This window comes from Megasphaera sp. NM10, from assembly GCF_000417505.1.
In the GTDB taxonomy this organism is placed as follows: Bacteria; Bacillota; Negativicutes; order Veillonellales; family Megasphaeraceae; genus Megasphaera; species Megasphaera intestinihominis.
Genome location: NZ_APHY01000022.1, coordinates 57,672 through 139,643 on the forward strand (window position 1 = coordinate 57,672; position 81,972 = coordinate 139,643).

Consider the following 81,972-nt stretch of genomic DNA (forward strand, 5'->3'; position numbering starts at 1 on the left):
CGTCATGGCTTTGACGGCTTCGCAGACACTGGCGCCACCTTCGAGCTTGACGGCATCGCAGCCCGTTTCTTTCATGAGCCGGCCGGCATTGTGCAGGGCCTGCTGGGTGCTTTCCTGATAGCTCATGAAGGGCATGTCGCCGACGACCAGAGCCCGTTTGACGCCGCGGACGACAGCCGCCGTATGGTGGATCATATCTTCCATAGTCACCGGCAGTGTCGACGTATGACCCATGACGACATTGCCCAGGGAATCGCCGACAAGGATCATGTCGATACCGGCTTCATCGACGTTCTGGGCCATGATGTAGTCATAGGCCGTAATCATGGAAATCGGCGTGCCTTCCTGTTTCATTTTCTTAATGGTCAGATTGGTTACTTTCTTGTTCATGGTGAACTCCTTCCGCCATCGCAAGGATTCTTGTCAGCGTGTCATGCTGTTTCTCTGTAATCGTTTCGTTTTCTAAGGCTAAGTCTGCAGCGGCACAGCCAAAAGCACAATAGGGCTGGAGCCATTTCTCCGGCATGACGGCCAGGTGTTTGGCAACGGTCCCGGCATCTCCGCGGGACACAGGGCCGGTCAAAGCCGTCTGCCACAGCGGACGCTGGCGGACATTGTCCATCGTCCCTTCGACGAGGGGCCGCAGCGCCTGGGATGCAGCGCCGGCACTGCCGGTCCAGCGGCTTATGAGCTTCTGGGCAATGGCCAGGGCTGTCACGACGTAGTTGGAGCAGAAGCAGGCCGCAGCATGATAGAGCATGCGGTCTTCAGGGGGTACGAAAAAAGGCGTACTGCCCAAAGTCCGGACCAGATCTGCCGCAACGGCCTTGGCCCGTTCATCACCATCGACGGCCATGTAGATTCCCTTCAGGCGGTCTGCCGAAGGTTCGGCAAAGCTTTGCAGCGGATGAAGGCTGCCGACAGGATACCCCAACCGTGAAAGGGGCTCAAGAGGCGATAAATCCATAGCTCCACTGCAGTGAAATATACAGGTCTGAGGCGGCAGCGCATCCCCTGTCAGGGAAGCGGCCAATTCCCGGCTAACGGGAGCCAGGGCATCGTCGCGTACTGTGAGCAGGAGGACATCGCAGTGCCGTGCGAGTTCAGCACCGTCGGTATAGGCAGCAGCATGGAGGCGGCGGGCCATTTGACGTGTATGTTCTTCTGTGGAACAAAGGATTCCTTCGACATCGGAAGGAAAAGCTAATACAAAAGAAGCGCCGACTCTGCCGGCGCCGATAATACCTAAACGCATGATAACTCCCTCAAAAAAAAGCGCATTCCTCTCGGGAATGCGCGTAAAAAGCCTACGTTTACAAGAATTCGTCCCGGTCTTTCGATCCAAGCGATATGCTATGAAATTATGATAATAGTTGACCCGGATTTTTTACGGTACGGATCCCAAAAGATTCCGTCCAACCCGAATCACATGTACAGGATACTACATTTGTGAAACTTTTACCAATAACTTTTAAGAATAGAGTATGATAGTGGTTTGTGGCTCGTGGCTCGTGGCTCATGGCTCATGGCTCGTGGTTCGTAGCTAGTGGCTCGTAAAAGCACTAAGTATTAGCCACGAACAACTAGCCACTAGCCACAAAAAAGAGCTGTCTATAAAGACAGCTCTTTTTTCACACACAATATGGTGGGCGGTAATGGATTCGAACCATCGACCCCCTCGATGTCAACGAGATACTCTAACCAACTGAGCTAACCGCCCATATTTTGTACTTCTCTGTGCGACTTGTTTATTATAACTTACTTTTCCCTATTTGGCAAGGGGTATGGGAAAATTATTTCAGCATTTTTTTTGATTTCGTATGTCACCTGGCGCTCATTCAATACGGTATTAAAGGGGCGCGTCATCTGGCCGCCGCAGGCGATGAAGATAAGCTGCGGTACCTGATGGACGCCATAGTCATGGAGCATCTGTTTCTGTGTGCTGTATACGGGCAGGGCATATCCCTGCTGGTGGATATAGGCCCGGCTATCTGCTGTATCCGGTCCGACGGGGATGGTCACGAAATAGACATCCTGGCCGTACTGGACACAGGCCTTTTCCAGGATGGCCAGCTGGCGCAGGCTGTCGCTGCTCCAGGATGCCCAGAAAAAGAGGCAGACCGGCTTTTGGTTATACAGAGCCTGCAAGCGTATGTCCCTTCCATCGGGAGCCTGCAGGACCTCATCAGGTGCCAGCATTTCCGTTTCCCGCTCGCTCACGTCTTCCGCTTCCCTGACGACGTCGGAACTATAGGCATCTTCCTCTTTGCCAGGCCAGAAAAAGACTGTCAGTATCAGACAGATACAGGCCAGGCCGGCCAGGATTTTCGTCTTGATGTTCATCATCTCTCCCCCCTCTTTTTCTATCCATTATAACTGAAAAAAGTGGTTCGTGGCTAGGGGCTAACAACGTGAAGAGGGCTTGTCGTCGTACGACAAGCCCTCGAATCTGGGGATAGGATCTATTGTAATTACGTATTATGCGTGGATGTAGATGCGGACGGCCCGGTTGATGAGGTTGATCTTGCGTCCGTAGAAAATGTAGTACATGGCAAAGCAGGCAATGGCTACGATAGCAGCGACGGCATAGAGCTGGGGGAACGTGAGCAGGCCGTGGAGGCTGCCGAGGACATACGGGCCTACGCCGATGCCAAGGTCGAGGGCGACGAAGTACGTCGACAGGGCGACGCTGATGCGGTACGACGGAGTCAGTTTGATGCAGACTGCCTGACCGTTGGACATGAACGTGCCATAGCCGAGGCCGACGAAGACGCCCGATAAGAGAAGCTGCCACGAAGCACCGGTGATGCTGAGGAGGAACAAGCCGATGGCCAGGCAGATGTAGCAGGGATAGAGGACGTAATTTTCGCCTTTATGGTCGAAGATGACGCCCGTCATCGGACGGGTGATGGTGATGACGACGGCATAGACGACGAAGAAGAACGTGCCGGCCTGGACCAGGTTGATTTCACGGGCATAAGCGGCCAGGAAAGTCAGGACGCTGGAATAAGCGAAGCCCATGAAGAAGCCGATGATGGAGATGACCATGACGCGATATTCGACGTAATTGTCGAGGCTCATGGCTTTCATCTTGGCCACCTGTTCAGACGTGAGGGTAATTTCGTCGATGTGGAGGGCGATGCAGCCAATCATGCACAAGCCGACGAGGATGGCGCAGAGGGTGATGATAAAGGTGAAGTTCGTGACGACGATGAGGAACATGCCCAGGAAAGGTCCGACGGCAGCGGCCAGGCTAGTGCTCAGGCCGTAGTAGTTGATGCCTTCACCCCGCTTATCGGCAGGAATACAGGAAGCGACAATCGTGTTCGTCGCTGTCGAGACGATGCCATAGGCCATGCCGTTGAGGAAGCGGATAGCAAAGAGAATAGCGAGATTGGGAATATAAAAATATAATAACGTCGTTACAAAATAAAGGATGATCCCGCCATATAACGATTTGCGGCGGCCATACAATTCAATAGCTTTGCCGAACTGCAAGCGGGCCAGCAAAGTGCCGACGATGAAGATGCCCGAAGCCAGGCCGGCTTCACCGAGAGAAGCATGAAGCTGGTCTTTGGCGACGACGGCGATAATAACCATCAATAAATAATAAATGAGATAGACTACAAAATTGATACCTGTGTCGAGAAGGAAGTCTTTGTTCCAAAGTGATTGATTCGACATTCTGTATTCACTGCTCCTTTCGTATTTGCAAGCTAGATTCTACACCTTCTCTCCTATCTTGTATAACGCAAAAAAAAGATACCTGTCATCGTTTTTTACGATGGCAGATACCTTTATCATTATTTTTTGATATGATACACGCGACGGATATAGTCGACGAAGACCTGTATCGTCGCGTACTTGGGATTGTCCTTCTTATAGACCAGATAACAGGGCAAGCGCAGCGGCGGTTCCAATGCACAGTAGCCCTGGGTGATGCCCATGGCCTGGAGGAATCGTTCCGGCAGGATAGCTCCGATGCGGTTCTGCTGGCAATAGTTCATCATGGCATAGGGCGTAGAGAACCAGGCCTGCGTTTCCTGAGGCGGGCAGGCATGGGCCGTGAAATAGTGATTGATGTAGTTATTCATTTCGTATTGCGGCGAATATTGCGCCAACGGCTGGGATGCCACGTATTGAGGCGTCACGGCATGTTCCGGCAGATCCAGGTTCGGCCCGTAATAGACGAGGTTCTCGATGCCAAAAAAGACCTTCTCGTAGTCTTCCAGGTGCAGTGCCGGCAGATAAAAGAGGGACACGATATCCAGTTTATCGTCTTTCAGCCATTGGATCATCTCCCGGACTTCCAGGTTGTAGACCCGGAAAGAAGCGCCGCTGTGGTGCTCCTGGAAATAAGCGAGGTGGCGGTTCATGTGGACGTCGCCTAAGGACAGCATGATTCCCACCGACAGGGGCTGGGTCTTCCCTGTCCGCCCTGGCAGTTCGCTCATGGCTTCTTCTAATTCACCTAAAATGCGGGCTATTTTCGTGTAGAACATCTTGCCAGCCGGCGTCAAGTGACTTCCCCTGTTCGAGCGCTCGATGAGGCGGACGCCGACGAGGTCTTCCAGTTTCTTCATCTGCGCACTGAAAGCCGACTGGGTAATGTTGGCGGCATTGGCAGCCGTCGTGAAATTTCCATACTTCCCGTAAATGACGAAATTCCGCAGCTGCTGTATCGACGGTAAATCCATGGGACCTCCTTTTTTCGTTCCTCGTAGGTCGTTCCTCGTAGGTCGAAAAAAAGCATCCCATCACGATGAACGACGAACGATGAACGATAAAGCAAAAAGGCCTTGCATGATGGCCGAAACCTTCATGCAGGGCCCCTTCAATTACTTATCTAAGAGTTCATCGAATTTTGCATTGGCTGCGTCGAACTCTTCGTCCGTCGGTGCGACGTAGACGTCTTCGCCGTCTTCCTGGTCGACGCGGGCGATGATGGCATCGCCGCCTTCTTCGTCTTCCGTGACTTCGACGAGCAGGGTGAATACTTTACCATCGAGGTCGAGGCGCTGTACTTCCTGATATTCCACTTCGTTGCCTTGGTCATCCGTAGCGGTCACGATGATGACTTCTTCCAATTCGTTGTTCATTTCTTCCGACATAGTAGTCCTCCTTAATGAGCATGAGCGTCTAAATAATTCTGTAAAATAAGGATTGCTGCCATTTTATCGACAAACTGCTTGCGCTTTTCGCGCCGCACATTGCCTTCCTTTAATACATTCTGGGCCATAACGGTCGTCAGGCGTTCATCCCAATAGACAATGTCTATATCCGGGACGGTTTGCTGGAATCGTTCGACGAATTCTTCGATTTTTTTCATATTATCGCTGTAGTCACCGTTCATATGACGCGGCTTGCCTACGACGATGCGGTGTACTTCTTTTTCTTTGATCAGTTCGCGCAGACGGGCAAAGTCTGCTTCATCGGATTTACGGCGGATCGTTTCTACGCCCTGGGCCGTAATCAGCAAGGCATCGCTGCAGGCGACACCGATGGTCTTGGAACCGACATCGAGTCCTAAAATTCTCATATGTCTCCTATAAGTTGTGCTGTTTGACGTACGAACGGACTAATTCTTCGATGAGTTCATCTCGTTCGATGCGCCGGATATTGCTGCGAGCATTGTTGTGGCTCGTGATATACGTCGGGTCACCGGACAGGAGATAGCCTACGATCTGATTAATCGGGTTGTATCCTTTTTCTTCCAATGCGTGATATACATCTTCCAGAATCATGGATGCAACGGTCTGTTCTTCACTTCGGTTTTGCATAATCATCGTTTCGTCGCTTACTGCCATGTTCACTCACATCCTTTTTATTCAACTGGCATGACTGCCAAAAATTTATGCTAACATATCGCGTACGGCTGCGGCACCGGCTTTAAGGGCATCGCCCAATTTTTCCGGTTCCTTGCCGCCGGCCTGGGCCATATCGGGACGGCCGCCGCCATTGCCGCCAGCTGCCTGAGCAGCAGCTTTGATGATCTTGCCGGCATGGAGGCCTTTCTTGGTATCGCTCTTGGCGACTTTGCAGACGAAGTTGACTTTATCGCCATTGGTCATCCCCAAGAGGACGACGCCGCTGCCGAGCTTGTCGAGGACCGTATCAGCCAGGTCGCGCAGGTTATCCATAGAATCAGCCTGAGCGACGGCTGCGACGACAGGAACGCCGCCGATATCTTCTTTAGCTGCCAGGATGCTGTCCATATCGGACAGGGCTGCGTCTTTCTTGAGCTGAGCCAATTCTTTTTCCGTATCCTTGAGCTGGGCCAGGAGAGCTTCCAGTTTGGCCGGTGCATCGCTGACCTTGCCTTTCAAGAGGCCTGCCAGCTGCTGCAGTTCCTGCGATTCATCCTTAGCCAGCTTGAGGGCAGCCGGACCGGTAACGGCTTCGATACGGCGGACGCCGGAGCCAGTCCCGGTTTCGCTGGTAATGCGGAACGTACCGATGACCGACGTGTTGGCCACATGAGAGCCGCCGCAGAGTTCGCAGCTGAAGTCGTCGACGGAGACGACGCGGACGATATCGCCGTATTTTTCACCGAACAAGGCCATAGCGCCCTTTTCTTTGGCCGCATCGAGGGCCATTTCTTCGATGGTGACGGGGACGGCCTTGAGGATTTCTTCGTTGACCAGGGCTTCGATCTTATCCAGTTCATCCTGCGTGACCGGCGAGAAATGGGTGAAGTCGAAACGCAGGTGGTCCGGTGTGACCAGTGAGCCGGCCTGGTTGACGTGATTGCCCAGGACTTTGCGCAGGGCAGCCTGCAAGAGGTGTGTTGCCGTATGGTTGCGGGCCAGGTTCATATGACGCTGCTTGTCGACAGCGATATCGACGGCATCGTCCGTGCGGAGGACGCCTTCAGTGATTTCAGCGATGAGGTATACCAGGCCATTGGGCAGAGCCTGGGCATCAGTGACCTGTGCCTTGCCTTCAGCAGCACAGAGGACGCCTGTATCGCTGAGCTGACCGCCGCCTTCGGCATGGAAGGGGTTGTCGTCGAGGATGATCGTCACTTCCTGGCCGTCGCGGGCTTCGCTGATTTCGACGCCTTCCTTGCCGAGCATGGCAATCGTCGCTTTGACAGCCGTTTCGTCGTTGACCAGTTTCGACTGGTCCAGCTTGGTCGTATCCGGCGTAGCGACTTTGGCCGATACTTTGGTATGGGCAGCGCGGGCCCGTTCCTGCTGTTCCTTCATGCTTCCTGGAAGCCGTCTTTATCGACTTTGAAGCCCTGTTCGCCGGCGATTTCTTCGGTCAGTTCCATGGGGAAGCCATACGTATCGTAGAGTTTGAAGACTTCAGCGCCAGTGAGGACTTTGTCGTCGCCCACATGGGCCATCATATCGTTGAGCAGTTCCATGCCCTGTGCCAGGGTAGCGCTGAACTGTTTTTCTTCTGTATTGATGATCTGTTTGATGAGGGCTTCGTGTTCCCGCGTTTCCGGATATTCATCGCCGAGGATGTCCAATACCGTATCGACGAGACCTGCCAGGAAGAGGTCCTTGATGCCCAGGAGGCGGCCGAAGCGGACGGCACGGCGCAGGATACGGCGCAGGACGTAGCCGCGGCCTTCATTGGACGGCAGGATGCCATCGGAAATCATGAAGGTAATGGCGCGGATATGGTCAGCAATGACCTTCATGGCCATCTTCTGACGGGGGTCATTGTAGTCGCCGCCGGAAATGGCGATGACTTTTTCGATGATTGGGAAGATGAGGTCCGTTTCAAAGTTCGATTCTTTCTGCTGGATGACCGAAGCCAGTCGTTCCAGACCGCAGCCCGTATCGATGTTCTTCTTGGCCAGCGGTTCGTACTTGCCGTCTTTAGTGCGGTTGTACTGGGTGAAGACGAGGTTCCAGATTTCCAGGTAGCGGTCGCAGTCGCAGCCGACGGTACACGTCGGTTTACCGCAGCCTCGTTCCGGGCCGAGGTCATAGAAGATTTCACTGTCCGGACCGCACGGGCCTTCGCCGATTTCCCAGAAGTTATCGTCGAATTTGAAAATCCGTTCGTCAGCCAGGCCAATCATATTATGCCAGTAGTCATAGGCTTCTTTGTCATCGGGATAGATGGTGACATACAATTTATCCGTATCCAGTTCCAGGACTTGGGTCAGGAATTCCCAGGCCCAGGAAATGGCTTCTTTCTTAAAGTAGTTGCCAAAGGAGAAATTGCCCAGCATTTCAAAGAACGTATGGTGACGGGCCGTACGGCCTACGTTGTCGATATCGTCAGTGCGGATGCACTTCTGACTCGTCGTGACGCGGTACGACGGCGGTACGAGCTTACCCGTGAAATATGGTTTGAGCGGTGCCATGCCGGCGCCGATGAGGAGCAGGCTGGGGTCGTTTTCCGGAATGAGCGGAAAACTGTGCAGGATCAAGTGCTCCTTGCTCTTAAAGAACTGTAAATAGGCTTTGCGGATTTCATTACCCGTCATGTACTTCATATAGTAAACACTCCCTCTAAATATCTTTCTACATGGGAAAATTATACGCTCATTTCCCCCTGTTCGGCAACCTTTTCTTGTGATTTTTTATCTCACAGCCCGGTTGTATAAGGAAAGGCTAGAGGACGACTGTTTCCTAGCCAGTTTGCCTATCTCCGGACCCGTGTAGCACCGACATAGCGCGGCGACCAATAGCCGCTGTCGAGGCTGTCTACGCGGATGCCGCCACTGCTGGTGGCACTGATGAAATTGTTATTGCCGACATAGATGCCCGTATGGGATACACCCGGTTCATACGTCGTGAAGAAGACCAGGTCGCCCGGCATGAGTTCGCTGCGGCGGACCCGCTGGCCTACTTCATATTGTTCATCTGCCAGGCGCGGCAGATTGATGCCATTATGGGAAAAGACATATTTCGTAAAGCCTGAGCAGTCGAAGCCTTCAGCCGGCGTATTGCCGCCGAATACGTAAGGGATGCCCAAATACTGGTATGCCGAATCGACCAGCTGGTTGCCGAAAGCATCGCCGCCGCTGAAATGACGGTATTTGCTGATAGCGCCATTGTTGAAGCGCGTCCCCTGCCCTCTCTTCATGACCGGCTTAGGCGGCAGCATGGAACGATTGCCTGTCAGGAGATAATAGGTCCAGCCGCCGACTTTACCGCTGACCTGGATTTTCTTATCTTTCTGATACTGCGATACGGCCCGCGCCGTATCATTGGTGTAAACGCCGTTGACATTGACCCGGTAGCCTTTACTGCGAAGAATCTGTTGAATCGAACGGACTTCATCGCCCCGGCTGCCAATGGTCAGCGGAGAAGCTGCCAGCGCCGGCAGTGCGGCAAAAACGAAAAGTGCGGCAAATATCCAAACTTTACTGATTTTTTTCCACATAAATACTCCTCTCTGTCTCGAAGGCCATACAACGCACCGTTCCTACCTGTCTTTATGCTGGCCGAGTTCAGCCCGCAGCCAATACAGAGGCCTATGTTTCACCTCTTCAAATATACGTCCTATATACTCTCCGATGACACCAATAAAAATGAGCTGGAACCCACTGAACAGGCAGTCGACGATCATCGTCGTCGTCCATCCCGGCACGGCTTCGCCCATTATATTACAATAGATGACATGCAAAATCAGGAGCAGGCTCAACAAACCGCTCAGCATGCCGATATAAAAGGAAACCCGCAGGGGAATCTTGGAATAGGCCATGATCCCGTCCAGGGCAAAATGAAGCATCTTGCATACGGAAAACTTCGATTTCCCGGCATAACGCTTGGGTGCTACGAAATGAATAAAAGTCTGTGTGTAACCGATGTCCCCGATGAGGCCGCGGATGAAACGGTCGTGTTCGCGGAACTGCTTGAATGTTTCCAGGACCCGCTTATCGATGAGGCGGAAGTCGGACCCGCCTGGTGTGATGTGGACCGGGGATACGGCATTCAGTATACGATAATACCATTTCGACGTTATGCGCTTGAGGAAGCCCGCATCGTCCGTCGCTTCCCGTATGGTCTGGACGACGTCGTTGCCTTCGCGCCATTTCTGGACCAATTCGGGAATCATCGACGGCGGATGCTGCAAGTCACCATCCATGGTGATGACGGCGTCGCCAAGGGCATGATCCATGCCGCAGGTAATGGCCAGCTGATGGCCGAAGTTACGGGCCAGGATAAAAGCCCGCACGTGCTCATCCTGCTGGGTCAAGCGGCTGAGGATGAGGGGCGTTGCATCTTTAGAACCGTCGTCGACAAAGATGATTTCATAATCCATATCGAGTGCCGCTGCGGCTTTCGTCGCCTCTTCATAGAATTTCTCAATGTTCGGCTGTTCATTGTATACAGGAACGACAATAGACAATAACTGTCGTCCCGTCCCTCTCGTTTCTGAATTCAATTATATCATCCCAATATTTTTGTTGTCAAAACCGGCAGCCTTGTTTTCTGCTACGACAGATGCCAGGAACTTGCTGATTTCCGCCTGCGAGGCATAGCCGATAATGCGTTTGAGTGGCTTACCGCCCTTAAAGAACAATAATGTCGGAACCGCCATGATTTCATATTTTTCGGCAATATTCCGCATCGTATCGACATTGATGCGTACTACTTTCACAGCATCGCCAAAATTCGCGGCAGCCTGGCTGATTTCCGAATGAACCATCTTGCACGGTTCGCACCAGGGAGCCCAGAAGTCTGCGATGACAATGCCCGGCTGATGAAGGACTTTCACAGAAAAATCAGCATCACTGTCAATCGAAACTACTGCCATGATTATACAACCTCCCATCTGGCCGATGTAAATCAAATCCATTATACCACTTTCGCTTAATGAAGCCAACTAGAAACATCGTTCGCTATAAAAGGAGCAAAAAAGGGGCTGTCCTTTGAAGACAGCCCCTTTTTAGGGGGTTAGCAGTTAGGGGTTCGTGGTTCGTGGCTAGCGGCTAACTGCTACCTGCTGACGGCCAGCACCCGTTCAAAGAGGTTCTTGGCCAGGGGGCCGAAGCCGTCGCGTTTTAGCGACGAGTAGGCCAGGGCCGGCCGGTCTGACGGGAAGAGTTTATTGAGCTGGGCCAGGTTGCGGTTCTTTTCATTGGCCTTGAGCTTGTCCGCCTTGGTCCCTACGATCTGCAGGGGAACGCCGGCGCTGGCCAGCCAGTCATAGGCCTGCTGGTCGATGGCCAGGCCGGGATGGCGCAGGTCGACGAGCAGGCAGAGGACGCAGAGGTTCGGCGACTGCGTGACGTATTCGCCGATGAAGGCACTCCACATGTCACGGTTCCTGCCGCCAGTCTTGGCAAAGCCATAGCCCGGCAGGTCGACTAAGTAGAACGGCAGGCGCTGCTCCCCTTCTTCTTCATCGCGCCGCCGCAGGGCTGCGCTGAAGTAGTTGATAGTCTGCGTCTTCCCCGGTGCGCCGCTGACACGGGCCAGGCCGCGGTGGTTGCACAGGGAATTAATCAGGCTCGACTTGCCGACGTTGGAACGGCCGAGGAAGGCGACTTCCGGCACGTTCCCTTCGGGGTACTGGTCGCGGCGGACCGCCGTCGTGGCATAGGCCGCCTTGATGATATCATACGAAGCCATCAGGACTTCACCAGTGCCTGAGCCAGCACTTCATCCATATGGTGAACGAAGACGAATTTGACGTCTTTTTTGACCGACTGCGGCACTTCGTCCATGTCGCGCTTGTTTTCTTCAGGCAAGAGGATCTTCTTGATGCCTGCCCGGTGAGCGGCGATGACTTTTTCCTTGATGCCCCCTACGGGCAGGACCGTCCCGCGCAACGTGATTTCACCGGTCATGGCTACGTCGTGGCGGACGGCTTTGCCCGTCAGGGCCGACGTAATGGCCGTGGCCATGGTGATGCCTGCCGACGGACCGTCTTTAGGGATGGCTCCTTCGGGCAGGTGGATGTGCAAGTCCATGTTGGCGTAGAAATCGGCATCAATGCCCAGGACATCGGCCCGGCTGCGGACGTAGGTCACGCCGGCTTCAGCCGATTCCTTCATGACGTCGCCGAGCTGGCCCGTGAGCAGCAGGCGCCCTTTGCCCTTGACGGCAACGGCTTCCGTTTCCAGGACTTCACCGCCGACCTGGGTCCAGGCCATACCGGTGACGATGCCGACTTCGTCGTCTTTGTGGACCGTTTCCGGCAGGAATTTGACCGGACCGAGCAGTTTTTCCAGGTTCTTGACGGAGACGTTGAGCGGTACTTCGTCGTTCATGAGCAGGGATTTGCCGATACGGCGGCAGACCGTACCGATGGTCTTTTCCAGGCTGCGGACGCCCGATTCGCGCGTATAGCCTTCGATGATATGGCGCAGAACGGCGTCGGAGAACTTGGCCTGACTCGGTTTAAGGCCATTTTCTTTGATCTGTTTCGGCACCAGATAGCGCTTGGCGATCTGGACCTTCTCTTCTTCTGTATAACTCGTGAAGTCGATGATTTCCATGCGGTCCATGAGGGGCCGGGGAATATCGCCGAGGACGTTGGCCGTCGTGATCCAGAAGGCTTTCGACAAGTCGAAGGGCAGTTCCAGGAAATGGTCACTGAAAGTATTGTTCTGTTCCGGGTCGAGGACTTCCAGCAGTGCCGACGACGGGTCGCCGCGCATGTCGGACGTCATCTTGTCTATTTCGTCGAGGAGGAAGACCGGGTTCTTGACGCCGGCCTGTTTCATACCGGCCAGGATACGGCCCGGCAGGGCACCGATATAAGTCCGGCGATGGCCGCGGATTTCAGCTTCATCGCGGACGCCGCCCAGGGATATGCGGACGTACTTGCGGTTCATGGCCCGGGCGATGGATTTGGCGATACTCGTCTTGCCCGTGCCCGGAGGACCGACAAAACAGAGAATCGGCCCTTTCAGGCTGTGCGTCAGCTGTTTGACCGCTAAATATTCGATGATTCGGTCTTTGACCTTCTTCAGGCCGTAATGGTCTTCATCGAGGACTTTCTGCGCTTCGTTGAGGTCCAGGCGGTCCTTGGTTTCCTTCTTCCAGGGAAGGGCCATGGCCCAGTCGAGGTAGGTGCGGATGATGGCCGATTCCGCCATCATGGGCGGCATGGAGTCGAGGCGGTCCACTTCCTTGAGCAGGGCCTTTTCGATGTCTTCGTCGAGCTTCATCTTCTTGATCTGGTCGCGGAGTTCCTGGACTTCCGTGTCCTTGTCGACTTTGTCGCCCAATTCTTCATGGATGGCCTTGATCTTTTCCCGCAGGTAGTATTCTTTCTGCTGCTGGTCCATCTTGCCGCGGACTTCCATGTTCAGCTTCGATTCCAGGTTGGCAATGTCGACTTCCGTATCCAAGAGCGACGCAATGCGGCGCAGGCGGGCTTCGACGTCAGCCGTTTCCAGGAGCTGCTGGCGGATGACCAGGCGCAAGGGCAGCTGGGATGCAGCGAAGTCAGCCAGGACGCCCGGTTCGTCGATGTTCTTGGCATTTTCGCTGGCTTCTTCGCCGTCGCGGAGATTGCCCATCCAGTCCAGGAGCCGCTTGAGGACGACCCGGCGCAGGGCTTCTTCTTCGACTTCGTTGCGGCTGATTTCAGCCACTTTGACGGCAGCCCCTTCGAGGTAATCGGCTTTCTGGGAAAAGCCCTGCATGCGGACGCGGGAAATGCCGTTGACCAGGATGCGGACCAGGCCGCCAGGCATGCGCAGGAGCTGTTCAATCTTGACCAGGCAGCCGATGGTATAGACATCGTCAAAACCCGGATTGTCTTCGTTTTCATCGACCTGGGTCGCTACCAGGAGCTGCCGGTCGTGTTCCATGGCGTAGTCGACGGCAGCCAGGGACGTATCGCGGCCGATGTCGATGTGGCTGACCAGCTTCGGATAGACGACGATGCCCCGGAGCGGGACAAAAGGCAGGGCCAGGATATCTTGCTCGTTGAGCACAACGTTTTCGTTCATACACTTCACCTTCTTCTATGGAAAAATAAAACTCATTTCCGGTTTAAGAAATGAGTTTTATTGTACATTATATCATTTTGCCTCTTTCAATACGAGGTCGGGCTCAGCGCCTTCTTTGACGCATTTTTCCGTGACGATGCACTTGGCTACGTCGTCGCGGCTCGGTACATCAAACATGACATCGAGCATGATCCGTTCGATGATGGAGCGAAGCCCGCGGGCACCGGTATTGCGCCGCAGCGCTTCCTTGGCAATGGCCTGGAGAGCTTCCGGCGTAAATTCGAGATCTACGTCGTCCATGGACAGCATCTTCTGATACTGTTTGACCAGGGCGTTCTTCGGTTCTGTCAGGATGTGTACCATCGCATCTTCATCGAGAGGATTGAGAGTAACCAATACGGGCAGGCGGCCGATCAATTCCGGGATGAGGCCGAACTTCTGGAGGTCCGTCGGGATGATTTCCTTGAGGAGCGATTCCATGGAGTGTTCGGACTTGGAGTGGATGTCCGCACCGAAACCCATATTCTTGTCCGTCGTACGGTTGAGGATGGTCTTGTCGATACCATCGAAAGCGCCGCCGCAGATGAACAGGATGTTCGTCGTGTCGATCTGGAGCATTTCCTGGTGGGGATGCTTGCGGCCGCCCTGAGGCGGAACGCCGGCAACGGTCCCTTCGAGGATCTTCAACAAGGCCTGCTGGACGCCTTCACCGGAAACGTCACGGGTAATGGACGGGTTTTCCGATTTGCGGGCAATCTTATCGATTTCGTCGATGTAGATGATGCCCCGTTCAGCTTTGGCAATATCGTAATCAGCGGCCTGGATGAGCTTGAGCAGGCAGTTTTCGACGTCTTCGCCGACATAGCCGGCTTCGGTCAGGCTCGTCGCATCGGCGATGGCAAAGGGCACATCGAGGAGGCGGGCCAGGGTCTGGGCCAGGAGGGTCTTGCCGCTCCCAGTCGGGCCGACCATGACGATATTCGACTTCTGGAGCTCTACATCATCATCAGAGGCACTGAAATTGGTCTGGAGCCGCTTGTAGTGGTTGTACACTGCAACGGAAAGGGTCTTCTTGGCTGCTTCCTGGCCGATGACGTATTCATCAAGGGTAGCCTTGATTTCATGCGGCGTCGGCAGGTCCTTGAGCTGGAAGTCCGGCGTTTCTTCCGCCTTTTCTTCTTCCATGATGTGCTGCGCTACGGCAACACATTCGTCGCAGATATAGACACCCGGGCCGGCAATGAGCTTCTGTACTTCGCTCTGGGGCCGGCCGCAGAAACTGCAACGCGGTTCATCATTCCTATCGTTCATCTTGTCTTCCTCCTGTCCTATTTCGTTTCATCCGGCAGCGGACGGGTCAGGATTTCATCGATGAGGCCGTATTCCTTGGCTTCTTCGGCAGTCATGAAATTATCCCGTTCCGTATCCTTCTGGATGACGTCAATGGGCTGTCCTGTGTGTTCAGACAAGATACCGTTCAATTCCTTGCGCATGCGCAGGATTTCGCGGGCATGGATTTCGATTTCCGTAGCCTGGCCCTGGACACCGCCGAGAGGCTGGTGGATCATGACCTGGGAATGCGGCAGGGCGAAGCGTTTGCCCTTGGCACCGGCCGTTAGGAGTACCGACGCCATGCTGGCAGCGGAACCGACGCAGATCGTCGAGACGTCCGGCTTGATGTACTGCATGGTATCGTAGATGGCCATGCCTGCCGTGACGACGCCGCCAGGACTGTTGATATATAAGTGGATATCCTTGTCAGGATTTTCTGCTTCCAGGAAAAGGAGCTGGGCGATGATGCTGTTGGCAACGGTATCATCAATCGGGCCGCCGAGGAAGACGATGCGGTCTTTCAACAGGCGGGAATAGATATCATAGCTCCGTTCCCCTTGTGCCGTCTGTTCGACGACGATGGGTACATACATATTTGTCAAAACTAACACCTCCGGAGAATGCGTTTCCGGGATTAGTCTTCAGCCTTTGCGTCTTCAGCTTTAGCTTCTTCTTTTTTGTCTTCGTTCGGGTCGACGGCATTTTTCAGGATGAAGCTGGCTGCTTTTTTACGGCCGACAGACTGTACGAGCATGGGAACGCGATGTTCTTTCAAAATGATCTTGTAGACTTCTTTCGGATCGGCACCGAAGTTCTGAGCCATCGTGATGATTTCAGCCTGGAGATCGATGTCTTTGACTTCGATGTTTTCAGCTTTGGCGATAGCTTCGAGGACGAGGTCCATCTTTACGTTTTCTTTAGCCGGTTCAGCGTAATGTTCTTTGAGTTTGTCCATATCCTGGTTCATGTATTTGAGATAATCGTCGAGGCTCATGCGCTGTGTTTCCAGTTTCATGGCCAGTTCTTCGATCATCTGGTCGATTTTGTCGTCGATCATGACCTGCGGGATATCGACTTCGGCATTGTTGACAGCCGTCTTCAGGACTTCAGAGTTGAATTTTTCCAAAGCCTGGAAGGATGCTTTCGATTCGAGGCGTTTGCGGATGTCGGCTTTGAGGTCGTCGACGCTGTCGAATTTGCCGGCTTCTTTAGCGAATTCATCGTCGATGGCCGGGAGTTCGCTGCGTTTTACGTCGTTGACTTTAACGGCGAAGACAGCTTCTTTGCCAGCCAGGGATTTTTCAAAGTAATCTTCCGGGAAGGTGACTTTGACGTCTTTTTCGTCGCCAGCTTTGCAGCCGATGAGCTGATCTTCAAAGCCCGGGATGAAGCTGCCGGAGCCGATCTGGAGCGGATAGGATTTGCCTTCGCCGCCTTCGAATGCGACGCCGTCGACAGTGCCTTTGAAATCGATGACAGCGAAGTCATCTTTTGCAATTTCCGTGCCTTCCGGAGCTACGACGAGTTTCGCATGCTGTTTCTGGAGGTTAGCCAGTTCTTTGGCTACGTCTTCGTCGGTTACGTCGACTTTGTCTTTGGCAACGGTAATGCCCTTGTATTCGCCGAGTTTGACTTCCGGTTTCTTGGTGACCGTAGCTTCAAATACGACGTCTTTGCCTTTTTCGTCGGTAATGACGTTCAATTCCGGTTCAGTTACAGGAACGATGCCTTCCTGGTCGAGGGCGTCGCTGTAGGCTTTATTGGCAATAGCTTCAAAAACTTCCTGTTTGACAGCATCTTTGCCCAAGAAGCTTTCCAGTACCATGCGCGGTGCTTTCCCCTTGCGGAAGCCCGGGATATTGACACGGCTTGCCAAGTTCTTGCAAGCTGCTGCTGCCTGTTTGGAAGCGTCTTTAGCAGGCACTTCAATGTGCAGGGTTACTTTGTGCTGGTCTACTTCATTCACTGTTACGTTCATTCTAAGTATGTCCTCCTTATGGGCCGGTAGAGCCTGAATATCTCTAAAATACCATATTACGCTCTACATCATACCACAACTTTACTTTTTTTACAATATGGGTAAAGGCGCTGTCGCATAAAGACAGCGCCTTTTTGAGTTTGAAGTTTGTAGTTTTTAGTTTGCAGTGAAATGGTTAAAAATTAAAGGCCATCTTCTACAAACTACAAACTTTGTACTACAAACCAATCACTCCCTACCGCAATTCGCAGCCGAATTTTTCTTTCAGGTCTTTGACGATGGCGTCGACCGGGGCCTGGATGTCGGCGTCGGTCAGGGTCCCTTCTTCGGAACGGAAGACTAAGGAATAGGCCAGGCTCTTGTAGCCCTGCGGTACCTGTTTGCCCGTGTACATGTCGAAGAGGTGGACGGCTTCCAGGTTGTCGCCGCCGTCTTCTTTGATGACGCTGACGATGTCGGCATTGGCCGTAGCCAGCGGTGCCAGGAAGGCCAGGTCGCGGCTCGATGCCGGGAACTTGGCGACTTTATGGTAATCCGGCAGGAGGTTGACCAAGGGCAGGATAGCGTCCATATGCATTTCAAAGACATAGACCGGGCCGGCGACATCGTAATTGTCGATAGCCTTGGGGTGGAGTTCGCCGAAGTCGCAGAGGACTTTGCCGTCTTTGACGTAGCGGGCAGCCTTGCCCGGATGGAGCAGCGCCCAGTCGGAGACTTCCAGGTCGGCCTGGATGCCCAGTCCCTGGAGGACGGCTTCGACGAGGCCCTTGACGTCATAGAAGTCATAATTTTCCGCTTTGGCCGGCCATTCAGCAGGCGTGCGCTGGCCGTAGAGGAGGCCGCTGACATAGAATTCCTGTTCCGGCAGTTCCGTCAGGGGCAGCTGTTTCGGCCGATAGACCGGTGCGATTTCGTAGATGCCGACAGACGGATTCTTGACGGCCTGGTTGCGGACCAGGACATCCATCAAGGTCGGTACCAGCGTCGTCCGCATGAGCGGGAAGTCTTCCGTAATCGGGTTGAGGATGGGCACGGCGTTGTATACGGCATCGCCGTCCTTGAAGAGGAGCTTCTTCAGCTGGTCCGGGTGCATGAAGCTGAACGTGACCGTTTCGTTGAGGCCGCTGCTGCTGAGGATGGACGAAATCTTTTCGCCTACGTCGTGGTGGAAGCCGGCTTCGCCTTTGGAAATGGGAGCGGCCGGGCGCGTAGACGGGATGTTTTCATAGCCGTAGACGCGGGCTACTTCTTCGGCGATGTCCGGCATTTCCGTGCAGTCGCCGCGATAGCTGGGAACGACGGCCGTCAAGGTATCGCCGTCTTTTTCAATGCCGAACTGCAGCGTTTCCAGGATATGGACCATGTCGGCTTCCGGGATTTCCGTGCCCAGGAATTTGTTGACCTGAGCCGCCGTAAAGGCGATGCGCGTCGTAGCCTGCGGTTTCGGATAGACATCGACGACGCCTTGGGCTACGTCGCAGGCGCCCATTTCCTGGAGGAGCTGGGCACAGCGGTCGATGGATTTGATGCAGCTGTCCGAATCGAGTCCTCGTTCAAAACGGCCGGAAGCTTCGGAACGCAGGCCGAGCATACGGCCCGTATGACGGATGTTGGAGCCTTTGAAGGAAGCACATTCGAGGATGACCGACGTCGTCTGGTCCGTGACTTCCGTATCCATGCCGCCCATGATGCCGGCGACGCAGCAGGCTTTTTCTTCATCGGCGATGACCAGCATGTTGTCGGTCAATTTACGGTCTACATCATCCAGAGTCTTCAAGGCTTCATCGGCTTTGGCCCGGCGGGCGATGAGGTGATGGCCGGCGACTTTATCGTAGTCATAGGCATGGAGTGGGATGCCCAGTTCGATCATGGTGTAGTTGGTAGCGTCGACGACGTTGTTGATGGGACGGACGCCGGACTTGCGCAGGCGCTGCTGCATCCACATAGGCGACTTGCCGATCTTGACGTTCAGGAGCAGGCGGGCGGCATAGCGGCTGCACAGTTCTTCGTCGTCAATGGATACTTTGACCTTGCCGTCGATGGGCGTGTCACATTCTTTGACGGAAATATCCGGGTAACGGGCTTCTTTGCCGCTGAGGACGGCGAATTCACGGGACAGGCCGACCATGGAGAAGCAGTCGGCGCGGTTGGCCGTCAGTTCATATTCATAGACGACGTCGCGGACCTGGAGATAGTCGGCCGCATCGACGCCGAGGGGCGTATCGGGCGGCAGGATCCAAATGCCTTCCCGTTCTTCCGGCAAGAGCAGGCTGTCGTCGAAGCCGAATTCGTGGGCCGAGCAGAACATGCCGTTGGACAAGACGCCGCGCAGCTTCGAGCGCTTGATCTTAGTGCCGCCCGGCAGATGAGCGCCGTGGACGGCGACGGGGACGATCTGGCCGACGCGGACGTTGGTCGCAGCCGTGACGATCTGGAGCTGTTCATCCCCCATGTCTACCTGGCAGACGACGAGTTTATCCGCATCGGGGTGCTTGTCGATCTGAAGGATCTTCCCGGTCTTTACTTTCTTGACTTCTGTCCCCCAGTATTCCACCTGTTCGACAGGGATACCGGCAATGGTCAATTTATCGGCAAATGCCTGCATGTCCTGGTTCATGTCGACGTCGACATAATCCTGCATCCAAGTTAAAGAACTTTTCATTATTCATACCCTCCTAGAACTGGTTCAAGAACCGCATATCGTTTTCATAGAACAAGCGCAAATCATCGATGCCGTATTTCAACATGGCAATGCGTTCGACGCCCATGCCGAAGGCAAAACCCGTGACGACGTCCGGGTCATAGCCGTTCAGGCGCAGGACGCTGGGATTGACCATGCCGCAGCCGAGGATTTCCAGCCAGCCCGTGTGGGAGCAGACACGGCAGCCCTTGCCGCCGCACATGACGCAGGAAATATCGACTTCGGCGCTCGGTTCCGTGAAGGGGAAGTAGCTGGCGCGGAAGCGGACTTTCGTCTGCGGTCCGAAGATGTCGCGCAGGAAGTCTTCGAGCATGCCCTTGAGGTCGGAGAAGCGGATGTCCTTGTCGATGATCATGCCTTCCATCTGGTGGAAGACCGGCGAATGGGTCGCATCGTAGTCGCAGCGGTATACCTTGCCCGGTGCGATGATCTTGAAGGGTTCGTTAGGCTTGTGGGCCTGCAAGGTCCGTGCCTGCATGCCCGATGTATGGGTCCGCAGGAGGATATTATCCGTAATGTACATGGAGTCCTGCATGTCCCGGGCCGGATGGTCTTCCGGCAGATTCAGGCATTGGAAGTTATAGTAATCCGATTCGATATCCGTCCCTTCGACGATGGAGAAGCCCATGCGCAGGAACGAGTCTTCCATCAGGCGCAGAGTCTGATGAAGGGGATGTTCGTGGCCCATGACCGGTTTGCGGCCCGGCAGGGTAATGTCGATTTTTTCCGATTCGATCTTCGCAGCCAATTCCTTGGCCTTGACTTCTTCCATCTTGGCCTTGAGCTGTTCTTCGATGGCATTGCGGGCCGTGTTGACGAGCTGGCCGACTTTAGGCCGTTCTTCTTTGGAAAAATTCTTCATTTCCTTCATGATTGCCGTCAGTTCCCCTTTTTTACCCAGGAACTTGACGCGGATATCCTGTACGTCCTGAAGATGTTCGCTCTTGGCGAGCTGTTCATTGACGGCCGCTTTGATGGCCTCGATCTTATCACTGATCATACTTTCTTCCTCCTACTGGCAAGTACAAAAAAAATAGACTCCCGCCCCCTAAGGGGCGAAAGTCTCATTCGCGGTACCACCCTACTTGATTCTCGATTGTCCTGTAACGGGAACCCCCGTCCTGCCTACTCCGTTCAGCAGGAGGCTCTAAAGTGAACGCATGGAACATCCGGCACGAGGCTCTCAATCTGCGGCCTCGATTCCCTGTAGGCGGAGTCAGTTCCATCCCCTCTTTATCATTGCCATAAATCCCTCTATGGGTTTGTTATATATTGTATCAGTAAAGTGTCTTATTTGCAATAACCAACCGCTGAATTTGGTTGGTGCCTTCGTAAATCTGCATGATTTTGGCGTCACGCATGTATTTTTTCGACAGGGTATTCCTTGATATAGCCATAGCCGCCCATGACCTGGACTGCATCGGTCGTGACCTGCATGGCCACGTCGGACGCGTTGCACTTGGCAATGGCCGCTTCACGGCTGAAGTCCATACCCTGGTCTTTCATCCAGCAGGCGCGGTGGACCAGGAGGCGGGCTCCTTCGACTTTCATGGCCATATCGGCAATCATGGCCTGGACCATTTCAAAGGAAGCGATGGGTTTGCCGAACTGTACGCGGACCTTGGCATATTCGCAGCAGGCACGGAAAGCGGCTTCGGCAATGCCGACGGAAACGGCACCGACGAAGGGACGGGCTGCATCCAAAGTATCCATGGCGATGTGGAAGCCATAGCCTTCGCGGCCGAGACGGTCTTCGACAGGGACGAAGCAGTCCTGGAAGATGAGCTCCGTCGTATTGGAAGCGCGGATGCCCATTTTATTTTCAGCCTTGCCGACTGTGAAGCCCGGCGTCCCCTTGCGGACGATGAAGGCCGTCAAGCCGCGGATGCCGCCGCTCTTGCGGGTGTTGGCGAAGACGACGAAGACTTCGGCCAGGGCGCCGTTGGTAATGAAGCATTTCGTACCATTGAGGATATAGCCTTTGCCGTCTTCGGTCTTCATGGCCCGCGTCGAAACGGAACCGGCATCGGAACCGGTGCCCGGTTCAGTCAGGGCAAAAGCGGCCAGGTTGTCTTCATTGATGATATCGAAATAGCGTTTCTTCTGGTCGTCGTTACCGGCAATAATGACGGGATACGAGGCCAGGGCATTGGCAGCGACGGTCGTAGCGACGCCGGCACAGCCTTTGCCTAATTCTTCATAAATAGCGGCGATAGTGATGGCGTCGAGGCCGGCACCGCCGAATTCTTCCGGAATGGCGACGCCCAGCAGGCCCTGGGCTGCCAATTTTTCCAGGAGCCCTTCATGGAGTTTTCCCGTTTCATCCATTTCCGAAGCGTAGGGGACGATTTCTTTTTCCACCAGGTCGCGGACAACCTTGATGATTTCTTTCTGTTCGTCGTTATAAGCAAAATCCATCTTTGTACTAACCAACCTTCCCTATAATTACATGATTATCCTATCAATCGAGTTTTTTCAAAATATAAAAAGACGACCGCCCTTTTACGATAATATTACCGCTGGCATCATAACATTCACATTCGACGACAATGGTCTTCCGGCCGTGGTGAATGACCTGGCCCACGCCGGTAATGTGCTCGCCGCCTTTGACACTGCGGATATAGTTCATGTTGATTTCCAGCGTCGTCACCTGGAAGCCCAGGGTCCGGCTGGCCATGCCCATGAGGGTGTCGCAGAAAGCGGCCAGGACGCCGCCCGAGGCAATGCCCCGGTAATTGCAGGAATGACGGCTGATATCGAAGCCGATGCGGACGCGGCCGACGTCGAGCTTTTCTACCGTACAGGGCATGCTCTGGAAATAAGGTGTATGCGAATAAATACTGTCCAGCATACGATGCAGCCGTTCTGCCACTTCCGGGCTCACTGCTTCTTCTGGTTCATTCATCCGTATGCCCCCTTTCTCCCTCAAAGACGTAGGCCCCTGTCACAAAGAATGTGCCCTTGCCATGAGCTAAATAGCGCTGGTCATTATCGTAAAAATCACAGAGGGCGACCATCGTCGTACGGCCGTTATGGATGATCCTGGCTTCGGCCCGGATGACCGTATTGGCAAAAGCCGGACGCAGGTAATTCATACCCAGGTCCAGTGTGAGGACGGCTTTGCCACAGACAGCACAAGCAGCCTCCATCGCCGAATCGGCCATGGAATAAAGGACACCGCCGTACATGGTACCATTGGGATTATCCCATTTCGAGCCTTTATTCTCAAAAGTGAGGATCGTACTCTCTGGTTCAGCCTTTTCGACGTGGAAATCCATAAAGGTATCGAAGGGATTTTTGTGAATTTCTCGTTCCAACCGCTTAGCATCCATTATGACTCCACTCCTTAGGCTAATAACATAAATACCCTTACATTTTACTATACGAACAATCATCCGTCAAACGAAAATACAAAAAAAGAGGCTGTCACATCAAGACAGCCTCTTTTAAGGGGCTAGGGGCTAGGGGCTAGGGGCTAGGGGCTAGTGGTTAGCGGATGGTTTGAAATTTATGGCCATCTTCTATAAACTACAAACTATAAAGAAAAAGGGACTGCGCATGATGGCAGAATCCTTCATACGACAGCCCCTTTCCCTGACATGCCTGACCTGGTCTTTACCCCCACACTCGCCTGCTGGGACGTTCGCTCATAGACTGCTGTCCCCCACTACTAGCCCTCTCGCGGTATTTCCGCGGCAGGTCTTACTTCTAGGCCGCACTATGATCAGCACCGCTTTGGGTGCCTTACGTGGATCGCTTGGTCTGCGACTGACATCGACTTTCAACCACAGCACATGTCATTGGTACATTATACGGGACGGATCCGCCCCTTGTCAATATCAGAACTTATAGCCCATGCCGACCTGCCAGCCTTTGACATCGTCGTCGTAGTTATCGACGTCGACGCTGCTGCTGCGGTATTTTACGTGGGCATCCCAGTTCGGCGTAATGTCGTAGCCGACACCGACTTCATAGGTATTGACGTCATCGCCGACACCGACGGACGCAAAGCCCTGCCAGCGGGCTGCCAGGGGAATCTGGCCTTTGAGGCCGACCTGATAGCCGTAGGACTTGGTCGTATTATACGTTTCCGTCTTGACGTAGGAGCCGCCGGCAAAGGCCGACAGATACGGCGTAAAGCGGTAATTGCCGACGAGATAGTTTTCGTTGATCTTGTTGTCGTTGTCGCCCTTGGTGTAGTTGTTGACGTACTGGATATCCCAGTGGTTGCTCAGGACGTAGGTGACGTCGCCGCCAGTCAGAAGGCTCTTGGCACTGCGGCCGCCTTCTTTCTGGTCGAAGCCATAGTTGGCGTTGGCCTTCAAGTCACCGGGCTGAGGATCGCGGATGGGCGCTGCCATGGCAGCCGAAGTCATGGCCAGGGCGGCCAGGGTCGCTGCGATAATAAGTTTTTTCATAACCTTCCACCTCCATATAATACGGGTTATTTTCTTCCATAATAACGGCTCAGGAGTTCTTCGCCGGCGGCGATGACCTGGCTCATGGGAATAACCGAAATACCTTTATAATTACCTTCGCGGATAATCTGTTTCATGCTCTTGCCCACTTCATAATGGTTCGTCGATTCCAGGACGATGGCCCGGTCCGTATAGGGGCCGTAAAGCTTGGGATTGCTCGGCCCGTAGAGGGCGACCAGGGGAACGCCCTGGCTGACAGCGACGTGCATAGGGCCACTGTCGTTGGTGATGAACAGCGAGCAGCAGCGGATGGCCGAGGCCAGTTCGCCGATGGTGAATTTCCCGGTGGCAATGATCGGGTCCGATTCCATCTGGGACGTCGCTTCTTTGACCATGGCTTCATCCATGGGTCCGCCAAAGAAGACGCACTTGAAACCGCGGCGGGCGAAGTAGTCGGCAACGGCGGCAAAGCGCTTGGCCGGCCAGCGTTTCTGCGGGACGGCGCTGCCGATATTGAAGCCGATGAGGGCATCGCTGTTGTGGACGCCCTGGGTACGGTAGAATTCCGTCGCCTTGTCATCCCAGGCCTTGCAGGTGAAGAACTGCAGGCCGTCGCTGCGGTAGTCGTCGATGCCCAGCTGGGCCAGGACGTTGATGTACATATCGGCCGCGTGGAGATGGATACGGTCCAGGCGGGTATAGCGGTCCATCAGGGGCCGGACCAGGAAATGGCTCATGCCGACGAACTGCTTGGCGTGGATGACGGCCGCCAGGAAGGACGTCCGTTCATTGGGATGCAGATTGATGAGGATATCGTAGTGATGCTGATGCAAGTGCCGCCCGATACGCCACAGGGCCCGGACGGAATTGTCTTTACCCTTCTTGTCGACCGTGACCAGGTGGTCGATATTGGGGTTGTAGCGGACGACGTCGGCCACTTTCTCATCGACGACGAGGGTAATTTCCGAGCCCTGGGCATGACGGCGCAGGACCTGCAGGAACGGGGTGATGAGGATGAGGTCGCCTAGATGCATGAGAAAGGTGACGATTATTTTTTTGTTGCGCAGATTAATCATAGTTCCACCTTCTTCAGGACGCCTTCATAGACCTGCCACAGCGCATCGGGCGTAATCTGGGCCATGCAGTCCGGATCATCGACCAAGGGCCGTTCCGGCGTCGCCTGGGACGTCGGCGACAGGACCATGTGGATGTAGGCGTCGTCGTTTCCGCCGTAAGGGCCGGTCCGCTGGGGACACGTCGGCCCAAAGAGGGCGATGAGTTCTTTTTTCAAGGCATTGGCCATGTGCAGCGGCCCCGTATCGGCACTGATATAGAGGGCGCTTTCAGCAATGGCCGCCATGAGCTGCCGCAAATCGGTGCGGCCTGTATAGTCGAAGACCTGGCCCGACGAATCATGGTCCTTCAGGGCCTTCCCTTTGGGGACGTCGTCGCCGCTGCCTAAGAGGACGGCGGCCATGCCGGACGCCGTCAGGCGCTGCAGGAATTCCTGCCAATGGGACAAGGGCCATTCCTTGACGCTCCAGCGGGCACCGGGCACGATGGCCACATAGGGTCCGGTCAGGCCGTCCGCCGCCAGACGCTGGCGCCAGGCCCGTCTTTCACCGGTAATATCGGGAAGCGGGAATTCGATGGCATCGACGCGGCCGCCGAGGACGCGGACCGTATCGAGATAGCGTTCGATGACGTGGTCGTACTTGTGGGGACCCGTGAGGCCCTTGCTGACCAGGAAACTGCCTTCGCGCATTTCCCAGTAGCCATAGCGTTCTTCAGCACCGCTCAACCAGGCGACGATAGCGCTCTTGGCCAGGCCCTGGAGGTCAAAGGATACGTCGAAATGATAGGCATGGAGCGTCCGGCGCAGCTCTTTCCAGTACGACAGGGATTTCAGTCGCTTCTTGTCGATATAGATGACTTCATCGATATAAGGTTTTCCCGGCAGGACCGGCGCGAACTGTTCATGGACGGCCCAGACGATGCGGGCGTCCGGGCAGTTCTGACGCAATGCGTAGAGTGTCGGCAGGGCGTGAAGGACGTCGCCGAGAGAGCTCATCTTGATGACCAGTATGTTCTTATATGCTTTCACGGCCCTTCCTTTCTGCGACGATGGCCCGGACGAAATCGTCCAGCCTGCCGCCAGTAAATAAATAGCCATCCATGCCGGCCCGCTGCCCACATTCCACATCGCGGGGCATATCGCCGATCATGAAAGAGTGTTTCAAATCGATATCGTAATCTTTCGCCGCCTGCAGGACCATGCCCGGCGCCGGCTTGCGCCAGTCGCTCTTCTTGTCATAGGCCTTGACCGGCGCCCCTTCAAGATAAGGGCAGTAGTAGACGGCCGTAATGATGCCGCCGGCTTTGGCCGCTTCCCGGCACATCCAGTCGTGGAGGACCTTCACGTCGTCTTCCGTATAATAACCGCGGGCGACGCCGCTCTGGTTGGTGACGACGATGATGGCATAGCCCTCTTCCGTCAGATAGGCCAGGGCCTCTTTGGCCCCGTCCATCCATTCAAAATCCTTGATGAAGCCCAAATAGGATTTGTCGACGTTGAGGACGCCGTCGCGGTCGAAAAAGACGGCCTTCCTCATTCGTAATACCCGTCGCTCTTTTCCAGGATGCTGCAGTATTCCTTGACGGCTTCCGGGAGCAGGGTAAAGCCGCGGTCATAGCCGGCTTCCATGAGCTTCGTCGTGTCGGCCTGGGTATAACTCTGGTACTTGCCCTTGAGGATGTCCGGGAAGGGGACGTATTCGATATGGCCTTTGCCGCAATAATCGATGACGCCCTGGACGAATTCATTGAACGTATGGCCGATGCCGGTGCCGCAGTTGTAGATGCCTGACAGTTCCGGATGTTCCCAGAAATAGAAGATGACGTTGACTACGTCGTTGACGTAGATGAAATCGCGGATCTGGCCGCCATTTTCATAGCCTGCCGTCCCTTCAAAGAGGGTAATCTTCCCTTTTTCCTGGAGTTCATGGTACTTCTGGTAGATGAGCGAAGCCATGCGGTCCTTGTGGTTTTCCTGGGGACCGAAGACATTGAAATAGCGGAAGCCGACAATCTGGCTCTTGGCCAGGGGCATGATGCGGCGGACGAAGCGGTCGAACTGGAGCTTGGAATAGGCATAGGGATTCAGCGCCTGTTCGCAGGCCGGGTCTTCGCGGAAGCCGTGCTTGCCGCTGCCATAAGTCGAAGCCGACGAAGCGTAGAGGAAGGGAATCTTGCGCTGCATGCAGTAGCGCAGGAGATTCTTGCTGCCTTCATAGTTGTTCTTCATCATGTAGCGGCCGTCATAGTTCATCGTGTCCGAGCAGGCCCCTTCATGGAAGACGACGTCGATGTAGCCGCAGTCGAAGGTGTCGTCGGCCATCTGTTCGTCGAAGTCGGCATAGTCCATGTAATCAAAGAAATCGAGGCCCTGGAGGTTGCGGCATTTGCGGCCGTCCGTCAGGTCGTCGACGATGAGGATGTCGTTGATGCCCCGGTTGTTCAACTGTTTTACGATATTGCTGCCGATAAAACCGGCACCGCCTGTTACAATTTTCATAGTTTCCCCTTCTTTACTAAATCAGCTATTTTCTGGATCAGGCCTGTCGTCGAATATCCGTCTTCAAAGGAAATGATCTCGACGCGCTTGACCGATTCCCGGCCGACGACTTCATCAGCTTTGTAATCGCCGCCTTTGACCAGGATATCCGGACGCAGGACCTGTAAAAGTTCTTTCGGTGTATCTTCCTCGAAGATGACCACTTCATCGACGCAGGCCAGGGCACTCAAAAGGATGGCCCGGTCTTCCTGTTTGACCAGGGGCCGCGTTTCCCCTTTCAGGCGCCGCACGGACGCATCGGAGTTGAGGCCGACGACGAGGTGCTGGCCCAGCATGGCCGCCTGCTGCAGGTAGAGGACGTGGCCGCGGTGCAGGATGTCGAAGCAGCCATTGGTAAAGACGACGGTATCGCCCTTCTTCTGCCATTGGCGTATCTTTTCAGCCGCTTCTTCCCGACTCAGGGGCTGATACGGATGCCAGTGGGCCGGCTGCCATTCCTGCCATAATTTGAGCAATTCGTGGCGATGGATGGGATAGGTCCCGACCTTGGTGACGACGATACCCGCTGCGGCGTTGGCGATCTGCAGGCTCGTGCGAATCGACAAGTGGCCGGCAATAGCCGACAGGAAAGCTGCGGCTACGGTATCACCGGCACCGGATACGTCGAAGACTTCCTGCGCCGTCGCCGGGTTGTTCCACACCTTGCCGTCCCGGCCGATGACGGTGATGCCCTTTTCCGAGCGGGTCACCATGAGGTGGGCGAACTGATACTGCTCATGCAGGATTTCCGCTGCCGCTACGACGGCCTGTCCTTCATTGGCTACAGGCCGTCCCAGGCAGTCGCTCAGTTCTTTCATGTTCGGCGTCACGAAATCGGCGCCGTTGTATTTCGTCCAATCGCTGCCCTTGGGGTCGACCAGGACGGGAATCCCGGCCCGATTGGCTTCTTTGATGATGCTCTGAGCCAGGGAATCGGTGAGGACGCCTTTCTTATAGTCCGACAGGATGATGCCGTCCAGGCCGGCTGCCACGCAGTTGTACAGCCAGGTCATGAGTTGTTCCTCTTCCGTAACGGCCAAGGGCGTCACTTCTTCAAAATCCAGGCGTACCATCTGCTGGCGGGCGCCGAGGATGCGCATTTTCGTCGTCGTCGCGTGGTCCTGGCGCACGACCAGGCCCGACCCGTCGATATGGGCGTCTTCCAGCAGCTGGTGCAGGAGAGACGCGTTTTCATCGTCGCCGATGAGGCCGCCCAGAAAGACGTGACAATCGAGATTGGCCAGGTTCGAGGCTACGTTGGCAGCCCCGCCCAGGACGGACGTCATGTGGTCGACTTTATTGACAGGTACGGGCGCTTCCGGCGAAATGCGTTCCACTTTACCGAACACATAGCGGTCGACCATGATGTCGCCGATGACGGCGATGCGCAATTCCGGCAGGACATGGTTCAAAAAATGATCGATATAATTTTCTGTCATAATGTTCCTCGATTCCGGTCTCTTATTTCTTTTCTTTCGTGCCCATGAGATGCTGCAGTTCAGCCATGAAACTGTCCAGATCGGCGAATTCGCGGTATACGGAAGCAAAGCGGATATAAGCGACTTCATCGACAGAGCGCAGCTCGCTGAGGACCATTTCCCCTATCTTTTCACTGGACACTTCCTGGGCCAGGGTATTGCGGATGTTACGCTCGACCTTGGTGACGATGTCCTCCAGCTGCTGCCGCGTGACTTCCCGCTTGTTGCAGGCCCGGAGCAGGCCGTTCAATAATTTGTTGCGGTCGAATAATTCATGACGGCCATCTTTCTTGACGACGACGAGCGGCACTTCTTCGACCATTTCATACGTCGTGAAACGGCGGCCGCACTGCTGGCATTCGCGTCGGCGACGGATGGCCTTGCCGTCATCGGTAGCCCGCGAATCCGTTACTTTTGTATCTGCACATTGGCAAAATGGGCATCTCATGTTTTTTCCTCCTACCTTCTTCTCGACGGTATTTTTAAAAAAAAGCGGGTCCGCCGGGATCCGCTTTTTTCATGCTGATTATCTCATCCACGTAGGAATTTCTACGCCGCCGGCATTGTCTTTCGTATCGCCGGCTTTGGCTGCTGTACCAGTGCCCTGGCCAAATGCGGGAATCGAAGACGGTTCTTTGCCAAAACCCGTAGCCACGACAGTGATGCGGATGGAATCTTCCATATCCGGATCAATGACGGAACCAAAGATGATGTTGGCTTCCGGATCGACAGCTTCAGCCACTTTTTCAGCTGCTTCGTTGATTTCGTACAAGCTGATATCCGGGCCGCCGGTAACGTTGAGCAAGATGCTCTGGGCACCGTCGATGCTCGTTTCCAGGAGGGCGCTGTGGATAGCTCCATCGACAGCTTCGACAGCACGGTTTTCACCGGAGCCGACGCCGATACCCATGATAGCTTCGCCCTGGTCGGACATGATGGTCTTGACATCGGCGAAGTCGAGGTTGATGAGGCCTGTCGTCGTAATCAAATCGGAAATGCCCTGTACGCCCTGGCGGAGGACATCGTCAGCGACGAGGAATGCGTCCTTGAGGGGCGTCTTCTTGTCGATGATCTGGAGCAATTTATCGTTAGGGATAGTGATGATCGTGTCGACCTTTTCTTTCAAGTAGTCGGCACCTTTATCAGCGACTTCCTTACGGCGTTTCCCTTCAAAAGAGAACGGCTTGGTAACGACAGCCACCGTGAGGGCCCCCATTTCCTTGGCACATTCGGCAACGATAGGAGCTGCACCGGTACCGGTACCGCCGCCCATGCCGGCTGTGACGAAGACCATGTCGGCACCCTGCAGGGCCTTGACGATTTCTTCTTTGCTTTCCAGGGCAGCCTGTTCGCCGACCTGGGGATTGGCACCGGCGCCGAGGCCGCGCGTCAATTTTTCACCGATCTGGATCTTGACATCGGCTTTGGATACTTCCAGGACCTGGTCTTCCGTATTGACCGAAATGAACTGGACGCCCTGCAAGCCGCTTTCTATCATACGGTTGACAGCGTTGTTACCGCCGCCACCGACACCTATTACTTTTATGTTTGCAAACTCTGCCATATCGCATTTTCCTCCTTCAGACTCTATAACGCACACCCTGTGCAGTAGGATTCCTTATTATTTTACACTATCTTAGAAAATTTATCTACCTGTTTTTGAAAATCAAGGCCCTATGCGCCTTATTTCGTCTTGACAAGGGGCGAGCGCACATCCGTGTCGATGTATTGGACGGCCAGATGATTTTCCTGAACTTCGGCCAGCAGCGTTTCCGTCAGCTTCGCCCGTTCTGCCGGTTCATCGCCGCTGGCCAGGTGGATAGGGATGGAATCGGTCGTATAGGCGACGATGCTTTCGGGATTTCCCACGTTGATTTCAGCGATATTCTTGAGAATATCCGGCGGCAGGCTCTGGAGATAGACCATGGCCGAATGGAGGGTCGGATCTGTCACCGTATCGCCTAAGAGCAGGTTATCGACTTTCTTGCCCGTCATGATTGGCAGGGATACACCCTTGATCTGCGGCCCCAGTTCGATGACCCGCCCCGTCTTGTCGACATAGGCGAAGCCGTATAGCGTCGTGATGACAGCGGCTGGCTTGCGTTCTGTCAGGGTGACGTGGATCGTCGCCGGGAATTCCCGCGTCACTGTCGCGTCGGCAATGCGCAGGTCTTTCTTCAACCGTTCTTCCACATCGTCTGTCGACAACTGGACGACGTTGACATAGGAATAAGCCCCGCAGGCCCGGTAGACGTCTTCAAAGGACATGTTCTCGTTGCCATCGACGATGATCGTCCCGAAAGAGACCGGCGCCAGGCGCAGGAAGAGCCAGATAACGAAGACGCCGAGGACCGTAAAGATACAGCCGATACGGCGGCGCCGGGCCCAAATCTGTTTCTGCCGAGCCTTTTTCTTCTTCAGCCGTGCTGCCTGGCGGGCCTTGCGGCGGCGCTGGGCTTCTTTCTTGGCGGCCAGGGCTTCCCGGTCCGGTTCGTTCAGCGGGTCGTTCTCAAGATGAGGAGGAACAAACACATCATGAGAATCGTTAGGCAGCACGACCCGTCGCTGCCCCGTATGATATGATTTCTTTCCCATTAAAACTTACCTACCGATGCTTCCAGCAAAATCTTTTCACACAAATCTTCAAAGGACATTCCCATGGCCCGGGCGGCATCGGGGACCAGGCTGGTCGCCGTCATGCCCGGGACGGTGTTGATTTCCAGGACGAACGGATGGCCTTCTTTGTCGGTCATGATATCGACGCGGGATACGCCGCTGCAGTGGCACAGATGGAAGACATTCAGGGCCAGGTCCTGCATTTCTTTGGTCAGTTCCGGCGAAATCGGAGCCGGGCAGAGATGCTTGGCGACGCCAGGGGCATACTTGGAATAGAAGTCGTACTTGCCCGTGCTGGACACGATCTGGATGACCGGGAAGGCGACGTCGTCCATGACGGCGACGGTGAATTCATCGCCATCGATGAAGGCTTCGGCTACCAGCGAAGCGCTGTACTTGAAGGCTTCTTCCAGGGCCGGACGGAGTTCCTCCTTGGTCTGGACAATGACCGTGCCGATACTCGAGCCCTGACCGGACGACTTGATGACGACAGGCAGGTCGAAGCGCTGTTCAATGTCGGCAGTGATGGCTTCGCGGTCCTGAGTGGCGAAATAGTAGGCAAAGGGCGCTGTAGCAATGCCGGCCCCCTGGAAAGCGGCCTTGCTCATGACCTTGTTCATGCCAACAGCACTGGCCATGACGCCGGGACCGGTATAGGGGATCCCCATCATTTCACACAAGCCCTGGATGACACCGTCTTCGCCGTAGCGGCCGTGAAGGGCGTTGAAGACGATGTCGATACCCTTTTCGGTCAAGGTCTTGGCGAATTCTTTCGGTACGAGTTCGATCGTTTCGATGTGATATCCCTTTTTCGTCAAAGCGTCAGCAATGGCAGCCCCAGTGCGGCGCGATACTTCTGCTTCTGTCGAAGGACCGCCGACGACGACGGCAATTTTTTTATCTTTCATGTCTTCCATTTCCTTATTTCTCCATTTCTTTAGCTTCAGCGAGATAGGCTTCGCCGACTTTATAAATGTCTCCGGCCCCCATGGTGATGACCAGGTCGAGAGGCCGGGAATTTTCCTTTAAATAAGCCACTAAGTCTTCTTTGTGCGGGATATAGGTGACATCTTGTCCCGTCGTTTCCTTGACCTTCTTGGCAATGAGTTCCCCTGATACACCGGGGATGGGGTCTTCACCGGCACTGTAGACGTCGGTGACGATGAGTTTATCGGCTTTGGCAAAGGCGCTGCCGTACTGGTCGAGGAGCAGCTTCGTCCGCGTGTAGCGGTGCGGCTGGAAGAGGCAGACGACGCGGTGCGTCCCCATATCGCGGGCAGCCGTCAAGGTCGCATTGATTTCCGTCGGATGGTGGGCATAGTCGTCGACGACCCAGACGTCACCGACGAAGCCCTTGGTCTGGAAACGCCGTTTGGCGCCGTGGAAATGGCTCATGGCCGACGCGATGCCGTCGAAGGGCAGGCCGCAGGCATCGGCGACGGCTGTCGTCGCCAGGGCGTTGAGGACGTTGTGGCGTCCCGGTACGTTGAGGACCATATCCCCCATCTTTTCGCCGTGCTTATAGACGGAAAAATGGAGCTTGCCCTTGAGGTAATGCAGGTCGCTGGCCTGATAGTCCGCCGGCTGTTCGATGCCGTAAGATACGTAGCGGCGGCCCGTCTGCGGGGCCAGGGCGCGGATCTTGTCGTTTTCAAAGCACAAGACGGCCAGGCCTTCTTCAGGGTCGAGCTTCTGGATGAACTGCTTGAAAGCGGCGATGACGTTTTCCAGCGAGCCGTAATGGTCCATATGGTCGGCGTCGATATTGGTGACGACGGCGATATAAGGGTTCTGCTTGAGGAAAGTCCCATCGCTTTCATCAGCTTCGGCGATGACATAGGCGCCTTTCCCCAGGATGGAATTGCTATGCAGGTAATCGACTTCGCCGCCGATGACGATGGTCGGGTCCTGATGACATTCTTCAAAGACCTGGCCCAGCATGGACGATGTCGTCGTCTTGCCGTGGGCACCGGCTACGGAAATCCCCTTCCCCCAGCTCATGATATGGACCAGGGCATCCGAGCGATGGATGACAGGAATACCGCGGCGGCGCGCTTCGGCCAGTTCCACATTGGTATCGCGGATAGCCGATGAAATGACGACGACCTGGGCGTCCTGCAGGTTTTCCGGACGCTGGCCGATACAGATACGGGCCCCTTTTTTGGCGAACTGTTCCGTTACCGGAGACGCTTTGAGGTCCGAACCGGACACATGATATCCTTTTTCAATGAAAACATTGGCAATTGCCCGCATCCCAGCGCCGGCAATGCCGATAAAATGAACGTTGGTAACATCGTTCAGATTAACCATAGGTTTATTCCACACCCTTCTTTTCCTCTTACGGACGACGTTTGCGGGCAATCGACAAGGCCAGTTCGGCAATATCGTGTGCCGCCTGTGGCTTGCCCATGGAGCGGCTGGCTTTCGCCATCGCTGCCAGTGCCTTCGGATCGTCTTTTAAATGAATGATTTCTTCTAACAATTCCCGGCCTGTCAGCATCTTGTCGAGGATCATCTTGGCAGCGCCGCACATGACCAGGGCCTGGGCATTGTAGCGCTGGTGGTCTTCGGCTGCATAGGGATAGGGAATGAGGATGGACGGCACGCCGCGGACGGTCAGTTCAGCCAGACCGACGGCACCGGCCCGGTAGACGGCCAGGTCGCAGGCGGCCAGGGCGTCGGGCATATGATGCAGGTACGGGATGATACGGCTTCCCTTGCCATAGCGGCCGCGGCATTCGATGCCCGGCAGCTGCTTGACGACGCGGTCGTATTCATGGTCCCCCGTGACGTGGAGAATCTGGATATGGTCGTCGTTGCGGAAATACTTGTGGACTTCGATCATCGCCGTGTTGATGCTGCGGGCGCCGCGGCTGCCGCCGGCGACGAGGAGCGTAAACTTATCCGGGTCCAGGCCCAGGGCCTTGCGCCCTTCTTCCCGCGTCACCGTGAGGATATCCTTGCGGACGGGATTGCCCGTATAGACCAGGATATCCTTGCGCTTGAAACGGGCCGCTGCCTCTTCATAGCCCAGGGCTACGCGGTTGACGAAGCGGCTCAAAATCGTATTGGTAACGCCGGGGATGACGTTCTGTTCCTGTATCAGTGTGGGCACACCACTCAGGCTGGCTGCCAAAAGGACCGGACCGCAGACGAAACCGCCCGTCCCGATGACGACGTCCGGTTTGAATTTGTGGATAATGCCTTCTGCCTTGATCAGACTGCCTGCCGTCTTGCCCAGGGTGACGAGGTTGCGGACGGAAATCTTCCGTTCCAGGCCCCGCACGTCGAGGGTGACGAAAGGCAAGCCTTCTTTAGGGATCAATGTATTTTCCAGGCCGATTTTGGAGCCGACGTAGAGAAATTCGGTGGGCTCAATGTCGGCAATCGCCCGGGCAATGGTAATCGCCGGGTAGATATGGCCGCCTGTGCCACCTCCGGAAATAATGACTCGACGCATGTTCCTGCCTCCTGTTGTTTCTTCTAAATATCGTTAAATGGCGTTGACGATGCCCTTGAAGACACGTCCGCGCTGTTCAAAATTATCATACATGTCAAAGCTCGAGCAAGCCGGCGACAAGAGGACGGCCTGCGGTGCCTTGGCAATTTTGCGGGCCAGCATGATGGCCCCTTCCATGCTGTAACCAGTGCGGCGGATATCCTGGATACCCGCCTTCTTGGCAGCGGCTTCGAAGCGTTCGGCCGCATCGCCGATGAGGATCAGCGTATCGACGCGTTTCGCCGCCAAGGCCATGAAGTCATCGAGGGGCGTCTTCTTGTCATAGCCGCCGGCAATGAGGATGAGGTGCCCCTGCGGGAAGGCTTCCAGGGCCTTCATGGACGCATCGACGTTGGTCCCCTTCGAGTCGTTGTAATAGGTGACGCCGTGGATGGTCCGCACTTTTTCCAGGCGGTGTTCGACGCCTTTGAAAGCCTTGAGGACCTGGCGGATGACGTCGAGGGGCGCTCCGGCAGCATAGGTCAAGAGAATCGCAGCCAGGCAATTCTGGATATTATGCTTGCCGAAGAGGTGCAGGTCCGTTTCGGCACAGACGACGGTATCCTGGCCATGGAGGCGCAGGATAAGCTGTCCGTCCCGATAAAAGGCCCCTTCCGGGACTTCGCCGCACGTCGAGAAATAGACGACCGTACCGGTCATGTCTTTCGCCATGGCCCGTACCCGTTCGTCATCGTAATTGAGGACAGCGTAATCGCCCTTGTCCTGGTTGAGGAAAATCCGTTCCTTGGCAGCGGCATAGCCTTCCATCGTATGATGGCGGTCCAGGTGGTCCGGCGTGATGTTGAGGATTGTCGCGGCCTTGGCCTTGATGCTGTGCGTGAATTCGAGCTGGAAACTGGACAGTTCAGCGACGACGACGGCTTCTTTTGGCAGGTTGTCGGCCTGGGCCGACAGGCCGTAGCCGATATTGCCGCCGACGACGGTCTGACGGCCTGTGGCCTTCATGATTTCGCCGACCAGGGTCGTCGTCGTCGTCTTGCCATTGGTCCCAGTAATGCCGATCATGTCAGCATCGGTGACCCGGCAGGCGACTTCGACTTCACTCCAGATTGGCAGGCCGCGGCGGGCCGCTTCTTTCATGATCGGGATTTCCGGAGAAATGACCGGCGACGGGACGACGACATCCATGCCGTCCAAAAGAGCCGTTTCCTGGCTGCCGAAGACCAGCTGGACGCCGGCGGCCTTTATATCCGGCCACGGCTGTTCCGCCGTATCGATGGCCTTCATATCATTCAGCGTAACGGACCCGCCATGACCTGCCAGGGCCAGAGAGGCAGCGCGGCCGCTGATGCCTGCGCCGATGACTAAGAAATGTTTTCCAGAAAAATCCATGATGCTCATTGCCAACACCTGCTTTATATAAAATATCGTAGTTCAATCAGAAAAGCCGCAGGCCCTATTTGCAGGCCAGTACGACGATAATGGACAGGATCGCCATGAGAGCCGAGAAGCTCCAGAACACAGTGACGACCTTGACTTCACTCCAGCCAGACAGCTCAAAGTGGTGGTGGATCGGGCTCATCTTGAAGACGCGGACACCGCGGGTCTTGAAGGAAATGACCTGGATGATGACCGACAGGGCTTCGATGACGTACAAGCCGCCAGCCAGGATGAGGAGCAGTTCCGTCTTGGTCAAAATGGCCATAGCTGCCAGGGCACCGCCCAGAGCCAAAGAGCCCGTATCGCCCATGAACATCTTGGCCGGATGCTGGTTATAGAAGAGGAAGCCCAGGCAGGCCCCGGTCAGGGCCGTGCCAAAGATAGCGAAATGGGTATAGCCCAGGGCGACGGCGATGACGACGTAGGCAACGGACGTAATGGCGCAGGACCCGGCAGCCAGGCCGTCGAGGCCGTCGGTCAGGTTGACGGCATTGCTCGTGCCGACGATCATGACGAAGACGAAGAGATAGTAGAACATGCCCAAATCGACAGTGATGGAAGTAAAGGGAATCCACAAGGTCGTCGGGAAATGGAGAAAGGCATCGAGGATGTAGCAGAAAATCGCGGCCATGACGAACTGGCCGGCCAGTTTCTGTTTCGCCGTAAGACCCAGGTTGCGGTGCTTGATGGCCTTGATGCTGTCATCGAGGAAGCCGATGACGCCATGCCCCAAAGCCAGGAATAAGGCCAGGCCTTTGCGCAGGTCCATCGGATCGAAGATGAGGCACGATACGGTCAGCGCCGTCAGGATGAGGATGCCGCCCATAGTCGGCGTCCCGGCTTTATATTTGTGGCTCTGCGGCCCTTCTTCCCTTTCGGACTGGCGGGCATGGAATTTTTTCAATTCCTTGATGACCAGCGGTCCGAAGACCAGGCCGATGACCAGGCTGACGATGAAGCTGAGAATCAGCATTTTAAACATTCACATTACTTCCTTTCAAAATAGGGCAGTATTTTTTCCATGGCAAAGCTCCGCGAGCCCTTGAGGAGGACTGTATCGCCATCGTGGAGGAGTTCTTTCAGCTGGCGCGCCGCCTGTTCATGCGTATCCGTCGTATAGACGGCCGTCATGCCTGCAGCTTTCGCCGATTGAGCGATATCTTTGGCTAAATCGCCCATCGTGATGAGGGCATCGAGACCGGTCTGGGCGACGAGGCGGCCAATGGTTTCGTGTTCCCGTTTCGCCCAGTCTCCCAGTTCGCCCATGCCGCCGAGGACGGCGATCTTGCGGCCCTTTGTCAGCAGGTCCAGCGTGCGGATGGCTTCGGCCATGGACGCGGGATTGGCATTATACGTATCGTTGATGAAGGTATACGGCCCGATATGCAGCAGTTCCTGGCGCATGGCCATGCCGTGGTACGATGCCAGGCCGCGCTGTATCTCAGCCGCGCTCAGGCCCGTCAGCTGGCCGACGGCAATGGCTGCCAGGGCATTGTAGACGTTGTGGCCGCCGATGACCGGCACGGAAACGTCGAAAGACTGGCCGGCGCCGCTGCAATGGAAGCGGACGCCCTGCTGGTCGCAGACGATATGGTCTGCCCGTACAGCCGCCTGGTCATCGGTCCCATAGAGGACAGTCTTCCCTTTGCACAAAGCCGTCATCGGGCGGACGAAGGGATCGTCGCCGTTGAGGACAGCCGTCCCCTTTTCATCCAGGGCCTGGACGAGTTCGGCTTTGGCCTTGGCGATATTTTCCTGCGAGCCCAGCAGTTCGATATGGCTCTTGCCGACGTTGGTTACGACGCCGATAGTCGGTTCGCCGATGGCAGCCAGTTCGGCAATCTGCCTAAGCCGCGCATACCCATTTCTACGACGCAGGCTTCGTGGTCCGGCGTCAGCTGCAAGAGCGTCTTGGGCAGGCCGATTTCGTTGTTGAAATTCTTTTCCGTCTGCAAGACACGGTACTTTTCGCTGAGGACGGTAGCGATCATATTGCGCGTCGACGTCTTGCCGACCGAACCGGTGACGGCTACGACGGGGATGGCAAAGCGGCGGCGGTGGAAGCGGGCCAGGTCCTGATAGGCCTTGAGCGTGTCGGCGGCGACGAAAATCGGCGCCGTCAGCCCTTCATATTCCGGACGCACTTCCGATACGACTGCCCCGGCAGCGCCGGCAGCCAGGGCCTTATCTACGAAATCATGGCCGTTGAAAGACGTCCCTTTGAAGGCGACGAACAACGAACCCTTGGCGATGGCCCGCGTATCCGTGCAGACATCGCTGAAAGACACAGAGGCGGCCGGCTTCAGGAGCCGGGCGCCAGTGGCCTGGATTATTTCTTCGCTAGTAAAAGCAGCCATTATTTATCTCCTCTGTGCAGTGCATGGACGGCGTTGCGCGCTTCTTCGCGGTCATCGAAATGAATGGTCCCGTCGTTGAGGATCTGATACGTTTCATGGCCCTTGCCGGCGATGACGATGATGTCGTTGGTCTGGGCCAGTTCGACGGCGCGGTAAATGGCGTCGCGGCGGTTGACGATGACTTCATGGTGCTGACCCGGTTTCAAACCTTCCTTGACGCCCGCTTCGACTTCGGAAACGATGGTTTCCGGGTTTTCCGAGCGGGGGTTATCAGACGTGACGATAGGGATATCGGCCAGTTCGGCGCCGATGCGGCCCATGATGGGGCGCTTGGTCTTATCGCGGTCGCCGCCGCAGCCAAAGACGGCGATGATGCGGTTCGGCTTCATGGCCCGCGCCGTTTCCAGAGCCTTCTGCAGGCTGTCCGGCGTATGGGAATAGTCGACGACGATGGCGAAATCCTGACCGGCTTCGACGAGTTCAAAACGGCCCGGTACGGAGTGAAAGGTCTGGATAGCCTTGTCGATAGTGGCTTCATCGACGCCTTCGGCATGGGCTGCGCCGATGGCAGCCAGCGTATTGTAGACATTGAACAAGCCCGTGATATTCATGTTGAGGTGGACGTTGACGAAGGGGCCGACGACATCAAAGGAGGATTTCTTCAATTCGACTTTCAAGTTGGACCCTTTGAGGTCGGCATTCTTTTCGACACCGTAGGTCAGGACCTTGCAGTGGCAGGCCTGGAGGATATCCTTGGACCAGGGATCGTCGATATTGACGACAGCCGTCTTGTTTTCCTTGACGTGGTCGGCAGCGGTCAGGCTCTGGAAGAGCTTGGCCTTGGCGGCGACGTAGTTTTCCATGGTCTTGTGGAAATCGAGGTGGTCCTGGGTCAGGTTGGTGAAGACAGCCGTATCGTATTCGATGCCGGCGACGCGGTTCAAGGCCAGGGCATGGCTGGAAACTTCCATGACGACATGGGTCATGCCCTTTTCCTGCATGAGGGCCAGGAAGTGCTGGAGTTCGACGACATCCGGCGTCGTGTTGTGGATCGGCAGTTCTTCATCGTCGATGAGGGCGTGGATGGTGCCGATGACGCCGACATGATAGCCTGCAGCCCGCAGGATATGGGCGATGATGTGAGTCGTCGTCGTCTTGCCGTTAGTGCCGGTGACGCCGATCATGCGCATCTTCTTGCCCGGATAATCATAAAAGAACGGGACTATGTCTTCCAGGGCGTGATGGATGTCCGGTACCTGGATCTGGATAGTGCTCTTGGGCAGGTCGAGGTGTTTCGTCGTCAAGACGGCGACGGCCCCTTTTTCGACAGCCTGGGCTGCAAAGGCGGCGCCATCGACGTGGACACCGGAAATGCAGACGAAGAGATAGCCCGCTTCAATCTGGCGCGAATCCGATGAAATACCGGTGATCACCGTATCGGCACTGCCATTGAGATTATAAATGCCCTTGATCTGTTTACAAAGTTCTCCTACCGTTTTGGTCATAATCATAGGTCCTCCTTGTGACTTCTTTCTGTATTCTCTACAAGCTAAACAACAATGAGGTCGTCGCACGAAGTGCGTCGACCTCTCGGTTTTAAGCAATTATCGACGTTTTCCCCTTGCGGCCTGGTCCGTCTGGCTCCCGTAAAAGATCCGTGACGGTGCTACCATGCCCAGTCGCTTCGTCGCGGTCGTGTAAATTCGTTCCGGTGTTTCCAATTTGGAAATCTCGACGCGCAGTTCATCGTTTTCACGCTGCAGCTGCTGCGTCTCGCGCTTCACCTCCATGAGTTCTCCACTCTGCTGATACGCCCAGGATGTCAGTAGATTGGACACGATCACGATAGCCGCAATCATTCCAATCGGCAGCAGGACGTAAGCCGCCCCCCGCCGGATTGCGTCTACGGCAGCCGTCCGCCATAAGGGTATGCTCTTATCACCATGTATGTTCCCGGCTTTCCTCACCAGCATACGCAACACATCCATTTCCATGATCATAGCCCGGCCCCGTTACTTGCGGATGCCGACGCGGAGCTTCGCACTGCGGGCCCGCGGATTCGTATCCAGTTCTTCCTGCGACGGCAGGATGGGCTGGCGCTTCGTTTTTAGGATGGCATGATGATGGCACGTACAAACGGGCATGTCCGGCGGGCAGATACAATCTGTCGCCAAGAGCCTCAACGTCTGTTTGGCAATGCGGTCTTCCAGGGAATGGAAGGTAATGACGCACAGCCGTCCGCCCGGCTTCAGGCGCTGGGCAGCCTGTTCCAGGGAATCGTGAAGGATTCCCAGTTCATCATTGACTTCGATACGGATGGCCTGGAACGTCCGTTTGGCCGGATGGGGTCCGTCCTTTCGGGCACCGGCCGGGATGGCCTTCTTGATGACCTGGACCAGTTCTTCTGTCCGTTCCAAGGGCTTTTCCCGCCGCGCCTCGACGATGAAGGCCGCAATGCGCTTGGCCCACCGTTCTTCGCCGTAGGTCTTGATGATGCGGTATAAGTCGGCCTGGCTGTAGCCATTGACGATATCGTAAGCGCTGCGCTTCTGATCCCGGTCCATGCGCATGTCCAGGGGACCGTCCTGCATGTAGGAAAAGCCCCGTTCCGGCGTATCGAGCTGATAGCTGGACACGCCGAGGTCGAACATGACGCCGTCCACCTTTTCTATCCCCAATTCATCGAGCACGTCTGGCAGATAGCGGAAATTCCGCTGTACCAGGATACGCCGGCAGGCCGTATCCTTCAGCCGTTCCGTCGCCGCTGCAATGGCGTCCCGGTCCTGGTCGAGGCCGATGAGCGTCGCTTTAGGCGACAAGCGTTCGGCCAGCGCTCGGGAATGACCACCGCCGCCGAGTGTACAATCGACATAGATCCCGTCAGGGTCGGTAATTAAGTTATCTATGGTTTCTTTACGAAGCACACTGACGTGATGAAAATTCATAATTCCTCCTAAAAGTCCAAGTCCAGGGCATCGTCGAGACTTTCCGCAATTTCTTCCATGACCGGTACGGTCTTGGCAGCATACGCTTCATAAGCGTCTTTGCTCCAGATTTCGACCTTATCCCCTGTCCCCAGGACAGTCACATCCTTGACCAGCTTGGCATAGGCCCTCAATGTCGCCGGAATCAGGATGCGGCCTTGTTTATCGAATTCTACTTCGGCAGCACTGCCGAAGACAAACCGCTTGAAGGCGCGGACATTTTCTTTAGAAGCCCGGAGTTTTTTCAAACTGCCGGCCAACCGCATCCACGCCTCCATCGTATAGACAGAAAGGCAGCCTTCCAAACCGCGGGTAACGACGAACTTTGGCCCTAGTTCGTCCCGAAATTTGACAGGCAAAATAACGCGACCTTTTGCATCGATGGTATGTTCATATTCACCCATAAACATAAGGCCGCAACTCCTTTCACTTTTCACCACATTTTACCACATTTCCACACGCCGTGACAACATAATGGCGAAAAAAAAGAAGTTTTGCCTGAAAGTTTCTTCTTTCAGACAAAACTTCTTGGGGAGATTCGTGGTTCGTAGTTCGTAGTCCAAGTTAAAAGTTTGCAGTTTGAAGTTTGTAGTGAATAGTTTTAAATTTAAAGCCATCTTCTACAAACTCCGTACTACAAACTATAGAGAAAAGTAACTTCGCATAATGACAGGAACCTGAGTGCGTCTCCTCTGGCGGGCCGCCCTTTGGGCGGCCCCTACAGCATGTTTACGACGATGGGCTCGGTGCGCAATTTGTGGAAATCGCAGCGCCGGACAAGTTCATCCCGGCTATAGCGGCGCCGTTCCGGCACCAGGCCGCCGGCGTAGGCCAGGTAGGATAAGATGTCTTCTGCCGTAAGGCCCCGGTCCCGCAAGGAGCGGATAGTGATGCCGTGCTGGCGCTTGGATAGGCGGTTCCCGACTTCATCGACGAGCATGGGCACGTGGGTGTATACGGGCGGCGTATAACCCAACGTTTCCATGAGCCATATCTGCTGGGCCGTCGACGATAACAGGTCTTCGCCGCGCAGGACATGGGTGATGGCCATGGCCCCGTCGTCGACGGAGACGGCCAGCTGATAGGCATACATGTCGTCGGCCCGGCGGACGACGAAGTCGCCGCAGCAGCGCGTCAAGTCTTCGTGGAACGGCCCGTAGACGCCGTCTGTAAAGGAAATGGTCCGTTCCGGCACATGGACCCGCCACGACGGCTTCTTGGTCATCTGCTTCCGCTGGGCTTCGCTCAGGCCGTAGCAATGGCCGTCGTAGACGGTATGCTCGCCGGCATGAGGGGCGCCGACGGCCTGCAGGCGGGCGCGGCTGCAATAACAGGGATACAAGAGGCCGGCGGTTTTGAGTGTATCCAGGGCCGCCGCATAGCGGTCGTATCGTTCCTGCTGGATGTACGGCCCGTAAGGTCCGCCTATGTCAGGCCCTTCATCCCAATCGAGGCCCAGCCAGTGCAGGTCTTCCATGAGGGCCTGGGTAAAGATGGGTTTCGATCGCTGTTCATCAATATCTTCGATCCGCAGGACCAAGGTCCCGCCGGCCTGGCGCACTTGCAGCCAGGCCAAGAAAGCCGACCAGACATTTCCCAAATGGATATAGCCCGTCGGGCTCGGCGCAAAACGTCCGCGCATGACACTCACATCCTAATCGGGCAGCGAAATGAGGCTGGTGAACAAGTCCTTCGCTTCGCGTATCTTGGCTTCACTGCCCATGACGCAGACATTGTCATCGGCCATGACGGCGCGGATGCGCGGTGCCAGAGCCCGGATGTCGGCGGCCGTCGTCGCCAGCAGCTGGTCCCGGCGCTGCTGAGCAATGGCATCAGTGGTCCCCGTGAAATAGCGGGTCATGGCCTTGGCCCCCCGCAGGGACGGCGTCAAGGGGATGTCGATGCGACTCAAGGTCCCGATGACGTATTTCGTCATTTCCCGGTCAGACACGTCGAAGGATTCCAGATAATCTGCCAGGGCATCGTAGGCTTCGACGCTGGAGCGGAGATTGGGGTCGCGGTACGAGCAGAAGACCATGTCGCCGTTGTCATAGAAACGGGTGAAGGCGCCGTACGCCCCGCCCTGGACGCGGATCTTCGTCCACAAGTAGCCGTACTGGAGGATCGTATCGAGGACCATGAGCGAGCCGTCGTAGTCGTAGCCGTGGCTGCGGAAGTTGCCGCCTTTGGCGACGTACTGGACCGTGCCGCTGGTCATGATGCCTTCATTCTTCCGGGACAGGCCGAAATCGCACAAGCCCTGGAGCTTTTCGCCCTGCGGCAGGGCCGTGATCCACGACGACACAGTGTTTTTCGCCGTCTGCCAGTCGTCCCGGCTGGCCGTCACTTCCAGGGTCAGGGCCGAACGGGTGAAGATCTTCTTCATGACCGCAGCGAGTTTGGCGCCGATGGCTTCGGCGTCCGTGTGGATGCGGCTGGCGACATCGGTAATGAATTCGTAGTACGACAATTCCCCGGCGTCGCAGAAGGCTTCGACTGGCGAAACGTAGGACAAGACGCGGTGCATGACGATCGTATGGCCCCGGCGGAAGGCATCCATATCCCAGCCGGCCTTCGTTTCTTCCACGAGTTCGACCAGGCGGTCCTTATTCGTGAAGACCGTATGCAGGGAGATTTCCTTCAACAAATCGACGAGTTTGTCCAGGTTCTGCGTCAGGCCTTTGGCCTTGAAGCGGAAGACCGGCATGTAGTCCTTGTTGTCCGTCCGGTTCGAAAAGGCCGACACGCTGTAGTCGATGCCGCCCGTGTACAAGTCGATGAGCGACGCGATGTCCCCATACGTATGGTCTGTCGTATCCATATCGCCGATGAGGTCGCTCAGCAGGTAGACATAGGAAATTTCTTCCCGTGTCAGGCCGTGGAGGTCGAAGTAGGCATTGACATAAGTAATGCCGTTCGTTTCATCCGCGACATAGCAGACCGGGACGCCGCCTACATCCTGCTGTTCCATGGCAATCGTGTCGGCCTTCTTTTCCAGGTCGTCCCGGGTCAGGGTCGGAATCGTTTCCAGGGCTTCCGGCGAGTCCGGCGTGGCCTGCCGCTTCTGCAGGGCCTGGGAGTCGGCTACGATGGCGTCGATTTCTTCTTTCGAGAGCGAAGCCTTGTAAACAGCCAGCTTGTCGGCCAGGGCCTTGTCGTGCCGTTCGGTCAGGCCCGGTTCCGGTACCAGTGAGATCAGGGCGTAATAGGGATTGTCGAGGATGTATTTCTGGATGAGGCCTTCAAAGTAGCCGTTGTCGATGCCGCGGCGCAACACATCCAGGGAGCCTTCATAAGACAGGGCAGCCAGGGGATCCATATCGTAGAGCCACGTATCCATGCAGCGGATGCCGTAGATGAGGCCCTTCGGGCGGCCGACGAAATCGGCTTCGCGCAGGATGAATTCCGTCCGGTTCAAAGCGCCTGTGAGCAGGGTCTTGTCCAGGCCGTCGCGGACCATGTTGCTGAGGACGTCGCGGACGATGGGCAGGATCTTGTCCTGTTTATCCGGGTCCGAGCCATTGACGGAAATGCCCCACATGGGCTGCAGGAGACCGTCCTGGAAGTCACCGGAAATATCCTTGCCCAGACCGGCATCGACCAGGGCTTTCTTCAGCGGCGCTGCCGGCGACTGCAGGAGGACGTAGGTCAGGACTTTGAAGGCCATGGCTACCGTCGGGTCCAGGGCGTCGTCGATGACATAGGTCAGGCTGTGCAGCGTCTTGTGGTCCGTCTTTTCTCCCGTGGCAATGCCGTAGGGGAAGGTCTGGACCTGGCTGCCCGGGCAGGCCTGGCGGCCGATGGCCGAATCGATGGTCTGGGCCTGGAACTGGCTCAGGTATTCGCCGTCGATGAAGGCCAGGGTCTGGTCGATATCCATATCGCCGTAGAGGAAGATATAGCTGTTCGACGGGTGATAATATTTGGCGTGGAAAGCGGCAAAGCCTTCCTGCGTCAAGTTCGGGATATCATCGGGGTTGCCGCCCGATTCGACGCCATACGTCGTATCCGGGAAGAGGGCATCCATGACGTGCCGTTCCATCTGCGAGTCCGGTGAAGAGAAGACGCCTTTCATTTCGTTATAGACGACGCCGCGATAAGTCAGCTCGTCGTCAGCCGAGTCGAGATGATAATGCCAGCCTTCCTGCATGAGGACCTGTTTGTCCTTAATCATGTTCGGGAAGAAGACGGCGTCGAGATAGACGTCCATGAGGTTCTTGAAATCAGCAGCGTTGCGGCTGGCTACGGGATACATGGTCTTGTCCGGAAAGGTCATGGCGTTGAGGAAGGTGTTGAGCGAGCCCTTCACCAGTTCGACAAAGGGTTCCTTGAGGGGGAACTTCCGCGAGCCGCAGAGCGTCGAATGTTCGCAGATATGGGGTACGCCAGTGCTGTCGGACGGCGTCGTCCGGAAGGAAATGGAAAAGACCTTATTGTCGTCGTCATTCTGGATATATAACAGGCGGGCACCGGACTGGACGTGGTGCAGCTCATAGGCCTGGCTGTGCAGTTCCGGTACGTAACGGGACCGGTCGACGGCAAAGCCATGGATCATCTGTTTTTCTTGTAACTTCATAAAAATGCTCCTTCATCTCTTATTATATAATGTATTATAGCTAGCATCATGCTTGCAAAAGTAACTGTTTCAAGTCCCCTACGGTCGCTGCCGTGTAATCGGGCTGGAAGGCCTTCCGTTCCGCTTCATCGCCATAGCCATAGGTGACATAAATGACGGGCAGGCCCAATTCGTGGGCGCCGATGATGTCGAAACGGCGGTCGCCGACCATGACGGCGTCGCCCTTTTCCACCGGGCCCAGGCCAGCCAGGATGCGCCGCATGACGTCAGCCTTGGTATCAGTCCCGCCGACGGCCGGTCCGGCAATGGCTTCCACATAGGGATCGATGCCGAATTTCTGGCAGATTGCCTCGGCATGGACCTGGGGCTTCGATGTAGCGACGAACGAGCGGATGCCCGCTTCCTTCATGGCCTTGAGCATGGGAACGATGCCGTCGAAAGCCCGGTTCTCGAACTTGCCGATCGTGCTGTAGCGTTCCTGGAAATAGGCATAAGTCTGACGGGCCTTTTCCGGCGAAAAGCCATAGACGTCTTCAAAGGTCGTCAACAGCGGCGGCCCGACGATAGTATGCTGATCCAGACGGCCTTCTGTCGATTCGCCCATCTGTTCCAGGGCATAGGCAACGGACTTGATGATGCCTTCCTTGGAATCGGTCAGGGTCCCGTCGAGATCGAATAAAACGTATTTATACATGTAACTTCTCCTGTGAAACTATACTTATTGTGTACCCTATCTATTTTAGCCTGCTTTGTCAATATTTGCAATCATTTATACAGGGCAAAGACCGTGAAAAAGTTCCCATTGTTGACCGTTTTAGTATACTTATGGTATAATGACTTTACATTAACAAAGAATCATTTTCTCTTATGTCCATTACGTAGAAAGGAAGTGTCCTGATGAAAAATGTCATCCGCCCCTCTTACGATTTATATATCAATGGCCGCTGGGTCCCGTCCAGCGACGGTTCTACCTTTAAAGCCATCAACCCTGCCAACGGTGAAGTCCTGTCGGTCTGTGCCGAAGCGACGCAGGACGACGTCAACGCCGCTGTCCGCGCCGCCCAGGCTGCCTTCCCGGCCTGGAAGAACGTATCGCCCCGAAAACGACAGGCCATCCTCTTGAAAATCGCCGACATCATCGATAAGAATGCCGACACGCTGGCCCTCATCGAAACCTTGGACAACGGCAAGCCCATCCGGGAAACGAAGGCCGTCGACATCCCGGCAGCAGCCGACCATTTCCGCTACTTCGCCGGCGTCGTCCGCAGCGAAGACGGCCGGGCGTCGACCCTGGACGACCACACGCTGAGCCTGGTCATCCACGAACCGATTGGCGTCGTCGGCCAGATCATCCCGTGGAACTTCCCCTTCCTCATGGCCGCCTGGAAACTGGCACCGGCCCTGGCCGCCGGCTGTACGATCATCCTCAAGCCATCGAGCACGACGTCCCTCAGCGTCCTGGAACTGATGCACCTCCTGGAAGGCGTCCTGCCTGACGGCGTCGTCAACGTCATCACCGGCAAGGGCTCCCGGTCGGGTCAGTACATCCTCGACCATCCGGATATCCAGAAACTGGCCTTCACGGGCTCTACGGAAATCGGCCGCGGCGTCTACAAAGCAGCCCAGGAAAAACTCATCCCGGCGACACTGGAACTGGGCGGCAAATCGGCGAATATCTTCTTCGACGACTGCGATTGGGACATGGCCATGGACGGCGCCCAGCTGGGCATCCTCTTCAACCAGGGTCAGGTCTGCTGCGCCGGCTCCCGCATCTTCGTCCAGAAAGGGATCTACGACAAGTTCGTCGCCGAACTGGCCGAACGATTCAACCGCGTCAAAGTCGGCCTGCCCTGGCTGGAAGACACGCAGATGGGCGCCCAGATCGACGGCCGTCAGGTCGAAAAGATCCTCAGCTACATCGAAATCGGCAAGCAGGAAGGCGCCCGCCTGGTCTGCGGCGGCGAAAAGGCAACCGCCAACGGCCTCGACAAGGGCAATTTCATCAAACCGACGATCTTCGCCGACGTCACCAACGATATGCGCATTGCCCAGGAAGAAATCTTCGGCCCTGTCGTCTGCATCCTGCCCTTTGAGACGGAAGACGAAGTCATCGCCCTGGCCAACGCCAGCGAATACGGCTTAGGCGGCGCCGTCTGGACGCGCGACATCAACCGGGCCCTGCGCGTAGCCAAAGGCGTGGAAACGGGCCGCATGTGGGTCAACACCTACAATGCCCTGCCGGCCGGCGCACCTTTCGGCGGCTACAAGCTCTCCGGCATCGGCCGCGAAACGGACAAGACGACCATGCGCCATTACATGCAGACCAAGAATATCTTCATCAACCTCTCGGAAAAGCCCAGCGGCTTATACGAATAAGTAATCACGAAAGGACACTTCTCCTATGACAGCAAAAAAATCATCTCCCTCCTGCTCATGCTGCTCCTGGCCTGTACGGCCGTCTACGGCTTTGCCACCGTCGACCGGCCGGCTCCGCCGCAGGCTGCGACCGGTGCCAGCACCAAGAAATAACGATTGACAAGGACCTCCTTTCTTCCTATAATAAAGCCATTGCAGAGAAGAAAGGAGGTTTTTCCATGAAAAAGTTACTGTCGAAGAAAGAAAAAGCCCGGCGCCAGAGCATCCGCCGGTCACCGCAGATCAAACAGGCCATCCGCCGCCTCGACCCGGCGCGCATCCTGACGCTGGACCTGGAGACGACGGGCCTCACGGCCGACGCCGAAATCATCCAGCTGTCCATCATGAACGGCTGCGGCGACGTCCTCATGAACCGCTATTTCAAGCCCCTCTACACGGAACGCTGGGATGAAGCGATGGAAGTCAATCACATCACGCCGGAACAGGTCGCCTGTGAAGACCCGTTCATCCTCTGGGCCGACACGGTCAGCAGCCTTTTCATGGATGCAGACCTCATCGTCGGCTACAGTACCTTCAACGACATTGCCAAGCTCCACGCGTCGGGCGTCGTCCTGCCGGACAAGGACATCTACCTCGACCTGGCCGAAGCCTTTTCCCTCATCCATTACCAGGAAACGAAGACCATCACTTATGAAAAGCTCATGAACTGCGCCGCCCACTACGGCTATCACGGCCGCAACTGGCACGACAGCCTGACCGATACGGACGCGACGCTCTTCTGCTTCCAGCACATGCTCGACGACGACCAGGCCATCTTCAAAAAACGCCGTTACCCGCAAATCAGCGGATAACGGCGTTTCGTCGTCCCAGCTAGACGCCCCGGTCGTCGGGGTTCCAGATGATCTTATGGAGTTGAAGCTGCATGTGCCAGTCCGTCAGACGGTGTTCCTTCATGAACTCGACGATGCGCCGCGGCTCGATTTTGCCGAAGACGGCGCCGACGTAGACGGCACATTTAGGCCGGTACAGCTGATAGACACCCAGAGCCTGGCGCAGGTCGGCTTCGTCGCCGACGACGAACTTCAGGACGTCCTGAGGCCGGAGCTTCTCGAAGTTCTCCGGCAGCATGCGATTGGCCATGTCCGAAGACAGGCTCTTATAATCGACAGTGAACCAGACGTGGTCGTATTTGAAATACGGCTCGATGTCCATGCTGCCATTGGTCTCGATATTGACGCTGTGCCCTTTGAGCCCTTCCAGGAGGGCGTGGATGTCCTGGCACAGCGGTTCGCCGCCGGTCAGGGTGACGTTGGGATAGGACACTTGGGCGATGATATCGGCAATGTCCATGTGCCGGCCTTCGTTAAAGGCATAGGCCGTATCGCAGTAAGAACAGCGCAGGTTGCAGCCGCAGAGGCGGATGAACGTCGCCAGCTGACCGGCTTTCTTGCCTTCGCCGTCGATACTGTCGAAAATCTCGTTGACACAGAGGCTATAATTCATAAGTGGCCACGTTCCCTTCGCTTTCCTGGACCGTCACTTTGACACAATGGGGAACGGTGTCGCAGATCCACTTGGCGATATTTTCCGCCGTCGGATTGAAGTCGAAGACATCGTTCAGATTCTGATGGTCCATCTTGGCGTGGACCATTTCCTTGATTTTCTTGAAATCGACGACCATGCCGTTTCGGTCCAGTGTTTCGGCCTGGCAGGTCACAGAGATGATCCAGTTATGACCGTGGAGATGCTCGCACTTGCTCTCATAATCGAGGACAAGGTAATGGGCAGCGGATATTTCCATCCGCTTGGTTACAGTATACAAAAGGCGTTCCTCCCTTGCCGCAAGGCCGGCTATAATCCCAGCTGGTAGATGCGGTTGGCATTGTTAAAGAAGACGTCATCCCAATACGTTTCAGGGATGAAATCTTTGACAAAGGTAATATAATCGGCAAAATTAGCCAGGGGCCAGTCGGTCCCGAACATGACCCGGTCATAAGAGCCGAGGTAGTTCAGCCAGTCCCGGAGCATGGAAATATAGCCCCGCTTATCCCGCAGGAAGGTGACCATGTCGGGTATCTTCCCTTCCAGGAGGCCTGACAAGTCGACGGCGACGTTGTGGTTCTTTTCCAGGACGGCAATGGCATCCTGCAGGAAGGGATTGCCGATGTGGCACATGACGAACTGGACATCGGGATATTTGACGGCCGCTTCATCGAGGGTCATGGGATGACTGTACTTCAAGAGGGCGTTGGCCGTAGCCGTCAGGCCCGTGTGGATGGCGACGGGCTTGTTATACTTCCGGGCCAGCTCGTAAATGGGGTCATAGAGCTCATCGTAGACGTAGACGTGGTTATAGCCCGGATAGAGCTTGATGCCGCAGCACTGCTTGCGCTTGAGGTTCTCTTCGACCTGGGCCGTCATGAGGTCCATATCGTCGTAAAAGACGTTGCTGTCCAGGCCGATGCAGTAGCTCATGTAATCGGGGTAGTGATGGCCTGCCGGGTCCAGGGTCTTGTTGCCCATGACGACGCCGTGGACGATGTTGTTGTCCTGAAAGGCCTTGTGCAGGCATTCTTCCGTATTAGTATAGCCCGCAGCCAGGGCAATCTGGTTGAAGCCGACGTAATCACAAAAATGGAAGTGGCTGTCAATGACCCGTAGTTCTTTAGCTCTCATAGGCGGTTACTCCTGAATAGCCGTTTCCAAGGCAATGCGGATCATATCGTCGAAGGACGTCTGCCGTTCTTCCGGCGTGCAGGCTTCGCCCGTCAGCAAGTGGTCGCTGACCGTGAACAATCCCAGGGCCTGAGCGCCGTATTTGGCAGCCAGCGTATAGAGGCCGGCCGTTTCCATTTCGACGGCCATGATGCCGTACTGGGTCAGTTTATCATTGTCGATTTCGTCATCGTAGAAGCGGTCGACAGAGACGATGTTGCCGACCCGCGCCGGGATGCCCTGTTTGACCGACTGTTCGTAGGCCTGGCGCAGGAGCGTGAAATCAGCCAGTGGCGCGTAGTTGATGGAGCCGCCGAAGATGTTGCGGATGATCGACGAGTCCGTCGTGGCCCCCTGGGCGATGATGACGTCGCGGAGCTTGATATCTTTGCGCATGGCCCCGCAGGTGCCGACGCGGATGAGCTTCTTCACGCCGTAATCGCGCATGAGTTCCGTCGCATAAATGGAAATGGACGGGATGCCCATGCCCGTGCCCTGGACGGACAGGCGGACGCCTTTATAGGTCCCCGTATAGCCGAGGATGTTGCGGATATCCGTGTAGCAGACGGCATCGTCCAAAAAAGTTTCAGCAATATATTTAGCCCGCAGGGGATCGCCGGGAAGCAAGATGCGGTCGGCGATTTCACCGTCACGAGCAGCAATATGAAGACTCATGATAAATTCCTCCTTAAAAATAGCATATCTGTATTATACCACATGGTTTGAAAATGGCTATCTCTATGCTACAATGTATAGTAGGTATCAAAAGGAGCGGTCGTCATGAATGAAAATCCCTTATCTCACATTTTGGAATATAATCTGGACCTGGGCAAGACCAAGCCCGACACGGTCCATCGCGATGAAAAGTATTGTCCCTTCTGCGACGTAGCCCACTTGAAGAACGTCATGGAAAAACGGGGCCCTATGATCTGGCTGGAAAACGCCTACCCCGTCCTCAAGGATTCGTGGCAGACGCTGATCATCGAAAGCGATGACTGCGATGGCGAATTTTCATCGTATACACCGGAATACGCCTTGAAGCTCATCGAATTCGGCCTGGAAAAATGGCAGCAAGTCAAGGACATGGGAAAATTCCGGTCCGTCGTCTTCTACCGCAACCACGGCTACATGGCCGGCGGCACCATCCACCACCCCCATTCGCAGATCGTCGGCTTCAAGGACTACGACTATCACCAGGACATCAAACCTTTCCACTTCGTCGGGCCTTCCATCATTGAAGAAGACGGCCTGACGGTCAACTTGTCCCAGCGCCCGATCATCGGCTTTTATGAAGTGAACCTCATCCTCAAAGACCGGGGAAAGCTGGGGAAATTCGTCCGCTATATGCAGCTGACGGCAGATTATTTCATGCACTCCTTTGTCAGCTTCAACGACAGTTATAATATCTTTTTCTATGACTTCCCGGCTGACGATGCCTTGTATGTCAAAATTATCCCGCGCTTTCTGACCAACCCCCTCTACGTCGCTATATGATTCCCCAAATCGCCAACGGAGGCCATTCAGCGCGCTTCATTCATGCCTTGCAGCAGCGCTTGCATGAAGTATAAGAAAGGACGGTTATTACAACTCTATGCGTTTATTTGCAATCGGTGATCTACATTTATCAGGCAATCCCCCCAAAAAGCCCATGGAAGTCTTCGGCAGCCGCTGGAAGAACCATTGGCAGCGCATCGCCGCCGACTGGAAGAGCCGCGTCAGTGACGACGACGTCGTCCTCATCGCCGGCGACACGTCTTGGGCCATGCACCTCAAGGAGGCCCAGGAAGACCTGGACCAGATACGGGCCCTGCCGGGTAAAAAAATCATAATCCGCGGCAACCACGATTACTGGTGGGAAAGTGCCGGCAAACTGAACCGGATGGACGCCGAGAATAATATGCAGTACCTCTACGGCTCGACAGCCGTCCTGGGCGACAAGGACATCGCCATCTGCGGCACCCACGGCTGGGTCTGCCCGGGCGACATCCACTACCAGGAAGACCGCGACGCCAAGCCCTATCGGCGGGAACTTTTGCGCGTCGAACGGACCTTGCAGGAAGCCGAGGCCCTGCAGTGCAAGCACACCATCCTCCTGCTCCACTACCCGCCGGTCTGCGATCTGACCAAGCCCAGCGGCTTTACGGACCTTTTGGAAAAATATCACGTCCCGCTCTGCGTTTTCGGCCATCTCCACGGCATGCAGCCTGGGACCATGTTCCCGCGCCGCTACAACGGGACGCTGCTCCAGCTCGTCTCGGCGGACTACCGGGACTGCAAGCTCTTAGAAATCAAATTCGACGGACAGGAGGCCCTGCGATGAGTCAAATAGCCAAAAAACACCTCTTAGCCGGCATCGTCTTCGGCGACGCCGAAACGGGTGAATACATCTACCTCCCTGGCGGCGAAGTCGGGACCGACCAGCCGCTCTGCGTCTTTGAACACGACGGTCAAAAAGAAGACGTCGACCTGGACCGGGCCGGCTACCTCGTCGACCACCTGACCCTGAAAAAATGCAGCCACCCCACCTTAGGCAAGCGGTCGTTCTGATGGGAAGAACCCCTCCACCGCTTTGCGGTCCCCCTCCCCTTCGCAGGTGAGGCTTTCGGCTCCCCTGCGAAGGGGAGCTGGCGCCGCAGGCGTCTGAGGGGTTCTCTTCCAAAAAAGGCTAGTGGTTAGCCGATGGTTTTAAATTTAAAGCCATCTTCTACAAACTATAAAGCAAATGGGACCTCGCATGATGGCAAAAACCTTCGTGCGAGGTCCCATTTTTTATCCCTTACAACGACCAACGACCTACGATGAACGACGAGCTATCTCTTCTTTATGGTGAACCAGAAGGTGACGCCGTCTTTTTCGTTGCGGACGCCGTAGGTTTCCCCGTGGAGTTTCACCAGGGCCGCGACGGTCCCCAGACCCAGGCCGTGGCCGCCGAAAACGCGTTTCGGGCTGCGGGCCCGGGATGAATCGATCTTATAGAACGGTTCCCAAATGCGCTGCTGGTACTCTTCGCCGATATGGCTGCCTTCATTGTAGACACAGATGCGGTAGCGCTTCCCCAGGTCATCGGCAAAGACGTGGATATGCCTGCCGACGGGCGTATAGTCGATGGCATTGCTCAGGAAATTGGTCAGAATCGTATCGATCCGTTCCGGGTCGCCATAGACGTTCATTTCAGCTGGCAGTTCCCACTTGGCCAGGATATGCTTATCAGCCAGAGCCTTGGCAAAGCGGGCCTTGCTTTCTTCGGCCAGGGCCGTGAAATCAAAGACCGTCTGTTCCAGTTTGAAAGAGTCCGTTTCCAGACGCGACAAGTTGAGCAGGTCCTTGACGAGTTTATCCATCTTCTGGGTTTCACTGCGGATGACGGCACAGTAGCGCTGCTGCGTTTCCTTGTCGATATCCAGCGTGTCCAGCCCTTCGGCATAGCCCTGGATGATGGCCAGAGGCGTCTTCAGCTCATGGGAGACAGCCGACAGGAAGGACTTGCGCATGTGTTCCACTTCCTTGGCCTTGTCGAGCTGCTTCTGCAATTCCGTATTGGACTGCTGCAGAGCCGTCAGGGCGACGTTGAGCTGGTTGGCCAGCGTATTGATACTGTCGCCGAGCTCCCCGATTTCATCATTGAAATTCCCCTTCCAGCGCTTGGAAAAATCGAGGTGAGCCATGGCGACGGCCAGGTTCTTCAATTCTAGCAGGGGCTGGGTCATGCGCTGGGTCAAGAGAATCGTACCGATAATAGCCAGGACCAGCCAGATGAGGCCGCAGACGATGATGAACCGCTGGACGATGTAGATATTCTCCCGCAAGGGTGCGACGGACTGGCTGATAATGACGTAAGCTCCGTCTTGGACGCGGTCGATGAGATTGAAATGCTCGAAATCAGGCGTATCCTTATAGAGCTGGACCTTGCCTAGCACTTCTTCTTCAGGCATCTTGCCATCGAGCAAATCCCGTAGTTCGGCGATATGCAGGGGCAGGCGGAAGACCGGCTTGTCAGCAGCCGCTTCATTTTCTTTCCCTTGGACGATGACTTCTTCATCTTGTATATCTTTTTCCATAGGCAGATGGACCCGCCGGCCTGGCCGGGACGAATAGACCAATTTCCCCTGATCGACGATGAGCACATCCAAGGCATACTGCTGGCTCAGGTCGTCCAGCGAACTTTCATCTGAACCGCCCTCTTTCCGGTAGATATTGCTGATTTTCTGACTCGCTTCGACCATAGCTTCTTTCTTCATGGAATAATAGTAGCGTTCAAAGCCGAAGCCGACGGCAACCATGAGAGTGATAATGAAGAAAATCGTAAAAAAGCCGACATAGAGGCCGGCCTTAAATTTTAACGACCAGCGCCCTTTCCTCATTTGCCATCATAGCGGTAACCGTAGCCGCGGACTGTGCGGATATAGCGGCCTTTATCGCCGAGCTTGATGCGCAGGCGGTTGATGTGCGTGTCGACGGTGCGCAGATCGCCGTAGTAATCGTAGTTCCATACCTGGTTGAGGATCTGGCGGCGGCTCAGGGCCTTGCCGGTATTGCTCATGAGGTAGTTGAGGAGCTTGTATTCCGTCGGGCTCAGGTCGACGTTCTTGCCGTCGAGGACGACCTGACGGGCATCGCGGTCGATAGCGACACCCTCATCGGTTTCATGCGTTTCCTGTTCATTCTGGGAACGGCGCAGGAGGGCCTTGATCTTGGCGACTAAAATCTTCGGACTGAAGGGCTTGGTGATATATTCATCGGCACTGAGGTCATAGGCGAAGAGCTGGTCGATTTCTTCCCCTTTCGCCGTCAGCATCATGATGGGGACCGTCGATTCGCGGCGGATTTCGCGGCAGACCGTCCAGCCATCATAACCAGGCATCATGACGTCCAGAAGGATGAGGTCCGGATGTTCCTTATCATAGATTTCCAGCGCTTCTTTGCCGTCTGACGCTTCCAGGATTTCATAGCCTTCGGGTCTCAAGAAGTCGATGACCAATTGACGCATGAGCTGTTCATCATCTGCAATGAGTATTTTTTCCATAGTTACTGTCCTTCTTTCTGATAGAGTCTGTATCCGGCAACCGGTCCAGCCAGTCGCCAATGGGCCGACCGCAAAGGATGAGGTCCGGCGCCAAGTCCCGCAAAGGGACCAGGACGAAAGCCCGCTGTGTGAGATAAGGGTGAGGCAAGATCAGCGTTTCCGTCTCACACGCCTCGTCCGGGCTGTAGACGAGGTCGATATCGATAGTCCGGGCGCCCCATTTTTCGCGGCGCACACGGCCCAAACGCCGTTCAATGGCCAGACAGGCATCGAGCAGCTCCTGTCCGGACCCTTCCGTTTCGACAGCCACGGCCCCATTGATGAAGGCTGGCTGGTCGGTCTTGCCCCAGGGCGGTGTTTCATAAAAAGGCGAAACAGCCGTGACCGTCACGCCCGGCGTATCGGCCAGGAGGCGGACGGCCTGGCGAAGCGTCGCCATGCGGTCACCCAGATTGGCGCCGATGCTGAGATAGAACTTAGCCATGGCGCCGCCTTTCCAGGACGACGGCAGCGTCTTCAAAGGGCCCGCCGATGGGCGCCTGCGGCTTGTGGACGGTCACGGTCAGGGCCTGGACCAGCGGGAACTGGGCCAGGATGCGGTCGGCAATGACCTGGCCCACCCGTTCGATGAGGTCATACGACGGCCCTTCGACGACGGCCTTGACGACACCATAGACGGCGCTGTAGTCGACGGTCTGCGTCAAGTCGTCGGTCTGGCCGGCCCGTTCCAGGTCCGTTTCCAGTACCAGGTCGATGTGAAAGGGCTGGCCATGGCGTTTTTCTTCAGGCAGACAGCCATGATAGCCATAGAAATGAAGTCCCGTCAGGACGATTTTATCCATCTTTTTCCTCCTCCATGAGCAGTTTCCAGGCCTGGTCATAGGCGGCGGTCCCTTCTTTCAGGCAGCCTGACGACGCCGTCGTCACGATATTCGAGTCGATGGCCAGGCGGTCGCGCATGGTCAGGCACAGATGGGTCGCCTGGACGACGATCAGCACGCCTTCCGGGTCGAGGCCGCGGCGGATGGACTGACACAGTTCGTCAGTCATCCGTTCCTGGAGCTGAGGCCGCCGAGCCAGGATATCGACGGCGCGGACGAAATGGCCGAAGCCGGCAATGGTCCCCTTTTTCGGGTAATACGCCACATGGACGGAGCCGAAAAAGGGCAGCAGGTGGTGTTCGCACATGGAGTGGAAGCGGATGTTGCGGACGACGACCAGGCCATCGGTCTGAGTCGCAATGGGATCCTGCCACTCGTCATCGGGATTTTCCTTGAGGCCTGAGAAAAAATCAGCAAAAGCCTGGGCCACGCGGTGCGGCGTCTTTTCCATCCCCAGGGCCTGAAGGTCCAGTCCCAGGGCCTCTAAAAACTGCCGCATCGCAGCCACGGCTCTTTCATTTTCTTCCAACGTAACTAGCTCCTCCTTTATTTATAAAATGAAGTAATACGCAGCGATAAAGATAAGGCCGCCGACGATGATGAAAAAGGGACTGGCATACTGCTGCCAGATACTCTGTACGTGATCGAGATAGATTTCCTGGGGATCCGCCGGGTTATAGCGCAAATCCAGTTCGTCACCGGCCGTATAGTCCCATTCGGCATCGCCAAAGGCGTAACGGGCCTGATAGGTCTGGCCGTCTTTCGTCTGGAAACGGACGACGGGATAATACAAGGTCCCGCTCTTCATCTTCTTTTCTTCAAACCCGAGGAGCGTCCCTACAGCGGCGACCTTGCAGCGCCGCGTCATGCCGCGGAATTTCCAGCCGTGATAGGTCCCGACGGCGATGAACAGCACGCCGAGGATGGCCGGGAGATAATAAAAGATCTGCAGTAACATAATACCTTCCTTTCTATTCAGGACGAGAAGCGGCGAAGCGGCTCACTTCCCTGCCGATGACAGCCCCGATGACGCCCGTCACGACCTGAGGCCAGCTCATGGCAAACAAGAGCATATGCCGCACAGCCGGCGGAAAGGCGATGCAGGCAAAGAGCAGGTAAAAAGAGCCGTAAAGGATGGCCGCCTTGCCCAGGGCGCCGCCGCAGAAAGCCGGCAGGCCGTACCGCTGCCAGCGCCAGGCCGCCCAGACGTAGAAACTGTTGCCCAAGGCTACGGGAAAGACAAAGGGAAAAAAGGGCAGCATCCCTTCGAGCCAGGCAAAGACGGGCGTACAGGCGGCGACGACCAGGCCGGCCCGGCGGCCGACGGTGAGGACGGCCACGATGAGGCAGGCATTGACCAGGGAGCCGACGACGAACATACTGACCTGCGGCGGTATGGGGATGACCAGGCGCAGGCCCTGCAGGATCAAGGTCACGGCCAGGATGAGCCCAGTACGGGTCACATTTTTTATATCTTCTGTCATAAAACCTCCCCTGTCCAAGCTGGAAAAATTTGTTATAATAGGATATGTCATTATCCCAATTATCTTTATTGTATCTTTCGAGGTGTCAGATGTCAAAACGATTCATTCATTCCATCAATTATATGCGCGGTCTCTGCATGCTCGGCGTCATCGCCATCCACGTCGGATCCGTCGCTATCGTCAACCCGTCGCCTAATCTGGGACTGGTGGCCATCCTGGAAATCCTGTCCCGCTTTTCCGTACCGGCCTTTTTCTTCCTGTCGGCCTTCGGCATGTTCTACAGCCAGCCCCTGGACCAGCCCTTCGTCTACAAAGACTACCTGCGGCGCCGCCTGCGGACGGTCTTCGTCCCCTACCTGGCCTGGTCCCTGTTCTACATGGTCTACGTATCGGTCATCAGCCACAACTTCAGTGTCTTCCAGCCTTACGCCTTTTTCCGCACCTTATGGTACGGCCTGGCCATGTATCACATTTACTTCCTGGTCATCCTCTTGTGGTTCTACTTCCTCATGCCGTTGTGGCGGCCGCTCCTGCGCTTCATGGACAAGGCGCCGTGGCTCTCTTTTACTATCCTCTTTTTCGCCAACATGGTCTTCAACTTCTATTCCAGCTACATCTGGACGGTCCATTCCGACAATCCCCTCATCCAGGACGCCTTCAACTTCCGCCTGAACTACGTCGTCCTGCACTACCTGTTCATCTTCATGTTCGGTGCCTTTACGGCAGAACACTTCACAGCCGTGACGGACTGGCTGAAACGCCACGGCACGCTGGTCAACGTCTTCCAGGCAGCGACGACAGCGGGTATGCTGGCCGCCTACTACGGCGTCATGCACTACCTGGGCTACGACCCCTTGTCGGCAGTCTTCACTATCCATCAGCTCAGCCCTATCGGCATGGCCTATACCCTGTCGACGATGCTCTTCCTCCTCTACTGGTGGGAATGCCGGCCTGTCCCGCAATGGGTCCACAAGGTCTTCTCCCTCCTGGGTGACTACTCGTATCCCATCTACCTGGTCCATCCCGTCTTTCTCAGTGCCTGCACGGGCCTGGCCGCCCACTGGCACATCTACCTGCGGGCCGTCCACATCATCGCCATCTACGTCATCGTCACAGCCTGTGCCGCAGCCTATTCCTGGGTCGTCGTCGAACACAGACTGCCGAAATGGCTCAGCATCTGCGTCAAGGGGAAATGACATCGTATAAAAAAGGCTTGTCGCACGACGACAAGCCTTTTTAAGTTGTTAGTGGCTAGCAGTTAGTTGTTAGCGGATGGCTTTAAATTTAAAGGTTTTCTCTGAAAACTGCCAACTCCCACACTATTTTTTCTCATCCTTTTCCTTTACTTTGACCAATACATCATTGGCCATGCGGGCTCTGGCCTTGATGACGGCGTTGCCGTCTTTGATGGATTCCGGATAGAAGCTGCTCTTATACTTATGCTTCTTCGTCTTGGTAATCATCTTTTTCAGCTGGATCGTCTGGTCATCGATGTTATACACATAGGTGCAGTAGTCAGTCGTTTCGCCGGATTGTTCCACCGTCTCAAAGGACAGGATCTGGCGGCCCATATCGTAATAGAGCTTGGCCGAGTTCATGTCGATGGACGTATACTGGTTATATTGCCACATATTATCCGCTGCGAAGACCGATGCCGACAAGGCCAGGGAGAATCCCAGGGCCAAAAGCATTTTTTTCAATTTCACAGGTAACACCCCTTACTTCTGTTGTTTTTAGACTTATTATATCATGAAACAGCCGTAAAAGGTAATAGATTTAGCGATTATCTACCTTTTCAGGATATAAATCGTGCTGGGACAGGCGCTGCCAGGCCACGTCAGCCCAGGGCGTGCCGGGCCGGCCGTAGTTGCAGTACGGATCGATGCTGATGCCGCCGCGGGGCAGGAATTTCCCCCATACTTCGATATATTTCGGGTCCATGGCCTGGATGAGGTCGTCCATGATGATGTTGACGCAGTCTTCATGGAAATCACCGTGATTGCGGAAGCTGAACAGATAGAGTTTCAGCGATTTACTTTCTACCATGCGCTCACCAGGGACGTAGGAAATGTAAATCGTCGCATAGTCCGGCTGGCCCGTCATGGGGCAGAGACTGGTGAATTCGGGACAGTTAAACTTGACGAAATAATCCCGGTCTGGATGCTTGTTGACAAATGTTTCCAACAGGGACGGGTCGTAGTCCTGGGCGTACGTCGTGTATTGATTGCCCAGCTGGGTCACGCCCTGCAGTTCTTCTTTACTTCGGCTCATATCAAAACTCCTTCTTCAAGACATAACGATGGCTCAGGGCCTGGATGAGCAGGACCCCGCAGATGGCCGGCGGCAGCTGACCGACAGCCAGGCTGCTGACCAGGACGGCGTAGGGCAAATCGAGCAGGTACGACAGCCAGGCGCTGACGCAGAGGGCCGGCACCCACCAGATGGGCAGGGCAGCCAGCCATGGACTATACTGACGCTGACGGATCTGGACGATGAGCCATGTCGTGGCCATGCCGACGAAGCAGCCGCCGATCATGTCGATAAAGCCCAGGCCGCCGAAGAGGAAATTGGCAATGAAGTTCGCAAGCCCCAAGGGGACCACCAGGAAGGGATATACAAAGGCCAATGCATAGAGCGACGTGGCGATGCGGATCTGATAGGGGCCAAAGGAAATCCCCTGAGTGACGTACAAGATGACGATGTACAGGGCCATGACCATGGCAGCAACGGTCATGCGTTTCGTATTCGCGAGAAAATTATACATAGGCGTAACCTCCTTCCAAAGAAAAGAAAAAAAGACGGGGTTGCCGAAACAATCCCGTCTGCATTGCAAGATACCATTGTAATGCTTCCTAGTTTTGTTTACCGACAGGATGGATTGCGAACTGTCGTATGCTCTTTTGAGGCCTACCAGATGACGTGGCCTAAGACGTGGTCGATGGGGACCGGGCCGATGAAGCGGCTGTCACTGCTGTGGTTGCGGTTATCACCCATGCAGAAGACATAGCCTTCGGGGATCTTGATTTCCCCTTTGCGGCTGTATTCCATCGGTTCATTGATGTACGGTTCATCTAAAGGCTGGCCGTTGCGCCATACCTTGCCATCATGGAACGCCAGCGTGTCGCCAGGACGGCCGATGACCCGCTTGACCCAGATGTTCTTGGTCTGCAGATCATGATTAAAGAAAGCCATGTAATTGTTCATCGGTTCTGCGACGTCATCTTTCCACGTGCGCGGATACTGGACGCGGCTGTCGATGATGACAATATCTCCATAGTTCGGGACTTCCCCCAGGACGTGATTCCATTTGGATACGATGAGGTATTCCCCGTTGTGCAGGGTCGGCATCATCGATTCACCGGAAACGCGTGTCGGCTGGAAGAAGAAGATATGGATGACCATGGCAATGGCCAACGCGATGATGATGGAATAAATCCATTCGTAAACTTCATGTAGAAACGTATTCACGCTGAAACCTCCTCACTTGCGTACTCGTATATTGTAGCAAACCAGGGGTATAAAAGCAAGGGTCAGAGCAGGTCGCTTTCCCCTATGATTTCAAGGCCTTCTGCGCGTAATAACGCCGCCGTCACGCCGTCGCCAGCCGTCAGGGTCCGTGAAAAAGTACCATCGTAAATCTGTCCATGTCCACAAGACGGACTTTTCTCTTTCAAGATGGCCTTCGTGCAATGGAACAGGCGGGCCAAGTACAGGGCCGCTTCGGCACCACGCCGGTATTGCGCCGTCACATCGGTACCGTCTGCCGTGACGACCCGTTCTCCCTGCCGTTCTGCCGGCGGACGCGGTGTCGCCAGGCCGCCGGCCTGTTCCGGACAGACGGGAATCAAATGGATATCATCCCGCCCGAGCAAATCCTGCACCTGCGGATAAACCTTCGTCTGACCATCATAGCGGCAGTACTGGCCGAGCAGGCAGGCACTGATTAGAACGTTCATAAAATCCTCCCTCTCAAATGATTGAAAAACAAGCTATACCATATTATAATACAGGTTGCAACACGAATTTCAACCTATCCATCTATCGTCAAAGGAGTGTTCACACCATGGAACAAAAGAAGACGCGCAACACAGCTGACTTTCTCGTCGAATGTCTGGAAGAAGAAGGCGTCCATTATATTTTTGGTATTCCCGGCGAAGAAAACCTCGCCGTCATGGATGCCCTGGAACATTCAAAGATTGAATTCATTACAGTCCGCCATGAACAGGGCGCAGCCTTCATGGCCGATGTCTATGGCCGTCTGACCGGCAAAGCCGGTGTCTGCATGGCCACCCTCGGCCCGGGGGCTACCAACCTGATCACCGGCGTCGCCGATGCCGACTGCGACGGGGCCCCGCTGGTCGCCATTTCCGGCCAGGTCGGCACCGATAAAATGCACATCACGGCCCATCAGTACCTCGACCTGCGGGCCATGTTCGAACCGATCACCCGCCGGGCCTACACCGTCGTCCGTCCGGACACGATGGCTGAAATCACCCGCCTGGCCTTCAAATATGCCGAACGGGAAAAACCGGGCGCTACCTTCATCGACCTGCCGGTCAACATCAGCAAGATGCCCGTCGCCGACGATGAAAAACCGTTGCAGCATAAGAGCATCCTGCCGGAAACAGCCCTGGAATCGCAAATCGAAGCAGCGGCTTCCATGATTTCCTATGCCAAGAACCCGGTCATCCTGGCCGGCAGCGGCGTCATCCGCAGCAAAGCGGCCAAACAGCTCACGGCCTTTGCGGAAAAACTGAAGCTCCCTGTCATCAACACGATGATGGCCAAAGGTGCCATTCCCTTTGACAACAAATATTCCATGTGGACCGTCGGCATCCCTATGGACGACTACCAGACGAAAATGCTGGAAAAGGCCAGCCTGGTCATCGCCGTCGGCTATGACATCATCGAATACGCTCCGGCCAAATGGCATCTGACCAATGCCGACATCATCCACATCGACACCATGCCGGCCGATATCAACAAGAACTATCAGCCCGAAGTCGAAGTCGTCGGCAACATCCCCAACTCGCTGGAACGCATCATGGCCAAAGCCGCCCGCCTGGCTGAACCGAAACAGTTCCTGGATATCCGTCAGAAGATGGTCGACGAACACGAAAGCTACGCCCACGATATGGCCTTCCCGGTCAAGCCGCAGAAAGCCCTCATCGATTGCCGCCGCGTCATGGGCAAAGACGACATCGTCATTTCCGACGTCGGTGCCAATAAAGTCTGGATCGCCCGCCATTACAACTGCTACGAACCGAATACGTGCCTCATCTCCAACGGCTTCGCCACCATGGGCATCGCCGTTCCCGGCGCCATCTCGGCCAAGCTCGTCCATCCGGACAAGAAAGTCCTGGCCATCACCGGCGACGCCGGTTTCCTGATGAACGTCCAGGAATTTGAAACGGCCTACCGCCTGGGCACGAACTTCGTCATCCTCATCTTCAGCGACTGCAGCTATGGCCTGATCAAATGGAAACAGGACATGCAGTACGGCCATCACCAGTACGTCGACTTCACCAACCCGGACTTCGTGAAACTGGCCGAAAGCTTCCACGCCATCGGCTACCGCATCACCAAGACCGAAGACCTCCTGCCGACCCTGAAAAAAGCCTTCCAGCAGAACAAACCAGTCATCATCGACTGCCCCATCGACTACGATGAAAACATGAAACTCACAGAACATCTGGAAGAACTGATGAAAACGTTATAAGAAAAAGGCGCTGTCCCATAAAGACAGCGCCTTTTTAGTGGCTAGTGGCCCGTAGGGGCCGTCCTATCAAGGCGGCCCGCAAGCTAGTGGCTAGGGGTTAGTAGTTAGTGGCTAGGGGTTAGTAGTTAGTGGCTAGGGGCTCGCACGTGGCGAGCCGCCCAGAGTTCGGCGACAATGTTCCCGGCCTTCGCAGGGATCCGGCCCGCCTGGATATCGGGCGCCAAACTACAAACTCCGTACTATAAACTATTTCTTAGGCATCTTTTCTGCGTTTTTCAACATATCCGTGACGGCGCTGATGATGTCGTCATCGCCTTCTTTGGCGATGTTGCCCAGGATGGCGGCGACTTCCATCGTATCGCCGTGCTGCCAGGCCAGGCAGTGGATGGTTTCCGTGAAGGGATTGCCGTTGATGACCAGGGATTTGGCGATGGTCCATTCATAAAAGAGATGGCCATTGGTCTTTTTCGCCGTCACCGGCGAGACGACGTGGAAGCCCTCTGGAAGGCGTCCCGGCATATTCTGGTTCAGCCGGTTCATGAGGATGCGCATATCCGGCCGGCTGCCGATATCGCGGAGATAAGAGTTTTCCCGGTTCTCCCCATAGACGGCCGCCTTGACGTCCCAGATGGTCGCCGTATAATGCAGTAGATAGGCATACTGGAAATCGGCATCGTCCTTCTTGACGACCTGATACGTTTCCGGCTGGATAGGAAAGATTCGTTCAAACAGGGCGATGACATCGTTGCCTTCATCAGCAGCCGTCAGCATGGGCTGCCGCCCTGACTGCATGTAGATATCATCGGGGACCGTGATGACGCCCCAGTTGGGGAACTTCGACAGCGTCCCTTTATCCTTGGCCAGGGCAGCCGTCCCCATCGCCAAGACGGCGGCTGCCACCAGCACGATTGCTTTAATTTTCATGGTTTCACTCCTCGTTTTTCTTACACAATGACACGTCCATTGTATCTCATGACGCTTTGTCTGTCAAAAAAGAGGAAAGTATGATATGATATAGTTATGTAAATCGCCTCAATCTATACGGTTCAGGCATATTCCCATTTATTTAGGAGGTTATACCACTATGGAATTCAACATCAAAGCCAACTCGACAGCAGAAGTTTCTGAAAAATGCACGGAAAACAATACGGCCATCAAATTGGGCAGCGGCAAATCCCCGGTCTACGCAACGCCGGCCCTGGTAGCTCTCATGGAAAACGCAGCCATCAACGCCTGCGACCCTCAGCTCCCGGAAGGCTATAACACCGTCGGCATCGCATGAACGTCAAACACGTCGCCGCTACGCCTATCGGCCTGACCGTCACGGCCAAAGCCACCCTGATCGAACAGGACCGCAAAAAACTGACCTTCAAAATCGAAGCCCACGACGAAGCCGGCCTCGTAGGCGAAGCCACCCACGACCGCTTCATCATCGAATCGGCACCGTTCCTCGCCAAAGCCGAAGCCAAAAAAGCTGCAGCAAAGTAGTGGCTAGTAGGGGCCGTCCTGTCAAGGCGGCCTGCAAGCTCGTGGCTCGTAAAAAAAGGCGCTGTCGCATGAAGACAGCGCCTTTTTTGAGTTTTAAGTTTGTAGTTTTTAGTTTGCAGCAAATGGTAAAAAATTTAAAACCATCTTCTACAAACTACAAACTCCATACTACAAACTATAAAGTAAAAGGGGCCTCGCATGATGGCAAAAACCTTCATGCGACAGCCACTTTTTTTTACGGCTTGCGGCCTGCGAACTGCGGCCTGCGGAACGCCCTTTGGGCGTCCCCTACGAGCCACTATTTTACAATAACAGCCAGTACGTCGCCGGTCTTTACGTTATCACCGGGGTTGACGCGGATTTCGTGGAGCGTTCCGTCTGCCGTCGCCGTGATGTCGTTCTGCATCTTCATGGCTTCCAGGACGAGGATGATGTCGCCTCGTTTGACGGCTTTGCCAGCTTCAGCTTTGAGGGCCGAAATCTTGCCCGGCATGGGGGCCTTGACGGTGATGGCACCTTCCGGGATCGGGCCGCCTACGGCGGGAGCCGGCGTGGCAGCCGGAGCCGGAGCCGCTGCCGGTGTCGGTGCGGGAGCTGCCGGAGCCGGTGCGGCTGCAACCTGCGGAGCTGGAGCCGCTGCCGGAACGCCTCCCATTTCTTCGACTTCTACTTCATATGCTTTTCCATTGACGGTAACCTTGAATTTTTTCATTATATATAATCCTCCTGGATTTAAATATTCACTTCATTAACGACTCATACCACCCAGGCGGGCTGCCATAGCCCAGCTTTCCCGATGGCGTTTATAACCGCGTTTCTGCGGACGGATAGAACGGATTGCCGACGGCGGATAGCCATAGGCGGCAACAGCGGCCATGATGACAGCGACGACTTCATCGTCTAGGCCATCTTGAGAACCTTGGGGGGCCGTTTCTTTTACGACAGCCATCGGCCGGGCTGCGACGACGGCGGGCTGGCGCTGGCCGACAGGGACGACGGGGTTCGTCAATTCCGATTTTTCCGCTTCTTCCGGTTCCGACGGGACCGTTTTTTCAACCTTGACAGGGTCCTTCAAATTTTGGACGGCTTCGGCCAGTTCCTTGACGCTCTGCTGGAAGTCGGCAACGTCCTTCATCTTGTCTTCCAGAGCGCGGAAGCGGGTATTATAGTACCGGCTCAGGACCAATGTCATGGCGACCAGCAGGACGATGACGGCAAATTGAATTTCTATCATACAGCAGCCTCCTTATAACGGCATGTTGCCGTGTTTCTTCGACGGCCGTTCTTCCCGCTTGCTGTAAAGCATAGCCAGGGCGCTGATGATGCGCGGACGCGTTTCCTTCGGTTCGATGACGCAATCGATCTGGCCGTGTTCGGCTGCTTTATAGGGCGTCGAAAATTCATTGATATATTCCTGTTTCTTCTTTTCTTTTTCCGGGTCGTGCTTAAAGATGATATTGGCTGCACCATCGGGGCCCATGACGGCGATTTCTGCCGACGGCCAGGCCATGACCATGTCGGCGCCGAGCTGGCGGCAGCACATGGCGATGTAGGCACCGCCGTAGGCCTTGCGGGTGACGACGGTAATCTTGGGGACCGTCGCTTCACAGTAAGCATAGAGCATCTTGGCACCGTGGCGGATGATGCCGCCGTATTCCTGAGTCGTCCCAGGCAGGAAGCCCGGTACATCGACGAAGGTGACGACAGGGATATTGAAGCTGTCGCAGAAGCGGATGAAACGAGCCGCCTTGTCCGATGCGTTGATATCCAGGCAGCCGGCGAGGAACTTCGGCTGGTTGGCGATGATACCGACGGTCTGGCCGTCAAAGCGGGCGAAGCAGGTGATGATATTGAGGGCATAGTTTTCCAGGACCTGGAAGACATTGCCGTCGTCGACGCAGGATTTGATGACGTCGAGCATATCGTAAGGCATGCTGCTGTCGTCGGGGATGACCGAATTGAGGCTTTCGTCTTCGCGATTCGGGTCATCGTCCGATTCGACGACCGGCGCTTCTTCCATATTGTTGCTGGGCAGGAAGTCGAGGAGGGCCTTGATCTTTTCGATGCAGTCGTCTTCATTTTCACAGGCAAAGTGAGCCACGCCGGAAATAGAGCTGTGCGTCATGGCGCCGCCCAATTCTTCGGCCGTCACTTCTTCGGCCGTGACCGACTTGATGACGGCCGGGCCCGTGAGGAACATATCCGACGTATTCTTGACCATGAAGACGAAGTCCATCAGGGCCGGACTGTATACGGCACCGCCGGCGCAGGGCCCCATGATGACGGCGATCTGCGGGATGACGCCCGATGCGGCCGTATTATTCATGAAGATGCGGCCAAAACCGGACAAAGCATCGACGCCTTCCTGGATGCGGGCACCGCCGGAGTCATTGATGCCGATGACAGGGGCTCCCATCTTCAGAGCCATTTCCTGCATCTGGGCGATTTTATGAGCGTGCATTTCGCCGAGCGAACCGCCTTCGACCGTAAAATCTTCGGCATAAGCGAAGACCAGGCGGCCGCGTACCGTACCGTAGCCGGTAACGACGCCGTCGCCGGGGATTTCCTTTTCCTGCATGTTGAAATTCATGCAGCGATGATGGATGAACTGCCCCATTTCCGTGAAGCTGCCTTCATCAAATAACTTAGCCAGCCGTTCGCGGGCTGTCATCTTGCCTTTTTTATGTTGCGAATCAATTCGCTTCTGACCGCCGCCCATCTCGATTTTCGCGAGCTTTTCATGGAGCTGGTCAATCTTTTCCTGAACTGTAGCCATTCTTATACCTCCAGTATCAAAGTATTTTATCAGGTCACATAACAATACATTATATCATAGAATATCCAAATTTTATAGTCTTTTAGTCGTCAAACTCCTATTTTTCCGGGCTGCCGTTGACGGCCTGCCAGACCTGGGCGACGAACTTGCCCGCTGCTGGGGACATTTCCTGGATATCTGGGACGGCGATGCCCAGCGAAATCGACTGGGCCGGGGCCAGAGGCCTAAGTTCGACGCGGCCAGCCCACTTCTCCGTCGTCAGGCGGTTGTTGACGCTGATTCCCAAACCCTCTTCGACCATGCAGTACGCCGTATACGGGTCGGTCGTCGTGAAGCGGACATCGGGCTGGACCTGATTGGCTGCCAGGAAGCGGTCGATATCCGTATCGTGATCCGGCAGAGGGATGATAAAAGGCGCCCCGTTCAGCCATTCTACGGGAATCTCCTTTTCCGCCGTCCAGGGATGATCCGGCGGCAGCCAGACGACGAGCTCATCGTCCTTCAAGGGAATCCAGTCATAGGCCACATCCGCTCCGGGCTTGGCGGCCAGACAGCAGTCGACGGCCTTCTCATTGAGCCACTGGGCCAATTCCTGATTCGTCCCTTCTAACAAATGGACTTCCACCTTGGGATACTGGGCCTGGAAACGGCGCAAAATCTTCGGCAGCCACGCCGCGGCGGCACTATAATAACTGCCGATATTGAGGACCCCGGCCAGGACGCCTTGAATGGCCGCCCCCAAGTCGGCGGCCTTTTGCGAAGCCCTGACGACTTCCTGAAAGGCCGGCACCATCTGCTGGCCATTGGCCGACGGCCGGACGCCCTGCTTGTTGCGCACGAGCAGAGGGAAGCCGATTTCCTTCTCCAGCGAACGGATCATACGGGTCATCCCCGACTGAGTATACCCCAGTTCCTTGCCGGCCGCCGTCAGACTGCCATATTGAATCGCCAGGAGCAAAGCCTGACATTTTATACTATCCATATCACTTATTCACCCATTTCGTCATGACATACATGCTAAATCACCGTTTGTGTCATATCTTATTGTACCGTATAATAAGGCCATCCGTAAAGGATTAGACCCAAATGAGGACCCATTATGACTACTTTATTACCCTTCGCCTCAGACTATATGGAAGGCGCATACCCGGAATAACCATGAATTTCACAGCTCAAAGTGGATACGGTACTGATTATTCGTTCATCGAAATTCGGTCCTGTCGGCCCTAACGGTTCAAAAAGGCTCTGGGACGGCCCCTATGCACGAGGCCGCTGTCCGTGTATTTTTTCGGTCCGCAGGACCGCGGCGGCCAGCGAACTGCCTCCTAATAATTCACTGCGTTTTGTTGAAACATATAACGTTTAACGTCAATTTACTTGAAATTTTTTGCGAAAATCATTTGACAAAGTCCGTTTTTGATGGTAGACTTACGTCAACAACTTGATAGTGTTGCAATGAAGAGAAGAGTACACGATAGGAATTGGCACAGAGAGTTCCCATTTGGTGAAAGGGAATGCAAGGGTCATCGTGGAAGATGGACTCCGAGCAGATTGGTCGAACAGTTAGGCCGTCCGGGCGTGCCCGTTACAGCACTATAGTATTCAAGGCTCATTTGCCTGCGTACCTGAAGAGGCTCATCCTGTGAGGGATGAGTAAAATTGGGTGGTATCACGGTGCTTCCGTCCCTTACTTGGGACGGAAGCTTTTTTTATTACAAGGCTTTCAAGTTTATATTACATTATATATTTTTTAATATTAGGGGGAAATGTATTATGAGCGAAAACACAAACTACAAATTCGAAACATTACAGCAGCATGCAGGTCAGGTACCGGATCCGGCAACGGGTGCCCGCGCCGTTCCTATTTACCAGACCACATCTTATGTCTTTAAAGATACACAGCAGGCCGAAGACCGCTTCGCTTTGAAAGACGCTGGCTACATCTACAGCCGTCTGACCAACCCGACGCAGGACGTCCTGGAAAAACGTATCGCAGCCCTCGAAGGCGGCACAGCCGGTTTGGCTACAGCCAGCGGCGCTTCGGCTATCGCCTACTCCATCATCAACCTCGCCGGTTCTGGTGACGAAATCATCGCTGCTCCAACCTTGTACGGCGGCACAGTCGAACTGTTCAGCGAAACCTTCAAACACCTCGGCATTACGACGCACTTCGCCGATCCCGACGACCCGCAGTCCTTTGCCGAATACATCAACGACAAGACCAAAGCCATTTACCTCGAAAGCCTCGGCAACCCGGCCATCAACATTCCGGACTTCGAAGCTATCGCCAAAATCGCACACGACAACGGCCTTCCGGTCATCGTCGACAACACCTTTGCTACGCCGTTCCTCTTCCGCCCGCTCGAACACGGTGCTGACGTCGTCGTCCATTCGGCTACGAAATTCATCGGCGGCCACGGCACGACCCTCGGCGGCCTCATCGTTGAAAACGGCAAATTTGACTGGGCTGGCTCGGGCCGTTTCAAAGAATTCGCTTCGCCTGACGAATCCTACAATGGTGTCAACTTTGCCAAGGATATCCCTGGTGCCGGCTTCGTAACCCGTATCCGCGCCAAAGCCCTCCGCGACCTCGGTGCCTGCATCAGCCCGTTCAACGCATGGCTCCTCATCCAGGGCCTGGAATCCTTGTCCCTGCGCATCGAACGCCACGTCGCTAACGCCCAGAAAATCGCCGACTTCCTGGAAAACCATCCGAAAGTCGCTAAAGTCAACTATCCGTCCCTCCCGTCTTCGCCGTACTACAAACTGGCTCAGAAATACTTCCCCAAGGGAACCGGTTCGATCTTCTCCTTTGAATTGAAAGACGGCTATGCAGCTGCCCGTAAATTCATCGACAATGCGGACATCTTCTCCGACCTGGCTAACGTCGGCGACTCCAAGTCCCTCCTCGTTCACCCGGCTTCGACGACGCATCAGCAGCTTTCGGAAGAAGCTCAGCGCGCCTGCGGTATCACACCGGGCACGATCCGTATCTCTGTTGGCCTCGAAAACATCGAAGACCTCCTCGCCGCTGTTGAAAAAGCACTGGAAACCATCTAAGACTATTGTAAGGAGAAATGCACTATGCCTATTAAAATTGCTGACGGTCTTTCCGCCAAGGAAAAACTTCACGAAGAAGGTATCTTCACCATCGATAAGGGGCTGGCCCTCCATCAGGATATACGGCCGCTGCGCATCCTTATCCTCAACCTGATGCCTTTGAAGAAACCGACAGAGCTGCAGCTTCTCCGCCTCCTCGGTGATTCACCGCTCCAGGTCGAAGTGGACTTCTGCCATACGGACAGCCATGAGAGCACCCACACCGACCCGTCTTATTTAGAAGAAAACTACTACGTCTTCGATGAAATCAAGGATAACTACTACGACGGTTTCATCATCACCGGCGCCCCGGTCGAACAGATTCCCTTCGAGTCTGTCGACTACTGGCCGGAAATGAAGACTTACTTTGAATGGGCCAAGACACATGCCTTCTCGACGCTCCACTTCTGCTGGGGCGCCCAGGCAGCCCTGTATTACTACTATGGCATCGAAAAGCGTCTCCTGCCGGCCAAGCTCTTCGGTATCTTTGAATACCAGCTGACCCAGAAGCACCATCCCCTCCTGCGGGGCTTCGATGACCGTTACTTCATCCCCCAGTCGCGGCATACGGCGATTAACGACATCCAAGTCTACAATACGCCGCAGCTCGACATCCTCTCACGGTCCGTCGAAAACGGCATCAACATCATCGGTACGCCGGATCACCGCCGTTTCTTCGTCCTTGGTCACTTCGAGTACGACCGGCGGACCCTGGAAGAGGAATACCTGCGGGATAAGAAAAAGGGCCTGCCCATTGCCGTGCCCAAGAACTACTATCCTGGTGACAACGATACCAAGCAGCCGTACTTCACGTGGTGCAGCTACGCTCACCTGTTCTATCACAACTGGCTGAACATCGTCTATCAGGAAACACCTTATGATTTACAAGCCATCGCCAAGGTCCATCCTTGTGCGCATTGAAAAAAGGCCTGTCGCATTTGCGACAGGCCTTTTTTACACCGTAGGGGGCGCCACGTGGGCGACCCGTTGTGAATGTGGATGATTCTCTAAACTGGACAGAAAATCACACAGATTCCAGGGCGGGCTCGCCACGTGCGAGCCCCTACAATAAACTACAAACGATCTTTATTTTCGCTAAACGACCTACAATGAACGATTACTTCGTTCCGAAGATGCGGTCGCCGGCATCGCCTAAGCCGGGAACGATGTAGCCTTGGTCGTTGAGTTTATCATCGAGGGCAGCGACGTAGATGCGGACGTCTGGATGGTCGGCGTTGACTTTCTGGACGCCCTGGGGCGCTGCGACGAGGCACATGAGCTTGATGTTCTCGATGCCTTTTTCTTTGAGCAGCGTAATGGCAGCCGATGCACTGCCGCCGGTAGCCAGCATGGGGTCGACGATGATGAAATCACGGTCTTCTACATCGGGCAGCTTGCAGTAGTATTCGACCGGTTCCAGCGTCTGCGGGTCACGGTAGAGGCCGATGTGGCCGACTTTGGCCGTCGGGATGAGGTTGAGCATGCCCTGTACCATGCCCAGACCGGCGCGCAGGACCGGGACGATGCCCAGTTTCTTGCCGCTGATCTGTTTGCCTATCATCTTGGCAACAGGCGTTTCGATTTCGACGTCTTCCAAGGGCAGGTCCCGTGTGATTTCATAGCCCATGAGCATGGTGATTTCTTCCAGGAGGTTGCGGAAATCCTTCGAACCCGTTTCCTTTTTCCGCATGAGTGTGACTTTGTGCTGAATGAGCGGATGATCCATTACTTGTACGTGCATGTGTGAAATCCCCTTTCCTATTTATCCATTTCTGCAATCTTGGCGACGCGGACAGCGTGGCGGCCGCCATCAAAACCAGTGGAGAGGAAGATACGGACGATTTCTCTGGCCAGGCCCGGGCCGATGACGCGGCCGCCCATGGTCAGGATGTTGGCGTCATTGTGGCGGCGGCAGTATTCTGCCGAGAAGCAGTCGTGGCAGAGAGCGGCCCGGATGCCGTGGACTTTGTTGGCAGCAATGCCGATGCCGATACCTGTGCCGCAGACGAGGATGCCCCGGTCGAAAGTGCCGTCAGCGACGGCTTCAGCGACTTTCTTGGCAATGTCCGGATAATCGCAGCGTTCGCCCGTCAGGGTGCCGTAATCGGTGAATTCAATGCCTTGTTCCTTCAAATATTCTTTGATGTTTTCTTTCAGGTCAAATCCGCCGTGATCGGCGCCGAGTACTAATTTCATAATCAATTCCTCCCATATATGCTGATAAATTCAGTTTTATTATACCCCTTTCGGAGTCATGTGAAAAGGTTTAACCGACAATGACCACGTGGCCGCCGGCAGCTTTTTTCATGCGGTTCATGATAGCCAGGCCCAATCCCTCATCGTCGATGCCTTCGGCCAGGATGATATCGACCTGGTCGCTGTCAAAGGACAAGAGGCCCGTGTAGAGCTGGTTGGCCAGGGCTTCCTTGTCGCCATGGCGACCCCAGATATACATATCTTTATGTGGGAACGAGGCCCCTACTTCTTCGCTGACCAAAAAGCCGACGGTTTTGCCTTCGCCCTTGGCCTGGTCGTATAAGGCCTGCAGTTTTTCCGTCACCTTGTCGACAGGGCCGACGACGACGGTCATCGGTGCCGATGGCGCATAGTGGCGGTATTTCATGCCCGGCGCCTTGGGGACGCCCTTGCCCGTGACCAGCGTCGTATCGAGCTGGACGTGAGGTACGACTTCCTGAAGCATCTCGACAGTGACGCCGCCGGGACGCAGGATGGTGACGCCGTCGTCGCCGTTACATTCGACAATCGTCGATTCGACGCCGATGTGGCAGGGACCGCCGTCGATGACCATATCGACGCGGCCGTCCATGTCGTGCATGACTTCTTCGGCCGTCGTCGGGCTGGGCCGGGTCGACAGGTTGGCGCTGGGACCGGCTACGGGGACGCCGGCACAGCGCAGGAAGGCCCGGCAGATATCGTGGTCCGGGCAGCGCAGGGCTACCGTATCAAGGCCGCCCGTCGCCGCATCAGGCACGATGGGCTTGCGCGGCAGGACGATGGTCAGCGGTCCCGGCCAGAAGCGGTCCATGAGCTTCTGTGCCGTCGGCGGGATGACAGCCGCTGCCTGGCGGGCCCCTTCTTCGTCGGGCACGGTCAGGATGAGCGGGTTATCGCTGGGCCGGCCTTTGGCGACGTAAATGCTGCGGCACGCGTCGGCGTCGAGGCCATTGGCACCGATACCGTAGACCGTTTCCGTCGGAAAGACGACCAGGCCGCCGTCGCGGATGATCTGGCCCGCTTCTTCGAGGATGGCTTTCTGTTTCTCTATATCCGTAATTTCTACAAGTTTCGTCTGTTTCATCGTCTCTACTCTTTTCTGGAAAATACGAGGACCCTGTCGATGCCGCCGTAATCCTTGACGGTCTGTTCGTGGTCATAGGCGCCATGGCGGCAGAAAACAGCCGTCACGGCGTCGGCCTGGCCGGCGCCGATTTCGACGGCACAGTGGCCGCCGGCTTTGACGTAAGCCGGGCTTTCTGCGGCGATGCGGCGATAGAATTCCAGTCCGTCGTCGCCGCCGTACAGGGCCAGGGCCGGGTCGTGGCGCACTTCCGGCTGGAGATGTTCCATATCGCCCTTGGTCAGGTACGGCGGATTGGACACCAGCCAGTCACAAGCGCCTTGCGGAACCTTGGTGAATAAATCGCTTTCGATCCAGGTCACGCGGCCGTCTAGGCCCAGGGTACGGCCATTTTCAGCGGCTATGGCCAGGGCTTTGGGCGAAATGTCGACGCCCTTCCCCGTGGCCTGCGGCAGATAGTGGAGCAGGCTGAGGATGATGGCCCCGCTGCCCGTACCGATGTCGATGATGGCCGGCGCCGTCCCTTCGGCAGCGGCGACGACAGTCTCGACGAGCATTTCCGTTTCCGGCCTGGGAATGAGGACGTCTTCACTGACCTTGAAATCGAGGCCCATGAAGGCCTTGGTACCCAGGATGTGGGCTACAGGCAGGCGGTCAGCCCGCTGTTTGACCATCGCCCGGTAGGCGGCCAGTTCTTCACCGTTCATGGGTTCGTCATAATGGGCGTACAGGTAGATGCGCTCTTTATGCAAGACGTGGGCCAGGAGGATTTCCGCATCGAGGCGCGGCGAATCGATGCCTTTGCCGGCAAAGTACTGTTGCGTCCATTGCAGCAAGGCACCGATAGTCCAAATCTTATTCATCTTCGGCTTCTTTCATCAATTCCGCCCGGCGGGCTTCGGCCAGGGTCTGGATGAATTCGTCGATATCGCCGTTGAGAATGTTATCCAGCTTGTACAGGGTCAGGTTGATGCGATGGTCCGTCACGCGGCCCTGCGGGAAGTTATACGTGCGGATACGTTCGCTGCGGTCGCCCGTACCGACCTGGCTGCGCCGTTCTTCCGTCAATTCGGCATCGGCCTTCTGCTGGGCCTGGTCGAGGAGGCGGGCTTTCAGGACGCGCAGGGCCTTGGCACGGTTTTCCAGCTGGGACCGTTCATCCTGACATTCGACGACCATCCCAGTCGGGATATGGGTCATGCGGACGGCAGAACTCGTCTTATTGACGTGCTGGCCGCCGGCACCGGAGGCGCGGAAATAGTCGACGCGGACGTCGTCCATGTTGAGGTCGATTTCGACGTCTTCCGCTTCCGGCAGGACGGCAACGGTTGCCGTCGACGTGTGGATACGGCCGCCGGCTTCGGTGACGGGCACGCGCTGGACGCGGTGGACGCCCGATTCATATTTCAACTTGCCATAGACGCCAGAGCCTTCGACGGAGAAGACGACTTCCTTGAAGCCGCCCAGTTCCGGTGCGTTGGAACTGATGATGCTCGTCTTCCATCCCGGCTGTTTTTCGATGTATTTCATGTACATGCGGAACAAGTCGCCGGCAAAGAGGGCTGCTTCGTCGCCGCCGGCTCCGGCGCGGATTTCCATGATGACGTTCTTGTCATCCCGCGGGTCCTTGGGCAGCATGAGGACGTGCAGCTGGTCTTCCAGATCGGCCTGTTCCTTAGTGAGGCCGTTCATTTCTTCCTTGGCCATGGCGATGAGGTCATCGTCGCTGTCGGGATCGTCGATGATTTCCTTGTCGCCGTCGATGGTGCTGGTAATGTCTTTGTATTTGCGGAATGTTTCGACAATCGGCATCAGCGAAGCGTGTTCCTTGGTCAGTTTCTGCCATTCGTCCTGACGGGCGATGACAGACGGGTCGCTGATCTGCTGTTCCAGGTCCATGAATTTATTCTCTACGGCCTGGACTTTATCCATAAAAGAGCTCATAAGGTCCTCCTCATTTCAATTCGTTCGATTCATTTTCTTCATCAGCCGGCTTGGCGGCGTTGAGGGCTTCGATAGCCACTTCGATCTGGTCGGCATGGGGTTCCCGCGTCGTCAGATACTGGAGCCACAGGCCCGGACGGAATAAGGCTTGAATGACCGGATTCTGGGTGCGGCCGGCGAGGCGTATCATTTCATAACTGATGCCGGCGACGACGGGCATGAGCAGCACGCGGGATGCGATGCGTTCGACGAGATTCGGCCAGCCCAAAAAGGCAAAGACGAAAATCGACACGACCATGACGATGAGCAGGAAATTCGTACCGCACCGCGGATGGAGGCGGCTGTGGCGCTTGACGTTCTCGACGGTCAGCTCTTCTCCCGATTCATACGTCCAAATGGTCTTGTGTTCGGCACCATGGTATTCAAAGACGCGGCGGATGTCCGACGTCAGGGAAATCCCCCATATATATAATAGAAATATAGCGAGGCGCAGGACCCCTTCGACGACGTTCAGGCGAAAGGCACTGTCAGCCACGCCGGGAATAAACTTGGCTGCATACGTCGGGATGGCCAGGAAAAAGACGATGGCCAGGACGACAGACACGGCCATAGTCAGGGCCATCTGCGTGTTCGACAGCTGCTCATCTTCTTCGCCGGCAGCCTGGGCCGAATAGGACAGGCTCTTCATGCCGTATACCAGGGACTCGCACAAGGCAACACTGCCCCGCAAAAAAGGCTTCTTCAAAATCGGATACCGTTCGGTAATGGAGTGAACGGCGTCTTTCTTTACAGTAATTTCACCGGACGGCGTCCGCACTGCTGTGGCAATGCTGACAGGACCGCGCATCATAACCCCTTCGATGACGGCCTGGCCGCCGACGTACGTCTTCGGTTTCTTCAAAGAGTTGCCTCCATTTCTGTACATACAAATAGAGCAGAGCATTTCTGCTCTGCTGCCCACTTGTACTGCTGCTTATTTAGCTGTTTTACCATAACGTTTATTGAACTGTTCGATACGGCCGCGAGCCTGCTGAGCGCGCTGCTGCCCCGTAAAGAACGGATGGCATTTGGAGCAAATTTCAACACGCAGTTCCGGTTTCGTAGAACCTGTTTCAAACGTATTGCCGCATGCGCAAGTAACTTTCGCATTCGGGTAGTACTTCGGATGAATACCTTCTTTCACCACTTACACCTCTTTCTGTATCAATCATTCAAAACCTATGCTAGAATAGTTTAGCACATTGGCCCTTGAAATGCAAGGATTTTTTTCCCGCAAAAGGCGATACCGTATTTCCATACACGCTGAATTCCCCGCTGGCGGAATTCCGTCACGTATTCTCTTTCTTCAATCTGCTGCAACGCCTCTTTGGCCTTCGCCGCCATGTCAGCTTCCCTCGAAGCCACTTTGAATTCCATGATGACGCCGGCCTTAGACACATCCTTGGGAATAATTGCCAGGTCGAAGCGGCCGTACCCGCTTTCCCGGTTCGATTCGATAATATAATCGGATACAAATAACGCCGTCATGCCAAGGACGAAGCCGTGATAGAAACTTTCTTTATTGGCCGTATCATATACGCTGACCAGGTCCCGGAGATAGCCTCCCAGCAGTTCCGAAAAGGCCTTTCCGTTGCCTGAAAGTAAATCATCGAACATGGTTTCCAGCCGGGACACGGAAAATCGACCTCTCATCTTGTCAAGGATTTCAAAACGATATACATCCTGTACTTCCCGGTTGGGAATGACCAATTCACAGCGTATGCCGCCGATTCCCCGCTTGCGGCTGACAGCCGTCAAATAGCCCGTCGTCAGCAGCATCGTATAGAGGGCATCCGTATCCCGGCCAATATCTTCATAAATGACGCCTTCCCGTATCAAAGCCGTCACATGGCGCCCCTGTAAAAGAGACAGTAAATCCGTCTCCGTTTCAGCCGTCACATGGCGCAGCATTTCCCGGATAATGCCATTTCCCGACGTATTGACCCAATAATCTCCGACATCACCGTGACGGAAAAAATTGACAATCGACCAGGGATTATAAATCTCCGCCCCACCGAAGAGATAGCCATCATACCACGCTTTCAAGGCCGGAAGGGCCGTGGTCATGGAAAGGTCTTCTGCCATCTGGGCCACTTCCTGTGGCGTAAATCCAATGACATCCCGATAGGCAGCATCCATGACGGAGCAAACGTCGAGATTATTCAAATCGCTGAAAATACTCTCTTTGGCCACCCGCAGGACCCCCGTCAGTACGGCAAAATCCAAGTCGCGATTGCCCTTCAGGACACTGCCCAGGAACTGTTTCATAAAAGCGATGCACTCTGTATAAAAGCCATGTTCCCAAGCCTGCTGAATCGGCGCATCGTATTCATCGAGCAATAAAATGACAGGCTTGCCGAAATGCTGATGCATCATCTTGACCAATAGTGTCAGGGCCAGCTGCATTTCATTCTGCCCGGCCCCCTGCTTTTTCAGTGCCAGGAAGCGCCTGCGTAAATCCGGGTTCACAGCCGGACTCTCTGCCAAATACTCATGGTCGATGAACCAATAACTAATCCAGGAACTCAGGGATTGCAGCATCTGCGGCCAAGTAAGGTCCTTCAAATCTTTCAAAGACAAGAACAGCACCGGATACTGGCCGCGATGGGCCATGTAGGCAGCGCCGGCTCCTTCGATAGCCAGTCCGTCGAAGAGACGGCGGCTCTGTGCCTCTTTTTCGACAGAAAAGAAATGCTCCAGCATACTCAGGGTCAAGGTCTTACCGAACCGCCGCGGCCGCGTAATCAGCGTCACCGCACTGTGCCCGTCGATGAGCTGGCGGATAAAATCCGTCTTGTCGACGAAATAATAATGCTTACTCCGTATATCAAAAAAATTATCGACACCAATCGGCATCTGCCACTTCATACCATCACCTTCTTTCATAGGCGGGGGCCTTCTCCTGTTCTTTGTCTTTTATTATAACAAGAATCACGAGAAACAAAAAGAGGAGCCACGCCATGAAGGGTGAGCTGCCCCCCAATAGTTAGACCAAAAATCTAACGATTGGGGGTCAGTTTTTTTATGGCAAAACACAGTTATGAATTTAAGAAAAAAATAGTACTGGAATACTTGAGCAGTGACGAAGGGTGTACTTCTATTTCACGTAAATATGGAATGGAAAGTAGCAGCCAATTGCTAAAGTGGACTGCAGCCTACAAAGCATTTGGAGATGATGGATTGAAAAGATCTCGCTCTCGAAAAATATACTCTTTCAAAGAGAAACTTTCTGTGGTACAGTCTTACTTAACAAGCGAATTTTCATATCAGGAACTAGCCCTTCAAGTAGGAATCAACAATCCGACAATGATTGCCAGATGGGTCAATGAATTTAAAATAGCTGGGCCGGATGCATTACGGCCACATAGGAAAGGCAGGAGAAGAACTTTGAGCGAATCACGAACCAGAAAACCAGATACTCAGGAGCAGAAGCCAGTCGTCGATGCCAGCGTGGAACATGTCCAGGAGTTAGAGGATGAAAATCTCAAACTCCGGATAGAGAATGCTTTTTTAAAAGAACTGAGGAGACTGCGTTTAGAGGACGAAGCAAAAACGAGAGGGTTGCAAAAATCATCTGCAGTCTCCGAAGATCATTCAAATTAAACGATCTTCTCTCCTATACGCAGATGCCCAAGGCAACCTATATGTACTGGCAGAAACGGTTTGACCGTGAGAATCCCGATCAAGTATAATGGGCCTGTGAATTCAGACCAGTACTGAAAATTTTAAGAGTGCATGATATAGTATTAAGTAACGAAAATTGGAGGATGCTATCATGCCAAGAAAAAAGTACACTTCTGAATTTAAGACCAAGATTGTTCTGTCAATTCTTCAAGGCGACAAGGAATTCAATGTCATCTGTTCTGAAAACGGCCTGAACCCAAACATGGTCAGAAAATGGAAGCAAGAATTCCTGCAAAATGCCCATCTTGCCTTTGGTGCAGATTCTGAGCGTAAGGCCGTTCAGAGGAAGGAGGACGATCTGAAGAAAAAGAATGACCAGATGCTAAGGACCATCGGTCAGCTTACGCTTGAGCGCGACTTTCTTCAGGACTGCTTTCGCCAAGCTGGGGAGGCCATCCCAAGAATCCCGGAATATGATCAGAAAGGATAACGGCCTTTCCATACGTCGTCAGTGCGAATTACTGGGACTGAACCGTTCCGGCCTATATTACACACCTACAGGACCAAACCAAGCTGCTGTTAGGCTTGATGAATCGTTAATGGAACGTATCGACCACTGGCATACCAGGTGTCCCTACCTAGCTCTCGTA

81 protein-coding genes, 1 tRNA gene, 4 pseudogenes and 1 other annotated feature (1 of these 87 cut by a window edge) are annotated in these 81,972 nt (G+C 55.2%); of the genes and pseudogenes, 12 read left to right on the forward strand and 74 right to left on the reverse strand.

Features of this window, described 5'->3' with window-relative positions:
* From panB to NM10_RS05145, 45 genes and pseudogenes are all read right to left on the reverse strand, one after another.
* A protein-coding gene (gene panB, locus NM10_RS04925; RefSeq protein ID WP_020310495.1) for a 3-methyl-2-oxobutanoate hydroxymethyltransferase crosses the window boundary here: on the reverse strand, window positions 1-390 show its 5' end (the start). It extends 450 nt beyond the left edge of the window; the window shows 390 of its 840 coding nt (coding positions 1-390); the start codon lies at window positions 388-390; its stop codon lies beyond the left edge, outside the window.
* On the reverse strand, window positions 359-1,255 hold the full coding sequence (locus NM10_RS04930) for a Rossmann-like and DUF2520 domain-containing protein (RefSeq protein ID WP_020310496.1): 897 nt from the start codon (window positions 1,253-1,255) through the stop codon (window positions 359-361). The genes panB and NM10_RS04930 overlap by 32 nt, the downstream gene beginning before the upstream one ends.
* Window positions 1,256-1,643: 388 nt before the next feature.
* A tRNA-Val gene (locus tag NM10_RS04935) sits at window positions 1,644-1,720 on the reverse strand.
* A gap of 38 nt (window positions 1,721-1,758) precedes the next feature.
* The gene (locus tag NM10_RS04940; protein ID WP_020310497.1) at window positions 1,759-2,346 is read right to left on the reverse strand and encodes a TlpA family protein disulfide reductase; all 588 of its coding nucleotides are present in this window, start codon (window positions 2,344-2,346) and stop codon (window positions 1,759-1,761) included.
* A gap of 132 nt (window positions 2,347-2,478) precedes the next feature.
* The gene (locus NM10_RS04945; protein ID WP_020310498.1) at window positions 2,479-3,684 is read right to left on the reverse strand and encodes an MFS transporter; all 1,206 of its coding nucleotides are present in this window, start codon (window positions 3,682-3,684) and stop codon (window positions 2,479-2,481) included.
* A 119-nt stretch (window positions 3,685-3,803) separates the two neighbouring features.
* Window positions 3,804-4,697 (reverse strand): LysR family transcriptional regulator, encoded by an 894-nt coding sequence (locus tag NM10_RS04950; RefSeq protein ID WP_020310499.1) that lies wholly within the window; start codon window positions 4,695-4,697, stop codon window positions 3,804-3,806.
* A gap of 141 nt (window positions 4,698-4,838) precedes the next feature.
* Window positions 4,839-5,111: a DUF1292 domain-containing protein gene (locus NM10_RS04955; protein WP_020310500.1), complete on the reverse strand. Its 273-nt coding sequence runs from the start codon at window positions 5,109-5,111 to the stop codon at window positions 4,839-4,841.
* An 11-nt stretch (window positions 5,112-5,122) separates the two neighbouring features.
* Window positions 5,123-5,539 carry a Holliday junction resolvase RuvX gene (gene ruvX, locus NM10_RS04960; RefSeq protein ID WP_020310501.1) on the reverse strand — a complete coding sequence of 139 codons (417 nt, stop codon included), beginning with the start codon at window positions 5,537-5,539 and terminating at the stop codon, window positions 5,123-5,125.
* Between the two features lie 7 nt (window positions 5,540-5,546).
* Complete coding sequence (locus tag NM10_RS04965) at window positions 5,547-5,807, reverse strand: IreB family regulatory phosphoprotein (RefSeq protein ID WP_020310502.1); 261 nt, start codon at window positions 5,805-5,807, stop codon at window positions 5,547-5,549.
* A gap of 45 nt (window positions 5,808-5,852) precedes the next feature.
* A pseudogene (gene alaS / locus NM10_RS04970) lies at window positions 5,853-8,452 on the reverse strand (alanine--tRNA ligase).
* Between the two features lie 158 nt (window positions 8,453-8,610).
* The gene (locus NM10_RS04975; RefSeq protein ID WP_020310503.1) at window positions 8,611-9,354 is read right to left on the reverse strand and encodes a C40 family peptidase; all 744 of its coding nucleotides are present in this window, start codon (window positions 9,352-9,354) and stop codon (window positions 8,611-8,613) included.
* 42 nt (window positions 9,355-9,396) lie between these two features.
* The gene (locus NM10_RS04980) at window positions 9,397-10,323 is read right to left on the reverse strand and encodes a glycosyltransferase family 2 protein (protein ID WP_020310504.1); all 927 of its coding nucleotides are present in this window, start codon (window positions 10,321-10,323) and stop codon (window positions 9,397-9,399) included.
* A gap of 36 nt (window positions 10,324-10,359) precedes the next feature.
* On the reverse strand, window positions 10,360-10,731 hold the full coding sequence (locus NM10_RS04985; protein ID WP_020310505.1) for a thioredoxin family protein: 372 nt from the start codon (window positions 10,729-10,731) through the stop codon (window positions 10,360-10,362).
* A gap of 182 nt (window positions 10,732-10,913) precedes the next feature.
* On the reverse strand, window positions 10,914-11,549 hold the full coding sequence (gene yihA / locus NM10_RS04990; RefSeq protein WP_020310506.1) for a ribosome biogenesis GTP-binding protein YihA/YsxC: 636 nt from the start codon (window positions 11,547-11,549) through the stop codon (window positions 10,914-10,916).
* A complete protein-coding gene (gene lon / locus NM10_RS04995; protein ID WP_020310507.1) occupies window positions 11,549-13,882 on the reverse strand; it encodes an endopeptidase La in 2,334 nt (777 codons plus the stop codon). The genes yihA and lon overlap by 1 nt, the downstream gene beginning before the upstream one ends.
* 72 nt (window positions 13,883-13,954) lie before the next feature.
* Window positions 13,955-15,193 carry an ATP-dependent Clp protease ATP-binding subunit ClpX gene (gene clpX / locus NM10_RS05000; protein WP_020310508.1) on the reverse strand — a complete coding sequence of 413 codons (1,239 nt, stop codon included), beginning with the start codon at window positions 15,191-15,193 and terminating at the stop codon, window positions 13,955-13,957.
* A gap of 17 nt (window positions 15,194-15,210) precedes the next feature.
* Window positions 15,211-15,807 (reverse strand): ATP-dependent Clp endopeptidase proteolytic subunit ClpP, encoded by a 597-nt coding sequence (clpP, locus tag NM10_RS05005; protein WP_020310509.1) that lies wholly within the window; start codon window positions 15,805-15,807, stop codon window positions 15,211-15,213.
* A 41-nt stretch (window positions 15,808-15,848) separates the two neighbouring features.
* On the reverse strand, window positions 15,849-17,192 hold the full coding sequence (gene tig, locus NM10_RS05010; RefSeq protein ID WP_020310510.1) for a trigger factor: 1,344 nt from the start codon (window positions 17,190-17,192) through the stop codon (window positions 15,849-15,851).
* A 235-nt stretch (window positions 17,193-17,427) separates the two neighbouring features.
* Window positions 17,428-19,854, reverse strand: a complete 2,427-nt coding sequence (gene pheT, locus NM10_RS05015; protein ID WP_020310511.1) for a phenylalanine--tRNA ligase subunit beta — start codon at window positions 19,852-19,854, stop codon at window positions 17,428-17,430.
* 13 nt (window positions 19,855-19,867) lie between these two features.
* Window positions 19,868-20,893, reverse strand: a complete 1,026-nt coding sequence (pheS, locus tag NM10_RS05020; protein ID WP_020310512.1) for a phenylalanine--tRNA ligase subunit alpha — start codon at window positions 20,891-20,893, stop codon at window positions 19,868-19,870.
* Between the two features lie 277 nt (window positions 20,894-21,170).
* Window positions 21,171-22,311: pseudogene (locus NM10_RS05025) on the reverse strand (acyl-CoA dehydrogenase family protein).
* 43 nt (window positions 22,312-22,354) lie between these two features.
* Complete coding sequence (locus tag NM10_RS05030; RefSeq protein WP_020310514.1) at window positions 22,355-22,798, reverse strand: PaaI family thioesterase; 444 nt, start codon at window positions 22,796-22,798, stop codon at window positions 22,355-22,357.
* Entirely contained in the window at window positions 22,791-23,210 is a 420-nt protein-coding gene (locus NM10_RS05035; RefSeq protein ID WP_239639618.1) for a PaaI family thioesterase, read from the reverse strand. Before NM10_RS05035 ends, NM10_RS05030 begins: the two co-directional genes overlap by 8 nt.
* A gap of 522 nt (window positions 23,211-23,732) precedes the next feature.
* Window positions 23,733-24,311 carry an outer membrane beta-barrel protein gene (locus tag NM10_RS05040; protein WP_020310516.1) on the reverse strand — a complete coding sequence of 193 codons (579 nt, stop codon included), beginning with the start codon at window positions 24,309-24,311 and terminating at the stop codon, window positions 23,733-23,735.
* A 26-nt stretch (window positions 24,312-24,337) separates the two neighbouring features.
* On the reverse strand, window positions 24,338-25,387 hold the full coding sequence (locus NM10_RS05045; RefSeq protein ID WP_020310517.1) for a glycosyltransferase family 9 protein: 1,050 nt from the start codon (window positions 25,385-25,387) through the stop codon (window positions 24,338-24,340).
* Window positions 25,384-26,415, reverse strand: coding sequence for a glycosyltransferase family 9 protein (locus NM10_RS05050; RefSeq protein WP_020310518.1), 1,032 nt, complete (start codon window positions 26,413-26,415; stop codon window positions 25,384-25,386). The genes NM10_RS05045 and NM10_RS05050 overlap by 4 nt, the downstream gene beginning before the upstream one ends.
* On the reverse strand, window positions 26,402-26,923 hold the full coding sequence (locus NM10_RS05055) for a D-glycero-alpha-D-manno-heptose-1,7-bisphosphate 7-phosphatase (RefSeq protein ID WP_020310519.1): 522 nt from the start codon (window positions 26,921-26,923) through the stop codon (window positions 26,402-26,404). Before NM10_RS05055 ends, NM10_RS05050 begins: the two co-directional genes overlap by 14 nt.
* Window positions 26,920-27,885 (reverse strand): ADP-glyceromanno-heptose 6-epimerase, encoded by a 966-nt coding sequence (gene rfaD, locus NM10_RS05060; RefSeq protein ID WP_020310520.1) that lies wholly within the window; start codon window positions 27,883-27,885, stop codon window positions 26,920-26,922. The genes NM10_RS05055 and rfaD overlap by 4 nt, the downstream gene beginning before the upstream one ends.
* A complete protein-coding gene (rfaE1, locus tag NM10_RS05065) occupies window positions 27,882-29,363 on the reverse strand; it encodes a D-glycero-beta-D-manno-heptose-7-phosphate kinase (RefSeq protein WP_020310521.1) in 1,482 nt (493 codons plus the stop codon). The genes rfaD and rfaE1 overlap by 4 nt, the downstream gene beginning before the upstream one ends.
* 22 nt (window positions 29,364-29,385) lie before the next feature.
* Entirely contained in the window at window positions 29,386-29,850 is a 465-nt protein-coding gene (gene nrdR / locus NM10_RS05070) for a transcriptional regulator NrdR (RefSeq protein WP_020310522.1), read from the reverse strand.
* A 78-nt stretch (window positions 29,851-29,928) separates the two neighbouring features.
* Complete coding sequence (gene ftsZ, locus NM10_RS05075; RefSeq protein WP_020310523.1) at window positions 29,929-30,966, reverse strand: cell division protein FtsZ; 1,038 nt, start codon at window positions 30,964-30,966, stop codon at window positions 29,929-29,931.
* Between the two features lie 119 nt (window positions 30,967-31,085).
* The gene (locus NM10_RS05080) at window positions 31,086-31,997 is read right to left on the reverse strand and encodes a cell division protein FtsQ/DivIB (RefSeq protein WP_020310524.1); all 912 of its coding nucleotides are present in this window, start codon (window positions 31,995-31,997) and stop codon (window positions 31,086-31,088) included.
* Window positions 31,997-32,935 (reverse strand): D-alanine--D-alanine ligase, encoded by a 939-nt coding sequence (locus NM10_RS05085; protein WP_020310525.1) that lies wholly within the window; start codon window positions 32,933-32,935, stop codon window positions 31,997-31,999. The genes NM10_RS05080 and NM10_RS05085 overlap by 1 nt, the downstream gene beginning before the upstream one ends.
* 4 nt (window positions 32,936-32,939) lie before the next feature.
* Complete coding sequence (gene murC, locus NM10_RS05090; RefSeq protein WP_020310526.1) at window positions 32,940-34,328, reverse strand: UDP-N-acetylmuramate--L-alanine ligase; 1,389 nt, start codon at window positions 34,326-34,328, stop codon at window positions 32,940-32,942.
* A gap of 28 nt (window positions 34,329-34,356) precedes the next feature.
* Window positions 34,357-35,478, reverse strand: coding sequence for an undecaprenyldiphospho-muramoylpentapeptide beta-N-acetylglucosaminyltransferase (gene murG, locus NM10_RS05095; RefSeq protein ID WP_020310527.1), 1,122 nt, complete (start codon window positions 35,476-35,478; stop codon window positions 34,357-34,359).
* Between the two features lie 33 nt (window positions 35,479-35,511).
* The gene (murD, locus tag NM10_RS05100) at window positions 35,512-36,879 is read right to left on the reverse strand and encodes a UDP-N-acetylmuramoyl-L-alanine--D-glutamate ligase (protein ID WP_020310528.1); all 1,368 of its coding nucleotides are present in this window, start codon (window positions 36,877-36,879) and stop codon (window positions 35,512-35,514) included.
* Window positions 36,880-36,934: 55 nt separating this feature from the next.
* On the reverse strand, window positions 36,935-37,900 hold the full coding sequence (mraY, locus tag NM10_RS05105; protein WP_020310529.1) for a phospho-N-acetylmuramoyl-pentapeptide-transferase: 966 nt from the start codon (window positions 37,898-37,900) through the stop codon (window positions 36,935-36,937).
* A 5-nt stretch (window positions 37,901-37,905) separates the two neighbouring features.
* Window positions 37,906-39,275: pseudogene (locus NM10_RS05110) on the reverse strand (UDP-N-acetylmuramoyl-tripeptide--D-alanyl-D-alanine ligase).
* On the reverse strand, window positions 39,275-40,780 hold the full coding sequence (locus NM10_RS05115; protein WP_020310530.1) for a UDP-N-acetylmuramoyl-L-alanyl-D-glutamate--2,6-diaminopimelate ligase: 1,506 nt from the start codon (window positions 40,778-40,780) through the stop codon (window positions 39,275-39,277). Before NM10_RS05115 ends, NM10_RS05110 begins: the two are co-directional and overlap by 1 nt.
* Before the next feature lie 99 nt (window positions 40,781-40,879).
* The gene (gene ftsL / locus NM10_RS05120; RefSeq protein ID WP_239639619.1) at window positions 40,880-41,248 is read right to left on the reverse strand and encodes a cell division protein FtsL; all 369 of its coding nucleotides are present in this window, start codon (window positions 41,246-41,248) and stop codon (window positions 40,880-40,882) included.
* A 39-nt stretch (window positions 41,249-41,287) separates the two neighbouring features.
* Window positions 41,288-42,220: a 16S rRNA (cytosine(1402)-N(4))-methyltransferase RsmH gene (rsmH, locus tag NM10_RS05125; protein WP_020310532.1), complete on the reverse strand. Its 933-nt coding sequence runs from the start codon at window positions 42,218-42,220 to the stop codon at window positions 41,288-41,290.
* A gap of 8 nt (window positions 42,221-42,228) precedes the next feature.
* The gene (mraZ, locus tag NM10_RS05130; RefSeq protein ID WP_020310533.1) at window positions 42,229-42,669 is read right to left on the reverse strand and encodes a division/cell wall cluster transcriptional repressor MraZ; all 441 of its coding nucleotides are present in this window, start codon (window positions 42,667-42,669) and stop codon (window positions 42,229-42,231) included.
* 308 nt (window positions 42,670-42,977) lie between these two features.
* Entirely contained in the window at window positions 42,978-43,901 is a 924-nt protein-coding gene (gene gluQRS, locus NM10_RS05135) for a tRNA glutamyl-Q(34) synthetase GluQRS (RefSeq protein ID WP_020310534.1), read from the reverse strand.
* Window positions 43,902-43,913: 12 nt separating this feature from the next.
* Window positions 43,914-46,835 (reverse strand): insulinase family protein, encoded by a 2,922-nt coding sequence (locus tag NM10_RS05140; RefSeq protein WP_020310535.1) that lies wholly within the window; start codon window positions 46,833-46,835, stop codon window positions 43,914-43,916.
* A gap of 46 nt (window positions 46,836-46,881) precedes the next feature.
* A complete protein-coding gene (locus NM10_RS05145; protein WP_020310536.1) occupies window positions 46,882-47,529 on the reverse strand; it encodes an HAD hydrolase-like protein in 648 nt (215 codons plus the stop codon).
* A gap of 203 nt (window positions 47,530-47,732) precedes the next feature.
* Between NM10_RS05145 and NM10_RS05150 the strand changes: the two genes are divergently transcribed.
* Together NM10_RS05150 and NM10_RS05155 are read left to right on the forward strand one after the other, a co-directional pair.
* Window positions 47,733-49,211 carry an aldehyde dehydrogenase family protein gene (locus NM10_RS05150; protein ID WP_020310537.1) on the forward strand — a complete coding sequence of 493 codons (1,479 nt, stop codon included), beginning with the start codon at window positions 47,733-47,735 and terminating at the stop codon, window positions 49,209-49,211.
* Between the two features lie 218 nt (window positions 49,212-49,429).
* Complete coding sequence (locus NM10_RS05155; protein ID WP_020310538.1) at window positions 49,430-50,062, forward strand: 3'-5' exonuclease; 633 nt, start codon at window positions 49,430-49,432, stop codon at window positions 50,060-50,062.
* A 19-nt stretch (window positions 50,063-50,081) separates the two neighbouring features.
* Here NM10_RS05155 and NM10_RS05160 read toward each other — a convergent pair whose 3' ends face one another.
* From NM10_RS05160 to deoD, 4 genes are read right to left on the reverse strand one after another with little or no spacing between them, the layout of a single operon-like run.
* A complete protein-coding gene (locus tag NM10_RS05160; protein ID WP_020310539.1) occupies window positions 50,082-50,714 on the reverse strand; it encodes a radical SAM protein in 633 nt (210 codons plus the stop codon).
* On the reverse strand, window positions 50,704-51,033 hold the full coding sequence (queD, locus tag NM10_RS05165; RefSeq protein WP_020310540.1) for a 6-carboxytetrahydropterin synthase QueD: 330 nt from the start codon (window positions 51,031-51,033) through the stop codon (window positions 50,704-50,706). Before queD ends, NM10_RS05160 begins: the two co-directional genes overlap by 11 nt.
* 29 nt (window positions 51,034-51,062) lie before the next feature.
* Window positions 51,063-51,887 carry an amidohydrolase family protein gene (locus NM10_RS05170; protein ID WP_020310541.1) on the reverse strand — a complete coding sequence of 275 codons (825 nt, stop codon included), beginning with the start codon at window positions 51,885-51,887 and terminating at the stop codon, window positions 51,063-51,065.
* Window positions 51,888-51,893: 6 nt separating this feature from the next.
* Complete coding sequence (deoD, locus tag NM10_RS05175; RefSeq protein WP_020310542.1) at window positions 51,894-52,601, reverse strand: purine-nucleoside phosphorylase; 708 nt, start codon at window positions 52,599-52,601, stop codon at window positions 51,894-51,896.
* A gap of 105 nt (window positions 52,602-52,706) precedes the next feature.
* Here deoD and NM10_RS05180 point away from each other — a divergent pair, with 105 nt between their 5' ends.
* The 3 genes from NM10_RS05180 to NM10_RS05190 all read left to right on the forward strand — a co-directional run bounded on the left by NM10_RS05180 (window position 52,707) and on the right by NM10_RS05190 (window position 54,473).
* Complete coding sequence (locus tag NM10_RS05180; protein ID WP_020310543.1) at window positions 52,707-53,420, forward strand: DUF4931 domain-containing protein; 714 nt, start codon at window positions 52,707-52,709, stop codon at window positions 53,418-53,420.
* A gap of 97 nt (window positions 53,421-53,517) precedes the next feature.
* Window positions 53,518-54,246, forward strand: coding sequence for a metallophosphoesterase (locus tag NM10_RS05185; RefSeq protein WP_020310544.1), 729 nt, complete (start codon window positions 53,518-53,520; stop codon window positions 54,244-54,246).
* Window positions 54,243-54,473 carry a hypothetical protein gene (locus NM10_RS05190; RefSeq protein WP_020310545.1) on the forward strand — a complete coding sequence of 77 codons (231 nt, stop codon included), beginning with the start codon at window positions 54,243-54,245 and terminating at the stop codon, window positions 54,471-54,473. Before NM10_RS05185 ends, NM10_RS05190 begins: the two co-directional genes overlap by 4 nt.
* Before the next feature lie 263 nt (window positions 54,474-54,736).
* Here the strand turns inward: NM10_RS05190 and NM10_RS05195 are convergent, their stop codons facing one another.
* From NM10_RS05195 to NM10_RS05225, 7 genes are read right to left on the reverse strand one after another with little or no spacing between them, the layout of a single operon-like run.
* Entirely contained in the window at window positions 54,737-56,287 is a 1,551-nt protein-coding gene (locus tag NM10_RS05195; RefSeq protein ID WP_020310546.1) for a sensor histidine kinase, read from the reverse strand.
* On the reverse strand, window positions 56,284-56,949 hold the full coding sequence (locus tag NM10_RS05200; protein ID WP_020310547.1) for a response regulator transcription factor: 666 nt from the start codon (window positions 56,947-56,949) through the stop codon (window positions 56,284-56,286). The genes NM10_RS05195 and NM10_RS05200 overlap by 4 nt, the downstream gene beginning before the upstream one ends.
* The gene (folK, locus tag NM10_RS05205) at window positions 56,924-57,433 is read right to left on the reverse strand and encodes a 2-amino-4-hydroxy-6-hydroxymethyldihydropteridine diphosphokinase (RefSeq protein ID WP_020310548.1); all 510 of its coding nucleotides are present in this window, start codon (window positions 57,431-57,433) and stop codon (window positions 56,924-56,926) included. Before folK ends, NM10_RS05200 begins: the two co-directional genes overlap by 26 nt.
* Window positions 57,426-57,791, reverse strand: coding sequence for a dihydroneopterin aldolase (gene folB, locus NM10_RS05210; protein ID WP_020310549.1), 366 nt, complete (start codon window positions 57,789-57,791; stop codon window positions 57,426-57,428). Before folB ends, folK begins: the two co-directional genes overlap by 8 nt.
* On the reverse strand, window positions 57,784-58,359 hold the full coding sequence (folE, locus tag NM10_RS05215; RefSeq protein WP_020310550.1) for a GTP cyclohydrolase I: 576 nt from the start codon (window positions 58,357-58,359) through the stop codon (window positions 57,784-57,786). The genes folB and folE overlap by 8 nt, the downstream gene beginning before the upstream one ends.
* Window positions 58,360-58,380: 21 nt before the next feature.
* Window positions 58,381-58,788, reverse strand: a complete 408-nt coding sequence (locus tag NM10_RS05220) for a DUF3592 domain-containing protein (RefSeq protein ID WP_020310551.1) — start codon at window positions 58,786-58,788, stop codon at window positions 58,381-58,383.
* Between the two features lie 13 nt (window positions 58,789-58,801).
* On the reverse strand, window positions 58,802-59,314 hold the full coding sequence (locus NM10_RS05225) for an ECF transporter S component (RefSeq protein ID WP_020310552.1): 513 nt from the start codon (window positions 59,312-59,314) through the stop codon (window positions 58,802-58,804).
* A gap of 89 nt (window positions 59,315-59,403) precedes the next feature.
* Between NM10_RS05225 and NM10_RS05230 the strand changes: the two genes are divergently transcribed.
* The gene (locus NM10_RS05230; RefSeq protein ID WP_020310553.1) at window positions 59,404-60,510 is read left to right on the forward strand and encodes an acyltransferase; all 1,107 of its coding nucleotides are present in this window, start codon (window positions 59,404-59,406) and stop codon (window positions 60,508-60,510) included.
* Window positions 60,511-60,633: 123 nt separating this feature from the next.
* On the opposite strand, the gene NM10_RS05235 is transcribed toward NM10_RS05230, so the two are convergent.
* The 5 genes from NM10_RS05235 to NM10_RS05255 all read right to left on the reverse strand — a co-directional run bounded on the left by NM10_RS05235 (window position 60,634) and on the right by NM10_RS05255 (window position 63,270).
* Window positions 60,634-61,020, reverse strand: a complete 387-nt coding sequence (locus tag NM10_RS05235; RefSeq protein ID WP_020310554.1) for a hypothetical protein — start codon at window positions 61,018-61,020, stop codon at window positions 60,634-60,636.
* 70 nt (window positions 61,021-61,090) lie between these two features.
* On the reverse strand, window positions 61,091-61,585 hold the full coding sequence (gene queF, locus NM10_RS05240) for a preQ(1) synthase (protein ID WP_020310555.1): 495 nt from the start codon (window positions 61,583-61,585) through the stop codon (window positions 61,091-61,093).
* Between the two features lies 1 nt (window position 61,586).
* Entirely contained in the window at window positions 61,587-62,078 is a 492-nt protein-coding gene (locus tag NM10_RS05245) for a QueT transporter family protein (protein ID WP_020310556.1), read from the reverse strand.
* 143 nt (window positions 62,079-62,221) lie between these two features.
* Window positions 62,222-62,782 carry a signal peptidase I gene (gene lepB / locus NM10_RS05250; RefSeq protein WP_020310557.1) on the reverse strand — a complete coding sequence of 187 codons (561 nt, stop codon included), beginning with the start codon at window positions 62,780-62,782 and terminating at the stop codon, window positions 62,222-62,224.
* Between the two features lie 62 nt (window positions 62,783-62,844).
* Window positions 62,845-63,270 (reverse strand): DUF523 domain-containing protein, encoded by a 426-nt coding sequence (locus tag NM10_RS05255; protein ID WP_020310558.1) that lies wholly within the window; start codon window positions 63,268-63,270, stop codon window positions 62,845-62,847.
* 107 nt (window positions 63,271-63,377) lie between these two features.
* Here NM10_RS05255 and NM10_RS05260 point away from each other — a divergent pair, with 107 nt between their 5' ends.
* The gene (locus NM10_RS05260) at window positions 63,378-65,033 is read left to right on the forward strand and encodes an acetolactate synthase large subunit (RefSeq protein WP_020310559.1); all 1,656 of its coding nucleotides are present in this window, start codon (window positions 63,378-63,380) and stop codon (window positions 65,031-65,033) included.
* A gap of 246 nt (window positions 65,034-65,279) precedes the next feature.
* Here NM10_RS05260 and NM10_RS05265 read toward each other — a convergent pair whose 3' ends face one another.
* Window positions 65,280-65,957, reverse strand: coding sequence for a hypothetical protein (locus tag NM10_RS05265; protein WP_020310560.1), 678 nt, complete (start codon window positions 65,955-65,957; stop codon window positions 65,280-65,282).
* A 160-nt stretch (window positions 65,958-66,117) separates the two neighbouring features.
* Between NM10_RS05265 and NM10_RS05270 the strand changes: the two are divergent.
* Window positions 66,118-66,521 (forward strand): annotated as a pseudogene (locus NM10_RS05270) (thioesterase family protein).
* Window positions 66,522-66,819: 298 nt separating this feature from the next.
* Here NM10_RS05270 and NM10_RS05275 read toward each other — a convergent pair.
* From NM10_RS05275 to NM10_RS05290, 4 genes are all read right to left on the reverse strand, one after another.
* The gene (locus tag NM10_RS05275; protein ID WP_020310563.1) at window positions 66,820-67,233 is read right to left on the reverse strand and encodes a biotin/lipoyl-containing protein; all 414 of its coding nucleotides are present in this window, start codon (window positions 67,231-67,233) and stop codon (window positions 66,820-66,822) included.
* A 36-nt stretch (window positions 67,234-67,269) separates the two neighbouring features.
* The gene (locus NM10_RS05280; protein WP_020310564.1) at window positions 67,270-67,755 is read right to left on the reverse strand and encodes a hypothetical protein; all 486 of its coding nucleotides are present in this window, start codon (window positions 67,753-67,755) and stop codon (window positions 67,270-67,272) included.
* 12 nt (window positions 67,756-67,767) lie between these two features.
* Window positions 67,768-69,297, reverse strand: coding sequence for a methylmalonyl-CoA decarboxylase subunit alpha (mmdA, locus tag NM10_RS05285; protein ID WP_020310565.1), 1,530 nt, complete (start codon window positions 69,295-69,297; stop codon window positions 67,768-67,770).
* Between the two features lie 97 nt (window positions 69,298-69,394).
* On the reverse strand, window positions 69,395-70,279 hold the full coding sequence (locus NM10_RS05290; protein ID WP_020310566.1) for a LysR family transcriptional regulator: 885 nt from the start codon (window positions 70,277-70,279) through the stop codon (window positions 69,395-69,397).
* A 464-nt stretch (window positions 70,280-70,743) separates the two neighbouring features.
* Window positions 70,744-70,988, forward strand: a binding site (T-box leader).
* A gap of 82 nt (window positions 70,989-71,070) precedes the next feature.
* On the opposite strand from NM10_RS05290, the gene NM10_RS05295 reads away from it, so the two are divergent.
* Both NM10_RS05295 and NM10_RS05300 read left to right on the forward strand, forming a co-directional pair.
* Window positions 71,071-72,357 (forward strand): O-acetylhomoserine aminocarboxypropyltransferase/cysteine synthase family protein, encoded by a 1,287-nt coding sequence (locus tag NM10_RS05295; protein ID WP_020310567.1) that lies wholly within the window; start codon window positions 71,071-71,073, stop codon window positions 72,355-72,357.
* A 24-nt stretch (window positions 72,358-72,381) separates the two neighbouring features.
* The gene (locus NM10_RS05300) at window positions 72,382-73,317 is read left to right on the forward strand and encodes a homoserine O-succinyltransferase (RefSeq protein WP_020310568.1); all 936 of its coding nucleotides are present in this window, start codon (window positions 72,382-72,384) and stop codon (window positions 73,315-73,317) included.
* A gap of 196 nt (window positions 73,318-73,513) precedes the next feature.
* On the opposite strand, the gene upp is transcribed toward NM10_RS05300, so the two are convergent.
* From upp to NM10_RS05340, 8 genes are all read right to left on the reverse strand, one after another.
* Complete coding sequence (gene upp, locus NM10_RS05305) at window positions 73,514-74,137, reverse strand: uracil phosphoribosyltransferase (protein WP_020310569.1); 624 nt, start codon at window positions 74,135-74,137, stop codon at window positions 73,514-73,516.
* A 17-nt stretch (window positions 74,138-74,154) separates the two neighbouring features.
* Window positions 74,155-74,592 (reverse strand): ribose 5-phosphate isomerase B, encoded by a 438-nt coding sequence (gene rpiB / locus NM10_RS05310; protein ID WP_014017127.1) that lies wholly within the window; start codon window positions 74,590-74,592, stop codon window positions 74,155-74,157.
* 70 nt (window positions 74,593-74,662) lie between these two features.
* Window positions 74,663-75,715: an L-threonylcarbamoyladenylate synthase gene (locus tag NM10_RS05315; RefSeq protein ID WP_020310570.1), complete on the reverse strand. Its 1,053-nt coding sequence runs from the start codon at window positions 75,713-75,715 to the stop codon at window positions 74,663-74,665.
* Between the two features lie 5 nt (window positions 75,716-75,720).
* A complete protein-coding gene (gene prmC, locus NM10_RS05320) occupies window positions 75,721-76,578 on the reverse strand; it encodes a peptide chain release factor N(5)-glutamine methyltransferase (RefSeq protein WP_020310571.1) in 858 nt (285 codons plus the stop codon).
* Complete coding sequence (gene prfA, locus NM10_RS05325; protein ID WP_020310572.1) at window positions 76,571-77,659, reverse strand: peptide chain release factor 1; 1,089 nt, start codon at window positions 77,657-77,659, stop codon at window positions 76,571-76,573. Before prfA ends, prmC begins: the two co-directional genes overlap by 8 nt.
* Before the next feature lie 10 nt (window positions 77,660-77,669).
* Window positions 77,670-78,584, reverse strand: coding sequence for a DUF1385 domain-containing protein (locus NM10_RS05330; RefSeq protein WP_192813546.1), 915 nt, complete (start codon window positions 78,582-78,584; stop codon window positions 77,670-77,672).
* Window positions 78,585-78,632: 48 nt separating this feature from the next.
* Window positions 78,633-78,842: a 50S ribosomal protein L31 gene (rpmE, locus tag NM10_RS05335; protein ID WP_014017132.1), complete on the reverse strand. Its 210-nt coding sequence runs from the start codon at window positions 78,840-78,842 to the stop codon at window positions 78,633-78,635.
* Window positions 78,843-78,892: 50 nt separating this feature from the next.
* Entirely contained in the window at window positions 78,893-80,584 is a 1,692-nt protein-coding gene (locus tag NM10_RS05340; protein WP_020310574.1) for an AAA family ATPase, read from the reverse strand.
* A 138-nt stretch (window positions 80,585-80,722) separates the two neighbouring features.
* Here NM10_RS05340 and NM10_RS05345 point away from each other — a divergent pair, with 138 nt between their 5' ends.
* Together NM10_RS05345 and NM10_RS05350 are read left to right on the forward strand one after the other, a co-directional pair.
* A complete protein-coding gene (locus NM10_RS05345) occupies window positions 80,723-81,301 on the forward strand; it encodes a helix-turn-helix domain-containing protein (protein ID WP_020310575.1) in 579 nt (192 codons plus the stop codon).
* A 172-nt stretch (window positions 81,302-81,473) separates the two neighbouring features.
* Window positions 81,474-81,812 (forward strand): transposase, encoded by a 339-nt coding sequence (locus NM10_RS05350; protein ID WP_020310576.1) that lies wholly within the window; start codon window positions 81,474-81,476, stop codon window positions 81,810-81,812.
* Window positions 81,813-81,972: the final 160 nt, after the last annotated feature.

Excerpts from the sequence above, each read along its gene's own strand:
- ftsZ (WP_020310523.1), bottom strand. The coding sequence starts at position 30,966 with ATGGCAGAGTTTGCAAACATAAAAGTAATAGGTGTCGGTGGCGGCGGT.
- NM10_RS05085 (WP_020310525.1), bottom strand. The coding sequence starts at position 32,935 with ATGGAAGACATGAAAGATAAAAAAATTGCCGTCGTCGTCGGCGGTCCT.
- NM10_RS04945 (WP_020310498.1), bottom strand. The coding sequence starts at position 3,684 with ATGTCGAATCAATCACTTTGGAACAAAGACTTCCTTCTCGACACAGGT.
- deoD (WP_020310542.1), bottom strand. The coding sequence starts at position 52,601 with ATGAGTCTTCATATTGCTGCTCGTGACGGTGAAATCGCCGACCGCATC.
- NM10_RS04930 (WP_020310496.1), bottom strand. The coding sequence starts at position 1,255 with ATGCGTTTAGGTATTATCGGCGCCGGCAGAGTCGGCGCTTCTTTTGTA.
- rfaE1 (WP_020310521.1), bottom strand. The coding sequence starts at position 29,363 with ATGACAGAAAATTATATCGATCATTTTTTGAACCATGTCCTGCCGGAA.
- NM10_RS04950 (WP_020310499.1), bottom strand. The coding sequence starts at position 4,697 with ATGGATTTACCGTCGATACAGCAGCTGCGGAATTTCGTCATTTACGGG.
- NM10_RS05040 (WP_020310516.1), bottom strand. The coding sequence starts at position 24,311 with ATGAAAAAACTTATTATCGCAGCGACCCTGGCCGCCCTGGCCATGACT.
- NM10_RS05340 (WP_020310574.1), bottom strand. The coding sequence starts at position 80,584 with ATGAAAGAAGGTGATGGTATGAAGTGGCAGATGCCGATTGGTGTCGAT.
- NM10_RS05145 (WP_020310536.1), bottom strand. The coding sequence starts at position 47,529 with ATGTATAAATACGTTTTATTCGATCTCGACGGGACCCTGACCGATTCC.
- prmC (WP_020310571.1), bottom strand. The coding sequence starts at position 76,578 with ATGAATAAGATTTGGACTATCGGTGCCTTGCTGCAATGGACGCAACAG.
- nrdR (WP_020310522.1), bottom strand. The coding sequence starts at position 29,850 with ATGAGATGCCCATTTTGCCAATGTGCAGATACAAAAGTAACGGATTCG.
- NM10_RS05180 (WP_020310543.1), top strand. The coding sequence starts at position 52,707 with ATGAATGAAAATCCCTTATCTCACATTTTGGAATATAATCTGGACCTG.
- NM10_RS05195 (WP_020310546.1), bottom strand. The coding sequence starts at position 56,287 with ATGAGGAAAGGGCGCTGGTCGTTAAAATTTAAGGCCGGCCTCTATGTC.
- lon (WP_020310507.1), bottom strand. The coding sequence starts at position 13,882 with ATGAACGAAAACGTTGTGCTCAACGAGCAAGATATCCTGGCCCTGCCT.
- NM10_RS05155 (WP_020310538.1), top strand. The coding sequence starts at position 49,430 with ATGAAAAAGTTACTGTCGAAGAAAGAAAAAGCCCGGCGCCAGAGCATC.
- rsmH (WP_020310532.1), bottom strand. The coding sequence starts at position 42,220 with ATGAATTTTCATCACGTCAGTGTGCTTCGTAAAGAAACCATAGATAAC.
- NM10_RS05115 (WP_020310530.1), bottom strand. The coding sequence starts at position 40,780 with ATGACCAAAACGGTAGGAGAACTTTGTAAACAGATCAAGGGCATTTAT.
- NM10_RS05225 (WP_020310552.1), bottom strand. The coding sequence starts at position 59,314 with ATGACAGAAGATATAAAAAATGTGACCCGTACTGGGCTCATCCTGGCC.
- NM10_RS05150 (WP_020310537.1), top strand. The coding sequence starts at position 47,733 with ATGAAAAATGTCATCCGCCCCTCTTACGATTTATATATCAATGGCCGC.
- NM10_RS05185 (WP_020310544.1), top strand. The coding sequence starts at position 53,518 with ATGCGTTTATTTGCAATCGGTGATCTACATTTATCAGGCAATCCCCCC.
- NM10_RS04985 (WP_020310505.1), bottom strand. The coding sequence starts at position 10,731 with ATGGCAGTAGTTTCGATTGACAGTGATGCTGATTTTTCTGTGAAAGTC.
- pheT (WP_020310511.1), bottom strand. The coding sequence starts at position 19,854 with ATGAAAAGTTCTTTAACTTGGATGCAGGATTATGTCGACGTCGACATG.
- folK (WP_020310548.1), bottom strand. The coding sequence starts at position 57,433 with ATGGCTAAGTTCTATCTCAGCATCGGCGCCAATCTGGGTGACCGCATG.
- NM10_RS05190 (WP_020310545.1), top strand. The coding sequence starts at position 54,243 with ATGAGTCAAATAGCCAAAAAACACCTCTTAGCCGGCATCGTCTTCGGC.
- murG (WP_020310527.1), bottom strand. The coding sequence starts at position 35,478 with ATGCGTCGAGTCATTATTTCCGGAGGTGGCACAGGCGGCCATATCTAC.
- ftsL (WP_239639619.1), bottom strand. The coding sequence starts at position 41,248 with ATGCTGGTGAGGAAAGCCGGGAACATACATGGTGATAAGAGCATACCC.
- upp (WP_020310569.1), bottom strand. The coding sequence starts at position 74,137 with ATGCACGTACAAGTAATGGATCATCCGCTCATTCAGCACAAAGTCACA.
- gluQRS (WP_020310534.1), bottom strand. The coding sequence starts at position 43,901 with ATGCGCGGACGTTTTGCGCCGAGCCCGACGGGCTATATCCATTTGGGA.
- NM10_RS05080 (WP_020310524.1), bottom strand. The coding sequence starts at position 31,997 with ATGGGAAAGAAATCATATCATACGGGGCAGCGACGGGTCGTGCTGCCT.
- pheS (WP_020310512.1), bottom strand. The coding sequence starts at position 20,893 with ATGATCAGTGATAAGATCGAGGCCATCAAAGCGGCCGTCAATGAACAG.
- folB (WP_020310549.1), bottom strand. The coding sequence starts at position 57,791 with ATGGATAAAATCGTCCTGACGGGACTTCATTTCTATGGCTATCATGGC.
- NM10_RS05230 (WP_020310553.1), top strand. The coding sequence starts at position 59,404 with ATGTCAAAACGATTCATTCATTCCATCAATTATATGCGCGGTCTCTGC.
- NM10_RS05350 (WP_020310576.1), top strand. The coding sequence starts at position 81,474 with ATGCCAAGAAAAAAGTACACTTCTGAATTTAAGACCAAGATTGTTCTG.
- NM10_RS05055 (WP_020310519.1), bottom strand. The coding sequence starts at position 26,923 with ATGAGGAAGGCCGTCTTTTTCGACCGCGACGGCGTCCTCAACGTCGAC.
- NM10_RS05160 (WP_020310539.1), bottom strand. The coding sequence starts at position 50,714 with ATGAATTATAGCCTCTGTGTCAACGAGATTTTCGACAGTATCGACGGC.
- queF (WP_020310555.1), bottom strand. The coding sequence starts at position 61,585 with ATGAGCCGAAGTAAAGAAGAACTGCAGGGCGTGACCCAGCTGGGCAAT.
- NM10_RS05265 (WP_020310560.1), bottom strand. The coding sequence starts at position 65,957 with ATGAAAATTAAAGCAATCGTGCTGGTGGCAGCCGCCGTCTTGGCGATG.
- NM10_RS05140 (WP_020310535.1), bottom strand. The coding sequence starts at position 46,835 with ATGAAGTTACAAGAAAAACAGATGATCCATGGCTTTGCCGTCGACCGG.
- NM10_RS05200 (WP_020310547.1), bottom strand. The coding sequence starts at position 56,949 with ATGGAAAAAATACTCATTGCAGATGATGAACAGCTCATGCGTCAATTG.
- NM10_RS05170 (WP_020310541.1), bottom strand. The coding sequence starts at position 51,887 with ATGAGAGCTAAAGAACTACGGGTCATTGACAGCCACTTCCATTTTTGT.
- NM10_RS05315 (WP_020310570.1), bottom strand. The coding sequence starts at position 75,715 with ATGAAACAGACGAAACTTGTAGAAATTACGGATATAGAGAAACAGAAA.
- clpX (WP_020310508.1), bottom strand. The coding sequence starts at position 15,193 with ATGAACGATAGGAATGATGAACCGCGTTGCAGTTTCTGCGGCCGGCCC.
- NM10_RS05245 (WP_020310556.1), bottom strand. The coding sequence starts at position 62,078 with ATGTATAATTTTCTCGCGAATACGAAACGCATGACCGTTGCTGCCATG.
- NM10_RS05030 (WP_020310514.1), bottom strand. The coding sequence starts at position 22,798 with ATGAATGAACCAGAAGAAGCAGTGAGCCCGGAAGTGGCAGAACGGCTG.
- NM10_RS04955 (WP_020310500.1), bottom strand. The coding sequence starts at position 5,111 with ATGTCGGAAGAAATGAACAACGAATTGGAAGAAGTCATCATCGTGACC.
- NM10_RS05260 (WP_020310559.1), top strand. The coding sequence starts at position 63,378 with ATGGAACAAAAGAAGACGCGCAACACAGCTGACTTTCTCGTCGAATGT.
- tig (WP_020310510.1), bottom strand. The coding sequence starts at position 17,192 with ATGAACGTAACAGTGAATGAAGTAGACCAGCACAAAGTAACCCTGCAC.
- rpiB (WP_014017127.1), bottom strand. The coding sequence starts at position 74,592 with ATGAAATTAGTACTCGGCGCCGATCACGGCGGATTTGACCTGAAAGAA.
- murC (WP_020310526.1), bottom strand. The coding sequence starts at position 34,328 with ATGGTTAATCTGAACGATGTTACCAACGTTCATTTTATCGGCATTGCC.
- mmdA (WP_020310565.1), bottom strand. The coding sequence starts at position 69,297 with ATGGCTACAGTTCAGGAAAAGATTGACCAGCTCCATGAAAAGCTCGCG.
- NM10_RS04975 (WP_020310503.1), bottom strand. The coding sequence starts at position 9,354 with ATGTGGAAAAAAATCAGTAAAGTTTGGATATTTGCCGCACTTTTCGTT.
- NM10_RS05280 (WP_020310564.1), bottom strand. The coding sequence starts at position 67,755 with ATGATAGAAATTCAATTTGCCGTCATCGTCCTGCTGGTCGCCATGACA.
- yihA (WP_020310506.1), bottom strand. The coding sequence starts at position 11,549 with ATGGCTTCGTATGATATCATCAAGGCGGCCTATGCCACGACGGCGGTC.
- NM10_RS05275 (WP_020310563.1), bottom strand. The coding sequence starts at position 67,233 with ATGAAAAAATTCAAGGTTACCGTCAATGGAAAAGCATATGAAGTAGAA.
- NM10_RS05045 (WP_020310517.1), bottom strand. The coding sequence starts at position 25,387 with ATGATTAATCTGCGCAACAAAAAAATAATCGTCACCTTTCTCATGCAT.
- rfaD (WP_020310520.1), bottom strand. The coding sequence starts at position 27,885 with ATGAAAATTGTAACAGGCGGTGCCGGTTTTATCGGCAGCAATATCGTA.
- murD (WP_020310528.1), bottom strand. The coding sequence starts at position 36,879 with ATGAGCATCATGGATTTTTCTGGAAAACATTTCTTAGTCATCGGCGCA.
- NM10_RS05345 (WP_020310575.1), top strand. The coding sequence starts at position 80,723 with ATGGCAAAACACAGTTATGAATTTAAGAAAAAAATAGTACTGGAATAC.
- clpP (WP_020310509.1), bottom strand. The coding sequence starts at position 15,807 with ATGTATGTACCCATCGTCGTCGAACAGACGGCACAAGGGGAACGGAGC.
- NM10_RS05255 (WP_020310558.1), bottom strand. The coding sequence starts at position 63,270 with ATGAACGTTCTAATCAGTGCCTGCCTGCTCGGCCAGTACTGCCGCTAT.
- ruvX (WP_020310501.1), bottom strand. The coding sequence starts at position 5,539 with ATGAGAATTTTAGGACTCGATGTCGGTTCCAAGACCATCGGTGTCGCC.
- NM10_RS05330 (WP_192813546.1), bottom strand. The coding sequence starts at position 78,584 with ATGTACAGAAATGGAGGCAACTCTTTGAAGAAACCGAAGACGTACGTC.
- NM10_RS05295 (WP_020310567.1), top strand. The coding sequence starts at position 71,071 with ATGAGCGAAAACACAAACTACAAATTCGAAACATTACAGCAGCATGCA.
- mraZ (WP_020310533.1), bottom strand. The coding sequence starts at position 42,669 with ATGTTTATGGGTGAATATGAACATACCATCGATGCAAAAGGTCGCGTT.
- NM10_RS04965 (WP_020310502.1), bottom strand. The coding sequence starts at position 5,807 with ATGGCAGTAAGCGACGAAACGATGATTATGCAAAACCGAAGTGAAGAA.
- NM10_RS05220 (WP_020310551.1), bottom strand. The coding sequence starts at position 58,788 with ATGTTACTGCAGATCTTTTATTATCTCCCGGCCATCCTCGGCGTGCTG.
- NM10_RS05300 (WP_020310568.1), top strand. The coding sequence starts at position 72,382 with ATGCCTATTAAAATTGCTGACGGTCTTTCCGCCAAGGAAAAACTTCAC.
- NM10_RS05290 (WP_020310566.1), bottom strand. The coding sequence starts at position 70,279 with ATGGATAGTATAAAATGTCAGGCTTTGCTCCTGGCGATTCAATATGGC.
- prfA (WP_020310572.1), bottom strand. The coding sequence starts at position 77,659 with ATGAGCTCTTTTATGGATAAAGTCCAGGCCGTAGAGAATAAATTCATG.
- NM10_RS04940 (WP_020310497.1), bottom strand. The coding sequence starts at position 2,346 with ATGATGAACATCAAGACGAAAATCCTGGCCGGCCTGGCCTGTATCTGT.
- mraY (WP_020310529.1), bottom strand. The coding sequence starts at position 37,900 with ATGTTTAAAATGCTGATTCTCAGCTTCATCGTCAGCCTGGTCATCGGC.